The 113673-nt window shown below is 62.9% G+C and carries 109 protein-coding genes (2 of these 109 cut by a window edge); 58 read left to right on the top strand and 51 right to left on the bottom strand.

Annotated features, from left to right (window positions below; all coding sequences use genetic code 11):
* A protein-coding gene (locus AAC077_RS10720) for a hypothetical protein (protein WP_339769332.1) crosses the window boundary here: on the top strand, window positions 1-564 show its 3' portion. 141 nt of this gene lie to the left of the window's left edge; 564 of the gene's 705 nt are visible here — the last part of the coding sequence; its start codon lies beyond the left edge, outside the window; it ends in the stop codon at window positions 562-564.
* A 76-nt stretch (window positions 565-640) separates the two neighbouring features.
* Window positions 641-1408 carry an HpcH/HpaI aldolase/citrate lyase family protein gene (locus AAC077_RS10715; RefSeq protein WP_339769331.1) on the top strand — a complete coding sequence of 256 codons (768 nt, stop codon included), beginning with the start codon at window positions 641-643 and terminating at the stop codon, window positions 1406-1408.
* Between the two features lie 51 nt (window positions 1409-1459).
* Here the strand turns inward: AAC077_RS10715 and AAC077_RS10710 are convergent, their stop codons facing one another.
* Window positions 1460-2599 (bottom strand): DUF3095 domain-containing protein, encoded by a 1140-nt coding sequence (locus AAC077_RS10710; protein WP_339769329.1) that lies wholly within the window; start codon window positions 2597-2599, stop codon window positions 1460-1462.
* Between the two features lie 106 nt (window positions 2600-2705).
* Between AAC077_RS10710 and AAC077_RS10705 the strand changes: the two genes are divergently transcribed.
* The 3 genes from AAC077_RS10705 (at window position 2706) to AAC077_RS10695 (ending at window position 6732) form a co-directional block, all read left to right on the top strand.
* Window positions 2706-3878, top strand: coding sequence for an MFS transporter (locus tag AAC077_RS10705; RefSeq protein WP_339769327.1), 1173 nt, complete (start codon window positions 2706-2708; stop codon window positions 3876-3878).
* A 77-nt stretch (window positions 3879-3955) separates the two neighbouring features.
* Window positions 3956-4978, top strand: a complete 1023-nt coding sequence (locus AAC077_RS10700; RefSeq protein ID WP_339769325.1) for an aspartate-semialdehyde dehydrogenase — start codon at window positions 3956-3958, stop codon at window positions 4976-4978.
* Window positions 4979-5085: 107 nt separating this feature from the next.
* Window positions 5086-6732, top strand: coding sequence for a DUF4139 domain-containing protein (locus tag AAC077_RS10695; RefSeq protein ID WP_339769323.1), 1647 nt, complete (start codon window positions 5086-5088; stop codon window positions 6730-6732).
* Window positions 6733-7333: 601 nt separating this feature from the next.
* On the opposite strand, the gene AAC077_RS10690 is transcribed toward AAC077_RS10695, so the two are convergent.
* Window positions 7334-7993, bottom strand: a complete 660-nt coding sequence (locus AAC077_RS10690) for a carbonic anhydrase (RefSeq protein ID WP_339769321.1) — start codon at window positions 7991-7993, stop codon at window positions 7334-7336.
* Between the two features lie 175 nt (window positions 7994-8168).
* On the opposite strand from AAC077_RS10690, the gene AAC077_RS10685 reads away from it, so the two are divergent.
* The 3 genes from AAC077_RS10685 (at window position 8169) to AAC077_RS10675 (ending at window position 10786) form a co-directional block, all read left to right on the top strand.
* Window positions 8169-8549, top strand: a complete 381-nt coding sequence (locus AAC077_RS10685; RefSeq protein WP_339769319.1) for a hypothetical protein — start codon at window positions 8169-8171, stop codon at window positions 8547-8549.
* 69 nt (window positions 8550-8618) lie between these two features.
* Entirely contained in the window at window positions 8619-10010 is a 1392-nt protein-coding gene (locus AAC077_RS10680) for a leucyl aminopeptidase family protein (RefSeq protein WP_339769317.1), read from the top strand.
* Window positions 10007-10786 (top strand): NlpC/P60 family protein, encoded by a 780-nt coding sequence (locus AAC077_RS10675; protein ID WP_339769315.1) that lies wholly within the window; start codon window positions 10007-10009, stop codon window positions 10784-10786. Before AAC077_RS10680 ends, AAC077_RS10675 begins: the two co-directional genes overlap by 4 nt.
* Before the next feature lie 73 nt (window positions 10787-10859).
* On the opposite strand, the gene AAC077_RS10670 is transcribed toward AAC077_RS10675, so the two are convergent.
* Window positions 10860-11207 carry a DUF2794 domain-containing protein gene (locus AAC077_RS10670; protein ID WP_339769313.1) on the bottom strand — a complete coding sequence of 116 codons (348 nt, stop codon included), beginning with the start codon at window positions 11205-11207 and terminating at the stop codon, window positions 10860-10862.
* Window positions 11208-11321: 114 nt separating this feature from the next.
* Here AAC077_RS10670 and paaI point away from each other — a divergent pair, with 114 nt between their 5' ends.
* Both paaI and paaK read left to right on the top strand, forming a co-directional pair.
* Window positions 11322-11762: a hydroxyphenylacetyl-CoA thioesterase PaaI gene (paaI, locus tag AAC077_RS10665; protein ID WP_339769311.1), complete on the top strand. Its 441-nt coding sequence runs from the start codon at window positions 11322-11324 to the stop codon at window positions 11760-11762.
* The gene (paaK, locus tag AAC077_RS10660; protein WP_339769308.1) at window positions 11759-13060 is read left to right on the top strand and encodes a phenylacetate--CoA ligase PaaK; all 1302 of its coding nucleotides are present in this window, start codon (window positions 11759-11761) and stop codon (window positions 13058-13060) included. The genes paaI and paaK overlap by 4 nt, the downstream gene beginning before the upstream one ends.
* A 37-nt stretch (window positions 13061-13097) precedes the next feature.
* Here the strand turns inward: paaK and AAC077_RS10655 are convergent, their stop codons facing one another.
* Entirely contained in the window at window positions 13098-13745 is a 648-nt protein-coding gene (locus AAC077_RS10655) for a TetR/AcrR family transcriptional regulator (RefSeq protein ID WP_339769306.1), read from the bottom strand.
* 144 nt (window positions 13746-13889) lie between these two features.
* On the opposite strand from AAC077_RS10655, the gene mbfA reads away from it, so the two are divergent.
* The 8 genes from mbfA (at window position 13890) to AAC077_RS10615 (ending at window position 21146) form a co-directional block, all read left to right on the top strand.
* Entirely contained in the window at window positions 13890-14864 is a 975-nt protein-coding gene (mbfA, locus tag AAC077_RS10650; RefSeq protein WP_339769304.1) for an iron exporter MbfA, read from the top strand.
* 34 nt (window positions 14865-14898) lie between these two features.
* Window positions 14899-15828 carry an AEC family transporter gene (locus tag AAC077_RS10645; RefSeq protein ID WP_339769302.1) on the top strand — a complete coding sequence of 310 codons (930 nt, stop codon included), beginning with the start codon at window positions 14899-14901 and terminating at the stop codon, window positions 15826-15828.
* A 99-nt stretch (window positions 15829-15927) separates the two neighbouring features.
* Window positions 15928-16761 carry an S-formylglutathione hydrolase gene (fghA, locus tag AAC077_RS10640; protein ID WP_339769300.1) on the top strand — a complete coding sequence of 278 codons (834 nt, stop codon included), beginning with the start codon at window positions 15928-15930 and terminating at the stop codon, window positions 16759-16761.
* Window positions 16762-16769: 8 nt separating this feature from the next.
* Entirely contained in the window at window positions 16770-18194 is a 1425-nt protein-coding gene (gene sthA / locus AAC077_RS10635; protein WP_339769298.1) for a Si-specific NAD(P)(+) transhydrogenase, read from the top strand.
* Window positions 18191-18640 carry a YaiI/YqxD family protein gene (locus tag AAC077_RS10630; protein ID WP_339769297.1) on the top strand — a complete coding sequence of 150 codons (450 nt, stop codon included), beginning with the start codon at window positions 18191-18193 and terminating at the stop codon, window positions 18638-18640. Before sthA ends, AAC077_RS10630 begins: the two co-directional genes overlap by 4 nt.
* A 48-nt stretch (window positions 18641-18688) precedes the next feature.
* Complete coding sequence (locus tag AAC077_RS10625; RefSeq protein WP_339769295.1) at window positions 18689-19309, top strand: HAD family phosphatase; 621 nt, start codon at window positions 18689-18691, stop codon at window positions 19307-19309.
* A complete protein-coding gene (locus tag AAC077_RS10620) occupies window positions 19306-20226 on the top strand; it encodes an ornithine cyclodeaminase (RefSeq protein WP_339769293.1) in 921 nt (306 codons plus the stop codon). Before AAC077_RS10625 ends, AAC077_RS10620 begins: the two co-directional genes overlap by 4 nt.
* On the top strand, window positions 20223-21146 hold the full coding sequence (locus tag AAC077_RS10615) for an alpha/beta hydrolase (protein ID WP_339769291.1): 924 nt from the start codon (window positions 20223-20225) through the stop codon (window positions 21144-21146). Before AAC077_RS10620 ends, AAC077_RS10615 begins: the two co-directional genes overlap by 4 nt.
* On the opposite strand, the gene AAC077_RS10610 is transcribed toward AAC077_RS10615, so the two are convergent.
* Window positions 21143-22393, bottom strand: coding sequence for an MFS transporter (locus tag AAC077_RS10610; protein ID WP_339769289.1), 1251 nt, complete (start codon window positions 22391-22393; stop codon window positions 21143-21145). The two genes, AAC077_RS10615 and AAC077_RS10610, sit on opposite strands and share 4 nt — an antisense overlap.
* Window positions 22394-22541: 148 nt before the next feature.
* Here AAC077_RS10610 and zapE point away from each other — a divergent pair, with 148 nt between their 5' ends.
* Window positions 22542-23609: a cell division protein ZapE gene (gene zapE, locus AAC077_RS10605; protein WP_339769286.1), complete on the top strand. Its 1068-nt coding sequence runs from the start codon at window positions 22542-22544 to the stop codon at window positions 23607-23609.
* On the opposite strand, the gene AAC077_RS10600 is transcribed toward zapE, so the two are convergent.
* The 5 genes from AAC077_RS10600 to AAC077_RS10580 form a co-directional block, all read right to left on the bottom strand.
* Window positions 23594-24001 (bottom strand): hypothetical protein, encoded by a 408-nt coding sequence (locus AAC077_RS10600; RefSeq protein ID WP_339769284.1) that lies wholly within the window; start codon window positions 23999-24001, stop codon window positions 23594-23596. The genes zapE and AAC077_RS10600 overlap by 16 nt on opposite strands.
* Window positions 24002-24277: 276 nt before the next feature.
* A complete protein-coding gene (locus AAC077_RS10595) occupies window positions 24278-25552 on the bottom strand; it encodes a folylpolyglutamate synthase/dihydrofolate synthase family protein (RefSeq protein WP_339769282.1) in 1275 nt (424 codons plus the stop codon).
* Window positions 25549-26514 (bottom strand): acetyl-CoA carboxylase, carboxyltransferase subunit beta, encoded by a 966-nt coding sequence (accD, locus tag AAC077_RS10590; protein ID WP_339769280.1) that lies wholly within the window; start codon window positions 26512-26514, stop codon window positions 25549-25551. The genes AAC077_RS10595 and accD overlap by 4 nt, the downstream gene beginning before the upstream one ends.
* A 60-nt stretch (window positions 26515-26574) precedes the next feature.
* A complete protein-coding gene (locus AAC077_RS10585) occupies window positions 26575-27480 on the bottom strand; it encodes a type II CAAX endopeptidase family protein (RefSeq protein WP_339769278.1) in 906 nt (301 codons plus the stop codon).
* Window positions 27477-30575: an ABC transporter transmembrane domain-containing protein gene (locus AAC077_RS10580; protein WP_339769276.1), complete on the bottom strand. Its 3099-nt coding sequence runs from the start codon at window positions 30573-30575 to the stop codon at window positions 27477-27479. The genes AAC077_RS10585 and AAC077_RS10580 overlap by 4 nt, the downstream gene beginning before the upstream one ends.
* Before the next feature lie 187 nt (window positions 30576-30762).
* On the opposite strand from AAC077_RS10580, the gene ilvD reads away from it, so the two are divergent.
* The 4 genes from ilvD (at window position 30763) to AAC077_RS10560 (ending at window position 34367) form a co-directional block, all read left to right on the top strand.
* Window positions 30763-32526 (top strand): dihydroxy-acid dehydratase, encoded by a 1764-nt coding sequence (ilvD, locus tag AAC077_RS10575; RefSeq protein ID WP_339769274.1) that lies wholly within the window; start codon window positions 30763-30765, stop codon window positions 32524-32526.
* Window positions 32507-33103, top strand: a complete 597-nt coding sequence (locus AAC077_RS10570; protein WP_339769272.1) for a hypothetical protein — start codon at window positions 32507-32509, stop codon at window positions 33101-33103. Before ilvD ends, AAC077_RS10570 begins: the two co-directional genes overlap by 20 nt.
* Before the next feature lie 103 nt (window positions 33104-33206).
* Window positions 33207-33980: a DUF6478 family protein gene (locus AAC077_RS10565; RefSeq protein ID WP_339769270.1), complete on the top strand. Its 774-nt coding sequence runs from the start codon at window positions 33207-33209 to the stop codon at window positions 33978-33980.
* Window positions 33981-33995: 15 nt separating this feature from the next.
* On the top strand, window positions 33996-34367 hold the full coding sequence (locus AAC077_RS10560) for a hypothetical protein (RefSeq protein ID WP_339769268.1): 372 nt from the start codon (window positions 33996-33998) through the stop codon (window positions 34365-34367).
* 146 nt (window positions 34368-34513) lie between these two features.
* Here AAC077_RS10560 and AAC077_RS10555 read toward each other — a convergent pair whose 3' ends face one another.
* The 3 genes from AAC077_RS10555 to gpmI are packed head-to-tail and all read right to left on the bottom strand — an operon-like array spanning window position 34514 to window position 38490.
* Entirely contained in the window at window positions 34514-35845 is a 1332-nt protein-coding gene (locus tag AAC077_RS10555) for a S41 family peptidase (protein WP_339769266.1), read from the bottom strand.
* A 6-nt stretch (window positions 35846-35851) separates the two neighbouring features.
* The gene (locus tag AAC077_RS10550; protein ID WP_339769264.1) at window positions 35852-36982 is read right to left on the bottom strand and encodes a peptidoglycan DD-metalloendopeptidase family protein; all 1131 of its coding nucleotides are present in this window, start codon (window positions 36980-36982) and stop codon (window positions 35852-35854) included.
* Window positions 36979-38490: a 2,3-bisphosphoglycerate-independent phosphoglycerate mutase gene (gpmI, locus tag AAC077_RS10545; protein ID WP_339769505.1), complete on the bottom strand. Its 1512-nt coding sequence runs from the start codon at window positions 38488-38490 to the stop codon at window positions 36979-36981. The genes AAC077_RS10550 and gpmI overlap by 4 nt, the downstream gene beginning before the upstream one ends.
* Before the next feature lie 306 nt (window positions 38491-38796).
* On the opposite strand from gpmI, the gene AAC077_RS10540 reads away from it, so the two are divergent.
* The 3 genes from AAC077_RS10540 to polA all read left to right on the top strand — a co-directional run bounded on the left by AAC077_RS10540 (window position 38797) and on the right by polA (window position 42634).
* Entirely contained in the window at window positions 38797-38976 is a 180-nt protein-coding gene (locus tag AAC077_RS10540; RefSeq protein ID WP_339769262.1) for a zinc-finger domain-containing protein, read from the top strand.
* Window positions 38937-39626 (top strand): DUF2459 domain-containing protein, encoded by a 690-nt coding sequence (locus AAC077_RS10535; protein WP_339769260.1) that lies wholly within the window; start codon window positions 38937-38939, stop codon window positions 39624-39626. The genes AAC077_RS10540 and AAC077_RS10535 overlap by 40 nt, the downstream gene beginning before the upstream one ends.
* Before the next feature lie 209 nt (window positions 39627-39835).
* Window positions 39836-42634, top strand: coding sequence for a DNA polymerase I (gene polA / locus AAC077_RS10530; protein WP_339769258.1), 2799 nt, complete (start codon window positions 39836-39838; stop codon window positions 42632-42634).
* Here polA and AAC077_RS10525 read toward each other — a convergent pair.
* From AAC077_RS10525 to AAC077_RS10515, 3 genes are all read right to left on the bottom strand, one after another.
* Window positions 42631-42858, bottom strand: coding sequence for a DUF2798 domain-containing protein (locus tag AAC077_RS10525; protein WP_339769256.1), 228 nt, complete (start codon window positions 42856-42858; stop codon window positions 42631-42633). The two genes, polA and AAC077_RS10525, sit on opposite strands and share 4 nt — an antisense overlap.
* A 121-nt stretch (window positions 42859-42979) precedes the next feature.
* Complete coding sequence (locus AAC077_RS10520) at window positions 42980-43732, bottom strand: TIM barrel protein (protein ID WP_339769254.1); 753 nt, start codon at window positions 43730-43732, stop codon at window positions 42980-42982.
* Between the two features lie 52 nt (window positions 43733-43784).
* On the bottom strand, window positions 43785-44360 hold the full coding sequence (locus tag AAC077_RS10515; RefSeq protein ID WP_339769252.1) for a DUF1285 domain-containing protein: 576 nt from the start codon (window positions 44358-44360) through the stop codon (window positions 43785-43787).
* Window positions 44361-44451: 91 nt separating this feature from the next.
* Here AAC077_RS10515 and AAC077_RS10510 point away from each other — a divergent pair, with 91 nt between their 5' ends.
* Genes AAC077_RS10510 through AAC077_RS10495 form a run of 4 tightly spaced genes read left to right on the top strand, consistent with a single transcriptional unit; the run spans window position 44452 to window position 51141 of the window.
* Window positions 44452-45456, top strand: a complete 1005-nt coding sequence (locus AAC077_RS10510; protein WP_339769251.1) for a MoxR family ATPase — start codon at window positions 44452-44454, stop codon at window positions 45454-45456.
* Window positions 45453-46340 (top strand): DUF58 domain-containing protein, encoded by an 888-nt coding sequence (locus AAC077_RS10505; protein WP_339769250.1) that lies wholly within the window; start codon window positions 45453-45455, stop codon window positions 46338-46340. The genes AAC077_RS10510 and AAC077_RS10505 overlap by 4 nt, the downstream gene beginning before the upstream one ends.
* A complete protein-coding gene (locus tag AAC077_RS10500) occupies window positions 46337-49099 on the top strand; it encodes a DUF4159 domain-containing protein (protein ID WP_339769249.1) in 2763 nt (920 codons plus the stop codon). The genes AAC077_RS10505 and AAC077_RS10500 overlap by 4 nt, the downstream gene beginning before the upstream one ends.
* Window positions 49096-51141, top strand: a complete 2046-nt coding sequence (locus AAC077_RS10495) for a hypothetical protein (RefSeq protein ID WP_339769247.1) — start codon at window positions 49096-49098, stop codon at window positions 51139-51141. Before AAC077_RS10500 ends, AAC077_RS10495 begins: the two co-directional genes overlap by 4 nt.
* A 60-nt stretch (window positions 51142-51201) precedes the next feature.
* Here the strand turns inward: AAC077_RS10495 and pbpC are convergent, their stop codons facing one another.
* Complete coding sequence (gene pbpC / locus AAC077_RS10490; protein ID WP_339769245.1) at window positions 51202-53211, bottom strand: penicillin-binding protein 1C; 2010 nt, start codon at window positions 53209-53211, stop codon at window positions 51202-51204.
* Entirely contained in the window at window positions 53208-58622 is a 5415-nt protein-coding gene (locus AAC077_RS10485; protein ID WP_339769243.1) for an alpha-2-macroglobulin family protein, read from the bottom strand. Before AAC077_RS10485 ends, pbpC begins: the two co-directional genes overlap by 4 nt.
* A 258-nt stretch (window positions 58623-58880) precedes the next feature.
* Between AAC077_RS10485 and AAC077_RS10480 the strand changes: the two genes are divergently transcribed.
* Window positions 58881-61082 (top strand): response regulator, encoded by a 2202-nt coding sequence (locus AAC077_RS10480; protein ID WP_339769241.1) that lies wholly within the window; start codon window positions 58881-58883, stop codon window positions 61080-61082.
* Here the strand turns inward: AAC077_RS10480 and yaaA are convergent.
* Window positions 61067-61840 (bottom strand): peroxide stress protein YaaA, encoded by a 774-nt coding sequence (gene yaaA, locus AAC077_RS10475; protein WP_339769239.1) that lies wholly within the window; start codon window positions 61838-61840, stop codon window positions 61067-61069. The genes AAC077_RS10480 and yaaA overlap by 16 nt on opposite strands.
* Window positions 61841-61987: 147 nt before the next feature.
* Between yaaA and AAC077_RS10470 the strand changes: the two genes are divergently transcribed.
* Complete coding sequence (locus AAC077_RS10470; protein ID WP_339769238.1) at window positions 61988-62596, top strand: glutathione S-transferase family protein; 609 nt, start codon at window positions 61988-61990, stop codon at window positions 62594-62596.
* Here AAC077_RS10470 and recQ read toward each other — a convergent pair.
* Complete coding sequence (recQ, locus tag AAC077_RS10465) at window positions 62593-64635, bottom strand: DNA helicase RecQ (protein WP_339769236.1); 2043 nt, start codon at window positions 64633-64635, stop codon at window positions 62593-62595. The two genes, AAC077_RS10470 and recQ, sit on opposite strands and share 4 nt — an antisense overlap.
* Window positions 64636-64776: 141 nt before the next feature.
* Complete coding sequence (locus AAC077_RS10460) at window positions 64777-65067, bottom strand: YggT family protein (protein WP_339769234.1); 291 nt, start codon at window positions 65065-65067, stop codon at window positions 64777-64779.
* A 125-nt stretch (window positions 65068-65192) separates the two neighbouring features.
* Here AAC077_RS10460 and AAC077_RS10455 point away from each other — a divergent pair, with 125 nt between their 5' ends.
* The 5 genes from AAC077_RS10455 to AAC077_RS10435 all read left to right on the top strand — a co-directional run bounded on the left by AAC077_RS10455 (window position 65193) and on the right by AAC077_RS10435 (window position 69616).
* Window positions 65193-65750, top strand: a complete 558-nt coding sequence (locus AAC077_RS10455) for an acyl-CoA thioesterase (RefSeq protein ID WP_339769232.1) — start codon at window positions 65193-65195, stop codon at window positions 65748-65750.
* A gap of 66 nt (window positions 65751-65816) precedes the next feature.
* Entirely contained in the window at window positions 65817-67187 is a 1371-nt protein-coding gene (locus AAC077_RS10450) for an MFS transporter (RefSeq protein ID WP_339769230.1), read from the top strand.
* Window positions 67188-67219: 32 nt separating this feature from the next.
* Window positions 67220-68104 carry a penicillin-insensitive murein endopeptidase gene (mepA, locus tag AAC077_RS10445; RefSeq protein ID WP_339769228.1) on the top strand — a complete coding sequence of 295 codons (885 nt, stop codon included), beginning with the start codon at window positions 67220-67222 and terminating at the stop codon, window positions 68102-68104.
* The gene (locus AAC077_RS10440; protein WP_339769226.1) at window positions 68077-68913 is read left to right on the top strand and encodes an esterase-like activity of phytase family protein; all 837 of its coding nucleotides are present in this window, start codon (window positions 68077-68079) and stop codon (window positions 68911-68913) included. Before mepA ends, AAC077_RS10440 begins: the two co-directional genes overlap by 28 nt.
* Window positions 68914-69004: 91 nt before the next feature.
* Window positions 69005-69616 (top strand): queuosine precursor transporter, encoded by a 612-nt coding sequence (locus AAC077_RS10435; protein ID WP_339769224.1) that lies wholly within the window; start codon window positions 69005-69007, stop codon window positions 69614-69616.
* Between the two features lie 263 nt (window positions 69617-69879).
* Here the strand turns inward: AAC077_RS10435 and AAC077_RS10430 are convergent, their stop codons facing one another.
* Window positions 69880-70266, bottom strand: coding sequence for an STAS/SEC14 domain-containing protein (locus tag AAC077_RS10430; RefSeq protein ID WP_339769223.1), 387 nt, complete (start codon window positions 70264-70266; stop codon window positions 69880-69882).
* A gap of 72 nt (window positions 70267-70338) precedes the next feature.
* Here AAC077_RS10430 and arfB point away from each other — a divergent pair, with 72 nt between their 5' ends.
* Both arfB and AAC077_RS10420 read left to right on the top strand, forming a co-directional pair.
* On the top strand, window positions 70339-70758 hold the full coding sequence (arfB, locus tag AAC077_RS10425; protein ID WP_339769221.1) for an alternative ribosome rescue aminoacyl-tRNA hydrolase ArfB: 420 nt from the start codon (window positions 70339-70341) through the stop codon (window positions 70756-70758).
* 61 nt (window positions 70759-70819) lie between these two features.
* A complete protein-coding gene (locus AAC077_RS10420) occupies window positions 70820-71710 on the top strand; it encodes a DMT family transporter (RefSeq protein ID WP_339769219.1) in 891 nt (296 codons plus the stop codon).
* Here the strand turns inward: AAC077_RS10420 and pncB are convergent.
* The 3 genes from pncB to AAC077_RS10405 form a co-directional block, all read right to left on the bottom strand.
* On the bottom strand, window positions 71707-72999 hold the full coding sequence (pncB, locus tag AAC077_RS10415) for a nicotinate phosphoribosyltransferase (RefSeq protein WP_339769217.1): 1293 nt from the start codon (window positions 72997-72999) through the stop codon (window positions 71707-71709). The two genes, AAC077_RS10420 and pncB, sit on opposite strands and share 4 nt — an antisense overlap.
* Window positions 73000-73068: 69 nt before the next feature.
* Window positions 73069-73668 carry a bifunctional nicotinamidase/pyrazinamidase gene (gene pncA, locus AAC077_RS10410; protein WP_339769216.1) on the bottom strand — a complete coding sequence of 200 codons (600 nt, stop codon included), beginning with the start codon at window positions 73666-73668 and terminating at the stop codon, window positions 73069-73071.
* Complete coding sequence (locus AAC077_RS10405) at window positions 73665-74540, bottom strand: alpha/beta fold hydrolase (RefSeq protein ID WP_339769214.1); 876 nt, start codon at window positions 74538-74540, stop codon at window positions 73665-73667. The genes pncA and AAC077_RS10405 overlap by 4 nt, the downstream gene beginning before the upstream one ends.
* A gap of 107 nt (window positions 74541-74647) precedes the next feature.
* On the opposite strand from AAC077_RS10405, the gene AAC077_RS10400 reads away from it, so the two are divergent.
* Window positions 74648-75577, top strand: a complete 930-nt coding sequence (locus tag AAC077_RS10400; protein WP_339769212.1) for a rhodanese-related sulfurtransferase — start codon at window positions 74648-74650, stop codon at window positions 75575-75577.
* Here AAC077_RS10400 and AAC077_RS10395 read toward each other — a convergent pair.
* Window positions 75574-76794 carry an MFS transporter gene (locus AAC077_RS10395; protein ID WP_339769503.1) on the bottom strand — a complete coding sequence of 407 codons (1221 nt, stop codon included), beginning with the start codon at window positions 76792-76794 and terminating at the stop codon, window positions 75574-75576. The genes AAC077_RS10400 and AAC077_RS10395 overlap by 4 nt on opposite strands.
* Window positions 76795-76949: 155 nt before the next feature.
* Between AAC077_RS10395 and AAC077_RS10390 the strand changes: the two genes are divergently transcribed.
* From AAC077_RS10390 to AAC077_RS10370, 5 genes are all read left to right on the top strand, one after another.
* Window positions 76950-77756 (top strand): flagellar motor protein MotB, encoded by an 807-nt coding sequence (locus tag AAC077_RS10390; protein ID WP_339769210.1) that lies wholly within the window; start codon window positions 76950-76952, stop codon window positions 77754-77756.
* Between the two features lie 111 nt (window positions 77757-77867).
* Window positions 77868-79166 carry a flagellar hook-basal body complex protein gene (locus AAC077_RS10385; RefSeq protein ID WP_339769208.1) on the top strand — a complete coding sequence of 433 codons (1299 nt, stop codon included), beginning with the start codon at window positions 77868-77870 and terminating at the stop codon, window positions 79164-79166.
* A gap of 36 nt (window positions 79167-79202) precedes the next feature.
* Window positions 79203-80657: a flagellar hook-associated protein FlgK gene (gene flgK / locus AAC077_RS10380; protein ID WP_339769206.1), complete on the top strand. Its 1455-nt coding sequence runs from the start codon at window positions 79203-79205 to the stop codon at window positions 80655-80657.
* 40 nt (window positions 80658-80697) lie between these two features.
* Window positions 80698-81666, top strand: coding sequence for a flagellin (locus AAC077_RS10375; protein WP_339769204.1), 969 nt, complete (start codon window positions 80698-80700; stop codon window positions 81664-81666).
* A 47-nt stretch (window positions 81667-81713) separates the two neighbouring features.
* The gene (locus AAC077_RS10370) at window positions 81714-82763 is read left to right on the top strand and encodes a flagellar basal body P-ring protein FlgI (RefSeq protein ID WP_339769501.1); all 1050 of its coding nucleotides are present in this window, start codon (window positions 81714-81716) and stop codon (window positions 82761-82763) included.
* On the opposite strand, the gene AAC077_RS10365 is transcribed toward AAC077_RS10370, so the two are convergent.
* The 5 genes from AAC077_RS10365 to fliF form a co-directional block, all read right to left on the bottom strand.
* Window positions 82750-83931: a hypothetical protein gene (locus tag AAC077_RS10365; protein WP_339769202.1), complete on the bottom strand. Its 1182-nt coding sequence runs from the start codon at window positions 83929-83931 to the stop codon at window positions 82750-82752. The genes AAC077_RS10370 and AAC077_RS10365 overlap by 14 nt on opposite strands.
* Before the next feature lie 105 nt (window positions 83932-84036).
* Complete coding sequence (fliP, locus tag AAC077_RS10360; protein WP_339769201.1) at window positions 84037-84750, bottom strand: flagellar type III secretion system pore protein FliP; 714 nt, start codon at window positions 84748-84750, stop codon at window positions 84037-84039.
* Window positions 84751-84772: 22 nt separating this feature from the next.
* On the bottom strand, window positions 84773-85066 hold the full coding sequence (locus tag AAC077_RS10355) for a FliM/FliN family flagellar motor C-terminal domain-containing protein (protein WP_339769198.1): 294 nt from the start codon (window positions 85064-85066) through the stop codon (window positions 84773-84775).
* Window positions 85063-85668 (bottom strand): hypothetical protein, encoded by a 606-nt coding sequence (locus tag AAC077_RS10350; RefSeq protein ID WP_339769196.1) that lies wholly within the window; start codon window positions 85666-85668, stop codon window positions 85063-85065. Before AAC077_RS10350 ends, AAC077_RS10355 begins: the two co-directional genes overlap by 4 nt.
* Window positions 85665-87284: a flagellar basal-body MS-ring/collar protein FliF gene (gene fliF, locus AAC077_RS10345; protein ID WP_339769194.1), complete on the bottom strand. Its 1620-nt coding sequence runs from the start codon at window positions 87282-87284 to the stop codon at window positions 85665-85667. The genes AAC077_RS10350 and fliF overlap by 4 nt, the downstream gene beginning before the upstream one ends.
* A gap of 122 nt (window positions 87285-87406) precedes the next feature.
* Between fliF and AAC077_RS10340 the strand changes: the two genes are divergently transcribed.
* The 10 genes from AAC077_RS10340 (at window position 87407) to AAC077_RS10295 (ending at window position 97321) form a co-directional block, all read left to right on the top strand.
* Window positions 87407-87892: a flagellar basal body-associated FliL family protein gene (locus AAC077_RS10340; RefSeq protein WP_339769192.1), complete on the top strand. Its 486-nt coding sequence runs from the start codon at window positions 87407-87409 to the stop codon at window positions 87890-87892.
* Between the two features lie 8 nt (window positions 87893-87900).
* Window positions 87901-88305 carry a hypothetical protein gene (locus AAC077_RS10335; protein ID WP_339769190.1) on the top strand — a complete coding sequence of 135 codons (405 nt, stop codon included), beginning with the start codon at window positions 87901-87903 and terminating at the stop codon, window positions 88303-88305.
* A complete protein-coding gene (locus tag AAC077_RS10330; RefSeq protein WP_339769188.1) occupies window positions 88302-88910 on the top strand; it encodes a hypothetical protein in 609 nt (202 codons plus the stop codon). The genes AAC077_RS10335 and AAC077_RS10330 overlap by 4 nt, the downstream gene beginning before the upstream one ends.
* A 68-nt stretch (window positions 88911-88978) precedes the next feature.
* A complete protein-coding gene (gene motA, locus AAC077_RS10325; RefSeq protein WP_339769186.1) occupies window positions 88979-89848 on the top strand; it encodes a flagellar motor stator protein MotA in 870 nt (289 codons plus the stop codon).
* Between the two features lie 158 nt (window positions 89849-90006).
* Window positions 90007-92175 (top strand): hypothetical protein, encoded by a 2169-nt coding sequence (locus AAC077_RS10320; protein WP_339769184.1) that lies wholly within the window; start codon window positions 90007-90009, stop codon window positions 92173-92175.
* Window positions 92176-92416: 241 nt separating this feature from the next.
* Window positions 92417-92971, top strand: coding sequence for a transglycosylase SLT domain-containing protein (locus AAC077_RS10315; protein ID WP_339769182.1), 555 nt, complete (start codon window positions 92417-92419; stop codon window positions 92969-92971).
* A 3-nt stretch (window positions 92972-92974) separates the two neighbouring features.
* The gene (gene flhA / locus AAC077_RS10310) at window positions 92975-95059 is read left to right on the top strand and encodes a flagellar biosynthesis protein FlhA (RefSeq protein ID WP_339769180.1); all 2085 of its coding nucleotides are present in this window, start codon (window positions 92975-92977) and stop codon (window positions 95057-95059) included.
* Window positions 95059-95820 carry a flagellar biosynthetic protein FliR gene (locus tag AAC077_RS10305; protein WP_339769178.1) on the top strand — a complete coding sequence of 254 codons (762 nt, stop codon included), beginning with the start codon at window positions 95059-95061 and terminating at the stop codon, window positions 95818-95820. Before flhA ends, AAC077_RS10305 begins: the two co-directional genes overlap by 1 nt.
* Window positions 95817-96905 (top strand): flagellar type III secretion system protein FlhB, encoded by a 1089-nt coding sequence (locus AAC077_RS10300; protein ID WP_339769176.1) that lies wholly within the window; start codon window positions 95817-95819, stop codon window positions 96903-96905. The genes AAC077_RS10305 and AAC077_RS10300 overlap by 4 nt, the downstream gene beginning before the upstream one ends.
* Window positions 96905-97321 carry a hypothetical protein gene (locus AAC077_RS10295; RefSeq protein WP_339769174.1) on the top strand — a complete coding sequence of 139 codons (417 nt, stop codon included), beginning with the start codon at window positions 96905-96907 and terminating at the stop codon, window positions 97319-97321. The genes AAC077_RS10300 and AAC077_RS10295 overlap by 1 nt, the downstream gene beginning before the upstream one ends.
* Before the next feature lie 15 nt (window positions 97322-97336).
* Here the strand turns inward: AAC077_RS10295 and AAC077_RS10290 are convergent, their stop codons facing one another.
* The 9 genes from AAC077_RS10290 to AAC077_RS10250 are packed head-to-tail and all read right to left on the bottom strand — an operon-like array spanning window position 97337 to window position 101905.
* On the bottom strand, window positions 97337-97834 hold the full coding sequence (locus AAC077_RS10290) for a flagellar basal body-associated FliL family protein (protein WP_339769172.1): 498 nt from the start codon (window positions 97832-97834) through the stop codon (window positions 97337-97339).
* Window positions 97835-97846: 12 nt separating this feature from the next.
* On the bottom strand, window positions 97847-98578 hold the full coding sequence (flgH, locus tag AAC077_RS10285; RefSeq protein WP_339769170.1) for a flagellar basal body L-ring protein FlgH: 732 nt from the start codon (window positions 98576-98578) through the stop codon (window positions 97847-97849).
* 9 nt (window positions 98579-98587) lie between these two features.
* Window positions 98588-99010, bottom strand: a complete 423-nt coding sequence (flgA, locus tag AAC077_RS10280) for a flagellar basal body P-ring formation chaperone FlgA (protein WP_339769168.1) — start codon at window positions 99008-99010, stop codon at window positions 98588-98590.
* Entirely contained in the window at window positions 99007-99792 is a 786-nt protein-coding gene (gene flgG / locus AAC077_RS10275; RefSeq protein WP_339769166.1) for a flagellar basal-body rod protein FlgG, read from the bottom strand. Before flgG ends, flgA begins: the two co-directional genes overlap by 4 nt.
* A 12-nt stretch (window positions 99793-99804) precedes the next feature.
* Window positions 99805-100515: a flagellar hook-basal body complex protein gene (locus AAC077_RS10270; protein ID WP_339769164.1), complete on the bottom strand. Its 711-nt coding sequence runs from the start codon at window positions 100513-100515 to the stop codon at window positions 99805-99807.
* A 3-nt stretch (window positions 100516-100518) separates the two neighbouring features.
* Window positions 100519-100788 carry a flagellar biosynthetic protein FliQ gene (locus AAC077_RS10265; RefSeq protein ID WP_339769162.1) on the bottom strand — a complete coding sequence of 90 codons (270 nt, stop codon included), beginning with the start codon at window positions 100786-100788 and terminating at the stop codon, window positions 100519-100521.
* Between the two features lies 1 nt (window position 100789).
* Window positions 100790-101086 carry a flagellar hook-basal body complex protein FliE gene (gene fliE / locus AAC077_RS10260; RefSeq protein WP_339769160.1) on the bottom strand — a complete coding sequence of 99 codons (297 nt, stop codon included), beginning with the start codon at window positions 101084-101086 and terminating at the stop codon, window positions 100790-100792.
* 25 nt (window positions 101087-101111) lie between these two features.
* Window positions 101112-101507: a flagellar basal body rod protein FlgC gene (gene flgC, locus AAC077_RS10255; protein ID WP_339769158.1), complete on the bottom strand. Its 396-nt coding sequence runs from the start codon at window positions 101505-101507 to the stop codon at window positions 101112-101114.
* 11 nt (window positions 101508-101518) lie between these two features.
* Complete coding sequence (locus AAC077_RS10250) at window positions 101519-101905, bottom strand: FlgB family protein (protein ID WP_339769157.1); 387 nt, start codon at window positions 101903-101905, stop codon at window positions 101519-101521.
* 81 nt (window positions 101906-101986) lie between these two features.
* Here AAC077_RS10250 and AAC077_RS10245 point away from each other — a divergent pair, with 81 nt between their 5' ends.
* Window positions 101987-103357 carry a FliI/YscN family ATPase gene (locus AAC077_RS10245; protein ID WP_339769155.1) on the top strand — a complete coding sequence of 457 codons (1371 nt, stop codon included), beginning with the start codon at window positions 101987-101989 and terminating at the stop codon, window positions 103355-103357.
* Here AAC077_RS10245 and AAC077_RS10240 read toward each other — a convergent pair.
* The 6 genes from AAC077_RS10240 to AAC077_RS10215 all read right to left on the bottom strand — a co-directional run bounded on the left by AAC077_RS10240 (window position 103346) and on the right by AAC077_RS10215 (window position 106692).
* Window positions 103346-104134 (bottom strand): DUF1217 domain-containing protein, encoded by a 789-nt coding sequence (locus tag AAC077_RS10240; protein ID WP_339769153.1) that lies wholly within the window; start codon window positions 104132-104134, stop codon window positions 103346-103348. The two genes, AAC077_RS10245 and AAC077_RS10240, sit on opposite strands and share 12 nt — an antisense overlap.
* A 3-nt stretch (window positions 104135-104137) precedes the next feature.
* On the bottom strand, window positions 104138-104539 hold the full coding sequence (flbT, locus tag AAC077_RS10235) for a flagellar biosynthesis repressor FlbT (protein WP_339769151.1): 402 nt from the start codon (window positions 104537-104539) through the stop codon (window positions 104138-104140).
* The gene (gene flaF / locus AAC077_RS10230; protein ID WP_339769149.1) at window positions 104536-104913 is read right to left on the bottom strand and encodes a flagellar biosynthesis regulator FlaF; all 378 of its coding nucleotides are present in this window, start codon (window positions 104911-104913) and stop codon (window positions 104536-104538) included. The genes flbT and flaF overlap by 4 nt, the downstream gene beginning before the upstream one ends.
* Window positions 104914-104999: 86 nt before the next feature.
* Window positions 105000-105842: a flagellin gene (locus tag AAC077_RS10225; protein ID WP_339769147.1), complete on the bottom strand. Its 843-nt coding sequence runs from the start codon at window positions 105840-105842 to the stop codon at window positions 105000-105002.
* Window positions 105843-106052: 210 nt separating this feature from the next.
* Window positions 106053-106412, bottom strand: a complete 360-nt coding sequence (locus tag AAC077_RS10220) for a flagellar biosynthesis protein FlgN (protein WP_339769145.1) — start codon at window positions 106410-106412, stop codon at window positions 106053-106055.
* Window positions 106402-106692 carry a rod-binding protein gene (locus tag AAC077_RS10215; RefSeq protein ID WP_339769143.1) on the bottom strand — a complete coding sequence of 97 codons (291 nt, stop codon included), beginning with the start codon at window positions 106690-106692 and terminating at the stop codon, window positions 106402-106404. Before AAC077_RS10215 ends, AAC077_RS10220 begins: the two co-directional genes overlap by 11 nt.
* Before the next feature lie 113 nt (window positions 106693-106805).
* Here AAC077_RS10215 and AAC077_RS10210 point away from each other — a divergent pair, with 113 nt between their 5' ends.
* On the top strand, window positions 106806-108422 hold the full coding sequence (locus AAC077_RS10210) for a flagellar hook-length control protein FliK (RefSeq protein ID WP_339769141.1): 1617 nt from the start codon (window positions 106806-106808) through the stop codon (window positions 108420-108422).
* Window positions 108423-108433: 11 nt separating this feature from the next.
* Window positions 108434-109150 (top strand): flagellar hook capping FlgD N-terminal domain-containing protein, encoded by a 717-nt coding sequence (locus tag AAC077_RS10205; protein WP_339769139.1) that lies wholly within the window; start codon window positions 108434-108436, stop codon window positions 109148-109150.
* On the opposite strand, the gene AAC077_RS10200 is transcribed toward AAC077_RS10205, so the two are convergent.
* The 5 genes from AAC077_RS10200 to AAC077_RS10180 all read right to left on the bottom strand — a co-directional run.
* The gene (locus AAC077_RS10200) at window positions 109147-110472 is read right to left on the bottom strand and encodes a UDP-glucose/GDP-mannose dehydrogenase family protein (RefSeq protein WP_339769138.1); all 1326 of its coding nucleotides are present in this window, start codon (window positions 110470-110472) and stop codon (window positions 109147-109149) included. The genes AAC077_RS10205 and AAC077_RS10200 overlap by 4 nt on opposite strands.
* A gap of 108 nt (window positions 110473-110580) precedes the next feature.
* Window positions 110581-111894, bottom strand: a complete 1314-nt coding sequence (locus tag AAC077_RS10195) for an FAD-binding oxidoreductase (protein WP_339769136.1) — start codon at window positions 111892-111894, stop codon at window positions 110581-110583.
* Window positions 111891-112709 carry an ABC transporter permease subunit gene (locus AAC077_RS10190; RefSeq protein ID WP_339769134.1) on the bottom strand — a complete coding sequence of 273 codons (819 nt, stop codon included), beginning with the start codon at window positions 112707-112709 and terminating at the stop codon, window positions 111891-111893. Before AAC077_RS10190 ends, AAC077_RS10195 begins: the two co-directional genes overlap by 4 nt.
* On the bottom strand, window positions 112706-113581 hold the full coding sequence (locus tag AAC077_RS10185; RefSeq protein ID WP_339769133.1) for an ABC transporter permease subunit: 876 nt from the start codon (window positions 113579-113581) through the stop codon (window positions 112706-112708). Before AAC077_RS10185 ends, AAC077_RS10190 begins: the two co-directional genes overlap by 4 nt.
* Window positions 113578-113673 carry the final stretch of an ABC transporter ATP-binding protein gene (locus AAC077_RS10180; protein ID WP_339769132.1) on the bottom strand. 1029 nt of this gene lie beyond the right edge of the window, so 96 of the gene's 1125 nt are visible here — the last part of the coding sequence; its start codon lies beyond the right edge, outside the window; the stop codon is at window positions 113578-113580. The genes AAC077_RS10185 and AAC077_RS10180 overlap by 4 nt, the downstream gene beginning before the upstream one ends.

The raw sequence follows: 113673 nt of genomic DNA, 5'->3' as shown, positions 1-113673 counted from the left end.
AACGCCCAGGTCGAGCGTATCTTTGTCGAAAACGCCGATCTGACCAGCCAGTCCGAGATCAAACTGCTTGAGATTCTCGCGCAGTCGGGCACCGCCTTTTCCGACACGCTGACCAGTTACCGGTTCATCATCTTCGTGTTGCTGACCTTTGCCACCGCCATGCTGGTGGCCGCACTGGTGTTTCTGGTGATGCTGGTCGTCATGGGCCGCAGTCTGGCACAGATCGAACGCGCGGGCATCGAGGTGAATTCGCTGCTGATCAGCCGCGAGGAAAACACCGTTTACCTGAACAACCTGGGCTTCAAGCTGACCGATGCGGCGATGGAAACCATGTCAATCCTGGCCGAGGCGCGGATGGACGACGACGTGCTGTCCGGCGTCGAGATCGAGGCGATCATCTCGGGGCGCGATGCATCCGACTGTGAAGAGGCCGCCGGAGCCACCCGCATCAAACGTCTGCGCGACACGCTGGGCAACCAGATCGTCAGCGAACTGCTGGTCAAGAACATCGCGCGGCGCGGCTATATGCTGGCGGTGGGCAAGGACGTGATCAAGGTGATCTGACCCGCCAACTCGCTCTGGTCAAAGTTGCAAGGCGCGTCCTAAGGTGCGCCTCGCATACACCCCGGAGGAGAAACCGATGCCAGCGCCGATCAACACATTCAAACAAGCCCTCGCCAACGGTGAAACCGTCATCGGATCGTGGCTCAGCCTTGGCACCGTCAACACGACCGAGCTGATGGGCAACATGGGTTTTGACTGGCTGCTGATCGACGGCGAACACACGCCCTATGACATCTCGAACCTGCGCAACCAGCTTATGGCGCTCGAAGCGTCGCCGTCGCACGCCGCCGTGCGCGTGCCCGTGGGCGAGACTTGGATGATCAAACAGGTGCTGGACGTCGGCGCGCAAACCGTGCTGGTCCCCATGGTCGAAAGCGCCGAACAGGCCCGCCAACTGGTGCGCGCGATGAAATACCCGCCCTTCGGCAATCGTGGTGTCGGCTATTCCAGCACCCGCGCGGCGGGCTTTGGCGGCATCCCCGACTACGGCCAGACCGCAGACGACCAGACCTGCCTGCTGGTGCAGGTGGAAAACCGCGCCGGTCTGGCGGCGCTGGACGAAATCCTGACCATCGACGGCATTGACGGCGTGTTCATCGGCCCCGCCGATCTGTCCGCCGATCTGGGGTACATGGGTCAGCTCAGCCACCCCGACGTGATGGAGGTTATCCTGGACGCCATGCGCCGGATTTCTGCCGCCGGCAAGGCGCCCGGCATCCTCAGCAGTGACGAGGCCGTGCTGACCGCCGCCATCGACGCAGGCGCGCGTTTTGTCGCGGTCAGCATTGATGCGTCCCTGCTGGCCAACGCCGCCCGCGCTTCGGCGAAACGCTGGGTCAAATAGGCTCGATCCCAGCTTTCTTTTGGCTATAAATATCCAAATCCGGCGGCAGCCTCAGACGCTGCCGCCCTTGATCTGGGTGGCAGCCTGCGTATAGCCGCCTGCCGCCCCGTCGATGAAATGCACATGATCGTCGCGCATGATCGACGGCACGATGCAGGTCATCATCGCCTCGCTCTGGCTGTGCATGCCGTAACGGATCGCCCCGGCCTTGCGGGCTGTTTCCAGCAGTTCGGTCAGCCGCGCCGCTGTTGCATCGTCGCAATCCAGCGTCATCTTCAAACCGTCGTCAAACTTGCGGAAATCGGCGTTCTCGCCAACCTTGCGGGCATAGCTGCGCCCGTCAAATCCGCCGATCTTCAGGCCCGTCTTGATCAGCAGCCAGGCGACAAAGGATTCGAACAGGATCTGCCGCTTGCGCTTCTCCACTGTCATCTTGCCACGGGTCGCGCGGGCCTCGATCTCGGCGCCTTCGGGGGGCCAGCCGGTGCCCGGACCCTCGGCCGGGGCGGGGTGGCCGTTGCGGTCCAGATCGCCGACCACCTGCAACACATCGCGGATCAGGGCGGCGACGGCTGTGTCATCCGCACCGTCTTCGGGCTGGATCAGGACAGACAGGATTTGCCCGTTGCGCGCTTTCATCTGGCTCCAGCGGCACGACAGGCCGGTCAGGTCGGGCTGGGTGCCGGGGTCCGCATGGGGCAGGTCGAACTGGCCGCGCTTCATCTCGGCCTCGGCCCAGCTGATGCCGCCGCCGGTGAACATCGCATAGTCCACGCCTTGGGCCGCCTGATAGCGCGCCACAGCCACCTCGCGGCCCGCGGTGCGGATCGTGGACACCGGCACCATCGCCACCCGCAAGGTCAGGCCGAATTCCTCGCCCGCCCAGACACGCACCTCGGACAGCGCACGCGCTGCCGCGTCTCCCTGTTCTGGCGGGCAAGCAAAGGCCGCCCCGTCGCCACCAAAGATGAACGGAAAGGCACGCCCCCCGGCCGCGTTGATCTGCGCCGAGATGACGGCAGCGCCGATCATGTTGACCGTCTTGTACCGTCCTTCGGCAATCGCCAGGGTCGAGCCGACAATATCCGCCGTGCCCACCAGCCAGTCGTCGGGCAACGGGGTATAAAGGGCTTGATCGGACAGCTTGGCAAAGGCGTCCTGCAACGGCAGTTGGTCATAAAAGTCGTTCATTCGGCATCTCGTTTCTGCGTCGGTCGCGCGCCTGACCTTATACGCACTCTTGCACGGTCGGGGCGACCGTGTAACCAAGCTTCACCAAAGCTTGAAAGGCCGCACCATGCGAACCGGACTGTTTCTTCTGGCGCTGGCCTATGTGCTAAGCCAGTTCTTTCGCGCCTTTCTGGCGGTGCTGGCCGGTCCGCTGGAGACCGATCTGGGTCTTGCGCCCGAGGATCTGGCCTTTGCCTCGGGACTTTGGTTTTTGTCCTTTGCGGCCATGCAGTTGCCGGTCGGCTGGGCATTGGACACTGTCGGCCCGCGTCGCACCGCAGCGGCCCTGCTGTTGGTGGGCGGTGGTGGCGGGGCGACGCTGTTTGCCGTTGCTGCAAACGCGGTTCACATCGACATTGCCATGGTGCTGATCGGGATCGGCTGTTCGCCGGTGCTGATGGCGTCCTATTACATCTTTGCGCGCGAATTTCCGCCCCTGCAATTTGCCACGCTGGCGGCGCTGATGGTGGGTGTGGGCACGGTGGGCAACCTGATCGCATCCTATCCCATGGCCATATCCGCCGAGCTGATCGGCTGGCGCGCATCCATGGGCGGGCTGGCGGCGCTGTCGGCTGTGGTGGCGGCCGGCATCGCCCTGACCGTGCACGACCCCGCCAAGCCGGAAAGTGATATGCGCGGGTCGGTGTTCGACCTGCTGAAAATGCCGGTGCTGTGGCTGATCCTGCCGCTGATGTTTGTCCACTACGCCCCGGCCGGCGCCATCCGTGGCCTGTGGATCGGCCCCTATCTGCGCGATGTCTTTGACGCCAGCCAGTCACAGATCGGGATGGCCACGCTGCTGATGGGGCTGGCGATGATCCTGGGCGTGGTGATGTACGGCCCGCTGGACCGGGTGATGGGCAGCCGCAAATGGGTGAACGTTGGCGGCAACGCGCTGACCGCCGCCGCCGTTCTGACCCTGTGGGCCATGCCGCAGGCTGGCATGTGGACCGCCGTGGCGCTGATGTGCGCCGTGGGTCTGTTCGGGGCGTCCTTTCCGATGATGGTCGCCCATGGCCGCAGCTTTGTGCCGCCCCACTTGACGGGGCGCGGCGTGACCTTGTTGAACCTGTTTGGCATCGGCGGTGTGGGGCTGATGCAATTCGTCACCGGACGGCTGCACGCGGGCGCTCAGGGTGGCGATGTCGCGGCCCCCTATGCCGCCATTTTCGGCTTCTTCGGGCTGGCGCTGATTGCCGGTTTGGCCGTCTACGTGTTTTCCCGCGACAACACCGCCTGAAACGAACTTTGCGTGCCCCTTTCAACGGGGGACCAAGCGGTATATGGACGCCGAGCACCCAAAAATGGAGAATCGCAATGGGTTATCGCGTCGTCGTCGTTGGCGCCACTGGAAACGTGGGCCACGAAATGCTGAACATCCTGGCAGAGCGCCAGTTTCCGGTGGATGAAATCACCGCTCTGGCCAGCCGCAAATCGTTGGGCACGGAGGTCAGCTTTGGCGACAAGACACTCAAGACGAAGGATCTCGATACGTTCGATTTCACGGGTTGGGACATTGCGCTGTTTGCCGTCGGGTCGGACGCCACCAAGAAATACGCGCCCATCGCCGCCAAAGCGGGCTGCTATGTCATTGATAACTCGTCGCTTTATCGCTACGATGCCGACATCCCGCTGATCGTCCCCGAAGTGAACCCCGAGGACATCGAGCTGGCCGTCAAGCGCAAGATCATCGCCAACCCCAACTGTTCGACCGCGCAGATGGTCGTGGCGCTGAAGCCGCTGCACGACCGCGCGCGGATCAAACGCGTTGTTGTCAGCACCTACCAGTCGGTATCCGGTGCGGGCAAAGAGGGCATTGACGAGCTGTGGGACCAGACCAAGTCGATGTACAACCCCACCGACGACAAGCCTGCGCGCAAGTTCACAAAGCAGATCGCGTTCAACGTGATCCCGCACATCGACGTGTTCATGGACTCGGGCGAGACCAAGGAAGAATGGAAGATGGTCGCCGAGACCAAAAAGATCATCGACTCGTCCATCAAGGTCACAGCGACCTGCGTGCGGGTTCCGGTGTTCGTTGGCCATTCGGAAGCGATCAACATCGAGTTCGAAGAGTTCCTGGACGAGGACGAAGCCCGCGACATCCTGCGCGAAGCGCCCGGTGTCATGGTGATCGACAAGCGCGAGGACGGTGGCTATGTCACGCCGGTCGAATGCGTCGGCGACTTTGCCACGTTCATCAGCCGCATCCGTCAGGACAGCACCATCGACAACGGTCTGAACCTGTGGTGCGTCAGCGACAACCTGCGCAAGGGCGCGGCCCTGAACGCGGTTCAGATCGCCGAAGTGCTGGGCCAGCGGATCCTGAAAAAGGGCTGAATTCCGCCGAAATATGTACAGATTTCAAGGGGCGCTGAACAGCGCCCCTTTTCTTTTGGGCGCGGCTTTTGCACGCTGGGTGCATTGATTTTCAAAAGGTCCCCGATATGCGCTTTGCCATTTTAGCCCCCGCCCTTTCCCTGTCCGCCCTGCTGGCCCCGCTGGCCCTGTGGGCCGATACGCTGACCGTCGACAGCGCGCCCGGTGCCGTGACCGTCTATCCCTATGGCGCGCAGGTGACGCGCACCGCCACGGTTGCGCTGCCGCAGGGCACGCACGATCTGGTGCTGCCCGACCTGCCGCAAAACGTCGATCCGTCGCGCATTTCGGTCAAGCTGGCGGGCGCGCAGTTGCAGTCGGTGTCGTTCCGCGACCGCAACCAGCCCCCCGGCCCCGATCAGGACACACCCGAAGTGACCGCCGCGCGGGATGCGCTGAAGGCGGCGGAAACCGCGCTGAACGCTCTGGATGACCGCATTGCGCTGGCGCAGGTGGCCGTGCAGGCGGCCAAGGCGCAGACCGATTTTCTGACCGCCCTTGGCACGTCCGAGGCGCTGCCGATGGACGTGGCGACCCTGCGCGCGCTGGCGCAGATGATCGGGGACCAGACTGTGGTGGCCGGTCAGGCCGCCGGAAAGGCACGCACGTCGATCCGCGCGCTGATGGAGGAACGCGAGGACCGCGCCGAGGATGTGGCCGACGCACAGGCGGCGCTGGATGCCCTGCTGACGGCCGATCAGGACCGCACCCGCCTGACCCTGACCGCTACCGCACCGGCAGCGGGCGAGGCGACGGTCGAGGTCAGCTATCAGGTGGCGAATGCCCAGTGGATGCCGGTCTATAACCTGCGTCTGACCACAGGTGACGCGCCCACGCTGGAACTGGAGCGCGGGGCAGCCGTGTATCAGGCCAGCGGCGAGGATTGGAAAGACGTGTCGATAACATTGGCAACGCTGCGCCCCAGCGGCCAGACGTGGCCCGGCGAGATCTATTCGGAACTGCGCCGTATCGAAGACCCGGCCAAGCCCAAGGCCCGCGTCCAATCCGAAGCGATGGGCGCAGCGGCTGACATGGCCCCGCCCGCGCCTGCCCCCGCAATGATGGCCGAACCTGCCACAGCCATCGCGATGCTGGACGGCCCCAGCGTGCAATATGCCTTTCCCCGGCCGGTCAGCGTGGCCAATGGCGCCGACGAGGTTCGCATCGCGCTGGACAAGGTCGACTTTGATGCCGACCTCTATGCCCGGGCTGTGCCACTGAGCGACAGCGTTGCCTATCGGATGGCGCGGATGACCAACACCACGCAGGAACAACTGCTGGGCAGCGACAGCGCCACCGCCTTTGTTGACGGGCAGATGGTCGGGCAGTTCAGCTTTGCCCCCGTAGCACCCGGCGAAGAGGTCGACATTGCCTTTGGCCCCATCGAAACCCTGCGACTGAACCGCGTGCGGCTGAACCGCAACGAGGGCGACCGTGGCATTATTTCGCGGTCGAACGAGATCACCGAAGCCACGCGCATCGACATCGAGAACACAGGCACCAAGCCCTGGCGGGTCGAGTTGTTCGACCGCGTGCCGGTGTCCGAACAGGAAGATCTGGAAATCGACTGGACCGCAGACCCCGCACCCACCGTCACCGACCATGACGACCGCAAGGGCGTGCTGATGTGGGACATGACACTGGCCCCCCGCGACGAATCAAACGTGACGTTGAACGTCGAAATGAACTGGCCCGAGGGCAAAGTCCTGCGCTGATCCGGCCATTCGCAGCAAACCTTACCCGGTTGTTTACCATGATCGGGTGAGGTCCGCAGGAAACCGGGGCGAAACCGCAATTATTTGCGCCGTCAACTTTTAGGTAAAGCACTGAAATAAAGCATCTTTTCCAAAAAAATCAAAACTGCGCGGCCAGTTTAACGATTGCCGAAAACAATCCTTAATACATGACAGTCTATGTTGGTCTTGTCAGCGAATGTAACGCTTTGAGGGGGGCGAAGGACATCAGCAGACACCGACCGCCGGTGTGGGGACACCGGGCAACGGTCACAGGATTCCACAGATCCGGGGGGGTCTGTGCAACCGGTGCCGCAAAAGCGCACTTGGTGAAAGCCGCCGCACGCGGATGCGCTTTCGAACCATAGTTCACATGCCTTCAATCAAAAACGATGATTGTCAGTTGCCAAATAGGTTCAGGGGTGGACCGGTGCAAACTGTTCAAGGTCGGGCCTAGGGTACTGCGGCGGTTGCTTCACGCTCCGCCAGGTGCAGTCCCCGACATGGCCGGACGCGCATGGAACACAAATTCAAAAGCGGCGATGTTCCGGGGGGAGCATCGCCGTTTTTCTGTTCATGGGGTTCAGATGGTCGAAACCGGCAGGAATTTTTCGTCGTGGTGGTTGTAATATTCCAACCCACCCTCGCCGATGTCCATCCACAGACCATGCATCGTCAGTTCCCCCGATTTCAGACGGTCGGCCACGAAGGGGAATGTCAGCAGATTTTCCAGCGACGCGACAACTGCGTGCTTTTCAAGCTGCTGGATCTGCACCTGAGGGTCCGCCTCATCTGCGACCAGATCATATTTGGGGCGCAGAATGTCCATCCAGCGGCCGACAAAGCTGGTTTTTTCTTCCAACTGGGGGGCTTTGCCCTGACACATGTCTAGGCACCCCTGAACGCCACCGCAGTTCGAATGGCCCATCACGATCAGATGCGCCACTTTCAGCACGGTAACCGCGTATTCGACCGCCGCTGACGTGCCGTGGTGGTCGCCGTCCGGCTCGTAGGGGGGGACAAGGTTGGCGATGTTGCGGTGAATAAAGAATTCGCCCTGATCCGCGCCAAAGATCGACGTGACATGCACGCGGCTGTCACAGCACGAAATCATCATTGCGCGCGGGCGCTGCCCTTCGTTGGCCAAACGGCGATACCAGGCCTGATTGTCGGCATATCCGGTGGCTTTCCACCCATTGTAGCGTTGCAGCAGATAGCTGGGCAGTGGCTTCACATTATGCATCTGTAACGGTCCTCTCGCTTGGGCTTCGGGGCGGGTGACGCCCGCGATACAGCGAATTGTTCCGAATTTCGAGAGAAAATCGTCGCCCGTGCCGCAGCGTGTCAACCAAATGCAAACGGGTACAGGCCTAAGGTGCGCTTAGGGCCGTGGGGGTCTATCAAGGGGTGACCAAGAAATGAGCTGTGTAACGAAAATCAATCCGTCCGAGGCCGTGGCCGTCAACAACGACCGGCTGGGTGCGCTATACGCCCAAATGGGCGAGGTCAGCGCCGAGGACATCCTGTGCCGCGCCATGGAGGAACTGGCGCTGCGCATGTCCCATTGCGAGCGGTTGTTTCGCACGGACGACCATGCGGGCCTGCGCAAAAGCGCGCGGTCGCTGATCGCCATTGCCGACCAGATCGGGATGGACGTGCTGGCGCGGGTTGCGGGCGACGTGACCTATTGCATCGACCGCAGGGACACCGTGGGGCTGGCCGCCACGCTGAACCGGTTGATGCGCACCGGCGAAGGGTCGCTGACGGCGGTCTGGGACCTGCAAGACGTCACGCTTTAGGCGTTGCAGGGCTTGCGGGCCGCCACAGGCCCGTTAGGTTGTGCGCAATCCCCTAACTAGGTTGCGCACATGCCCCTGACCCAAACTACATTCACCCGCACCGACACTGCCATTCCGCTGTTCGTCGTTCCCGAAGACACCTGTGCCGACTGGCTGGCGTCGCTGGACGCGCCTGCACAGGCCTGGGCGGAAACCTCGGGCTTTGCCGGCAAGATCGGGCAGGCGCTGGTGGTCCCGGATATGGACGGCGCGGTGCAGCTGGCGGCTGTCGGTTACGGCACGGCCGCCGACCGCGCGCGGGGGCGGTTCCATGTCGCCGCCGCGGTGCCGAAATTGCCCGCTGGCACCTATGACCTGCGCGGTGACCTGCCTGCCGGTGCGCTCGAGATCGAGGCGTTGGGCTGGCTTCTGGCGTCCTACCGGTTTGACCGCTACTGCGCCCAAAGCCCGGCGCGCGCCCTGCTGACCGCGCCCGAGGGGATCGATTCGACCCGCATCGAGGCCATCGCCGCAGGCGAGGCGCTGACCCGCGACCTGATCAACACCCCTGCATCGGACATGGGACCGCCCGACCTTGAAGTGGCCGCACAGCAGGTGGCGGATGACTTTGGCGCGGACATGACCGTGACCGTTGGCGATGATCTGCTGCGCGACAACTTTCCCATGATCCACGCCGTTGGCCGCGCCGCCGACCGCGCGCCGCGTCTGATCGACATGGCATGGGGCAGCGCGGGGCCAAAGCTGACCTTGGTCGGCAAGGGCGTGTGTTTCGACACCGGCGGGCTGAACCTGAAACCCGGCGCGTCGATGGGCCTGATGAAGAAAGACATGGGCGGGGCCGCTGCCGTGCTGGGGCTGGCCCGCATGATCATGGCGCTGAAGCTGCCGGTGCAGTTGCGCGTGCTGATCCCGGCGGTGGAAAACTCGGTCTCGTCAAACGCCTTTCGTCCGCAGGACATCCTGACATCGCGCAAGGGGCTGACGGTTGAAATCAACAACACCGACGCCGAGGGACGTCTGGTGCTGGCCGACGCGCTGGCGCTGGCGGATGAGGGCAAGCCAGACCTGATCGTGTCGATGGCCACGCTGACCGGGGCCGCCCGTGTGGCCGTGGGGCCGGATCTTGCGCCCTATTACGTTGACGACCTGTCGCTGGTTACAGCGCTTGAGCAGGCCGCCGAGGCGGTCGGCGATCCGGTCTGGCGTATGCCGTTCCACGCCCCCTACGAGGCGATGATCGAACCCGGCATCGCCGATCTGGACAACGCGCCCAAGGGCGGCTTTGCGGGGTCGATCACCGCGGCCCTGTTCCTGCGCCGCTTTGTCACCGACACGCCCCGCTACATGCATTTCGACATCTACGGCTGGCAACCGTTCGAAGCACCCGCCCGTCCCAAGGGCGGCGTGGGCCAAGGCACGCGGGCGCTGCTTGCCGCCCTGCCTGCCGCGCTTAAGCTATGACCGACCGGCGCAGCACACCAAACCCTGCGTGGGTCGACAGCAGCGCACCGGCGCAGATCGGCGTGGCGCTGGTTGATCTGCTGGACGCGCCGGACGGCATCCGCGACCGGCAGTTGATCTATGGCGATCCGGTCACTGTCCTGGGCGCGCAGGACGGGCACAGCTATGTCCGTCCCGGCCGGGACGGCTATATCGGCTTTGTGCCCACGGCAGCGCTGGCGCAGGCGGCACCGCACACGCACCGCGTCATCGCACGCGCCAGCCACGCCTATGCACGCGCCGACATGAAGTCGCCCGACCGCACGATGCTGAGCTTTGGCAGCCGCCTGACGGCGCTGTCGGAAACACCCAAGTTCATCGAAACCGCTGCGGGATTTGTGCCCAAACAACACATCGCCCCCGCTGATCACTGGCAGGACGACCCCGCCGCCATCGCAGCGCTTTTCCTTGGCACGCCCTACCTGTGGGGTGGCAATTCGGGCACCGGCATCGACTGTTCGGGACTGGTTCAGGCGGCCTGTCTGGCCTGCAACATCCCCTGCGACGGTGACAGCGACCAACAGGCGCGCAGCCTTGGCACCGCCCTGCCCGAAGGCACCCCGCCGCAGCGCAACGATCTGTTCTTCTGGAAAGGTCACGTCGCGCTGGTCTATGACGGCAGCACCCTGATCCATGCCAATGCCCACCATATGGCCACGACGTTCGAGCCAATCAGCGAAGCCCTGACCCGTATCGAAAAATCAGATGGCCCGCGCACGGCGCACAAACGCCTCTGACTTCATCTTGCCGGTAATACTCCGGGGGAGGCGCAAAGCGCCGGGGGCAGCGCCCCCACGCCCGCCTGCCCGATCACTCGACCGCGCGGATCAGCTTGCGCTCCAGCACACGCAGCACGGTTTTCAGGTCCGCACCGCGCCGCAAAATCTGCCCGTCCATGCCGATCACCGCGTACATCCCCTGCTTGCCCCGCAGCTTGGGGCGCTTTTCGATGCGGTACATCGGATGTTCGGCGGTGCGGCGGAACACCGAAAACACGGCAACCTCGCGCAGGCATGAAATCCCGTAATCGCGCCATTCGCCCGCCGCCACCATCCGTCCGTACAGCGACAGGATCAGCGCCAGTTCGGGCCGCTGGAACGCCACCTGCGGGCTGGGCATCTCGCGCAAATTGACGGGGGGTGGCGTGTGCAATGTCATGCTGTAACAGTTGCGCTGAAAACACCGCAAATCAAGCCCCGTAAAACGGCATAAGGCTTGAAAGCGTTACAGTTTGCGGGCAACCTGACTGAACCTGGAAACATGAGGTGATCCATGACCCCGCAAGACCGCGCCGAACGCAGTGCCCGCGAGATGCTGCACGGCGACACCGCCAGCCAGTCGCTGGGCATGACCATCACCGAAATCGCGCCGGGCTGCGCCACGCTGACCATGCCGGTGACCGACGCCATGTTGAACGGGCACGGCATTTGCCACGGCGGCTATATCTTTACGCTGGCCGACAGCGCCTTTGCCTTTGCCTGCAACACCTACAACCAGCGCACCGTGGCCCAGCAGAACCAGATCACCTATCTGGCCCCCGGTCCGCCGAACGACACCCTGACCGCCCGCGCGGTCGAAGTGTCGCGCACCGGGCGGTCGGGCATCTACGACGTCACCGTAACCGCCAGCGACGGCACCACGCTGGCCCTGTTTCGCGGCCTGTCGCGCACCATCAAAGGCCAGATTTTCCCTGAGGAGGAGGGCACCACATGAAAGACCTGACACCGGACAAGGCCAGCCTTGATCCGATCGAGCTTGCCTCGCGCGATGAAATCTCGGCCTTGCAGCTTACGCGGCTGAAATGGTCACTGAACCACGCTTATACAAACGTTCCGCACTACAAAAAGGCGTTTGATGCGGCGGGCGTACATCCCGACGATCTGCACAGCCTGTCGGACCTGTCCAAGTTTCCGTTTACCGTGAAACAGGATTTGCGCGACAATTACCCCTTTGGCATGTTCGCCGTGCCGCGCGAACAGGTGTCGCGCATTCATGCATCGTCGGGCACCACCGGCCAGCCCACGGTCGTCGGCTATACCCGCAACGATCTGGATGTCTGGGGCAGCGTCGTCGCCCGCAGCCTGCGCGCTTCGGGCCTGCGCCCCGGCGATCTGTTGCACAACGCCTATGGCTACGGGCTGTTCACCGGCGGGCTGGGCATCCATCTGGGCGCGGACAAGCTGGGCCTGTCCACTGTGCCAATCTCGGGCGGGATGACCCCGCGCCAGGTGCGTCTGATCGAGGATTTCAAACCCGACGGCATCACCGTCACGCCGTCTTATGCGCTGTCCATTCTGGACGAATTCAACGCCCAGGGGCTGGACCCCCGCGACAGTTCGATGAAGGTCGGTATTTTTGGTGCCGAACCCTGGACCAACGCCATGCGCCGCGAGATCGAGGATGCCTTTGATATGCACGCGGTCGACATTTACGGCCTGTCCGAAATCATGGGGCCGGGTGTCGCCAACGAATGCGTCGAGACCAAGGACGGCCTGCACATCTGGGAGGATCATTTTTACCCCGAGGTGATCAACCCCGAAACGGGTGAACTGGTGGCCGACGGCGAACAGGGCGAGCTGGTCTTTACCTCGCTGACCAAAGAGGCGTTCCCGATCATCCGTTACCGCACCCGCGACCTGACGCGGCTGTTGCCGGGCACTGCGCGCAGCATGCGACGGATGGAGAAAATCACTGGTCGGTCGGACGACATGATCATCCTGCGCGGCGTCAACGTGTTCCCCACCCAGATCGAGGAATGCCTGATGGCCACCGCCGGTCTGGCCCCGCACTTTCAGATCGAGCTGACCAAACCGGGACGGATGGACCAGCTTTGCGTTCTGGCCGAAGCAGCGGATGCGTCGGTGCAGGGTGCCGCACGGGACGCGGCGGCCAAGGCGCTGTCCGACCGGATCAAACAGATCATCGGCATTTCGGTCAAAGTGCTGGTGTCCGACGTGGGCGGCGTGGCCCGTTCCGAGGGCAAGGCCGCGCGGATCATCGACAAAAGATAACCACCTTGGGGCGCGGCCCGCGCTGCGCCCCCGAACGTTACGGCCTGTCGGGCGTGTTCCTGTCCTGTGGCGCACCATAGCGCGCCATGAACATCTGGACTGCGCCGATCGCCACGCGGTCAATGTCGGCCTGTGTTGCCGTACATATCACGCCCAGGATCAGACGCGGCCACAGGTCGGCCTTGCACAGCTCACCGAACTGGTCTGCGGCAAGCTGCATGTCGTCGATCACCAGCTCGCCCCGCTCTACCGCACCTTCGAGATAGCGAATCAACTCAGCCTTCATCACCATCGGACCCGAGGCGTAGAACTGCCGCCCCAGATCAGGGAACCGTTCGCTTTCTGCCACGCAGATGCGAAACATCTGCTGGCCAAAGGTCGAGGTCAGAAACGCCAGCACATGCCGCGCCGCCTGCTCCAGAACCTCGCGCGGGTGCCCGCAGCCGTTGATCATATCCACCGCAGCCTGCGACTGGCGGCGGCATTCGCCTGCGGCGACCTCCATGAACAGCAACCGTTTGTCGGGGAAATAGCTGTACAGCGTCGCCTTGGACACGCCTGCCACCTTGGCGATCTGGTCCACACTGGCGCCTTCGAATCCGTCGGCCAGAAACACCGAACGCGCGCCCTCCAGCACCTGATCGAACTTGCGGCCTTTGCGAATGGTGGGGCTGTGTGTGTTCATAAGACTCTTACCTTGTGCACCTGAGATATAAACTGATTGGTTCAGTTCGCACAGTACATTCCCACAAGACTTCGCTTTTGCTTGTGAATCCGACGCGGCTCCGTATATTAGAATCATTCTAATTAAATCCCGGAAAGACCCACCATGCGATTCAACCTTGCCCGCAAACGGTTTCGCGATCTGGACGAACAGGAAATTCTGGCGCTGGCGATCTCGTCCGAAGAAGACGATGCGCAAATCTATCGCGGCTATGCCGAAAGCCTGCGCGCCGACTTCCCCGCCAGCGCCGCTGTGTTCGATGGCATGGCCGCCGAGGAAGACACCCACCGCCAGCGCCTGATCGACCTGCACAGCGCCCGCTTTGGCCCGGTGATCCCGCTGATCCGGCGAGAACACGTCTCGGGCTTTTACGCCCGCCGACCGGTCTGGTTGACCCGCAATCTGGGGCTTGAGCGTATCCGCGCCGAAGCCGCTGCGATGGAGCATGATGCCGAACGGTTCTATCTGGCCGCCGCCGCCCGCACGCAGGACGCCGACACCCGCAAGCTGCTGGGCGATCTGGCCGCCGCCGAAGCAGGCCACCAGACCGCCGCCGAAGACCTGCACGACCAGCACCTGAGCGAAGACGCCCGCGAGGCCGAAGGCGCCGTCGAGCGCCGCCAGTTCATCCTGACATGGGTGCAACCGGGGCTGGCGGGGCTGATGGACGGGTCGGTGTCGACGCTGGCGCCCATCTTTGCCACCGCCTTTGCCACGCACAACACCTGGACCACCTTTCTGGTGGGGCTGGCCGCGTCCATCGGTGCCGGTATCTCGATGGGCTTTACCGAGGCGGCGTCGGACGATGGCGCGCTGTCGGGGCGCGGATCGCCGATCAAACGCGGGATCGCGGCCGGGGTGATGACCACGCTGGGCGGGCTGGGCCATGCCCTGCCCTACCTGATCACCGACTTCTGGACCGCCACGACCGTCGCCTTCGTCGTTGTGTTCATCGAGCTTTGGGCCATCGCGTGGATACAGAAAACCTATATGGAAACACCGTTCTGGCGCGCAGCCTTGCAGGTGGTCCTGGGCGGTGCGCTGGTCTTTGCCGCCGGCGTTTTGATCGGCAGCGGATAGACAGGCTGCAAACAGCACGCTATCCCTGTGGCCAATGTTGGCCATCTTCCTCAAGACGTTGCCGTTTTTCGCGCTGATCGGCCTGGGTTACTGGGCGGGTCGCGCACGCTTTTTCAGCCAGGACGCGACCGCCTATCTGACCAAATTCGTGTTCTACTTTGCCCTGTCGGCGATGCTGTTCCGCTTTTCCGCCAACCTCGGGCTGGCCGAAGTCTGGAACGGGCGGCTGGTGGCGGCCTATCTGTGGGGCACGCTGTTCGTCTACGGCATCGCCACCATCGTGGGCTATTTGCGCCGCCAAAGCACCGAAGTCACCGCCATCGAAGCGCAATGCGCGGTCATCGGCAACACCGGCTTTCTGGGCGTTCCCATGCTGACCCTGCTGCTGGGCGAAGCGGCCATCGGCCCCGTGGTTCTGGCGCTGGCGGTGGACCTGATCGTGTTTTCGTCGCTGATCGTCATCCTGATCACTGCCGCGCGCGAGGGCGAAATTCGCCTTGGCATCTTCAAGGCCGTCGCCCTCGGCCTGCTGAAAAACCCGATGATCGTGGCCATTTCGCTGGGCTTCATCTGGTCCGCCCTGCACATCCCGATCCCTGCGCCCTTTAACGAATTCCTCAGCATTCTGGGCGGTGCGGCCACCCCCTGCGCCCTGTTCGCCATCGGCGCGTCACTGGCCAGCAAATCCGCCGAACGGCTATCGGTCGCCGGCTGGCTCAGCTTTTGCAAACTGGTGCTGCACCCGGCCTTTGTCGCCTTTGCGGCGATCTTCCTGTTCTCGGTCGACACCTTCTCGGCCACGGTCATCATCTCGGCCGCGGCCCTGCCGGTGGCGGGCAACATCTTTATGCTGGCGCAACACTACGGCGTCGCCCCCCAGCGCGTGTCGGCGGCGATTCTCGTCTCGACCGCCATCAGCATCGCCACCGTGTCGCTGATCATCGGCTGGCTGACGGCTGTCTGACGCTTCTTTTGGCCCCAAATATCCCCGCCGGAGGCACCCGTCCTTGCCGCCCGCGCCGCCACCCGATAGCCATGCGCTAACCTTCAAAGGAGCACTGACATGAAAACCGTTTCCGAAAACGCCTGCTTTGGCGGCACCCAAGGTGTCTATTCCCACGCGTCAGACGCCTGCGGCTGCGACATGACATTCGGCCTGTTCCTGCCGCTCGAGGCACGCGACGGTCCGGTGCCCGTGCTGTGGTATCTGTCCGGCCTGACCTGCACCCACGAAAACGCCATGACCAAGGCAGGCGCCCAGGTCTGGGCCGCCGAACATGGCATCGCGCTGGTCTTCCCCGACACATCGCCGCGCGGCGAGGATGTTGCCGACGATGATGCCTATGACATGGGCAAAGGCGCGGGTTTTTACGTGGATGCGACCCAGGACCCTTGGAAACCGAATTTCAATATGTGGTCCTATATTGCAGAAGAACTGCCCAACCTGATCGCGGAGAATTTCGCAGTGGACATGGACCGCCAAGCCATCACCGGCCATTCGATGGGCGGACACGGCGCGTTGACGCTGGCGATGGGCCTGCCCGGGCGCTTCCGGTCGGTGTCGGCCTTTGCGCCGATCTGCAATCCGGCGGGCAGCGATTGGGGCCGCAAGCAGCTACAGGGGTATCTGGGGGATGACGACTCCACATGGGCGCGTCATGACGCCAGCCTGATGATGACGGCCAACGGCTTTGACGGCCCCGTGCTGGTCGACACCGGCACCGATGATCAGTTCATCGACCTGTTGAAACCCGAAGCATTGGCCGAAGCGGTTGCAAAGCGTCGCCAGCAGGCCACGCTGCGGCTGCAACCGGGCTATGATCACAGCTATTTCTTCGTCTCGACTTTCATGGAAGATCACGTGGCCTTCCACGCAGACGCGCTTTACTCAGATTAAGGACGTTCATGTCGCACTATGATCTTGTCATCATCGGGTCCGGCCCCGCAGGCCGGTCCGCCGCCATTCAGGCGGGCAAGCTGAAACGCCGCGTGCTGGTCGTGGACCGGCGCGACCGCTTGGGCGGGGTGTCGGTGCACACCGGCACGATCCCGTCCAAGACCCTGCGCGAAACCGTGCTGAACCTCAGCGGCTGGCGCGAGCGCAGCTTTTACGGGCGGTCCTATCGCGCACGGCAAGAGATAGGGGCCGAAGACCTGCGCGCCCGGCTGCACATGACACTGGATTACGAGGTGGACGTGCTGGAACACCAGTTCGCCCGCAACCACGTCGAGACACTGCACGGGGCTGCACGCTTCGTCGACCCGCATACGCTTGAGGTGGACACCGAAGCGGGCAAAAAGACCAAGATCACGTCGGACAAGTTCCTGATTTCCACCGGCACCCGCACCTATCGGCCCGATGATGTGCCCTTCAACGGGCGCACCGTGGTGGACAGCGACGACTTTCTCGAGATGAAAGAGATTCCGCGCAGCCTGATCGTCATTGGCGCGGGCGTGATCGGCGTGGAATATGCCACCATGTTCGCCGCGCTGGACGTGCGCGTCACGCTGATCGAGCCGCGCGACAGTTTCCTGGATTTCATCGACGCCGCCACGATTCAGGAATTCACCCACGAAATCCGCGAAAACGGCGTTGACCTGCGGCTGGGTGCGGCTGTGGACAAGGTTGAGGACACAGGCGCCCATATCGAGGTCAGCCTGTCCAACGGCCGCCATGTGCGCGGCGAGATGCTGTTGTTCGCCGCCGGACGGATGGGCGCCACCGACAAGTTGAACACCGCAGCCGCCGGGCTTGAGACAGACCATCGCGGACGGCTGAGCGTCGACCGCAAGACCTATCAGACCAATGTGCCGCATATTTATGCAGCCGGTGACGTGATCGGCCACCCTTCGCTGGCCTCGACATCGCTGCAACAGGGCCGCGTCGCCGCCTGTCACGCCCTGGACACGCCAACGCTGGAGGAAAGCCCGTGGTTTCCCTACGGCATCTATTCGGTTCCCGAAATCAGCACCTGCGGCATGTCCGAGGAAGAGATGCAGGAGCGCGGCATCGCCTACGAGGTCGGAATTGCCCGTATGCGCGAGACATCGCGCGGACATATCATGGGGCTGGAACACGGCATGTTGAAAATGCTGGTCAGCCTGAAAACCCGCCGCGTGCTGGGCGTGCAGATTGTGGGCGAAGGGGCGACCGAGCTGATCCACATCGCGCAGGCGGTGCTGAACCTGAAAGGGACGGTGGATTACTTCGTGCAGAACACGTTCAATTATCCAACGCTGGCAGAGGCTTACAAGATCGCCGGGCTGGATGCGTTCAACCGCATGCCCATCCCCGACGCCTATAAATCGCCACGCAAGGCCACCGAATGAGCCTGTATATCGACGCCGACGCCTGCCCCGTCAAAGCCGAGGCTGAACGGGTCGCAACCCGCCACCGTTTGAAAATGTACGTGGTGTCCAACGGCGGGCTGCGTCCGTCGCAGAACCCGCTGGTGGAAACCGTGATCGTGCCCGAGGGGCCGGACGTGGCCGACATGTGGATCGCCGACCGCGCAGGCCCCGGCGACGTGGTGGTCACGGGCGACATCCCCCTGGCTGCCAAATGCGTCGAAGCCGGCGCGCAGGTGCTGAAACACAACGGCGAGCCGCTGACACAGGCCAACATCGGCAACGTGCTGGCCACCCGCGATCTGATGACCGATCTGCGCAGCGCCGATCCCTTTCGTCAGGGCGGCGGCAAAGGCTTTACAAAGGCCGACCGCTCACGTTTTCTGGACGCACTCGAGCGGGCGATACGCACCGCCGCAAAGACATAAAGCGCCCCACGTCCCGCAGCGGAGTCCGGCGCGGGAAAGGCAAGATCTATGACCATCAAGGCCGTCGTGTTCGACATCGGAAACGTGTTGATCGAGTGGCAACCCGAGCGGTTCTTTGACAGGGAGATCGGCGGCCAGCGTCGCCGCGAGATGTTCGCCAATGTCGACCTGCACGGCATGAATGATCGCGTCGACATGGGCGAAAACTTTACCGACACGGTGATGGCTGCCGCCGATGCCAACCCCGATTGGGCCCCTGAAATTCGCATGTGGCACGATCGCTGGATCGACATGGCGGCCCCCGCCATCGACCGTTCGGCACGCCTGATGAAGGCGTTGCAGGCCAAGGGCACTCCGGTGTTTTCGCTGACCAACTTTGGCATTCAAACCTACGACATCGCCGCCAAGGTCTATCCGATCCTGCGTGAATTCGACCGTGATTTCATCTCGGGGCATATGGGGGTGATCAAACCTGATCCGCAGATTTACCAGATGCTGGAAGACGAAAGCGGCCTTTCGGGCGACGCTTTGCTGTTTACGGACGACCGCGCCGACAACATCGCCGCCGCGTCGGCGCGCGGCTGGAACACCCATCTGTTTACAGACCCCGAAGGCTGGGCCGCGCGTCTGGTGTCCGAAGGGCTGCTGACCGAGGACGAAGCGCAATGAGCAATATTCCCATCATCCCTTTCGCCGAAGGTGACGCCCTGCTGGACTGGATCGGTTTTACCGATGCGCTGGCAGCGGGCCACGACCTGCCCCCGGCCGAGATTGGCGATACGTTCCTGTACCGCGACCCTGATACGCTGCTGAACCGTTCGGCGTGGATCGACGGGCTGGGCATTGCGGTGAAATCGGCCACGATCTTTCCGGGCAATCCGGCCAACAGCAAACCGATGGTGAACGGCGGCGTGACGCTGTATTCCGACACCGACGGCACGCTTGAGGCGATTGTCGATTTCCACCTGGTGACCAAATGGAAAACGGCAGGCGACAGCTTGACCGCCGCCCGCAAGTTGGCGCGCCCTGACAGCGAAAACATCCTGATCGTGGGCGCCGGGACCGTGGGCCACAACCTGCACGCCGCCTATTCCGCAGCCTTCCCCAAGGCACGCTTTACCGTCTGGAACCGCACCCGCGCCAATGCCGACAAGATGGCGCAAGAGGTGGACGGCTTGCAGGTGGCGGACGATCTGGAAACAGCCGTGCGCGCCGCCGACATCATCACCAGCGCCACCATGTCCACCGAACCGCTGATCATGGGCGACTGGCTGCAACCGGGCCAGCACGTCGATCTGATCGGCGCCTATCGCCCCGACATGCGCGAGGTTGACGACGCGGCCTTGCAGAAATCACGGGTCTTTGTCGACAGCTTCGACACCACCATCGGCCACATCGGCGAGATCAACATCCCGCTGGAAAGCGGCGCGATCACCCGCGATCACCTGCTGGCCGATTACTATGACATCCACGCCTTCAAACGCAGGTCGGACGACGAGATTACCCTGTTCAAGAACGGTGGCGGCGCGCATCTGGACCTGATGACCAGCCGCTATATTCTGGACCGCTGGAAGGCGGGCAAATGATAGGCTGGGCGCTGCTTTTGCTGGCTGCCGTGATTGCCGTACCGTTGGTGATCGAGGCAACCCGCAAACGTGTGACCCGCGACACCCGTCGCAATGCGCCCGGCCAATTCGCCACCCTGTCGCAGGGCGTGGTTCATTACGACTGGCTTGGCCCCACACGCGGGCCGATCTGTGTGTGCATCCACGGGCTGACCACGTCGTCCTATGTCTGGGGCGGGCTGACGCGCGGGCTGGCGTTGATGGGCTTTCGCATCCTGATTTTTGACCACTACGGGCGCGGCTATTCGGACCGGCCCAAGGCGGCCCATGACGATGCGTTCTATCTGACCGAGCTTGAGGAACTGCTGGCCCATGAAAACGTCGGCGGCGACCTGACCCTGATCGGCTATTCGATGGGCGGTGCGATTGCTGCGCTGTTCGCCGCCAACCACCCCGACCGCGTGCGCCAGCTTATCCTGCTGGCCCCTGCCGGTATGGGGCTGGTCCGGTCGCGGCTGAACCGGTTTATCACGCAAACACCGCTGATCGGCGACTGGCTGATGTTGGCCTTTTTCCCACGCCAGTTGCGCAAGGGGATCAAATCCGAAGCCGCCACAAAGACGCAGGTGAAAAACATCGGCGACATGCAACAGGCCGAACTGAACTGGCGCGGTTTCGTGCCTGCGGTTCTGTCCAGCCTGCGCGGTGTATTGGGGCATAACCTGAAAGCCGAACACCAGATCATCCACCGCGCAGGCATTCCCGTGCTGGCGATCTGGGGGCGCGAGGATACGGTGATTCCGATGTCATCCGTCGGCGTTCTGGCCGAATGGAGCCGCAACGCCCACCAAGAGGTGATCGACGGCGCGACCCATGCGCTGACCTACACCCACGCGGATCAGATCCTGGAGATCATCCGCGACAACCCGCCTAAACTCTAGGCCGCTTTCGCCATCAGCCCGCTGCCCAGGGTCCGCTCGCGGATCGGCAGGTGGACGATGGCGCTGAACGCCCCGACGCCGACGCCAATCCACCAGACCATCGTATAGTTGCCGGTGATGTCGTACATGCGCCCGCCCAGCCAGACGCCCAGAAAGCTGCCCAACTGGTGGCTGAAAAACACGATGCCATACAGCGTGCCCATATACCGCAGCCCGTAAATATGCGCGACCAGCCCAGAGGTCAGCGGCACCGTGGCCAGCCACAGCGCCCCCATCCCGACCGAAAACAGGATCACCGACAACGGCGTGATCGGCAGCAGGATGAACAGCCCCGCGATCACGGTGCGGCCGACATAGATGCCCGCCAGCAGGTATTTCTTGGAAAACCGCTTGCCCGCCCAACCGGCGGTCAGCGTGCCCACGATATTGGCCAACCCGATCAGCGAAATCGCCACCGCCCCCAGCGCCGAGGTGCTGGTGATGCCGATGTTGTGCAGCACACCACCGGGCAGGATCGGGCCGCACAGTTCGGTGACAAAGGCCGGAAAATGCGCGGTGATAAAGCCCAATTGATAGCCACAGCTAAAGAACCCCAGGAAAATCAGCGTAAAGGACGGATCGCGGAACGCTTTGACCAATATCTGGCCCATGCTTTCCTCAAGCTCGGCCTTGTTTGCCGTGACCGGCGCGCGCATCAGCGGCAGTGTCAGCAGCATCGCCATGATCGCGGCTGCGAAGGTCATGAACACCATCTGCCAGCTCATCATCGTCAGCAGCCATTCGGCCACCGGCGCGCCAAACACCTGCCCCGCGCTGCCCGCTGCCGTGGCAATCGCCAGCGACATTGATCGGTTGTCGTCACTGGCGGCCCGGCCCACCACGGCCAGGATCACGCCAAAGCCGGTGCCCGCAATGCCAAAGCCCACCAGCCACGCATAGGCCTGATGTTCCAGCGGGGTGGTCGACCCGGCAGACAGCACCAGACCGATGGCATACAGCACCGCGCCGATCACGATGGCTTTGCGGTCGCCGATCTTTTCCGCGATGGCCCCGAAAATCGGCTGCCCCACGCCCCACGCAAGGTTCTGGATCGCGATGGCCAGCGAAAACTCGGTCCGCAGCCAGCCGAATTCAGCCGCAATCGGGATCTGGAACACGCCAAAGGACGCCCGCACGGCAAAGCTGACCATGATGATAAAACAACCGACCAAAAGGACAGGCGTGAAAAGCGAGGTGCGGGGGGGCATCGTGCAAGCTCCGGTACAAGGATGCGCGAACTCTTAGGCAATTGCGCTTGGTGGTCAAATCAGCATTTCAATCTGTCACGTCACGAAATTTGATGAGAACCTCGCGCCCCCTGCTTTTCAAGGCGCGACCGCTCGGCTAAGGCAGGGCATGACCAAGTTCAGCACCATCTACACGCAGTTGACCCAAGACGGCACATTGCAATCCGATCCTGCCCAGGTGGCAGTGATGGATGAATTCGACCGCATCCAAGAGGCGCTGAACACGCCCGTGAAAACCGGCTGGTTCCGCAAGGCGCCAGAAGCGCCCAAGGGGCTGTACCTGTGGGGCGGCGTCGGGCGGGGCAAGTCGATGCTGATGGACCTGTTCGTCCAGCACCTCGGCGACGTGCCCGCACGGCGGGTGCATTTTCACGCCTTCATGCAGGAAATTCACGCAGCCCTGCACGAGGCGCACCAGAACGGCGTCGAGGATGCGGTGGCCCCCGTGGCGAAAAAGGTGGCCGAAAGCGTGCGATTGCTGGCCTTTGACGAAATGCAGATCACCGACATCACCGACGCGATGATCGTCGGGCGGCTGTTCCGCGCCCTGTTCGAGGCGGGCACATGCGTGATCACCACATCGAACCGGCACCCGGACGAGCTGTACAAGAACGGGCTGAACCGGCAGCTTTTCCTGCCCGCCATTGACCTGATCAAGGACAAGATGGTCGTGCACGAAATGGTCAGCCCGCGCGATTATCGTCAGGACCGTCTGGCGGGCGAGGAACGCTTCTTTACCCCCATCTCAGCCGAAACCCGCGCCACCATGGACGCGGTCTGGCGCGACCTGACAGGGGGCGAGGCCGAACCGCTGGTGCTGAAAATCAAGGGCCGCGAGGTTGAATTGCCCGCCTATCGCAGCGGCATCGCCCGCGCGCCGTTCTACGACCTGTGTGGCAAACCCTTGGGGCCGGGGGATTATCTGGTGATTGCAGACACCGTGCGGGTGCTGATGATCGACAACATCCCGCGCCTGTCGCGCAGCAACTTCAACGAGGCAAAGCGGTTCGTGACCCTGATCGACGCGCTGTACGAGGCCAAGGTCAAGCTGATCGCATCCGCCGCCGCCCTGCCCGAAATGTTGTATGTCGAAGGCGAAGGCACGTTCGAATTCGAGCGCACCGCGTCTCGCCTGCGCGAAATGATGGCCGCCGACTGGGGTCAGCCCGAAGCGTAGCGCACGATTGCGGCCAGCAACCCTTCGGTGTCGACGCGTCCGTTGGCCTTGCGCATGTGGGCCGACACCACGAAATCGCCACGGCGCGCGGCGATGTTCAGCATCGTGTCGATATAGGCATCTGACTGCTCTTGCGACAGCGCGGTGATCAGCAGGTTTTGCAGCTTTTGGCCTGATTTGGGCGAATAGCCGTACCAGTCCAGCACGCGGTCAGTCACCCGTTTCACATCCACCGGGCGGCCTTCGGCGTCTGACATCCCACCCAGAACCTGCGCAGTGTTGGCAGGGGACGCATCCAGCATGGACCCGTCCGAACGGCTGACATCCTGTGTCCAGTCTTGTGCGGCAACCGACGGCACCTCGGCCACGTCGTCGACCGTCCCTTGGGACATCACCAAAAGCGACCCCCCTGCAACCAGCGCAAATAAGACGCTGCCAAAGGCCAAAACTGTTACAAAAGGTGTCCGTTCTTGGTGGCGCAGCTTGGGCTGCGTGCCCCTGTCGGACGCCTGAGACGTGCGGCGGTCCATAACTCTGCTCTCAAAATCTGGCGGGTTCGGGCGCAGCGCCCTCCGGCCTTTTCAGCACCACATCTAGAGCGCAGGCCAGTGAATCGTCAATATGGGCCAATGCGAACGCCCCATATCTGTGGCAAGGAAACAGCGGTTTCAGCCGTTTTCGCGCAGGATATTCCCGGCCAGATACAGCGATCCGCAGATCAGCACGCGGGCGTCGGGGTCAGCCGTCAGGATCGCGTCCAAAGCCTGCGCCACATCGTCCGCCGTGCGGGCGGAAATCCCGGCGTTGGTCGCAGCCTGGGCCGTGGTTTCAGCGGGCAACGTATTTGCCTCGCCGGGGATCGACACGGCGGTCAGGCTGACCGTGTGCGCCGCCAGCGGGCGCAGATAGCCGCCAATGTCCTTGGTGTTCAACATGCCGCAAATCAGGTGCGTGGGCCGGTCGGGCAGGTTCGCCAGCACCTGCGCCAGCGCCTCGCCCGCTGCGGGGTTGTGGCCGCCGTCCAGCCACAGTTCGGCCTTGCCTGCGCGGTCGGCCAGCGGGCCGGTGCGCAAACGCTGCATCCGTGCGGGCCACTGTGCCGCGGTAACCGCCGCGGTGCAGGCGGCCTGATCCAGCCCAAGCGCGCGCAGCACCATCAGCGCGGCACCGGCGTTTTGCACCTGATGCGCCCCGATCAGATTGGGCAGGGGCAGGTCCAGCAGGCCAGTGTCGTCCTGAAACGCCATGCGCCCGTGATCCGGCCCGATGTGCCAGTGCTGGCCGTAAACCATCAGCGGCGCGCCCAGACGGGCGGCGGTGCGTTCGATCACCTCCAGTGCGTCATCTTCCTGCGGGCCAACCACACAAGGCACGCCGCGCTTGATGATCCCGGCCTTTTCGCCCGCAATCTGGGCCAGCGTGTCGCCCAGATATTGCTGGTGGTCGATGCTGACGGGGGTGATCACCGTGATTGCCGGTTTTTCGACCACATTGGTGGCGTCCAGACGCCCGCCCAAGCCTACCTCAAGCAGCGTGTAATCCGCAGGGGTCCGCGCAAAGGCAAGGATCGCGGCAACGGTCGTGATCTCGAAATAGGTGATGGTTTCGCCGTTGTTGGCGGCATAGCATTCATCCAGAACCGCGCTCAGCGCGTCCTCGGTGATCAATTCGCCCGCCAGCCGGATACGCTCGTGAAAGCGCGCCAGATGCGGCGAGGTATAGGCGTGCACACGTTTGCCTGCCGCCTCTAGCCCCGCGCGGATCATCGCCTGGGTCGACCCCTTGCCATTGGTGCCGGCGATGTGGACCACCGGCGGCAGGTTGTTTTGCGGATTGCCCAGCGCATCCAGCAGACGCAGCATGCGGTCCAGCGTCAGGTCGATGATCTTGGGATGCAGCGCCATCATCCGTTGCAGGATGACATCCGAACCTTGCGCGGTCATTTCTTCGGTGGCACCGGCGCGGGCGCTGCCTCGGGGGCAGGCTTGGTTGCGGCGGCGGTTTTGGGCGCCTCGACGGTGGGTTCGGGCGCGGGCAGATCGCCTTTGACGGCGGGGGGCAGGCCCAGCAACATGCGGGTGATGTTGATCAACTCGTCGCGCATCTGGGTGCGCGGGGTCACGCGGTCCAGCATCCCGTGGTCCAGCAGGTATTCGGCGCGCTGGAACCCTTCGGGCAGCTTTTCACGGATGGTCTGTTCGATCACACGCGGCCCGGCAAAGCAGATCAGCGCGTTCGGTTCGGCAATATGCACGTCGCCCAGCATCGCATAAGACGCAGTCACGCCGCCCGTGGTCGGATGGGTCAGCACGACGATATAGGGCAGGTTCGCCTCTTTCAGCATCTGCACGGCAACCGTGGTGCGCGGCATCTGCATCAGGGACAAGATACCCTCCTGCATCCGCGCGCCACCGGCGGCCGAAAACAGGATCAGCGGGCGTTTAAGTTTCACGGCCTCTTCGGCGGCGGCAATGATCGCGTTGCCGACATACATGCCCATCGACCCGGCCATAAAGGTAAAGTCCTGCGCACAGGCGACGATGGGCGTGCGCCCGATCTCGCCGGTGGCGACCAGCATCGCCTCGGCCTCGCCCGTTGCCTTCTGGGCGGCTTTCATCCGGTCGGGGTATTTCTTTTGATCGCGAAAGTGCAGCGGATCGGTGTTGGGTGTCGGCACCGTCACTTGCGTAAAAATGCCGCCGTCGAACAGCGCGGCAAAGCGGTCACGCGGGGTGATGTTCATGTGGTGGCCGCAATTGGTGCAGACGTTCAGATTGTCGCTGACCTCGCGGTGGAACAGCATGGTGCCGCACTCGTCGCATTTGGTCCACAAATTGTCCGGTGTCTCGCGACGCGAAAAAATCGAATTGATCCGGGGCCGGACGTAATTGTTAATCCAGTTCATGAGTACACTTTCTGCTGGCCTGTTGGTCCCTCAGATAATGCCCAAGTCCGACAATTGCAATCAACGCCGCAAGGCAAGACGCACGGCCAGCCAACTGGTCACCATGATGGCAAAGTCGACCGGCAGCCATTGCGCCACGGCATCGGCGTCTGACGTGGCAAACGGCATGACATACAAGGCCAGCCCCGACAGGTTGTCAGGCATGGCTGTGAACAGCATGGCGATCACGTTGTTGACGAAATGCACGGCAATGGCCGTGCCAAGTGTGCCGGTGCGTGCGGTCAGATCGGCCATCAGCATACCGAAAATGCCCGCCCACAGAACAAACCAGATCGCATTGTCGCCCGCTGTCTCGGGCGAATAATGGCCCAGCGCAAACAGGGCCGAGGGCACCACCATCCACGCCAGCGGTGATGCAAACCGCGCGGCCAGTTGTTGCTGAAGATAGCCGCGAAACAGCAGTTCTTCGGCGCTGACCTGCACCAGAACCGCCAGCAGCGACAGCGGCAACAGGGCCGTCCACCGACCCAGCGGCAACTGTGGCAACATCGGCGGGTCCATGCCCCACGGCGGCAGCAGCCACAGCGCCACGCTCAGCACCACCACCGCGACGACCGCCAGCCGCATCTGCACCGCAAAGTCGCCCAGCGGTCCAAGCAGGGTCAGCGGCGACCGGCGGTGCAGGATCACGACCACGCAGGCCAGAACCACCGTCATCAAGCCAAAGCTGAACAGCAGCACGAACATTCCGGCGGGTGTGCTGCCGGTTTGCAGGTCCTGGGCAAAACTCTGCACAGTCGCGGGCGGCCAGGCCGACAAAAGCACGCTTAGGTAAAGTTGGCTCAGCACCACATAGCCGACACCGCCCAGCAGCACGCCCGCCAGCAGCCGCCACAGCGCCGGGTGGGCGCGGGCAGGCGCAACAAAACCCTGGTGCGCGGCATAGGCGGCGGGCGGGCGGATCATTCTTCGTCCTCAAGCGACGGGCCTACAGGGCTGGAGGGGTTGGGCATATTCACCCGCGCATCGCGCAACAGCTCTGCCGCGCCGGTCAGATGGGTGCCCACCGTTTGCAGCAGGTGCAACAGCACTTTGGGATCGTTTTCGTACACCGCGCGGAACTCGTCAGCGCCCAGCCGCAAGAACTTGCAATCGGTTGTGGCGGTCAGGTCCATCTGGCGCGGCTCGTTCATGATGATCGACAGATCGCCAATCACCCGACCCGGGTTCACGGTTGTGATGGGATGGCTTCCGCCTTCGTTGTCAAGATAGCTCATGACAGCCTGACCGGTGACGCACAAATAGGCCGCATCGGCGGGATCGCCTGCGGAAAACACCCGCTGACCGGCCTTCACAGGATACCACTGCGCGGCAAAGGCCAGCAAACGCTGGTTGCGCCCGTCCATCTTGCCAAACAGATCGGTGCGCCCGATCACCCGCAGCTTGCGCCGCAGATCGTCAGCGCCTTCGCCGCCTTCTTCGTCAGCGTCATGGCTTAGAATGCCGTCAATGCGCCCGTTCTTGATCTCGACGAACAGGTCGTAGGCATCGGGGTTTTCAAAGGATTCCTCCATGAAAATCAGGGTCGAATCAGGCAACAGGTCGCGCAACCCCGCGCGGGCTGCGCTGCGCTGAACGCCGTTGTGACTGGCCAACGCGCGATCCAGCACCAGAATGTCGGGCCGCTTGATCGCCGCGCGGCTAAAGGCGGCCCGCTCCTGAATAACCGTCGGAATCTTGACCCCGGCCAACCCTGTGGGAATGTCAAAGATCGTCTCGGCCACCAACTGTTGCAGGCCCTCTTCAACCAGCAGGTCCATAACAAGGGTTTCGATGTCTTTTGCGCGCGCCCCCGCCAGAGCCGACGCGCGCCCGTACAGCGCGTTCTCCAGAATCGTCATCAGCGGCAGATAGGTTTCCGGCGAGATCGGGACAAACATATCGTCCATCTGCGCCAACAGGGCAGCGCCGTGCTCATAGCGGATCTTCAGGATCTCGTCTTTGAAGCTTTCGGGGAATGCAGGGCCGAACTGTTCGGCGGTAAGGGCAAAGGGCACTGTCAGGAACAGCGCGAACTCCTCATCGTTCAATGCTGCATCGCCTTTTGCCCGACGCCGCTCGGCAATGTCGGCCAGCCGTTCGTACATCTCTTCCTCGATGCCCAGCGCCATGAACAACGGGTGGTTGGTGCCGTCCCGACCAAAGGTCTGCAACAGCGTTTCCATCAGGGTTTGCGAGATGGCGATGCCCTGCTCGGCCAGCCCCTGTTCAGAAACAAGCCGCAGAAACCGTCCTTCGTCCACCAGCGCCTGCTGGCTGATGCTGTAGCGTGGCGCGCCGAACAGCAGGTTGCCGCCCAGGGGCACCGACGGGTTGAACGTATCGGGCGAAAACCGGTGCACCACCTCGTCCAGGCCCGCTGCCTTCAACCGCCGTTCGACCTCGGGGCGCAGGGCGACGATGGCGCTGGCCAGTTGGGGGTGCAGGGCGACATCAATGCTGGCCCCCAACATACGCCGCACCATCTGGTCCTGAATGCCAATCGCATTGATCAGCTTGAACCACCAGGCGCGGATGTCCTCGGGATCGTTCAGCCCTGCGATGCCCGGATCGACCCAGTCGGCCACCAGGCTGTCGGTGCTGTTGCCTGCGCGTTGGGCTTCGATGCCTGCCTTGTCCTTCAGGCCCGGGTCCCACAGGACCGTCCGCGGGCTGGTCATCAGCGGCATCAACAGGTTGCTGCCCAAAGTGCCGTCGAACAGATAGGGCCGCGAATGGGCATAGCCGATGCGCGCCGCGATCACCGCCTGGTGCAGATCGGACAGATCATGCCCCGAAATGGTCACGTGCCCCCGTGACGGCATCACCTCGCGGGTCAGCAGTTCGGCCAGCGCCGTGCGCTCGGTCTGGTTGGTGACCTGAATGGCCACACGCGCCGCCGCCGGAATGGTCAGCTTGATGTTTTCCAGAACCGAATTGCCGTCGGCATCGCGCACCGACACGTTGTCCAGCACGATGTTGCCGTCCAGATGCGGAATGGTCCTGGGCGTGCCTTCGAACTTGTCGGCGTCGATCATGCCCTTGGGGTTGAAACGCTCGGTGACCACGTCCCAGCGCACCGACATATCCTGTACCTGGTTGTAATAGGTCAGCAGCTCTTTCCACGGGCTGGACAGGTCTTTGTAGGCCGCCAGCGCCGCGACCAGCGCCCCGACCGAGATTTGCCCGTTGATCGCCAGATAGCCGCCCACCGAATAGAAAAAGAACGGCGTAAGCTGGGTGATGAAGTTGTTAAGGAACTTCATGAAGAATTTCTTCTGGTAGATCTTGTAGCGCAGATCAAACAACAGGCCCAAACGGTCGGTGAACTGTGCCAGCCGGTAACGCCAGCCGCCATTGGTCCGCAGATCGGTCACGCCGGCAGCGCTTTCGCCAATTTCGGACGACAGCGCGCGCACCTGAACGATCCGCGCCTTGTTCAGCACGTTGATCTGCCGTTGCAACATGGGGATCAGCCACGCCTGCAACGGGATCAGCGCAACGCCCGCCAGCCCGAACCAGACGCTTTGCGCAAACAGGAACACCACGATAATCGCCATCTGACCGGCCTGAAACACCGGCTGCGCCAGCGCGTCGCCCATCAGCCCGCCCATCGGCTCGGCCTCGGAGGTGACCATGCTGACCAGTTCGCCCTGCGACGTGGTGCGGAAATAGCTGCGTGGAAACCGCAACATCCGCGCAATCAGCGTATACCGCAAACGACGCAGCATCCGTTCGGACACGATGCCCTTCATCGTGTTCAGGCGCATTTTCAGCAACCCGTGCGCCAGCACCGCCACCAGATAGATACCACACAGCACCATCAGGAATTGGACCTTGCCCATATCCACACCCCACAGGGTGACGGTGTCGGCATCGGCGCCTATGGCATCGTTGATGATCCGCTTGGGCAGTTCCAGCGTGGCGTACAGAAAGGGGAATGTGATCAGCGTGACCAGAAGCAACAGCACCTGATCGCGTTTCGAGTATTTCCAGATAAAGCTGAAAAGCGTGCGTTCCATGAACCCGCCTGATTTGCCGCGCGGGCCTGAGGGACGTAGGTGAACTTAAGTATGCCCAGCACCGCGCGAAATCAAGCTGCGGTGATGTGCGCCAACGGCCCACGCACTGTGCGCGGGGTTGCCTTGCATCTTGTGCCTTATACCGTCGGCCGTTATTGCAAGGGCAACTCATCATCGGGAGGCCAAAATGCTCAAGGGCAAATTCGACAAATCCAAATTGCCAAGCCGTCACGTGACCGAGGGGCCCGCGCGGGCACCGCACCGGTCATATTATTATGCCATGGGCATGACCGAGGACGAGATCCACCAGCCACTGGTCGGCGTCGCCACCTGCTGGAACGAAGCGGCCCCCTGCAACATTTCGCTGAACCGTCAGGCGCAAGCCGTCAAGATGGGTGTCAAATCCGCCTACGGCACGCCGCGTGAATTCACCACGATCACCGTCACCGACGGCATTGCGATGGGTCACGAGGGCATGCGGTCGTCGCTGGCCTCGCGCGAGGCGATTGCCGACACGGTTGAACTGACCATGCGCGGCCACTGCTATGACGCGCTTGTGGGTCTGGCCGGTTGCGACAAATCGCTGCCGGGCATGATGATGGCAATGATCCGTCTGAACGTGCCGTCGGTGTTCCTGTATGGCGGGTCGATCCTACCGGGTCGCGTGACCTCGGGCGCTTCGGTGCCTGCCGAATACCTGGACCGCGACCTGACCGTGCAAGACATGTTCGAAGCGGTTGGCCACCAGCAAAACGGCACCATGACCGAGGCCGAGCTGGACATTCTCGAACGCGTCGCCTGCCCCTCTGCCGGTGCCTGCGGCGGCCAGTTCACCGCCAACACGATGGCCTGCGTCTCCGAGGCGATCGGTCTGGCACTTCCCAACTCGTCGGGCATGCCCGCCCCATACGAGTCGCGCGATGAATACGCCAAGGCGTCGGGCGCTGCGGTGATGAACCTGATCGAGAAAAACATCCGCGCGCGCGACATCGTCACCCGCCAGTCGCTGGAAAACGCGGCACGCGTCGTGGCCTGCACCGGTGGTTCGACCAACGCCGGCCTGCACCTGCCCGCCATGGCACACGAGGCCGGCATCGACTTTTTCCTCGAGGACGTCTGCGACATCTTCCGCGAGACACCCTATTTCGTCGACTTGAAGCCCGGCGGTCAGTATGTGGCCAAGGATCTTTACGAGGCGGGCGGCATCTTTGTCGTGATGAAGGAACTGCGCAAAGCGGGCCTGATCCACGAAGATTGCATGACCGCCACCGGCTATTCCATCGGCGAAGAACTGGACAAGGTTGCGCTGGAAGCCGACGGCAAGGTGATCTACCCGATTGAAACACCGCTGACCAAAACCGGCGGCGTTGTGGGCCTGAAAGGCAACATCGCGCCCGAAGGTGCCATCGTGAAGGTTGCGGGCATGGAAGCCCAGCACCAGATCTTTACCGGCCCCGCGCGCGTCTTCGAATGTGAACAAGATGCGTTCGAATCTGTACAACAACGCACCTACGAAGAAGGCGACGTGTTCGTGATCCGCAACGAGGGCCCCTCGGGCGGTCCGGGTATGCGCGAAATGCTGGCGACCACGGCGGCGCTGTCCGGTCAGGGCATGGGCAAGAAGGTGGCGCTGATCACCGACGGCCGTTTCTCGGGCGCAACACGCGGATTCTGCGTGGGTCACGTCGGACCAGAAGCCGCACATGGTGGACCGATCGCGCTGTTGAAAGACGGCGACGTGATCACCATCAACGCCATCGAGGGCACCATCAACGTGGCGCTGAGCGATGACGAGCTGGCCGAGCGCAAAGCCGAATGGAAAGGCCCGCGCGATACAATCTATGGCGCAGGCGCGCTGTGGAAGTATGCGCAACTGGTTGGCGCGACGTACAAAGGGGCGGTCACCCACCCCGGCGCCAAGCTTGAGCGGCATGAATATTGGGACCTGTAAAGGTGCCATCCTTGCGGGGCTGATGGCCCTTGCGGGATGTGACGTGGGCGGCGGCGCAACATCTGCGCCGCTGCGCCAGGCCGCGATGGCCAATGGCGCGCTGACGCTGGTCGCGCCCGAAGGGTTCTGCATCGACAAACGCAGCCTGAAACCCAGCTTTGCCTTGCTGGCGCGCTGCGACACCCTGGGCGACCCACAGGGCGCATACGGTGCGCCGCTGGGGCTGATCACCGTCAGCCTGTCCACCGCACCACCAGACGCCCCGCCGATCACCGCCCAGACGCTGGAGGCGGCCCTGTCAGGTGGCACCGTGCTGGACCGCCGCGAGACCAAGGATGCCGTGTTGCTGCGGGTTCAGGGCACCGCCCCCGCCCGCAAGGGGCTTTCGGCGACCTACTGGCGCGGCACCGGTCAGGTGGGATCGCATCTTGTGGGCCTTGCGATGTACGGAACCGCTGACAGCGGGGCAACCGGCCCCGAGGGCGGGCAAGTGCTGGACCGGCTGATGCAACGCACGCGCACACAGGCGGCGGCCTCGGTGGTGGTGGCGGCCCAGGCGGCAACTGCGACAGAATAGGGTCAAACCCGAAAATTCGCAGCCCGCACGCGATTGCCGGTTTATTTGACTGAAACCATTTCGTTAAATACCCACACGACCAAGACCAGAGGCGAAACGGCCCGTGCCAGATAATAAGATCAGCTTACTAGAACGCCTGTCGCACAAGCGGACCATGCGCCGCTGGGCGCGTGCCGCCCGCAATGCGCGCAGCGTGAACCTGCACACCCTGCGCCAGTTGCGCAACAGTGCCCGCCTGATGCGCGCTCATATCGACAGGCTGATCCACACCGCCGACGAACGTCTGGCGCTGCCGGTGATCGGGTCCACCAGCTTTGCCAAGCCGCACAATTCGGACTGGTCGTGGCGACCGGAACTGTGGCGCGGCCCGCTGCACCGTCCCGGCATGTCGTCGGTCCAGACCAAGTCGATGCTGGGCAGCGAAGTCACCCTGTTTCACGACTGCAAGCTCAGCGAGCTGACCCTGCGCCAGTTGCGCAACACCCGCGAGGAAGACATCGCGCCCTACGGGCTGCGCATGGACGTTTTCAAATTCGACGGCTCGTTCCTATCGCTTGTGGTCGATCTGCCCGATGCTGCGGCTGATGGCCTGCGGCGCACGCATCTGCTGCGCATGTCCTGCATTGTCGAAATGGAAAAGCCGCTGGAAATCTTTGCCCGCCTGAACATCAAACACGGCCCCAACACCGAACAGATCGTGCGCGAATTGCCCCTGCACGAAGAGGACATCGTTGTCGAATTCGATCTGGCCTATTCCAACCTGAACGAAAAGCGGGTGGAAAAGGTCTGGGTCGATCTGATCTTTGAAGGGCCGGAAATGAATCAGGTGATCCTGCGCGATCTCACATTCTCGCGCCGCCCCCGTGCTGCCCTGTAACGAAAGGCCAATACCATGAGCAATCTGACCGTCACAGGCACCAAGATCACCAACGGCATCTGGCAGGGCATCGTCACCTCTGAGGGCAAGGATGTGCCAAAACTGGACGTACGTCTGTTGGACAAACCTGTCGCGAACGTGCAGTTGACCGAAGACCCGCAGCAGGGTCACTGGCTGTTGCAAGTTCCGATCCCGTCCGAGGCGATCGCCGAAGGGGTCCAGACTTTTGTGATCAGCGACGCGACGGACGGCACGACGCTGTCGCATTTCCACCTGATCGCAGGCGAGGTGCTGGGCGACGACATCCGCGCCGAAATGGATCTGCTGCGGGCCGAGCTGGACATGCTGAAACGCGCGTTCCGCCGCCATTGCGTCGAAACCGCTTAAGCTTCTCGCTGTCGGAAATGGAATTCGGATCGAATTCCCAATGTCATCCGCACCGGATGACAGGCCTTGCGGTCAGAGGATCGCACTTAGCTGTTGTGATGGCCGGACGGAAAAAGGGCGACGCTTTCGCGCCGCCCCTTGCCTGATCAGTTCTTGGGGCCCAGTGCCGACAGACCCTTGAGGATGTCGATGGCATAGGCCAGTTGGTAATCCTCTTCGCGCAGCTCCGCGGCCGCTTCTGCCTTGGCGCGGTCTTCCTTGATCTGGTTGATCTCGTCCTCGGTCAGACTGTCGTTCGAGATCGCACCGCGCAGGTCGGCCTCGGACCGCAGCAACGGCGGGCCGTCTTCTTCCTCGGTGTCCGGCTTGCGGCGCGGCTGTTGCACGACGATGTCGGGGCTGACGCCCAGCGACTGGATCGACCGGCCCGACGGCGTGTAATAGCGCGCCGTGGTCAGACGCATCGCGCCGCCATTCTGCAACGGCATCACGGTCTGAACCGACCCTTTGCCGAACGACTTTGTGCCCACGATAATCGCGCGGCGGTGATCCTTCAGCGCGCCGGCGACGATTTCCGAAGCCGAGGCCGAACCGCCGTTGATCAGAACCACAATCGGCTTGCCCTGCGCCAGATCGCCCGGAGTCGCATTAAACCGGTCGCCATCAGCAGCTTCGCGGCCACGGGTCGACACGATCTCGCCTTCTTCCAGGAACGCATCGGACACCTTGATCGCCTGCGTCAGCAGACCGCCGGGGTTGTTGCGCAGATCGACGACAAAGCCATTGACGTTGTCCATGCCACCCAGCTTTTCGACCTCTTCCGCCAGCTTCGCTTCGAGGTTGGGGAAGGTTTTCTCGTTGAACGTGGTGACCCGCAGCACAACGGTTTCGCCCTGAACGCGGGCACGCACGGCTTGCAATTCGATGGTGTCGCGGATGATCGAAACGTCGAAAGGTTCGGTTTCACCCTCGCGCACCACGGTGATGACGATTTCCGAACCGACCGGCCCGCGCATCTTTTCAACGGCTGCATCCAGGGTCAGGCCCAGCACGCTTTCGCCATCAACGTGCGTGATAAAATCGCCCGCTTCGATGCCCGCTTCGGCGGCGGGGGTGCCGTCGATGGGCGAGACAACTTTGACAAAGCCCTCTTCCTGCGTGACCTCGATGCCCAGTCCGCCAAACTCGCCACTGGTCTGCACGCGCATGGCGTCCGCGTCCGTGGGGGACAGATAGGACGAATGCGGGTCCAGCGATGTCAGCATTCCGTTGATCGCAGCCTCGATCAGCTCGGACGGCTCAGCCTCTTCGACATATTGCGAGCGGATGCGCTCGAAGATGTCGCCGAACAGGTCAAGCTGCTCGTAAACGCTGGAATTGCGGGTCGCCTCTTGCGCCAGCAGGGGGCCTGCGATCTGCGTCGTGGCGATTGCACCCGCCAATGTGCCGCCTAATGCGGCCATAACGAATTTTCTCATCAGACTTTATCCATCCTTACCTTGGCGGAACCACAATGCCGGGTCCTGCGGAACGTTGTCTTGTCTTACTTCTATATAGAGCGTTTCGGAACGGGCAGTGCCAGAGCCTTCACCTTCCTGTGACATTTCAGTTGCCGCAGAGGTTGCAGAAAGTCCACCCATCAGCCCGATCGGCGCATCCGTGGCCACCACTTCGCCGGTTTCGACATAGACGGCCCCCAAACCGGCCAGAATGAACAACGTGTCTGGCTGCGGCTCAAGAATCACCACCTGCCCCAAATCCAGCAGCGGCCCCTGATAGCGCACGGTTGCCGCCGTGGGCGTCGTCACCAACGCGCCGGGGCGGGTGCCCAGCAGGATGCCGGGGCGCGTGATGCCTGCGGCGTCGGCCTCGTTCGCGCCGCGCAGAACGATCCCCTGCGCGGGCAGCGGCAGATCACCAATGCGGGCGGCCAGATCGGGCAGGCTGATGGATTGTTCGTCCTGCGCAATGTTCGACACGCCCGAAGCAAAAGCGTCGAGCGTTTCCGACGATTCGATCAGAATAGCTGTGTTCACCGGATCTTCGGTGAAACGGCGCGGCAGGTCGGTACGTTCGGCCAAGGCCTTGGACAGGGCGGTGCGGGCGGTCTGCACTTCGGTCAGACCCTTTTGCATCTGCGCCGTGGCCTGCGTCTGGATCGCGCGCAGGTTTTGCACGTCTTCCAGATCGCGGCGCAGGCTGGACGCGCGGGCGTTCAGCGCCGGCGTCAGTTCCGCCAGCAACATCCCCGCCCGCGCCGTGCCGGTCGGACCGTCGGGATGCAAAAAGGACGTGGGCGATGGCGTGCTGCCGATGGTCTGCAAAGTGCCCAGAAAGCCCGCGATTTCGTTGTCCCGCGCCGCAAGTTGCCGCGAAAGCTGGGTTTCGCGCAGCGACGCACGGCGCAGCCCGTCGCGCATGGCGGCCAGCCCGGCCTCGTAGGCCTTGATCGTCGCGGTCAGCGCCTTGACCCGGTCGCGGGCGCTGTCGGCTTCTTCCAACTGCACCGCCGCATCCTGCAACTGCGCCCCTGCATCGCGCGCCAAGGCCGTGCCATCCTGCGCCCACAGGGTCGCAGGCCAGAGGCACACCAGAAGGGCAAGCGCGCGGATCATGACAGCAGATTGCTCCCGGTCATCTCGGCGGGCGGCTCCAGCCCCATCAGGTGCAACAACGTCGGGGCCAGATCGGCCAGACGGCCATCGCGCAACGTGCCCTGCGCCCCGACCACGGCCACCGGCACAAGGTTCAGCGTGTGCGCCGTGTGCGGGCCACCGGTTTCGGGGTCGATCATCACTTCGCAATTGCCATGGTCGGCGGTCACGATCATCGCACCGCCCGCAGCCTCCAGCGCCGCGATCACCTGTGTCAGACCACGGTCCACGGCCTCGCACGCGGCAATAGCCGCATCCAGATCGCCGGTGTGGCCGACCATGTCGGGGTTGGCGTAGTTGACCACGATCAGGTCGTAGCCGTCGCCGATGGCCTGCACCAGATGCGCCGTGACCTCTTCCGATGACATCTCGGGCTGGACGTCATAGGTGGGCACATCCGGGCTTTTGGGCATGTAGCGGTCTTCGCCCTCCGCAGGCACTTCGACGCCGCCGTTCAGAAAGAACGTCACATGCGGATATTTCTCGGTTTCCGCGATGCGGTACTGGCGCAATCCGTGCTGCGCCACCCAAGCGCCCAGCGTGTTGACGATGGCAGGCTTGGGATAGGCGGTCTGCATGTAGGCGTTGTGCTGGTCCGAATATTCGGCCATCCCCAGCAGCCCCGCCCATTCGGGCCGTGTGCCCACATCAAACGCCGCAAAGTCAGGCGCGCCGATGGCTGCCATGATCTCGCGGGCGCGGTCGGCGCGAAAGTTCAGACAGAAAACGCCGTCGCCATCCTGCGCGCCGGCATAGCTGCCGATCACCGTCGCGGGGATGAATTCATCCGTGGTCTCAGCGGAATAGGCCTGTGTCAACGCATCCTGCGCATCGCCAGCTTGCGCACCCTTGCCATGCACAATGGCGTCAAACGCTTTTTGCACACGGTCCCAACGGTTGTCGCGGTCCATCGCGAAATAGCGTCCCGTGACGGTGGCGATTGCCGCCCCCTCGGGCAGCGCATCGGTCAGCGTGCGGAAATACCCCTGCGCCGACTTTGGCGCAACGTCGCGGCCGTCGGTCAGCGCGTGGATCTTCACAGGCAGCCCAGCGTCGGCACAGGCCTTGGCCGCGGCCAGCATATGCGTCAAATGCCCGTGCACGCCGCCGTCCGACACGACCCCCATCAGATGCGCCGTGCCGCCGGTCTGTTTCAACGCGGCGATAAACGCCCGCAAGGCGCTGTTTTCAAAGAACGACCCATCCTCGATCGCCAGATCAATCTGACCCAGATCCATCGCCACAACACGGCCTGCACCGATGTTGGTGTGGCCCACTTCTGAATTGCCCATCTGCCCCGAGGGCAGGCCGACATCCGGCCCATGGGTGATCAGCGTGGCATTCGGACAGGTCGCCATGATGCGGTCAAAGGTGGGCGTTTTCGCCAGCGCGGGGGCGTTTCCGGTGGTGTCCTCGCGCAGACCCCAGCCATCAAGAATGCACAGAACAACGGGTTTTGAGGGCATAATGCGGTGCGACCTTTATGACTATTTTGTGGCGTTCTAACCCAGCGCACCGCCGGGGTGAACCGTTTTGAGACAGATTGGCGGATTTGATCCGCCCAAAGACGGCTCTGCACTGAAACAAGCCGCAGTCAGCGCCCACGCCCTGCTCCGCCGCGCGCGTGGTCATATATTATGTGGCACCGGGGTCGTCCCGTTCGAGGCCGCTCGTCCCGGCACTTTGCAGTGCCGGTCGACACCGGCTGATCCCCCTTGCATGGCAGCCTCCTTGTGGCCCATAAAGGCCCGACTATCCGACCGATGAGGACGCCCATGACCCTGCAAGCCCCCGAGACCAAAATCGTCGAACAATACCGCGTGGCCTGTGACGGCTCCGAAGGTGCCTTGGGCCACCCACGGGTCTGGCTGCAAATCCCGCAGGACACGGGCTGGGTCGAATGCCCCTATTGCGATTGCAAATACATCCACGCCGACCACAAGGCCGACACCTGAAACGGCTTGCCGTTGGCCTGCTTGTCCTGATCCTGTGCTATCCGTGCGCGGCCATCGTCGGCGCACTGGTCCCGTCAGGGCGCATTGCGGATGCCGGCGCGCCCGACCACCGCGTGCTGCTGATCGCGGGCCCCATCCACTATGATTTCATCCTGCCGCTGGACGCTGCGACGCGCGCGGCCTTTGCCGATCTGCCCGACGCGGCGCTGCTGATGGACATGGACGGCGCGCAAAACCTGCTGGTCGGCTGGGGCGCGCATGATTTCTACACCACCGTGGGCACCTATGGCGACGTCACAGCGCGCGCCGCATGGACCGGCGCGACCGGCGACAGTTCGGTCATCCGGATGGACGTGGTGGGCACCGTGCCGCCCGAACTGGACCTGCGCAGCCTTTCCATGACCGACGCGCAATACGCCCGCTTCCTGACCGCCCTGCGCGCCACATTCAACGGCGACACACCGCTGGACAACCCCGGCTTTACCACCACCGACATGTTCTATCCCGCCACGGGCCGCTTCAACCTGTTTCGCACCTGCAACGTCTGGGTCGGAGAGATGGTCCGCGCCGCCGGTCTGCGCTTTGGCCGCTGGACGCCACTGCCCTATTCCATCAGCCTGTCGCACTGGCTGTACCAATCTGCCAACTGAACCGCGCGCGGCCCCGTTGGGATTTGAGTTTATTTGGCAAGATGAAGCCGAACCGACGGCATATCCCTTCTTTTGGCCCCAAATATCCCGGGGAGTCGCGCCAGCGACGGGGCAGCGCCCCGAACTAATTCCGCCTGCATCCAGCACACCATCTGGAAGCCGTGGCCCGCCTGTGGCACAAGATGACCAAAGCTTGCAGCGAGGGTGTGATGTCATCAAAATTCGGAAAAGGGTGCCACCTGCACCTGATCGACGGCTCAGCCTTTATCTTTCGCGCGTATCACGCATTGCCGCCGCTGACACGCAAGTCGGACGGGCTGCCGATTGGCGCGGTTGCGGGATTTTGCAACATGCTGCAACGCTATGTCGAGGGCAACACCGGCAGCGACGTGACCCATGTCGCGGTGATCTTTGACAAGGGCAGCCACACCTTTCGCAACGATATGTACGACCAGTACAAGGCCAACCGCGAAGCCATGCCCGAGGACCTGCGCCCGCAGATCCCGCTGACCCGCACCGCAACCGAGGCGTTCAACATCGCCTGCGAAGAGAAAGAGGGCTACGAGGCCGACGACATCATCGCCACGCTGGCCGTGCAGGCGCGCGCCGCCGGGGGCCGCTGCACCATCATCAGCAGCGACAAGGATCTGATGCAACTGGTCGGCGACGGCGTCGAAATGCTGGACGCGATGAAGAACCGCAGCATCGACCGCGACGGCGTGTTCGAAAAATTCGGCGTCTTCCCCGACCGCGTGGTGGATGTGCAGGCCTTGGCCGGCGACAGCGTCGACAACGTGCCCGGCGCGCCCGGCATCGGGATCAAGACCGCCGCGCTGCTGATCAATGAATACGGCGATCTGGACACGCTTCTGGCCCGCGCATCCGAGATCAAGCAACCCAAACGCAAACAGACCCTGATCGACCACGCCGACCAGATCCGCCTAAGCCGCGATCTGGTGAAGCTGGACGAAAACACGCCGCTGGATTTCACGCTGGACGATCTGGAAGTGCGCGACCCCGATCCCGAACGGCTGTTGGCCTTCCTGGCCGAGATGGAATTCCGCACCCTGTCCAAACGCATCGCCGAGGCGCTGCACGTGGAAGCGCCGGTGATCGAGGACAAAACCCCCGCCCCCGCCGACCTGCCCGAGACCGAGGCCGTGCCCTTCAACCCGGACGCCTACGAACACGTCCGCGACGCCGCCGGTCTCCAAGTCTGGATCGACCGCATCCGAGAACGCGGCTGGGTGGCTGTGGACACCGAAACCACCGGCCTGAACGAGATGACCGCCGATCTGGTCGGCATATCGCTGTGCGTCGACCCCGGTCAGGCCTGCTATATCCCGCTGATCCACAAGGACAGCGGCAGCGACGACCTGTTCGGCTCGGACGATCTGGCCGAGGGGCAGATGCCACTGGAACAGTGTCTTGAGATGCTGACGCCGGTGCTTGAGGACCCTTCGGTTCTGAAAATCGGGCAGAACATGAAATACGACGCCAAGATTTTCGCCCAACTTGGCATCACGGTCGCGCCCATCGACGACACGATGCTGCTGTCTTATGCGCAGCACGCGGGCCTGCACAATCACGGTATGGACACGCTGTCGGAACGCTATCTCGGCCACACCCCGATCCCGATCAAACCCCTGCTGGGCTCTGGCAAATCCGCGATCACCTTTGACCGCGTGCCGCTGGACAAGGCCGTGGCCTATGCCGCCGAGGATGCCGACATCACCCTGCGGCTGTGGCAGACCCTGAAGCCGCAATTGCACCGCGTCGGCGTGACCAAGGTGTACGAGACGCTGGAACGCCCGCTGGTGCCAGTGCTGGCCGCAATGGAACGGTCCGGCATCAAGGTTGACCGCGACACGCTCAGCCGCATGTCCAACGCCTTTGCCCAGAAGATGGCCGGGCTGGAAGACGAGATTTACGAACTGGCAGGCCGCAAATTCAACGTCGGCTCCCCCGCGCAAGTGGGCGAGGTGCTGTTCGAGGACATGGGCCTTGAGGGCGGCAAGAAGGGTGCGAATGGCAAATATTCCACCGGTGCCGACATTCTCGAAGACCTGGCAACCGAACACGATTTCCCGCGCCGCATTCTGGACTGGCGTCAGCTCAGCAAGCTGAAATCGACCTATACGGACGCGCTTCAGGACCACATCAACCCTGACACAGGCCGCGTGCACACGTCCTATTCCATCGCGGGGGCATCCACCGGGCGTCTGGCCTCGACCGATCCCAACCTGCAAAACATCCCGATCCGCAGCGAAGAAGGCCGCCGCATCCGCGAGGCTTTCGTGGCGGAACAGGGCAAGACGCTGGTGGCGCTGGACTATTCCCAGATCGAACTGCGCATTCTGGCGCATATCGCGGACATTCCCGAGCTGAAACAAGCCTTTGCCGACGGCATCGACATTCACGCGCTGACCGCGTCCGAAATGTTCAACGTGCCGCTGGACGCGATGACCCCCGACATCCGCCGTCAGGCCAAGGCGATCAACTTTGGCGTGATCTACGGCATCTCGGGCTTTGGTCTGGCCCGCAACCTGCGCATTCCGCGGGCCGAGGCGCAGGGGTTCATCGACCGTTATTTCGAACGCTTCCCCGGCATCCGCACCTATATGGACGACACCAAGGCGTTCGCCAAAGAGCACGGCTTTGTCCAGACGCTGTTCGGCCGCAAGATCCACACGCCCGAGATCGCCAGCAAAGGCCCCCGCGCCGGTTTCGCCGCCCGCGCCGCGATCAACGCGCCCATTCAGGGCACCGCCGCAGACGTGATCCGCCGCGCGATGATCCGTATGCCCGCCGCCATCGCCGATCTGCCCGCGACCATGCTGTTGCAGGTGCACGATGAACTGCTGTTCGAGGTGGACAACGGCTCAGAAGACGCGCTGATCGACGCCGCCCGCGAGGTGATGGAAAACGCCGCCGATCCGGTGGTGAAACTGGATGTGAAGCTGACCGTGGACGCCGGCAAGGGCGCGAACTGGGCCGAAGCGCACTAACCCTGAACGGTCAGCCGCATCACCATCCGCCGCGCCAACGGGGCCACGAACAACACAACCGGAAAGGCCACGGCCCAACTGGTCAGCCACGCACCCATCCAGATGGCAAGAAACCCGTCCCAAACCTCGGTGGCGCGCAACATGCTGATGCCTGACACAATCAGCGACATCATCCCGCTGAGGAAAAAGCCAAAGGCAATGTGGGCATAACGCGCGGGAATCATCGGCGGACCTTTCAGGGGCAAACGCCAAAGAGTTCCCACAACACGCCAGAACGGTCCAGACTTCTCTGGTGCAAAAAATCCCGGGGTGAGGCCGCAGGCCGAGGGGCAGCGCCCCTTACCCTCACTTCATCCAGCCCAGCGTTTTTTCGGTCGGACCACCCGGCGTATATTCCGCCGACACCCAGCCGTCATAGCCGCTGTCGTCAATCGCGCGGAACAACGCCGCAAAATCCACCGTCCCCGCCCCCGGCGGGCCACGGTCCGGCGCGTCGCCGATCTGGATGTGACGGATCAGCGGGCGCAGTGCGGCAAAGGATGCCAGCGCATCACCGGTGATTTCCTGCGCGTGGTAGCTGTCCCATTGCAGCGCCAGATTGTCTGCGCCCACGTCCGCGATGATCCCCGCTGCCAGATCAAAATCGTTCAGGAAATACCCGGGGGCCGATGCAGGGCACAAAGGTTCCAGCGTCAGGGTGATCCCGTCAGGGGCCAGATCGCAGGCGCGTTTCAGGTTTTCCACCATCACCGTCCGCGCCCCGTCGCCCTGCGCCACACCGGCCATCACGTGAATGAACGACACGCCCAGCGCCTGCGCGAACCGCGTGGCGCGGCGCATGTCGTAAGCAAAGCGCTCTTCGCGCCCCGCAATCGCAGCAAAGCCACGGTCGCCCCCTGTGTAATTCGGCGGCGGCGCGTTGATCAGGATCATCTCCAACCCGCCCCGTCGCAGGGCGCGCTGGATGTCACCGGCGGGAAAATCATAGGGAAACAGCACTTCGACCGCCTTGAACCCCGCCTCGGCGGCTGCATCAAAGCGGTCAAGGAACGGCAGGTCGGGCCATAGATGTGTAAGATTGGCGGCAAATCTGGGCATGGCCGCAACCTGCCGCAGACCGCGCGGCGCGCCAAGTGCAAATCGTCACCGCTCAGGGCAATTCGTCCGACGGAATGATGCCAAAGAATTCCCCCTTGGACCACACCCCGAACCAACCCTCGTGATGGGCGCCGATGTCCACCAGCCGGTAAAAGCTTTTGCGGTCGATCAGCGCCTCCAGATTGCGGCGCACCAGCACATAGGGCGACGGTTCTCCGGTTTCGGCGTCGCGTTCCACGCGGATCGGCGCGTCGGGGCCTGCGACGGTGACATCGTCGGTCTTGGTCACGAATGTCAGCACCTGATCGGTGCCCTCGCCCTCGGCTTCGAAGTCGATGGCCAGGAACGGCGCATCCTCGACGGTGATCCCGACCTTTTCCACCGGCGTGACCAGAAAATAATCATCGCCCTCGCGCTTGAGAATCGATGCGAACAATTTGACCAATCCGGGCCGCCCGATGGGCGTCCCCTGATAGAACCACGTCCCGTCGCGTTTGATCTGCATGTCCAGATCGCCGCAAAAGGCGGGATCCCACTTGTCCACGGGCGGCAGTCCGCGCGTTTTTGCTGCTTTAATCGACGCAACAAGGCTGTCTGCGTTGGGCGTCACGGTTTTTTGTCCGCTCATGACTGAAATTTGCCCCTTCCGGCTTTTGCTATTTCGCGTTTGCACGATACGTTGTCTGAAAGAGCAATATAACCTGCGAGAGTGAAAAGTCATGAGTGACGCCGAAAACATGGTCGCCGAGATCGAAGCCCTGGGCGAGAAACTGGGTCAGGCCAAGGCGTCAATCACGCGGAGGTTCATCGGGCAGCCGCGTGTGGTTGAACTGACACTGACGGCGCTGTTGTGCGGCGGTCACGGGTTGCTGATCGGTCTGCCCGGTCTGGGCAAGACACGGCTGGTCGAAACGCTCAGCACCGTTATGGGGCTAGACGGCAACCGCGTGCAGTTCACCCCCGACCTGATGCCTGCCGACATTCTGGGGTCCGAAGTTCTGGACACCGCCGCCGATGGCAGCCGCGCGTTCCGCTTCTTGCCCGGCCCGATCTTTTGCCAGTTGCTGATGGCCGACGAGATCAACCGCGCCTCGCCACGCACGCAATCGGCGCTGTTGCAGGCGATGCAGGAAAAAACCGTGACCGTCGCAGGTCAGGATCGCCCGCTTGGCAATCCGTTCCACGTTCTGGCCACGCAAAACCCGATTGAGCAGGAAGGCACCTATCCCCTGCCCGAGGCGCAGCTTGACCGCTTTTTGGTGCAGATCGACGTGGCCTATCCCGACCGCGCGACCGAACGCGACATCCTGATCGCCACCACCGGCGAGGCCGAGGCGCAGGCGGTTGCGGTGTTCTCGGGCGGCGAATTGCTGGCGGCCCAGCGGTTGCTGCGGCGGATGCCCGTGGGCGACAGTGTGGTCGAGATGATCCTGGATCTGGTGCGTGCCTTCCGTCCCGATGCGCCCGACGCGTCGCAACAGGTGCGTGACACGGTGGCCTGGGGCCCCGGCCCGCGTGCGTCGCAGGCGCTGATGCTGGCCGTGCGGGCCAAGGCGCTGCTGGATGGCCGTCTGGCCCCCTCGGCCGAGGATGTGGTTGATATGGCGCGGCCTGTGCTGACGCACCGTATGGCGTTGAACTTTGCGGCGCGGGCGCGGGGCGACAGCCTTGTGAACCTGATCGAAACCACCGCTGCGGGCCTGTCCCGCAAGGCCGCCGCGTGACGCCAGACCCGATCACCCTGCGCCAGTCAGCCGAGGATCAGGCCGCGCGCCTGCCCGCGTTGCTGGCCCGTGCCGAGAATCTGGCCGGTGCCGTCCTGCTGGGCGACCACGGGCGCCGGCGCGCTGGCACGGGTGATGATTTCTGGCAATACCGTCCGGCACAGGTGGGCGACAGCCGCCGCATGATCGACCACCGCCGCAGCGCCATGGGCGACACGCAATTCGTACGCGAACGCGAATGGCAGATCGCGCAGTCGGTTATGTTGTGGTGCGATCAGGGGGCCTCGATGCGGTTCAACAGCACCGATGCCCTGCCGACCAAGGCCGAGCGCGCGCGCGTTCTGACGCTGGCGCTGGCGATCCTGCTGGTGCGTGGCGGTGAACGTGTGGGCCTGACCGGGACCCGCCTGCCGCCCCGGCGCGGACGGATGCAAGTGATGCGCCTGGCTGAAATGCTGTCCGAGGATTCTGCCGACGACTACAGCCCGCCTGAACACCGCGCGATGATCCCCCATGCGCAGGCGCTGTTTGCGTCCGACTTCATGGGCGACATTGCCGACGTGCAACTGGCCCTGACCAAGGCCGCCGACCGTCGCGTGCGGGGCGTGCTGATGCACGTTCTGGACCCGTCGGAAGAAGCGTTCCCGTTTCGTGGGCGCACCATCTTTGAAAGCGTCGGCGGCACCCTGCGGCACGAAACGCTGAAAGCGAATGACCTGCGCGACCGCTATCTTGAGCGTCTGGCCGCCCGCAAGGCCGAGCTTCAGCGCCTGTGCGCGCTGACCGGCTGGCATTACGGCGTTCACCACACCGACAGCAGCGCGCAATCGGCGCTGTTGTGGCTGTACCGTGCGATGGACCGTTCCGTGATGGTGCGCGGATGACGGTTCTGGGGGGCATCGGATTTACCGCACCGTGGTTGCTGGTGGCGCTTGCGGCGCTGCCGATCCTGTGGCTGATCCTGCGCGCGGTCCCGCCCGCGCCGATCCGCCGCCGCTTTCCCGGCGTGGCGTTGCTGCTGGGGCTGACGGATGCCGATGCGGTGTCGGACCGCACCCCATGGTGGCTGATGCTGCTGCGGATGCTGGCCGTGGCGCTGGTGATCCTTGGCCTTGCCGGTCCGGTGATGAACCCGCAAACCGAGCGTGCCCGCGAAAGCGGCCCGCTGCTGGTGGTTCTGGATGGCACCTGGGCCGGTGCCGCCCATTGGCCGCAAATGATCGAGACATTGCAAGGCGAGCTGAACCGCGCCGCCGCCGACGACCGCACGGTTGCCGTACTGCAACTGACCCGCCCCGAAGCGCCGGTGTTTCTGGCGGCGAACACATGGCCCACGCGGCTGGCCGGGTTCCAGCCCGAGCCGTGGCAACCGGACAGCACACAGATTGATGCAGCCGTTGACCTGATCGCCCAAAGCGATGCGTCCAGCGCGCTGTGGATGGGCGACAGTCTGGCCTATGACGGGCAGGACCGCGTTCTTGCCGCGCTTGAGGCGCTGGGACCGCTTTCGGTGATCCAGTCGGGGCAGAACACACTGGGCATGACCCCTGCGACCTATGCCGATGGTGCCGTGCAACTGACGGCCCTGCGTGCGGCGGGTGGCCCCGCCCGCGCCGTGACCCTGCTGGCCCAAGGGCGCGATCCGGCGGGCAACCCGACCACGCTGGCCACCGCTCAGGCCGAATTTGCCGACGGCGCGACCGAGGCGCAGACCGAACTGGTGCTGCCCGCCGAACTGCGCGCCCGCATCACCCGTTTCGAGATTCAGGGCGGTCGCAGCGCCGGTGCATTGACCCTGACCGACGACAGCCTGCGCCGCCGCGAGGTTGCCCTGATCGCCGGTCGCACCGACCGCGAGGGGCTGGAGCTGCTGTCACCGCTGCACTACCTGCAACAGGCGCTGGCCCCCACCGCCGACCTGCTGGACGGTGCGCTGGATGATGTGCTGCCGGCCAACCCCGATGTGATCGTGCTGGCCGATGTGGCCACGATGACAGACGACGAATCTGCCAAACTGGCCGACTGGGTCGAAGAGGGCGGCTTGTTGCTGCGCTTTGCCGGACCGCATGTGGCCGCCAGCGACATCAGCCGCGACGCAATTGACCCACTGATGCCCGTGCGCCTGCGCAGCGGTGGCCGGTCGGTCGGCGGCGCGATGAGCTGGGGCGAGCCGAAAGCGCTGGCCCCCTTCCGCGACAGTTCGCCGTTTTTCGGCCTGAACATCCCCGATGACGTCCGCGTCAGCGCGCAGGTCATGGCGCAACCCGGCCCCGATCTGGCCGAAGCGGTCATTGCCGACCTGTCCGACGGCACGCCGCTGGTCACCCGCAAGCGCATGGGGCAGGGGCAGGTCGTGCTGTTCCACGTGACCGCCAACGCCGAATGGTCCACCCTGCCGCTGTCTGGGCTGTTCGTGGAAATGCTGGAACGTCTGGCCGTGTCCTCCGCCGCCTCAGCCCCCGAGGCCGCCGACCTGCAAGGCACCGTCTGGCAACCCGAACAGGTGATGGACGGCTATGGCGTGCTGCGCGATGCAGGCACCCTGCCCGGCATCGAAGGGCCGACGCTGGTCAACGCCCCGCTTGGCCCGCAAATGCTGCCGGGGATCTATGCATCAGACGACCGGTTTCTGGCCCGCAACGTGCTGACCGCCGACGCTGTCCTGACCCCCGCCACATGGCCCGCGCGCATCCCCGTCACCGGCTTTCGCAGCGCCCCGCCCGAGGCATTGGGCGGCCTGCTGATGGCGCTGGCGCTGCTGTTGCTGGCGGCCGATGTGGTGGCGTCGCTTGCCTTGTCCGGACGGCTGGGTCCGACACGTGGCGCCGTGGCCGCGCTGGCACTGCTGTTGATGGTGCCGCACGGGGCCGACGCGCAAGACGACAAAACCCAGCGCGCCATCGAAGCCACATCCGAGGTGGTTCTGGCCCACGTGCTGACCGGCAACGCCGACGTGGACGAGATCGCCCAGGCGGGCCTGCGCGGCCTGTCCGACACCTTGTATTTCCGCACCTCGGTCGAACCTGCACTGCCGATGGGCGTGAACCTTGAAACCGACGATCTGGCGTTCTTCCCCCTGCTCTACTGGCCCATCACCCCTGATCAACCGCGCCCCTCGGCCGACGCCTATGCGCGGCTGAACGACTACCTGCGCTCGGGCGGGCTGATCCTGTTCGACACCCGCGACGCCAATGTCGCAGGCTTTGGCACGGCCAGCCCCAATGGCCGCAAGTTGCAGGATCTGGCCGCCCCGCTGGACATTCCGGCGCTGGAACCGGTGCCGGGCGACCACGTGCTGACCCGCACCTTCTATCTGCTTCAGGACTTCCCCGGCCGCTACACCAGCCGCGATGTCTGGGTCGAAGCATCGCCCCCCGGAGCCGAACAGGTCGAGGGCATGCCCTTTCGCAACCTGAACGACGGGGTCACGCCGGTGGTGATCGGCGGCAACGACTGGGCGGGCGCCTGGGCGGTTGATAGCGCTGGCAATCCGATGCTGCCCGTGGGCCGCGGCTTTGGCGGCGAACGCCAACGCGAGCTGGCCTACCGCTTTGGCGTCAATCTGGTCATGCACGTGCTGACCGGCAATTACAAAAGCGATCAGGTCCATGTGCCTGCCTTGCTGGATCGGCTGGGCCAATGACCGGAACTGTTATCTTTGATCCGCTGCTGCCCTGGGCGTGGCTGATTGCATTGGCCGTAATTGCGCTGGCCGGTGTGGTGCTGGCGCTGGTCCGGAGCCTGCGTGGCTGGGCCTTGCGCGGGGCGGCGGCGCTGGTGGTGCTGGCGGCCTTGGCGCAACCCTCCTATCAGGTCGAGGACCGCGCGCCGCTCAGCGACATCGTGATCCTGGCCGAAGACACCAGCGCCTCGCAAGGCCTGCCGGGCCGCACCGAGCAGACAGCCCAAGCCGCCGACGCGCTGGAAACACAGCTTGCCGCCCGCCCCAACACCGAAGTGCGCCGCATCACCGTGCCGGATGCCGAGGGCGACGGCGGCACCATGCTGATGCGCGCACTGTCCGACGCGCTGGCCGAAGAACCGCAGGCGCGGGTGGCGGGCATCATCGCGCTGTCTGACGGGCAGGTGCACGATGCCGACATGGCCTTGGCGCTGCCGGCACCGCTGCACCTGTTGCAATCAGGCTTTGCCGATGACTGGGATCGCCGCCTGACCGTGGTGGGCGCGCCCGCATTTGCGATTATCGGCGAACCCGTCATCCTGACCCTGCGGGTCGAGGATATGGGCGCGGCGCCTGTGAGCGAACCCTTTGCCGAGCTGGATATTTCCGTCGATGGCGAAGACCCGCAACGCTTTCGCGTCCCCGTCGGTCAGGACATCGACCTGCCCGTGACCCTGCCCCACGGCGGGCGCAACGTGATCCAGTTCACCACCCCCACGCAAGGTGACGAGCTGACGGCGCGCAACAACACCGCGCTGATCCAGATGAACGGCGTGCGCGACCGGCTGCGCGTGCTGCTGGTGTCGGGTGAACCCCACGCAGGCGGGAGAACATGGCGCAACCTGCTGAAATCCGACAGCTCTGTCGATCTGGTACACTTCACCATCCTGCGCCCGCCCGACAAACAAGACGGCGTGCCGGTGGGCGAACTGAGCCTGATCGCCTTTCCCACGCGCGAACTGTTCATGGAAAAGGTCGAAGACTTCGACCTGATCATCTTTGACCGCTACAAGCGGCGCGGCATCCTGCCCGCGCTGTATCTGGAAAACGTCGCCAACTATGTGCGTCAGGGCGGCGCTGTGCTGGTTGCTGCCGGGCCGGACTTTGCCACCGCCGACAGCCTGTTCCGCTCGCCGCTGGGGGCTGTCATGCCCGCTGTGCCTACGGCTCGCGTGCGTGAAGAGGCGTACCGGCCCAAGGTCACCGATCTGGGCGAACGCCATCCGGTCACCACCAACCTGCCGTCGCGCGGCGACTGGGGCCGCTGGCTGCGCCAGATCGACGTGACGCCGAATTCGGGCAACGTGGTGATGTCGGGCATCGACGACAACCCGCTTCTGGTGCTGGACCGGGTCGGCGAAGGGCGCGTGGCGCTATTGGCGTCGGATCACGCATGGCTGTGGTCGCGCGGCTACGAAGGCGGCGGGCCGCAGCTGGAACTGCTGCGTCGTCTGGCCCACTGGATGATGAAAGAACCTGAACTGGAAGAAGAGGCGCTGACCGCCACGGCCAGCGGCCAGTCGATGCAGATCGAACGCCGTACCCTCAGCGATACCGTGCCCCCCGTGACCGTCACGGCCCCCGATGGCACCACCACCGAACTGACCCTGCGCAACGTGGCCCCCGGCCAGTTCATCGCCGACTACCAAGGCCCCGAGATTGGGTTGTACCGTCTGGAAAACGGTGACCAAAGCGCCGTCATCGGCCTTGGCCCCGCTGCCCCGCGCGAATTTATCAACACCGTCGGCACCGCCGAATTGCTGCAACCCGCCATAGACAGCACACGCGGCGGCGCGCTGCTGCTAGAGGCCGGCCTGCCCGACATCCGCAACGTCCGCGAGGGCCGCCCCGCCGCAGGACGCGGCTGGATCGGCCTGACCCCCCGCAACGCGTTCGAAACCCGCGACGTGCGTGCCACCGCCCTGCTGCCCGGCTGGCTGGTCCTGATGCTCAGCGCACTGTTCATCGTCGCTGCATGGCTGCGCGAAGGGCGGCGACGCTAACGCCTCTTCATCTTGCCGGATAAACTCCGGGGTGAGGCCGCAGGCCAAGGGGCAGCGCCCCTAATTTGCCACCTCAACCTCGACCGTGGCCGACTGCCCCGCCGCATCCACCACCGAAATCCGGTTGAACCCCGCCCCGTCCAGCCCCAGCGCCACCTCGCGCTGTTGCAGCCCTGCGACCACGGGCGCGCCGTTCAGCAACACCGTCAGCGGCAACTGCCCGCCGCGCATCTTAACCGTCAGCCCGTCGCCCCCCGCCAGCACCGCGCCGCTGGGGGGAAAGGCCACGGTCAGCGTGTCGGCAGAACGCACCGCGCCAAAGCGCGCGTCGAACCGTTGCAGCGGCTGCGGCAGCCGCGCGGTGGGCACGATCAGCGTTTCGGGCGGGGGTGGTGGCAGCGGGTCGCGGGCCGATTTCAGGCGACCGAAGGCTTCGAACAGCACAGGTGCCGCCAGCCCGCCGCCAAAGGCACCCGGCACCGGCGTGCCGTCCGGTCGCCCCATCCACACACCGATCACGTGCCGTCCGTCATAGCCGATGGCCCATGCGTCACGGTGCCCGTAGGATGTGCCGGTTTTATAGGCCAGCCCGGTCACCCCCGCGCCCGCAGGCGGCGGGATGTCCGACAGGATGTCGCCCACCTGCCATGCCGCCGCACGCCCGACGAGGCGGGCCAAGGGCGCTTGCGGCGCTTCGGCCTCAAGATGCAATCGCGGCCCAACGCCGCCTTCAGCCAGTGCTGCGTATAGTTGCACCAGATCGCCCAGCGTCAGCCCGACACCGCCCAGCGCCACCGCCAGACCCGGCTGGCCCTGCACCACCGGCGTTGCCCCGCTGCGGCGCAGGGCCGCCATCAGCCGCGCGGGGCCAAGGGCTTCGGTCAGCGCCACGGGCGGAATGTTCAGCGACAGTTGCAAGGCGTGCCGCGCGGTGATGTCACCGCGAAACATACCATCAAAGTTCTGTGGCGCGTAGGTGCCAAAGGCGGTCGGGCGGTCGGGCATGATGGTTTCGGGATGCGCCAGCCCGCGATCAAAGGCCAGCGCATAGATCAAAGGTTTCAGCGTCGATCCGGGCGAGCGCAGGGCGCGTGTCATGTCGACAAACCCCTGTGCCCCGTCGCCATCCGCATAATCCGCCGACCCGACCGAGGCGAGTATCTCTCCGGTCTGATGATCTGCCACCAATATCGCCGTCGACACGCCACGCGGCTGATTGCGCACCGCGCGGGCGGCCAGCGTCTCAAGCGCGCTTTGCAGGCGCGCGTTCAGGGTCGTGTCATGGCGCAGCGTCAGCGGGTCGGTGGCAATCAGGTGATCCCCCACATGCGGGGCAAGGCGCGGCATATCGGACATGCGCCGCGGCACCGGCGCGTGGGTGGCGGGCAGCTCCAGACGCGCCAGAACGCGGTCGCGGGCGGCAAGGGCCGCTGCCGGATTGCGGTCAGGGCGGCGACCCTCGGGCGCTTGGGGCAAGGCGATCATCAGCGCCGATTCCGCCGGGGTCAGCCGTTTCGGCGGCTTGGCGAACCATGCGCGGGTGCCCGACTGAATCCCCTCGACCGCGCCGCCATAAGGCGCGTGTTGCAGGTACAGCGTCAGGATCTGGTCCTTGTCCAGCCGCCGCTCCAGCGCCCAGGCCACGCGCATCTGCCGCAGCTTGCCCGCCCAGCGTCCGGTGCCGGAATTCTCCAGCAACCGCGCCACCTGCATCGTTAGGGTCGAGCCACCGGACACCACATCGCCGTTCCACGCCGCCTGCCCCACAGCCCGCACCAGCGCCATCAGGTCAACGCCGTTGTGGCGGGCAAAGCGTTTGTCCTCGTAGGCGATCAGCATCTGCACGAATGTCGGATCGACATCCGCCAACGCAACCGCCAGCCGCTGCCGCCCGTCCTCGACCGGATAGGCACGCAGCAGCGTACTGTCGCGCGCCCGCACTTCCACGGATGTTTCGGCCAACACCGGCGGCAGCACCGTGGCCGCAACCCAATCGTCCCACGCATCGCGCAGGCCCGCCGTCAGGGCCAGCGCAACCGCCAGCGCAATCAGGCTGCGCCCGCCGGTCATGGCGTGACGGTCACGCGGCCCGTTTCCGTCACGGCGCGGTATTCAGGCCGATACATATCCTGCACCAGCGCCGCCGGATGGTGATAATCGCCCGGGCTGATCGCCCGCACCACATAGGCCAACTGAAACGCATCGTCGCCACGGTGATCCACCGCCGCCACAAAGCGTTCGGCGCGGAACTGGGCGGTTTCCGTATCGGCCAGCTTCAGCCAATCCAGCGCGCCAATGTCACCCGACCGCAACAGGTTGGGGTTGTCGATCTCAAGCCCCGCAGGCAACGCATCATCCACGATCAGCCGCGCGCCGACCTCCTCGAAGGGCTGAATGGTCAGCACCACAACCCGCCGTTCACCTGCGGCAAAGGGGCCATCCGCCGGTTCGCCCTGCAACGTGTAATACGCGCGGGTGATCGCATAGCCATAGCCACCCGCATCCGGCGCCACCAGCGGCACGCCGTAGGTGGTCAGCGTCACGTCCGTCGGCGCACCCGACACGTTGCGGATGCTGTGCGCGGTGCCGCCGGTTTCCAGCGTCTGGATCACCGGACCGCTGGCGGGCTGGTCGTCCACCGTCAGGCCGGGATTGGCCGTATCTTCGTTCAACGCCTGCGCCGCCATCAGCACCTGCGCCGCCTCTTGCGTGGACAGGCTGCGGCTGGTGTTGCCGATGCGCGCGGCCACGGCGGCACGGTCGATGGCGTTGCTGCCCGACAGGGCCGCCAGCTTCAGCACACCGGCGGCATCACGCAAGGGCGTGCCAAAGTCCGACCGCCAGCCGGTCGTTTCCCGCGCGCTTTGGTCCATCTGCGCGCTGGCCTTGGCGAACAACTGATCGGCACGCAGCTGGTCGCCGTACATCGCCAGCGCCGCACCCAGTTGGGCGGTGGCCAGCGGCGTGCCGAAATCATTGCCCTTGGTGTCTGCATAATACCGCAGATCACCCATCGCAGCCGCCCCGTTGCGCGCCAGAACCAGCAGCGCATAGGCAATGTCTTCGCCGCCATTGTCAAAGTCGGGGGCATAGTTCACGCGGTTCTTCAGGTTGTCGATGGCCAGATCATAAGCCAGATCCGGCACAGCAAACCCCTTGACCCGCGCTTGCGTCAGGAAATCGGTCACGTAGACGTCCAGCCAGAATTCACCCGACTGCGCACGCCACAGACCAAAGGCACCGTTGCTGTCCTGCCGCGCCAAAACGCGGGCCACGGCATCGTCGATGCGTTTGGGCAGATCGGTAATGCCTGCAGCAGGGGCAAAGTCGCTGAGGTACAACAGCGGCAGCGCCGCCGAGGTGACCTGCTCCGTGCAGCCATAGGGATAACGGTCCAGCTGCGTCAGCAGCCCCGGCACGTCAAACCGCGCCAGCGGACCCGCCGCCAGCGTCGCCCGCGCCGAGGCCGGTTGCAGACCCGCCAGCACGTTGTCGTCAAAGGTAAACACCTCGCCCGCGCCAAGGCTGAACCGCCGCGTCGTCGCGGTCTCAGGATCGGTCACCCGAACCCCCAGCGCCAGCGTTTTGGTCAGCACTTTGCCTTCCGGCGTCGTCAGGGTGACGGTCACGTCGTAGTCACCCGCTTGCGACGCGGTCAGTGGCACGGTGATGCGCTGGGTGGCGCCCTCGGCCAGATCGAACGACGCAGGGGCCGTGCCCAGTTGCAATCCGTCCGACGCCAGCGCCAGTTGCACGGTGCCGGCCGGGCCGTCTGCGTGGACCACGTCCAGCAACAACCGGCTGGTGTCACCGGGTGCCAGGAACTTGGGCAAGGCGGCTGTGACCACCACGGGATCGCGGGCCAGCACGTCGGTTTGCGCCTGCCCCACCGACGACGCGGACCATGCCACCGCCATCAGCTTGATCGTGCCGTTGAACGCGGGACGCGGGATGGTGACGGTTGCGGTGCCATCTGCACCCACGGTCACGGGGCCGCTGAACCACGACATCAGTTCCTCTGTCGGGGGTGGCGATTGCAACCCGTCCAGTCCGGCAGCATCGCCGCCCGAACGGACAACGCCCAGCGCGCCGTTCATGCCGTCGATCAAACGGCCGTAGACATCGCGCATTTCCACACCCAGACGGCGCTGGCCAAAGTAATGGTCCGAGGGGTCAGGGGCCTGATAATTCGTCAGGTTCAAGATGCCCACATCAACCGCCGCCAGCGTGACAAAGGCGGTTTCGCCTGCGGTAATGCCCTCAACCTGCACCGTTGCGTCAAAGCTGCCTTTTTGCCCGTCCACCGCCTCGGGTGCACTGACGCTGACCACCAGCTGCCGCGCCGCGGGGTTCACGGCGGCATGGGCCACGCCCAGCGCGCGCGCCGGGTTCTGTCCCGCCTGCACGTCCATCGGGCGGATGACCGACGCGGTGACATAAGCCCCTGTGCCCCACTGTGCGCCCACGGTCAGCGGCACGATGTTTTCGCCTGCCGTCACCTCGACCACGCGGCGTTCGATCACGCGGTTCGACGCCACGGTGATCAACGCCGTGCCGTCATAGCGCGGGACCAGACGCAATTGCGCGGTATCGCCCACGTCAAAGCTGTCGGCGTTCAGCGACAGGTCCAGACGGTCGGGCGTATCGGTGCCTTCGCCCGCGCCGTACCAGCCTGCGTAGAAGTTGACCGACGACGCGACATAGGGCGCGCCGGTGGTTTCCACCACCAGTTCATATTCGCCCCATTCGGTCGCGGCCTGCACCTGCACCGGGTCCTGGCCCAGCGTCGCGGTGCCCGAGGCCACGCGGATGCGGCGGGTGGTCGGTTCCCAGTTCCAGTTGCCGTACATCTGATACCACTGATACCGCGTCTCGACACGGTTCACGGTCCATTTCACCGGCAGCGTGCCTTCGGTCGCAATCAGGTCAAAGCGGGCCGATGACATCTCGGGCAGCACGTCGTCAAAGGCGGGGTTGATCCCGATCATCACGCCCTCGGGCGCGATGGGGGCGGTGATGTCACGCTCGACCGGACGGCCCGATCCTTCGGACACGCGCACGGTCACGCGGGCTTGCAACAACTGCCCCTCGGGGTCCACGTCGGGCAGGTCCAGCGGCAGGGTCGCTTGGCCCTGCGCATCGGTGCGGGCGGGGTCCAGATAGCGGGTGCGTGCCGAAAAACGGGTGTCGTAGCGGCCAAAGCTGTAGCCCGGCCAGTCGTCCAGACCGTCACGGCGCATCACACGCACGTCGCCTTCAATGGCCAGATTGGCCCCCGCCGCGCCAAACAAATACCGTGCGTCGATCTTCAGCGGCGGCGTGTCTGTCAGACGCAGCGGGGCGTCGGGCAAGGACAGGTCAAAGTCGATGCGCTCGGGCAGGAAATCCTCGACCAGAACGGTCTGGGTGGCCAATGGCGCGGCCTCCAGATCGGATTTCAGGTCCAAACGCCACGCGCCGCGCGGCACGTCCATGCCCAGCGGCAGGTTGAACACATGGCCGCCTGCCTTTGGGTCGGAGGACAGGGTGCGGCTGTATTCCACGCCATCAGGGCGCGTCAGGATTGCGGTCAGGGGCAGGCCTTGGATCGCATCCGCCGTGCCGTCGCGGGTCAGCGCGGTGACGTTGATCACATCGCCCACGCGATAGGCGCCACGGTCGGTCGCCATGAACGTGTCGATGGGCGGCGCGGGCCGGCGGCCCTCGACCCCGCGGTCGGACAGGTCGAACGCCGGATCGGTCAGCGGCAGGAACGCCATATCCTGAGGGTTCTCATCATTGCCGATCTGCGCGACCAGCAGCGCAGGGGCGGATGCGCCGGTGCCACGCACCAGACCGGCATCAAAGGTGGCAAAGCCGTCAGCGCCCGAAGTCACCTGACCCAGCACCACGTTGGCCCGCGACACCAGCGTCAGGGTCACGCCCGACTGCGCCTGTGCCGTGCCCAGCGAACGGGTTGAAACGGTCAGCCCGTCGATGCCCTGCCACGTGGACAGACCCAGATCGGTCAGCACGAACCACTGGCTGGCCGTCGCCGCATCGTAATCCTCGACGTCCGGCTGGCTGGCGGTCAGGACATAGATGCCCGTCGGCTGCCCTGCCAGCGCCTCGCCCAGCGGCAGGCGGGTGGTGGTGTCGACGTTCAGATCGTTCTTGACCTCGGCGGTGCCGGTCCAGACCTCTTGCGCGATTTCATCCGCGAACTGGCGGTCTTCGTAATAGGACATCGGCGCGCCGAAATAGCTTTCCTGAATGGCACGCAGCAGGTTGCGGTCGGACACGCGGCGCAGGGCCAGATCGACCTTTGGCATGTTCACGGTTTCAATCGGCAGGGCCGCATCGGCACTGCGCGGCAGCACATAGGCGCGGCCCGGAAAACGTACAAGAGGCGCGCGATCTCGTACATATAAGTTCAGCGTGACATCACGGGCCAGCGTTTCACCGCTGGCGGCGGGCAGGCCGGTGCGGAACGTCACCTCGTAGCGTGCGCCATGCTCAACCCCGTCCAGACACAGCTGTCGGTCTTCGGCCTGCACCACCAGCCCGTCGGTGGCGACCCGCACGAAGGGTTCGTAGTCAACACCCGACGCGGCCAGATCTTCGGAGAATTCGGCGCAGATGCGCGGGTTGGCGGCATCGTTGTCCACGCGGTGTTCGACCACGCGAAAGCCGTATTTGCCAATCGCGTCCTCAAGATCCTTGTCGATGTCATCACGCGGCTGGATGTCATAGGCCAGACGCAGCGCCGGAATCATGTCGCGGCCACGGTCCAGGGCTTCCAATGCTTCGGCCATGCCTTGCAGCGCGGCGGCTTTGGCCCCTGCGCCGTCGGCACGCAAGTAGGCGTTGATCGTGGCAGGCAGCGCCTCGCGGCGGGACTGGTGGCGAAAATCCGACGGGTCCGAGCTGTTCAGGCGCAAGCCGTGATAGGCCCAGTTTTCCCACAGATCACCCCGGTCGGTCAAAGCAAGCGCGGCGCCCATCCAGCGCATCCCGGTGACACGGTTGTTCTGGCCAAACGCCTTCGTCGCGGCATCCAGAAGCTGTTCGGCCGAGCGGCCATTGACGGCAAAGCGGATGGAAAATTCATCGGCCAGCTTGCGCGCGGCCTGAAGATCGCCGGGATCGAGAAATTCCAGATCAGCGACACGCTCGGCCTGTTGCGCCAGAACGCGCGGGTCTGTTGCAACCCGTTCAGCCGAAAACGCGCCTTCATAGGGTTTGCGGTCTGTCAGCGCGGATTTGGGGAAACAGGCGTTGGACCGGCTGTTGAACGTGAAGCCCACGCAGGCATCATCGGCATCACAGGCCCTGGTGCAGGCCGATTGCGTGGTGTCGAACAGCGGCGTCAGGTCCGCGCCGTAAAAGTCCACGTCGCGCGAATAGACGTACCGGTGATCGGGAATGATGTCTTGGGCAAGGGCGGCCGAACTCCAGGACAGAATAGAAATTACCAATGCGATCAGAATGCGCGGCGTCATAATAGTCTCCAGTTCAATAGGTCTGAACCGTGCCACGCAGCCGCCCCGCTTGGCAACGATTCCTGACCAAGGCGCGTGGCTGGAAATCGCGCATCCTGTTCACATTTTGATGAACGCCCGCGCGCAGGACACGCCAGGCGATTCCCGGAAGTCTGCCCTTGAATCACTATGGATGGATCAAAATTTAAGGCGCCCTTTACCCTGATGCGCGAAACCTGTTGGCAAAAGAGTTACTTTGCGGATCAACACGGGGGCGTCATGTCGCTGGCCAACAAACTGGCGGAAGAACGGCGTGGACGGCTGGCGGCCGAACGTCTGCTTGAGCTTAAGCAATCCGAACTGGCCGCAGCGCGCCGCAAACTGGACCGCCACGCGCAGGAGTTAAGCGCCGAAATCAACGAAACCCGCGCCGAGGTGGCCACGGTGCGCGACGAAAACCTGCGCGTCAAATCCGACCTTAGCGTCGCCCACCACAAGGTCGAAGTGGCCGAACGACGGCTGTGGCATTCGATTGAAACGGTGACCGACGGGTTTGCCTTTTTCGACGACACCAACCAGATGCTGGCGGCCAACCGCGCCTATCTTGCGATCTTCGACGGTATGGAAATGATCCGGCCGGGGGTGAATTACATAACCATCCTGCAAGTGCTGACCGACGAGGGCATCGTGAACACCGGCGACATGCCCCACGGCGAATGGCGCGCGATGATGACGGATCGCTGGATGGCGCCCTATCCTGAACCCACCACGATCCGGCTGTGGAACGACCAATACGTCAAGCTGATCGACCGGCGCGGTCCGGGGGGCGACATCGTCTCGCTGGGGCTGAACATCACCTCGACCGTTGTTTACGAGGCACGGCTGAAAGAGGCCCGCGCGGTGGCTGAAACGGCCAACCGCGCAAAATCGGCCTTTCTGGCGAACATGAGCCACGAAATTCGCACCCCCATGAACGGCGTTGTCGGCATGGCGGAACTGCTGACCGACACCGGCCTGAACGAAGAACAGCGCCTGTATGTCGACACCATCCGCAATTCTGGCGAGGCGCTGTTGACCATCATCAACGACGTTCTGGACTATTCCAAGATCGAGGCGGAAAAGCTGACCCTGTACCCCGAACCCTTTGACCTTGAGCGGTGCATTCACGAGGTCATCATGCTGTTGCAGCACGCCGCGCGGGAAAAAGACGTCAAGCTGCTGCTGGATTACGACCTGTTCATGCCCACGCGTTTTGTCGGTGATCCAGGGCGCATCCGGCAGGTGCTGACCAATCTGATCGGCAATGCGGTGAAGTTTACCTCGGTTGGCCATGTTCTGGTGCGGGTCACGGGCGTGCCCGCCGATCAGGGGCGCATCAGTCAGGTGAACATCGCCATCGAGGACACGGGCATTGGCATTCCCGCGGACAAGGTCGACCACATCTTTGGCGAATTCAATCAGGTCGAAAACGCCCGCAACCGCCAGTTCGACGGCACCGGGCTGGGGCTGGCGATTTCCAAGCGGCTGGTCGCGCTGATGGAGGGCAAGGTCTGGGTGACCAGCGAAGAGGACAAGGGATCGTGCTTCGGCTTTGAATTGCAACTGGAAACTGCGGAACAGGAAATGCCGCGCCACCCCGCCATTCCCAAGGGCGTGCGCCGCGTGATGGTGGTGGATGATGTGGCCGCCGACCGGCTGATCGTGGAACGTCAGATGGAAATGCTGGGGCTCAGCGTGGTGTCGTGCAAGGACGGTCCGACCGCGTTGGCGCAACTGGACGATACCATTGATCTGGTTCTGACCGATCACAACATGCCCGAGATGGACGGGCTTGAGCTGGCCGAGGCGATCCGCGACGCAGGCCATCAAACGCCGGTGATCCTGCTAAGCACCAACATCGGCTATGCCGACCGCGATCCGGGCCGCAAGCATTTGCACGCCTTGCTGCAAAAGCCGGTGCCGCGGCGCGATCTGTTCGCAATGCTGGAATCACTTGGCCCCATGACACCGCCCGCCGACGTCATCCACCCGCTGTCCCCTGCGGCGCCCGCGTTGCGCCCCATGCGGGTGATGGCCGCCGAGGACAACAAGACCAACCAGTTGGTGTTGCGCAAGATGCTGGCGCATATGGACATCGACCTGCAATTCGCCGGCAACGGAGAAGAGGCCGTAAGCCTTTATCAAAGCTTTGAGCCCGACCTGATTTTCATGGACATTTCGATGCCCAAACTGGACGGCAAGGACGCCACCCGCGCCATCCGCGCGCTTGAGGGGAACAAGGACACGCCAGTGCCCATCGTGGCCCTGACCGCCCACGCGATGGACGGCGAAGAGGCCGCGATCATGGCCGCAGGGTTGAACCACTATCTGACAAAACCGCTAAGCAAGGACGCACTGGAAAAGCAGGTGCTGGCCGCCTGGTCCGACGGGTTACAGCCGCCCGTACCGCACAAGGCGATGCCGCTTCAGGTTTCGGGATAGGGTCGGACAAACACCGGCGCATCGGGTTTTGACAGGTCAGGCTGGTAGACATAGCCGCCGCTGTCGAATTCGGTCAGTGCGGCGGGGTCCTTCAGCCGGTTTTGCACCACGAACCGCGCCATCGCGCCGCGTGCTTTCTTGGCAAAGAAGCTGACGATTTTCGGCCCCTGCCCTTTGTCCTCCATGAACTGCGGCGTGATCACCCGCAGTTTCAGCGCCTTTTGGTCCACGGCACCAAAATATTCCTGACTGGCGCAGTTCACTAGAACATCGCTGTCCACGGCTTCCGCCTGTGCATTCAACGCCTTGGACAGACCATCGCCCCAATAGTCGTACAGGTTTTTGCCCCGCCGCGTTTTCAAACGGCTGCCCATTTCCAGCCGGTAGGGCTGAATCGCGTCGCGCGGGCGCAACAGGCCGTACAGCCCCGACAGGATGCGCAGATGGTCCTGCGCCCAGTCCATTTCGTCGGCGTCCAGCGATGCGGCATCCAGCCCCTGATAGGTGTCGCCGGCAAAGGCCAGCGCTGCGGGGCGCACGGCTTCGGCTTCGGGGTCGGCGGCAAATTCCTGAAACCGGTCGCGGTTCAGACGCGCCAGATCGTCCGACAGGTGCATCAGCGCCTTGAGATCGCCCAGCGTCAGATTGCGTGCGGTTTTGGCCAGCCGCACCGCATCGTCCTGCATCGCGGGTGCGGTGACATCCATGTCGCGCGCGGCCCAGTCCAGCCGTTTGGCAGGCGAAATCACAACCAGCATCTGTTGTCTCCTTTGGTTTGTACCTGACCTAATGCGCTGACGCGCGAAGGTCCAGCCAGCGAGAGCAGCACCCGACATCCTGCCAGAAACTGACAGCACTGTGGGCTACTCCTTAGGCACAGAAACCCAAGCCAAAGGAACCAACCCATGCTTACGCTGTATCACGGCCCCAACACCCGCTCGTCCCGTATCGTGCAATTGCTGATCGAAATGGATGTCTTGGACAAGGTCGACATTCGCGTTGTCGGTCTGGTCCGTCGGGGCAACATCGGCGCGCCCGACCCTGCGAACCCACATACCGAAGGCAAGGTGCCGTTGCTGGACCATGACGGCACCCTGATCCGCGAAAGCAACGCAATCATCCTGTATCTGACCGATCATTTCAGCAGTGATATGGGCGTGCCGATCGGTGACAGCCGTCGCGGCGCATATCTCAGCTGGCTGGCCTATTACGGCAATGTGGTCGAGCCGGTGATGATCGGGCTGGCGGCAGGCGTGGCCCATCCCGCGTTCCACAGCACGTTTCGCGGCCCGAAAGAGCTGTATGCCCATCTGGACCAGACGCTGGCGCAACAGCCCTATTTGCTGGGCGACAGCTATACCGCTGCCGATCTGCTGATGGCCTCGCCGTTCCAGTTCATGCCGGATTTCATTCCCGACATGGCCAACATCAAGGCCTGGATCGAACGCTGCGGCACCCGCCCGTCGGTAAAAGAGATGAAAGAGCGTGATGCCGCGATGCTCGAGGCCGCCTAGGCCGCGGCCAGCACTGCCAGAAACGCCGCGCCAAACCTTTCGGCGCGGCGTTCGCCCAAGAGCCGCTCCAGCGCCGCTGCATCCGCGCTGCGCATCTGCGCCACTTTCGCCAGTTGCGAGGCCGAACAGCTTAGCGGTTTGTCGGTGCCTTCGGTGCCACGCGCCAGTTGCGCCTGCGCATCCATCAACTGGTCATAGACCGTCCCCGCGGCCCGCCCCGCCAGCTTGCGCCGCGTCGGGTGCACGTCGTCGGCGGCACCGTTGATCACTTGCAAGAACGTGTCACCATAGCGTTCCAGCTTCTTGGCGCCGACACCGCTGATCCCCGCCATCGCGTCCAGATTGGCGGGGCGGTTTTCGGCCATTTCGATCAGGGTGCGGTCGGTAAAGATGACATAGGCCGGCACCCGCGCCGCCTCGGCCAGCGCGCGGCGCTGCGCCTTGAGCGCGCTGAGCAGCGGCGCGTCTTCTTCCGACAGCATTTCCTTGACCGCAGGACGGCGGTTCGTGCCCGCGCTGCGGATACTGTCGCGGCGCAGGTTGATCGTGGCCTCGTCCCGCAGGATCGGCAGGGCCGCATCGGTCATCCGCAAAGCCCCGTGGCGCGCGGGATCGGGGCGGATCAGGTCGTGGCCCATCATCTGCCGGAACACCGCCTGCCACTGGCGTTTGTCGTATTCCTTGCCCACGCCATAGGTCGGCAGGCTGTCGTGCCCGCGCTGCGCGATCTTGTCGGTGCGGTTACCCAGCAGGATGTCGATCAGATGGCCTGCGCCAAACCATTCGTCAGTGCGCAGCATTGCCGACAGCGCCTTGCGCACCGCCGTGGTGCCGTCAAACACCTCGGCCGGTTTGTCGCACAGGTCGCAGGTGCCGCAGGTCACTTCGGTTTCGCCAAAATACCCCAGCAGCGTCTTGCGGCGACACTCCAGCGCCTCGGCCAGACCCAACAACGCGTTCAGCCGCCCGTGGTCGGCGGCGCGGCGTTCGGGCGGGGCCAACCCCTCGTCAATTTGCGAACGGCGCAGTTTGATGTCATCGGGTCCGAACAGGGTCAGGGTTTCGGCAGGGGCACCGTCACGGCCCGCGCGGCCGATTTCCTGATAATAGGCCTCGATGCTTTTGGGCAGGTCGGCGTGGGCGACCCAGCGGATGTCGGGCTTGTCGATGCCCATGCCAAAGGCGACAGTGGCGACAACGATCAACCCGTCCTCTTGCTGGAACCGGCGTTCGGCGATGCGGCGGTCTTCGGCGTCCATACCGCCGTGATAATGGATCGCGCCATGGCCTGCGTCGCGCAGCGCCTGCGCCAGCGTTTCGGTCTTGGCCCGCGTGCCGCAATAGACGATGCCCGACTGTCCCTTGCGCGCGGCGGCAAAGTTCAGGATCTGCGCGCGCGGCCCGTCCTTGGCGGCAAAGGCCAGATGGATGTTGGGCCGGTCAAAGCCGCGCAAAAAGGCGCGCGGCGGTTCCCCGTCGAACAGTTTCTGCACGATCTCGGCTTGGGTTTCGATGTCGGCGGTCGCTGTAAACGCTGCCAGCGGCACGTTCAGGGTGCGGCGCAATTCGCCGATGCGCAGGTAGTCGGGGCGGAAATCATGGCCCCACTGGCTGACGCAATGCGCCTCGTCCACGGCGATCATCGACACGCCGATGCGGCGCAACATGCCCATGGCCGACCCCGCGGCCAGCCGTTCGGGCGCCATATACAGCAGCTTCAGCTCGCCGCGCTCCAGCGCCTCCCAGACGGCATCCGTCTCTTCCGGAGTGTTGCCCGAGGTCAGCGCACCCGCGGACACCCCCGCCTCTTGCAGCGCGCGCACCTGGTCGCGCATCAGCGCGATCAACGGCGAGATCACCACAGTAACCCCGTCGCGCATCAGCGCAGGCAGTTGGAAACACAGGGATTTACCGCCACCCGTGGGCATGATGGCCAACACGTTTTCACCGTTCGCCACGGCGTGCACGATCTCTTCCTGCCCGGGGCGGAAAGCGTCAAAGCCGAATACATCGGACAATAGCGTGGCAGCGCCTGTCATTGGAAAACCTTGATGTGATTTATCTGCTCTTTTGATGCAGAATCACACACTAAGATTCCATGAACAAGGTCTGCCGCTTCTCTGGTTCAAAAAAATCCCGGGGGCGGCGCGCAGCGCCGGGGGCAGCGCCCCCGAACCCGCCTAGTAATAGAACGCAGCGGCGTTGTTCATCAGCACGATCCGCAACACGGCCACGCCCACCAGCAGCACCAGCGGCGCCAGATCCAGACCGCCCATCGGGGGCAGGATTTGACGGATGCGGCTGTAGACCGGTTCCAGCAGGCGGTTCAGCCCGTACCAGATTTGCGCCACGATCGGCTGGCGCAGGTTCAGCACCTGGAAGTTGATCAGCCAGCTCATGACGACGTGGGCGATGACAAAAAACCACACGATATTCAGCAGCAGCATCAGGATTTGGAACAGCGATTGCATCGGTCACACCTCTTTGGTTGCACTCCAACTAGTCATGCGCTGCCAAAAGGGCAAGTCTGCCGCGAGGTGATGGTTGACACTGCGGGCGCACCGGGGCGAACAGGGCGCAAAAAGGAGCCAAGCCGATGTTCCCCTTTGTCCGTCTGATCAAGGACATGCTGATTGCCCGCCGGTTGCCGCCGCTGGACCATTTCGGCGACGTGCACATCAGCCATCACATCTGCTGGCCGTGGGACATTGATATGTTCGGCGAGCTGAACAACGGCCGCACGCTGACCTTATATGATCTGGGGCGTCTGGCGATGGCACAGCGGGGCGGATTGGTTGCGGTGTTGTTCAAGCAAAAGTGGGCGCTGACCATGGCCGGGGCATCCGTGCGCTACCGCCGCCGGATCACCATGTTCGAACGGTTCACGATGAAATCGCGGCTGGTGTGCTGGGACGACCGGTTCATGTATCTGGAACAGTCGATGTGGAAGGCCAACGGCGAATGCGCCAGCCATGTGCTGTACCGCTCGGCGCTGTTGGAGAATGGCCGCGCCATCAACCCCGCGCGTGCCGCCGAAGCCTTGGGACAAAGCGCCGTCAGCCCGCCTGTTCCCGACTGGATTGCCGCCTGGATCGACGCCGAGGCGACCCGCCCATGGCCGCCGATGCAGGACCAGATTGCACCGCCTGCATAAACCTTCACTTGCCTATGTCCGCCGGCCCTGTTTCTAATCGCGGCAACAACAGGGCTGGGGACGGAAATGGCTGACGTATCACTGAAAAAGCGGATCTGGGGCTGGTATTTCTTTGATTGGGCCAGCCAGCCGTACAACACGCTGTTGCTGACGTTTATCTTTGGCCCCTACTTTGCCCAGACCGCTGCCGCGCAGTTGATGGCGGGGGGCATGGCCGAAGACATCGCCAAGGCACAAGCGCAGGCGTTGTGGGGCTACGGGTTGGCCGCGGCGGGCATCACAATCGCCATTCTGGCCCCCATTCTGGGCGGCATAGCCGACAGCACTGGCCGCCGGATGCCGTGGATATGGCTGTTCTCGGCCATGTATTTCATTGGTGCTTATGCGCTGTGGTGGACTGCGCCACAGGACTTTTCCGTGATCTGGGCGCTGTTCTTCTTTGGCATTGGTCTGATCGGGATGGAATTCGCCACGATCTTTACCAACAGCTATCTGCCCTCGCTCGGCCCCAAAGACGAATTGGGCAAGATTTCAGGGTCTGGCTGGGGGTTTGGCTATGCGGGCGGCGTGTTATCGTTGCTGCTGATGCTGGCGTTGTTTCAGGCCGGCGCGTCAGGCCGCACAATGGCCGGGCTGGACCCGCTGTTCGGACTGGACCCCGCGACCAAGGCCGACACCCGCTTTGTCGGCCCGTTCAGCGCGATCTGGTTCGCCGTGTTCATGATCCCGTTCTTTCTGTGGGTCAAAGAGACACCTTCAGACGCGCCGCGCCTGCGCTATAAATTCGGCAACGGCATGAGAGAGCTGAAACAGACCTTGGTGAACCTGCCGGGCAACCCCAGTCTGCTGGCCTATCTGGGATCGTCCATGTTCTACCGCGACGCGCTGAACGGGATGTACACCTTTGGCGGCATCTATGCGCTGGGTGTGCTGAACTGGAGCATCACCGAAGTGGGCATTTTCGGCATCATCGCCGCAGCCAGTGGCGCGCTGTTCTGCTGGCTGGGCGGTTTTGCCGACCGCGCAATGGGGCCGAAGCCGCTGATTATCCTGTGCTGTCTGATCCTGATGGGCACCGCCATCCTGATCGTGTCGCTGTCGCCCACGTCAGCCTTTGGCATCCGGCTTGCCGAAGGGTCCAACCTGCCCGACATCCTGTTTTATGTCGCCGGTATGCTGATCGGGGCCGCGGGCGGGGTGTTGCAAAGCGCCAGCCGCAACATGCTGACCCGTCAGGGCAATTCCGAACGGATGACCGAAGCCTTTGGCTTGTATGCACTGTCGGGCAAGGCCACGACGTTTCTGGCCCCTGCTCTGATCGCCGTTGCCTCGCAGATAAGCGGAAGCCAGCGCTTTGGTGTGACACCGTTGATCGGGCTCTTTGCAATCGGGCTGATCATGTTAGTCTGGGTGAAACCGGATGGAGAGCCAGAGTAATGTATTTGCGTCGTTTTTGTATTGCCGCCCTGATGGTTGTGACCGCTGCGTGCAGCGGCCAGTCTGACACCAACATCGACGGCACGCCGTTGCCCGACATCGACCCTGCGGTATTGCGCGGGTCGGCGAAGGCGGCGTTCGGTGCCGAACGTGTCGGTTCGCAACAATCGCCCGCCGCCTATGGCAGCTATTCCAAGGGCTGTGCCGCCGGATCGGTGCAACTGGCAGAAACCGGCCCCACCTGGCAGGCCATGCGCCTGTCGCGCAACCGCAACTGGGGCAATCCCGAGCTGGTGGATTTCATCCAGAAACTCAGCCGCAAGGCCGCGCAGCAACCGGGATGGAACGGGATCTATGTGGGCGACATGAGCCAGCCGCGCGGTGGTCCGATGCTGACAGGGCACGCCAGCCACCAGATCGGTCTGGACGCCGACATCTGGATGCTGCCCGCCGCCAACCTGAACCTTAGCGTGGCCGAGCGCGAGAACATCTCGTCGATCTCGACCCGCCGCGCCAGCGGAGCCTACACCAACGGATCATGGACCCGCGCCCATCACGAGATCATCAAGGCCGCCGCCCAGGACAGCCGCACCGCGCGGATTTTTGTCTTTCCGGGGGCCAAGGTGCAGATGTGCAAGGATGAAAAAGGCGACCGGTCGTGGCTGCGCAAGGTGCGTCCGTGGTATGGGCATCACTATCATTTCCATGTGCGGCTGGCCTGTCCCAAGGGCGCGCGCGGCTGTGTCGATCAGACACCACCCCCCGCCGGTGACGGCTGTGCCGATGCGCAGGAATGGGTGAACAACATTCTGAACCCGCCGCCGCCAAACCCCAACGCACCCAAACCGAAACCGCGCCGCGAATTGACCGTCGCCGATCTGCCCCAGCAATGCTCTGGCGTTCTGTCCTCGCGCTGATCTGCGCGGCGGCCTGTGCGAATGCTGAACCGGCACTGACGCTGGACGGGGTGACCCCCCTGCCACGTCTGTCGGACAGCTTTGGCGGGTTGTCGGCGATCGAAGTCTCTGATGGCGGTGCCACAGCAGTGGTGCTGTCGGATCGGGGTGGATTGTTTCACCTGACGTTGGACCGCAGCGGCGATACGCTTGCCGTCACTGATGCCACGCCTGACGACCGCACCGCCCACCTGGGCGACACCGAAGGGATGGCGGTGGATGCGAAGGGCCGCTTGTATATCTCGTTGGAAGGGCCAGCGGGGGTTATGGCGGAACGTGCTGATGGCAGTTTTGAGCGGGTGAAACCCCACCCCGATTTCGCAGGGATGGTGCAAAACCGCGCGTTGGAAGCCTTGGCCGTCGCGGCGGATGGCACGCTGGTGACGATGCCCGAGGCGAGCCATGCCAACACCGCGCCGTTTCCGGTGTATCAATACAAGGATGGCACCTGGACCAAAGGCCCCGCATTGCCGCGCAAGGGATCGTTTCTGATCACGGGTGCCGACTTTGGCCCGGACGGGTGGCTGTATGTTCTGGAGCGGGCCGTGTCCCTGCGCGGCTTTGCCAGCCGCGTCCGGCGGTTTGACCTGACCGCGCCCGACCTGTCCGAGACGACATTGCTGACCACCGATGCAGGCACATATGGCAACCTTGAAGGGTTAAGCGTTTGGCAGGATGACACCGGCACCACGCATCTGTCGCTGGTGGCCGACGACAACTTTAACATCTTTCAAAGCAACCAGATCGTCGAATTCACCCTGACGGAATAGCTTGCGTGATAGCCCGCTTGGGCCTATGGACCGCCCGTCTGCCATAATGGCGGGCCAAGTCGCCGCACCCTTGTAAAAACGGAATACATCCATGCAACGCGCACATATCCCCGGCATCATTGCCATGGCCGCCATCGTCGTGGCGTCGAATATCCTGGTCCAGTTCCTGTTCGGCCAGTGGCTGACATGGGGGGCCTTTACCTATCCGCTGGCCTTTCTGGTCACCGACATCATGAACCGCGTCTATGGCGCTGCGGCCGCGCGCAAGGTCGTGCTGGCCGGATTTGTCGCAGGTGTGGTGTGCAGTCTGATCGGCACGCAGATCATGGGCGAGTTCGGGCCGCTGGTCACCGTGCGCATCGCCATTGCATCGGGCGTGGCGTTTCTGACCGCGCAGCTTATCGACGTGGCGATCTTTTCGGCCCTGCGCACGGGCGCGTGGTGGCGCGCACCGCTGGCGTCGACCTTGGTCAGCAGCAGCGTGGACACCATCCTGTTCTTCTCGATTGCCTTTGCCGCATCGCTTGCGTTCATCCATCCGGCCACCGATGTCGCCTGGGCGTCGGAAATGTTGCCGCTGTTAGGCGTTGGTCCCGTGGCCCCGCTGTGGGTGTCTTTGGCGGTTGCCGACTGGTCCGTAAAATTATTGCTGGCTTTGGCAGCACTTATCCCGTTTCGGGCCATTACACGGCGATTTGTATGAAAAAAGTGTTTTGAAAATTCGCGCTTACGTGCCAACCTTCAAGTGTCTGAAACAATTGAAAGGAGGTGCTCTAGTGTCCAGAAAGGTATTGGAGAGAGGTGTCGGAACAGCTTGGAGGAATGCCCGGTAAGGCAGCCCTTGGCGACGTGATCCACCAAGTGGACCATATGGTCTAACCGACCCCGCCTCCTGAAACTTTCGAAAGGGCCGCTGGCAGACGCCAAGCGGCCCTTTTTCGTGTTTAACGCAGGGCGGACGCGGGCTCAGGCCGCCACGGCTTCGGCATCCAGATACCGCCACGCGCTGACTTCCTCGTCAAAGGTTTCGGCGTCTACGGGAATGACGCTGCCCATGGCCTCGATCAGTTCGGCGGCGTGCTCGGATGCCCCCACAACCACGTATTTGTTCAGGTTCGTCACCGCGCGCAGACGCGATTTCAGCGTTTCCCAACCAAACGACGCACCGGATGCAGCACCGTCATAGCGGTCGAAAATCAGCATCAGGTCCACTTTGCCGGGCTTGTCGAACACGTCGTTCATATAGGCCGCAAGTTCGGTCATATCGTCGGCGCTGACTTCGCCGGTGATGCGAAAGACATAAAGATCGTCGCGGCTGGCGGCGACCTGGATCAGGGATGGCAGTTGCAGCATGGGGTGTCTCCTGTGCGGGTTCGGGTACAAACGCCCCTTCCCGCCGGATCGTTCCGATGCGATACTGGCGACATGTTGCGCATCAATGACACCATCGCCATCGAAGACTGGGAACTGACCGAGAATTTCGTGCGGTCTTCCGGCCCCGGCGGGCAGAACGTGAACAAGGTGTCGTCGGCGGTCGAACTGCGGTTCGAGGCGCAGCGCAGCCCCAATTTGCCCGATCCGGTGAAATCGCGTCTGAAACGGCTGGCCGGACGGCGCTGGACCAACGAGGGCGCGCTGGTGATCCAGTGCGAAGAGACCCGCAGCCAGGCCCGCAACCGCGAGATTGCCCGTGACCGGCTGGCCGATCTGATCAAGGCGGCGCTGGTCCGCCCCAAACGGCGCATCGCCACGCGCCCCACGCTGGGGTCGAAAAAGCGGCGGCTGAAAGAAAAGAAAGTGCGCGGCGAGGTCAAGGCGCTGCGCGGCAAGGTCGACCCAGATTAACCGCGCTGGCCATGGGTGGCGATCTGGGCAAAGGTGAGCGCGACCCAGACAGGACCGCTTTGTGAAACGTGCCACCGACAGAACCGGCTTTGCCATCGTACTCAGCCTTGTTGCACTGGCGCTGTTCGACGGCATGGGGCTGATCATCAAGCTGCTGTCTGCCGACTATTCCGCCGCCGAGCTGAGCGCGTGGCGTAATATTTTCGGGCTGATCCCCGCGCTGATTGCCCTGTCTACCTCGCGTGCGTGGCGCATCAGCGGGCGCAAGTTCAAGATACGCCAGTGGAAGCTGGCCCTGTCGCGCGGTGCGATCGTGACGCTGGCGCAGTTGTTTTTCTATCTGTCGCTGGGCCGGATGGAATTCGCCACTGCATCCACCATCACCTATGCCAACGCGCTTTTCATGACCGCGCTGGCCGTGCCGTTGCTGGGCGAAGTCGTCGGCTGGGTGCGGTGGTTTGCCGTGATGATCGGCTTTGCCGGTGTGGTTTTGGTGATGCAGCCCGCCAGCGACACGTTTTCAACCGACGCGCTGTATCCGCTGGGGGCTGCGTTCATGTACGCGCTGGTTGCCGTGACCGCGCGGATGTTTGACGACGACGTGCCCAGCCCGCTGGTCAGCTTCTATTCCAACTCGGCCGCGATGGTGGGATCGGTCGTTCTGGCGCTGGCCTTGGGCGGGTTCAGCCCCGTGTCCATGGCGGACATCCCGTGGCTGATGGCGATGGGGGCGTTCGGTGGCACGGCCGTGCTGATCATCGTGGTCAGCCAGCGCATGACGGAACAGGCGAACCTTGCCCCGTTTTCCTACTTTGGCATCCCGTTCGCATTCCTGCTGGGCTGGCTGTTCTTTGGCGAAACCCCGTGGGACGCACTGTTCCCCGGCGCGATTTTGATCGCGGCGGGGGGTTTGTTGATTGTGTGGCGGGAGCGGCGGAAAGAGCCTGCTTAAACCTCCACCTCCAACGCGTCCTGTTCCCCGACACCGAACACCCGCTTGTAGCGGTCAATCTCTGACTGCGGGCCCATGGCCTTGTTGGGGTTGTCCGACAGTTTGACCGTGGGACGGCCATTGGCCGACACCGCCTTGCACACCAGCGAGAACGGAGCCAGCGCGTCGTCGGGGGCCAGTCCGCGAAAGTCGTTGGTCAGCAATGTCCCCCAACCGAATGACGGCAGCACGCGGCCCCTGAACTGCTTGTGCAGTGCGATGATCTTGTCCACGTCCAGCCCGTCCGAGAAGATCACACGCTTTTGCTTGGGGTCCTCGCCACGGCTTTTCCACCAGTCGATCGCCACTTCGGCGGCGGCTGCCGGATCGCCGCTGTCGATGCGGATGCCGGTCCAGCCGGCCAGCCAGTCGGGGGCATTGTCGAGGAACCCTTTGGTGCCGTAGGTGTCGGGCAGGATGATGCGCAGGTTGCCCTCGTGTTCGTCGTGCCAGTCGGACAGCACATCATAGGGCGCGCGGAACAGCGCATCATCGGTTTCGGCCAGCGCGGCATAGACCATCGGCAGTTCGTGGGCATTGGTGCCGATCGCCTCCATCTCGCGGTGCATGGCGATCAGGCAGTTGGACGTGCCGGTGAACTTGTCGCCCATGCCTTCCTGCATCGCCTGCACGCACCAGTCCTGCCACAGGAACGAATGACGGCGACGGGTGCCGAAATCAGCAATGCCCAGACCGTCCACCTTGCGCAGGGCTTCGATCTTTTCCCAGACGCGGGTCATGCCGCGCGCATACAGGATTTGCAGTTCGAACCGGTCCATCCGGTCCAGCACCGCGCGCCCGCGCAGTTCCATCAGGATGGCCAGCGCGGGAATTTCCCACAGCATGACCTCGTGCCATTTGCCTTCGAAGGTCAGCTCGTATTGGTCGCCCTTGCGTTCCAGATGGTAGGGCGGCAGGCGCAAGCCCTCGAACCACTCCATAAAGTCGGGGCGGAACATCTGGCGTTTGCCGTAGAATGTGTTCCCTCGCAGCCAAGTGCTTTCGCCGCGGGACAGCGACAGAGACCGCACGTGGTCCAACTGCTCGCGCAGCTCGCCCTCGTCGATCAGGTCCGCCAGCGGCACCGACTTGGTGCGGTTGATCAGCGAGAACGTGACCTGCGTGTCAGGCTTGTTGCGAAAGATGCTTTGGCACATCAGCAGCTTGTAAAAATCCGTGTCGATCAACGAACGGATGATCGGGTCGATCTTCCACTTGTGGTTCCAGACGCGGGTGGCGATGTCGACCATATCGGGCACTTTCTGTTTGTTGCGACCGTTTTGCCCTGTGCCTTGCACGGTGGCAAGAGTGCTGGTGCCTCAAGGTGTTAAGGTCACGCCCGCCGCTTTCATCCCCTCGACCGCTGCGATCAGTGACCCGTCCAGATCAATGGCACGGCACAGGTCCATCCGCACGGTCACGTCAAAACCCAGCTTGGCCGCATCCACCGCCGAAAAGTTCACGCAGAAATCGGTGGCCAGACCGACCATCGTCAGCGTGTCGATGCCGCGCGTGCGCAGGTATCCTTGCAGCCCTGTGGGGGTCTTGTGATCGTTTTCGAAAAAGGCGGAATAGCTGTCGATTGCGGGGTTATAGCCCTTGCGAATGATCATGTCGGCGCGGTCGGTGTTCAGGTCCGCGTGGAATGCGGCACCGGTGCTGCCCTGAATACAGTGATCCGGCCACAGAACCTGCGGACCATAGGGCATTTGTATCAACGCATAGGGGTCATGTCCTTGGTGGGTCGAGGCAAAGGACGAATGCCCCGCCGGATGCCAATCCTGGGTCAGAACAACCGCGTCGGCCTGCGTCATCAGGTCGTTGATGCCGGGCACAATCTGGTCACCATCGGTCACGGCCAGCGCGCCGCCGGGGCAAAAGTCGTTTTGAACGTCGATCACGATCAGGGCGTGGGTCATGCGGTGTCTCCTGTTTGCCCCATGGGGTAGGCGGCGGGTGGCGCCGCGTCAACATTTGCGTCCTGTTCGGCCAGCCATGCGCCGATCCGTGGCCAAAGCGTACGCGCCGCTGCCCGCGAACGGATCAGGCGCGCATGGTTGAAGTTCTCAGGGTAGCCGGTGGCAGTGCCGCACAGTTCAAGCCGGGCGTGTGGGCCGAACATTTCGGCAAAGTCACGGCAGCCGTCGACAGGGGCGATCAACCGGTCGCCGCCACCGGCCAGCACCAGCGTGGGCAACTGCTGCGGGGCAAGGCGGGTTTGCAGTGGTCCGATGTCGTCACCGATCACGCCTGCGCTGTTCCAGCCCAGCCATTCGTCCATAATCCCCGATGCCTCGTTGCAGGGGCCTATGTTGATCAGCCGCACCGGCCAATACCCACGCCTGCGCCCGATGTGCGCCACAGCCAGCATGGTCATGCGAAACCGCCAGGGTGCCGCGTGGAACCGTGTGGCCTGTGCGGCCATCACACACAGGCTGCGCACCCGTGCGCGCAGGTCGTGGCGCGCCAGTGCCAGCGCGATGGCCAGCCCTCCGCCGGAATGGGCCACCAGATGCACCGGCCCGTGCCGCCGTGCCACATAGTCGATGGCCTGCGCCATTTCGCCATCGCCAAGTGCCGTGTAGTCAAAGGTTTGTACCCGCCCCGCGCCAATGTCCCGTCCGCGCCATTCGATGATATAGGTCGGCCGCCCTGCCCCGATCTGTTGCGCCAGCGGCAGGCAGGTTTCAGCGGTCGAGAACGTCCCGTGCGCAATCAGCACCGGTGTGCCACTGCCTTCGCTGATGCGCAGCAGCCGTCCCGGTCCGGTCCAATCTGTCATATTCTCCATACATGCAGCGTTCCGCCGATGCCCGGGCGCGTCAATCCTGCCGTGGCGTCTACATGCGGCATCCGTGCCTCTTGTCTGGTCTGAAACTCGGGCGTATCTGGCAGGGCATGTATATTATCGCAGCCCTTTACCACTTTACCCGCTTTGACGCGCCCGACGCGATCAAACCTGCCCTTCTGGACCTGTGCATCGCCAATGACGTCAAAGGCACGCTGCTGCTGGCGGGCGAGGGCATCAATGGCACCATCGCCGGCCCGCGTGCGGGCATCGACGCCGTGCTGGCGCATATTCGTGCGCTGCCGGGTTGCGACGGGCTGGAGTGGAAGGAAAGCACGTCTGACACGCCGCCCTTTGGCAAGATGAAGGTGCGGCTGAAGCGCGAGATCGTGACGATGGGCCAGCCGGACGTCGATCCGGCGGCGCGGACGGGCCATTATGTCGAACCCGCCGACTGGAACGCGCTGATCACCCGCGACGATGTGGCGGTGATCGACACGCGCAACGATTACGAGGTGGCGATTGGCACCTTTGACGGCGCGATTGACCCGCAGACCGCCAGCTTTGGCGAGTTTCCCGCGTGGTGGGAGGCGAACAAGGACCGGTTTCACAACAAGAAGATCGCGATGTTCTGCACGGGCGGCATCCGTTGCGAGAAATCGACCAACTACCTGCTGGGTCAGGGGGTTGAGGATGTGTTCCACCTGAAAGGTGGCATTCTGAAGTATCTGGAAGAGGTGCCCGAGCAGGACAGCACATGGTCTGGCAACTGCTTCGTCTTTGACGGTCGGGTCAGCGTTGGGCACGGGCTGCGGGTGGGGCCGCACATGTTGTGTCACGCCTGCCGCCGCCCCGTGCTTCCCGCCGATCAGGCGCGTCCGGAATACGAGGCAGGGGTAAGCTGTCATTTGTGCATCGACGAGACGTCCGATGCCGACAAGGCCCGGTTCCGCGAGCGTCAGCGCCAGATCGAACTGGCCCGTGCGCGCGGCGAGGATCACCTGTCGGCGCCGATGGTTTCGGGCAAGGGCGAAGCCTAGACCGCGACCAGACCGGGTTTGCGCGGGCGCGACCGCGACAACAGCCACAACATGATGCCCGCGTTCAGCAGGTTAAAGGCGATGCCGTTCCAGAACGCCATCTGATAGCTGCCGGTCACGTCGTAAATCCAGCCCGACATCCAGCCGCCGATCGCCATGCCTGCAATCGTGGCCATCAGCACAAAGCCGACCCACGCTCCGGCGGCCCGCGCGGGCATGTATTCGCGCACGATCAGCGCATAGCTGGGCACGATACCGCCCTGCGACAGGCCAAAGATCAACGACACGATGTAAAGCGACGCCAACCCGTCCGAGGGCAGATAGAAAAACAGCGCCAGACATTGCAGCGCCGACCCGATCAGCAACGTACGCACACCGCCCAACTGGTCCGCGATCAGGCCCGATACCACCCGCGAGACGACACCCCCCAGCAGCATCAGCGACAGCATCTCGGCCCCGGCGGCGGGACCATAGCCCAGATCGACGCAATAGCTGACGATATGCACCTGGGGCATGGACATGGCCACACAGCAGCCGATACCCGCCAGCCCCAGCAGAAGCGCAAGGTTGCGCGGTGACAGGCCCACGGACTTGGCGTTGCTGTCCGATGCCGCCTGTGCCGCGTTTTGCGCCTCTTCGGGGATACGGCGGCGCAGCAGCAGGGCCAGCGGAATGACGGTGACCAGCGTGACAACGGCCAGAAACATGTAGACGCTGCGCCAGCCGCTGTCGGCCAGAAACCCCGCCAGCACCATCGGCCAGATCGCCCCCGACAGATAATTGCCGCTGGCCACGATGGCCACGGCGATCCCGCGCCTGCGCATGAACCAATGCGAGATGTCCGCGATCAGGGGTCCAAACCCCACGGCCGACGCCAGCCCGATCAGCAACTGCGCCGCGCCCAGCATGAACACCGAGGTCGCCAGCATCGCCAGCGCAAAGCCCGCCGCGATCCCCACGGCCGCCCCGATCAGCGATCCGGTCACGCCAAATCGGTCCACCGCCCGGCCGATGGCAAAGTTGCCCAGCGCAAAGCCGACCATTGTAAGGGTGTAGGGCATTGATGCCTGCCCGCGCGTCAGGGCAAATTCCGCCTCGACCGCGGGCATGATCACGATCACCGCCCACATGCCGACATTGGCCACCATCGCCACGCCCAGCGTGATCAGCAGCCGCGTCCACGAATATTTGCTGTCCAGCACCGTCAACTCGGCCATGCCCGCCCCCCCTGTTTCGCCCATCAGTGCAGATCGCGCATGCAGGTGCAACTGCTGTTGGTGGCGAAACCATTACCTACAATTGCGTTTGTTAAGCGGCTGGAAAGCGTTGGCTGCTAAATCGGGTGTCGGGTGAATACAAAAGGGTGAGTGAGATGGCTGCGCAAAGCAATGCGGCGCCAATCATCATCAAACGTAAAAAGGTTGTAGGCGGCGGCGGGCACCATGGTGGTGCCTGGAAAGTTGCTTATGCGGACTTCGTGACCGCCATGATGGCCTTTTTTATGTTGATGTGGTTGTTGAACGCGACGACAGAAAAGCAACGCAAGGGGATCGCGGATTACTTTACGCCGACGATCGCGATCAATCGGACGTCGGGGGGTGGCAACGGGTCGTTCAATGGCGACAGCACCTTTACCGACGAGGCGCTGCCGTTCAGCGGTGCGCGTCCGGTGGCCTTGGCACCGCGTGCGACCGGGTCCGAAGGCGCCGACGGTGCCGAAACCGAAGCGTTGAAAGCGCTGGAATCGCAACTGCTGGGGTTCGGCGGTGAATCCGATGTGCTGGAAAACGAGATGAAACACGTGATCACCAAGCTGACCGACGAGGGTCTGGTGGTCGAATTGTTCGCGCTGCCGGGTGCCCCGCTGTTTGACGCAGACACCAGTCAGCCCACGCGGTTGCTGCGCAAACTGGCGGATCTGCTGGTGCAGACAGGCCGGTCGGTCAAGAACGATATGGCCGTGGGTGCCCATGTCGAGGCACAGCCGGTGGTCGCGGCCAAGATCAAGGTCTGGGACCGCTCGACCGAGCAGGCGACGATGATGCGCCAGTTGCTGCATGATGCCGGATTGGCCGCAGGCCGCGTGCAACGGGTGACCGGATATGCCGACCGCGATCCCGCAACGCTGGACCCGATGGACATCCGCAACAACCGCATCAAGGTGACCTTCTTGCGATAACGGATCAGCCTGCGGGCAAATAGGGTGGATTTTATCTGTTAGCGCGATGTTAAGTTCGCGGCGCCTATCTGTTGCATCAACTTGGTTCTGATGCAGCAGAAAGGCGTATCCATGACAATTTCCTCTTCGCTTAACGCAGGTATTGCGGGGTTGCAGTCGAACGCGACGCGGCTTGGGTCGATCTCGGACAACATCGCGAATGCCAGCACCTTCGGGTACAAGCGGGTGGTCACGGATTTCAATTCGCTGGTCCTGTCAAACTCGGGTGTGTCCTATACGGCGGGTGGCGTGCGCGCATCATCGCAACGGCTGATCAGCGAAAGCGGATCGCTGGTCAGCACGTCGAATGCCACCGATCTGGCGGTGCGCGGGCGCGGGCTGATGCCCGTTGCGTCACGGCCCAGCGTGCTGGCGGGCGATGGCAACGCCAAGATGATGCTGACCACCACCGGATCGTTCCGCATCGACGAAGACGGATATCTGGCCAGCGAATCCGGCCTGTTGCTGATGGGGTGGCCCGCCAACATTGATGGATCGTTCCCGTCCTTCCCGCGTGACACCAGCGACGGGCTGGAGCCGATCCAGTTTTCGCTGAACCTGAAGGGGGACCCGACCACGCAGGTGACCATGGGTCTGAACCTGCCGGCCACCTCGACCATTGCAGGCGCAGACGGCGAGGCACGGAACCTGTCGATTGAATATTTCGACAACCTTGGCACATCGCAAAGCGTCGCGTTGGAATTCATACCAACCGTGCCTGCCACGGGCAGTTCGAACGAATGGACGATCATCATGCGCGATTCCGCACAGGATGACGCGGTGATCGGCGAATATGTCATCAGCTTCAACGACACCCGCGCCGACGGCGGCACCATTGCATCTGTCACCACGGTGACGGGCGGCCCTTATGACCCTGCCACGGGCGAGTTGATTGTCGATGTGGCCAGTGGGCCGATTTCCTTCGACATCGGCGAGGTGGGCGACAATCAGGGTGTGGTGCAGTTGTCAGACACCTTTGCCCCGATTTCGGTCGTCAAGGACGGCAGCCCGGTGGGCAACATGATTTCGGTCGAAGTTGATCCAAACGGCTACGTCAAGGCGATCTTCGACACCGGTGTGACCAGCGTTCTTTACCAGATCCCGCTGGTAGACATGCCCAACCCTGGCGGCCTGATTTCGCTGGATTCGCAAACCTACAAACCCTCGGTCGAAAGCGGGCCTTTCTTTTTGTGGGATGCCGGCGATGGCCCGACGGGCGATCTGAAATCCTACGCCCGCGAGGAATCGACCGTCGATGTGGCCACCGAACTGACCGAGATGATCCGCACGCAACGGGCCTATTCGTCGAACGCCAAGGTCATTCAGACGGTGGACGAAATGTTGCAGGAAACCACCAACATCAAACGCTAACACCTGACGCCCCCGCAACCCTGATCGGAGCCATCCATGTCCCTTACCGGTGCCCTGAACAACGCGCTGTCCGGCCTGTATGCCAACAGCCGCAAATCCGAAATTGTCGCGTCGAACATTGCGAACGCGGGCACTCCGGGTTTCCATCGGCGCAGCTTGGAAGTGTCGGGTGCCTTGCTGGGCGATCAGGGTGGCGTCAGGGTCAACGGGGTGGTCCGCCACACCGACGCCGCCCTGCTGTACGACCGCCGGATGAGCGGCGCGGATTTCGCCAAGAACGACGCGATGACGCAATTCCTGGCGGGCTACGAAGACCGACTTGGCACGCCGGACATCGCCTATTCGCTGACCGGCCATCTGGCGAGTTTCGAAAACGCGCTGATCACCGCCGCCAGCCGACCGGATGCCCAAGAGCGGTTGGACGGCCTTGTGATCGAAGCCAAATCCCTGGCGCAATCGCTGAAGAACACCTCTGATTCCATCCAGGACGACCGTTCGCGCGCCGACCGCGAGATCAACACACAGGTGAACACCGCCAACGATCTGCTGAAACAGTTGCAAACGATCAATGGACAGATCGCCAAGTCCAGCGGGGCCGGCCGTGACAACGCAGCCTTGCAAGATCACCGCGATACGTTGGTGGACCAACTGTCGGAAATGATCCCCCTGCGCACCGTGTCGCGCGCGCAGGGCGCCATCGCCATCTATTCGACCGGGGGCATGGTTCTGTTGGACGGAGCCGCTGCCGAAATCGGATTTGACCAAACCTATAGCGTGGCGGCGGGCATGGTTGTGGACCCCGGGGCGCTGTCCGGGCTGACGGTGAACGGCAATGCAATCAAAACGGCATCGGACACCAGCCCGCTGCGCGGCGGCAGCCTGATTGCGCAATTCGCGATCCGCGACGAACTGGCCACCGAAGCGCAAAGCCAACTGGACGCGATCGCCCGCGACCTGATGGTGCGGTTTGAAAACATCACCGAGGATACCACCCGCGCGCCGGGCGATCCGGGCCTGTTCACCGATCAGGGCAATGCGTTCGACCCTGCCGAGGAGGTTGGGCTGGCCAGCCGCATCATCATCAATGCCGCCGTGGACCCCGACCAGGGCGGCGCGTCATGGCGCATGCGCGACGGCCTGAACGCGGCAACACCGGGCGAGGTTGGCAATGCAACACTGCTGCAAGCCATGACCGATGCACTGACATTAAAGCAAACCGCCGCGTCGGGGGATTTCGGCAGTGGCAGTTTCAGCATGTCGGGACTTGCGGCCAACCTGACCTCGCAAGTCGGGTCAGACCGGTTGTTTGCCGATCAACGGCTTAGCTTTGCATCGACGCAGTTGAACGAACTGACCCAGCGCGAGCTGGCCGACGGCGTCGACACCGACGCGGAACTTCAGCGCATGATGGTGATCGAGCAGGCCTATGCAGCCAACGCGCGGATCATGCAGACCGTCGATGAGCTGATGGACATCTTGATGAGGCTTTGAACCCATGAACACAACGCTTGGCGATCTCGCCCAATCCTTCATGTTGCAACGCCGCGGTTCGGCGCTGAAACACGACATTCACCGCCTGACACAAGAGCTGTCCACAGGCCGCGTCGCCGACACCAAATCGGTGTTGGCCGGCAACTTTTCCTACCTGACCGACATCGAACGGGATGTGAAATTGCTGCAAGGCTACAAGGTCGCCACCACCGAAGCCGCACAATTTGCCGATACGATGCAGAACACCCTGGAGCGTATTCAGGACAATTCCAGCGACCTTTCCAATTCGATGCTGCTGGTTTCGACCAGCGCGGTCGAAACGGTGCTGCCCCAGGTGGTCGCAGATTCGCGTGCCAACCTTGGCAATCTGGTGTCGTCATTGAATGTCGACTTCGGCGGGCGCAGTCTGTTTTCCGGTGCTGCCACCGACACCGCCCCGCTGGCCTCGGACGCGGCCGTCTTGACCGGCCTGACCGCGGCTGTTGCCGGGCAGACAACAGCGGCCGACATTTTTGCCGCCGCACAGGCATGGTTCGACGATCCGGCCGGCTTCCGCGCCGCGGTCTATCAAGGGTCCGACACGTCCCTGTCGCCCTTTACATTGTCCGACGTGGACCGGTTGAACATCGACATCCGCGCTGACGATCCGGTGCTGCGCAACCTGATGATGAACACAGCCCTTGGCGCCATCGTTTCCGATGCCGCGCTGGGGCTGGACGGCACCGTGCAACGCGCCGTGATCGCGCAGGCCGGGCAGAATCTGTTGGGTGCACAGGACCAGATAACCAAATTGCGTGCCGACATCGGATTTTCGCAATCGCGCATTCAGAACGTCAGCACCCGCAACGCGGTCCAGTCAACGTCGCTTGAATACGCGCGCAGCGCGCTTCTGGCAGCGGACCCCTATGAAACCGCAACCAAACTGGAGGACGTGCAATTCCATCTTCAAGGTCTCTATTCCGTCACGGTTCGCCTGTCCGAACTGTCCTTGCTGAACTTCATGCGATGAAGGGGGTGTGTGCTGTCATCGCGTGGATCTGTCTGGCAGGGCTGGCAATGGCAGGTCCCGTGCGGATCAAGGATCTGGTCGAATTCGACGGCGTCCGGGGCAACGACCTTGTTGGCTATGGACTGGTGGTCGGCCTGAACGGGTCCGGCGACGGGCTGCGCAATGCGCCGTTCACCGAAGAAATCATGAGCAATATTCTAGAGCGGCTGGGCGTCAACGTAACCGGTGAACAGTTCCGCCCCAAGAATGTCGCCGCCGTTTTTGTCACCGCTGACCTGCCGCCGTTTTCACGTGCGGGTGGACAGATTGATGTGACAGTGTCCGCCATCGGTGACGCCAAAAGCCTGTTGGGCGGCACCCTGATCATGACGCCGTTGAACGCCGCCGACGGCGAGATTTACGCAGTGGCCCAAGGTACGATCATCGCAGGCGGCGTCGTCGCCGAGGCTGACGGCGCGAACGTGACCCAGGGCGTGCCAACGGCCGGCGTGATCCCATCGGGCGCGCGGGTCGAGCGGGAAATCGACTTTGACCTGTCTTCGCTCACCAGCCTGCGACTGGCGTTGCGCAATGCCGATTTCACCACCGCCGCCCGCATCGAGCGTGCGATCAACTCTGATTTTGGGCGCCCCGTCGCCTTGATGCTGGACAGTGGCACGGTGACTTTGAACATTCCACAGACCCGCATGGCATCGGTCGCGCACGCCCTGGGCCGGATCGAGAACATCGAGGTCGAGCCCGAACGCAAGGCCCGCGTCGTGGTCGATCAACAATCGGGCACCATCGTGATGGGCGAAGACGTGCGCATTTCGCGCGTTGCAGTCTCGCAAGGCAACCTGACCCTACGCATTCAGGAGGCACCGCTGGCCGTCCAGCCAAATCCCTTCGCCGAAGGCGAAACGGTCGTGGTGCCGCGGGCGCGGGCTGACATCCAGGAAGAGCCGGGAATCGGACTGGCCGAAGTGGCCGAAGGTGCGTCCTTGTCCGAAGTCATCGCCGGTTTGAACGCGCTGGGTGTGTCCCCCCGCGACATGATCGACATCCTGAAAAGCATCAAGGCCGCCGGTGCGTTGCACGCCGAATTCATCGTGCGCTAGCATCGCGCAAACGGATCTTGGGATGCAGGACGGCGGTGATGGGAGGCAGCAGCCCGAGCTGGCGAAAGCTGGTCCATGCCAGCACAAGGGCCCCAATCCCGTGACCCGTGGCCACGGCCTGTGCCATTTCAATGGCCGTTGTGGGACCAAACGCGGCGATGACGACAGCCATGATACCCAAGTTTGCGCCATATGCCGCCGCCATCCGGCGTGGCGCCACCAGAATCGACAGCATCGCAGGGCAAATGCCCAGCAGGACCGGAACCAGAGCCACCAGCAAAAGAACATGAAATGCACGCAAGCCTTCGCCGCCAATGACCTGGTGTGGGAAAATGATCGGGCCGACCATCATGGCCACCATCCCCACGGCGCCGCCGATCAGCATAACCCCCAACGACGCGCGCGCGACCAGCCCACGAAAAACCAACCTTGTCGCGGTGCGATGTGCCTCGATCAACCTTGGCAGGATCACCCTCTGCACAGCCTCAACGACCGCCGTCACCACAGCCACGGCGCATCGCACCGTAATATATATCAACGCCTGTCTTTCCGACAAAAACAGCGGCAGCAGCAAAACATCCTGCCAGCGCACCACGGCGGCGTGGGCCAATTCCGCGGGGGCGGGCTGAAACGCCACGCACCGATCACGCGGCAAGCTGACCAGCATTACTGCCACAGCGGTCAATCCGGCGAACACTGCCCCAAGCAAATACAGGCCGATCGTCAACGGCATCCAAAGGCTGAGAACTGCGCCAATCGTGGTGCTGGCCGCCAAGCATACCGCCAGAACCAATGTCGGACGGGATGACAGCCCCGCACCCAGACCGGTCAGCACCGTTGCGGCCAGTGCCATGATTGCCAAGGCAACACTGTCACTGCGCGAAAACCACATCAGCGCGATGGCCACAACACCACCTGCAGTCAGCAGTTTTGCAAGACCTATGATCACCCACAAATCCCTGTCCCGCCGCATATGCGCCTTTCGCGGCATCCATGCTGCCTGCGCGGTTGTGGCGACAAACACCATCGCGCCGCTGCACCACAGGATCACGCCTGCGTCAGACCCCTGCGCGCAGTTGATCACCACAATGGCCATGCCAAACACGACAAACGACAACACGGATGTGTTGCGCGGCAACGGTCTGCCGCATTCATTGCTCACGCCCATAATTCACCCCATTCCAATCCCGGAACAGGTTTAAGCGAGAGCCTGCTTTCAAAAGCCTAATAGATTAGGGCTTTGTTCAGACAGTTTTCATCTGATTGTCGCGGATCAAAAATAGCTGCGTACCAAGGACCCCGCAATCAGCGCCCAGCCATCCGCTATGACGAAAAACGCCAGCTTGAAGGGAAGCGACACAATGGCCGGGGGCACCATCATCATGCCCATGGACATCAGCACCGCCGCCACGACCAGATCAATGATCAGAAACGGCAGAAAAATCAGGAACCCCACCTGAAACGCGCGCGCAATTTCAGACAGCAAAAACGACGGGATCAATACCGACAAAGGTGCCTGGGGCGTCAGTGCAATGCCCGCCGTATCCGGGCGCAGGTCCGCCATGGCGCTGAACGTATCTGCGTCCATTCGACCGGCCATAAAGCTGCGAAACGGCTCTAACGTGCGGACAAAGGCGGTTTCTGCGTCGATCTCTTCGGTCGTCAACGGTTGCAGGCCGTTCTCCCACGCCTGAACAAAGACAGGTTCCATCACGAAATAGGTCAGGAACAAAGCAAGGCTGACAATCAGCATATTCGGCGGCGATTGCTGCAATCCGATTGCCTGCCGCAGGATCGACAGAACCGTCACCAGAAACGGGAAGCAAGTGATCATGATGGCAAGCCCTGGCGCAAGGCTCAGCACCGTGATCAAAGCGAACAGTTGCAAGGTGCGGGCGCTTATTGATCCATCGTCGCCCAGCGAAATCGACAAATCCTGTGCCTGCGACACTGCTGGCACCGTGAAAAACACCAGTGTCAGAGCCACAAGAACCGCTGTGCGCAAGAGACTAGATGCCACCGGACAGATCAACGATTTCCAGCAAACGCACCGCCAGTTGCCCCGTTTCGCTCCCTTCCGCCTCTTCCAGAGTGCCCCGTGCGATCAAACGATCGCCCACATACAGATCGACAGGGTCATCAATGCGCCGGTCCAGTTTCAGCACCGCATTCTTGCCCAGCATCACCAGATCGCGCACCAGCGGACGGGCCTTGCCGACTGAAACCGTTATGTCGATGGGCACGGCAGTGAAAGGGTTAGTGCCGTCAGAGGCAAACGCCGTCTGGTCCGGGGTGTCGGTCATGGTGTCAGGTCCTTTTTCATGTGCTGGAGAAAGCCCGCCATCGCGGTGGAGATGCCCAGGATCACCTGGTCTAAATCAATTTCGCGTTCTTCCGCGCCGACTTGCAGAACGACCTGCGCGGGGCCCAGATCGCTGTTGGGCACGCAGACAAAGGGGGGCGAAATCGCACCGTCAACAAGCTCTTCAAGCGCATCCAGATTTTCCTTTGTCGCTTCGATCCGAACGGATTGATCGGCGGACTTGCGCAGCATCTCGGTCAATTGCTCGACCACCTGCGCGCCCAATGTGGCCTGTGCGGCCTCGGGCAGAAGCTTGGTCATAATATCGGTCAGAACGGGTTGCATCGCCTTGATCAGCCCCGCCCGCGCTTCGTGATAACCAAACGAGATGTCCTGCAACCCGGCGATGAAGCTGTTGGCCGCTTCGGTGCGGCTGCCCGACTGCGCCTTCAGCGCGTCCTCCCAGCCAGCGGAATAGCCGCGTTCGAAAGATTCCAGTTTGATATCTTCCAGCGTGTCCTGGCTGATTGACGCAGGCAGGACAGGCTCGTCCGTCTCGGTACTGTCGCCAAAGTCGCGATACAGATGCATCAAAGAGGTCATGCGCTTTCTTCTTTCTCTTCCAGCCACGAGCGCAGGATTTCAACGGTTTCTTCCTGACGCTCGCCAATCATCGACCGCAGCCGGTCCACCGGGTCCTGAGTTCCGCCCATGCTGCCCATGCCGCCCATCTCGCCCATGGACCCGCCCAGCATCGGCAGGTCAGGCAGGCCGCCTAGATCGCTCGCGATTTCGCCGGTCAGGGACGGCAACGGGTCTGCTGCGTCATCCGGCGCGGGGGCGGGCAACTCTTTTGATGTTGCCGATTGCGGGCCGGCGGGGGTGCGTGACAGAACCGGCCGGACCACGAACAGCCCCAGGATCAGCGTGACCAGTGCCAGAACCGCCATCTGGATTGCCGACATCACATCCAGGTCAAAGTGATCCAGAACCGATGTGCTTGCGGCGGTTCCGGCGGGTTCCACGCTTTGCAATGACATGGATTTCAACGTGATTATGTCGCCGCGCTGTTCATTGTAGCCGACCGCCGAAGACACCAGTTCGCGCAGGGCGTCCATTTCCGCAGCCTCGCGCGGCGTTTGTGTGACGGTCCCATCGGCGGCCACCTGCGTCACATCATTGACCAGAACCGCGACGGTCAGCCGTTTGATCGCGCCGGGTGCCTTGATGATTTCACGTTCGGTTTCAGACACTTCATAGTTGATCCGTTCGCGGGTTTCCGAATTTTGCGATGACGAGCTGTCGCCCCCCGCCGCATCGCCGTCCGGCAAGTTCGACGCGACGGTCACATCGCCACCGCCCGCGTCAGTCGCGGTGTTGCTGGTTTCCTGCGTGTCGGTCGAGATGGCAACGCGCCCTTCGGGGTCAAAGCGCCGCTCGCGGATCGCTTCGGATTCGGTGACCGTGTCCACGCTGACCTCGACAATAGCATTGCCGAACCCCACGCGCGCCTCAAGCAGCCGTTCGACCCGTTCGCGCAGCATCTGTGCCTTGTCGTCGCCGCCCACCGCTGGCGCGGTTTCTTCGGCGCTGCCGATCAGGTTGCCGTTGGCGTCGATCACGGCCACATCGTCGGGCGACAGGCCCGCGATGGCCGAGGCCACCAGATACCGCACCGCCTTGGCCTGTGCGGCAGAAATGGACCCGCCGTTGGGAGTGACCGACACCGATGCCGTTGGTGTCACGCCGCGCTGGAACGGGTTTGATCCGGTTGTGGCAATGTGCACGCGCGCCATGGAAATGTGCGGGCTGGACACGATGGTGCGGGCCAGTTCGCCCTCTTTCGCGCGCCAATAGGCCGCATCGAACATCTGGCTGGTGGTGCCGAATCCCGACAGGCTGTCCAGCAGTTCGTAGCCCTGGTTCGAATTCGTGGGCAACCCTTCCGATGCCAGGGTCATCCGCAGTTGGTCCCGGTCTTGCGAATCGACAAAAATCGACCCGCCGCGCACATCGAACGTGGCACCACGCGCTTCCAGTGCGCGCACAACCTCGCCCGCCGCACCGTTTTCAAGGCCTGCGTAAAGCAAGGTCATACTGGGCGCGGTGGCCATACGGGACATGGCCAGAACCGCAAAGAACATGGCCAGCGTCGCCCCGATAACAGTGATCTGGCGTCGCAGGTCAAGACCCAACCAGACATTCAGTAATTGCTGCACAATCGCCTCCGTCATACCGGGCGTTCTGCCCGGCGTTGGCACCACAAATGACGGATCAGGCTTAACAATCGGTTAGTTCCTGACGGTCTATACAGATTTCGAATTGATCGAATGGACCCAGCATGGCCGACACCGCTTCCGAACCAGACGAACCGCCAAAGAAAGCGTCGAAACTGCCTTTGATCCTTGGGCTTCTGCTGGCTTTGGTCGGTGGCGGCGGCGGGTTCTATGCGACGTTCTCGGGCCTGTTGATGGGGGGCGAATCGCACGAAGAGGCCGCGCATGAACCCCAGGTCGAGGGGCTGCCGGACGTGGCATTTGTCCCTGTGGAACCGATGATCGTGTCCCTGACACCAGGGGTTACGAATCAGCATTTGCGCTTTCGGGCCAATCTTGAGGTGCCAAGCCAGTATCAACAGGATGTCACCCTGCTGCTGCCGCGCGTGGTCGATGTGTTGAACGGCTATTTGCGCGCGCTTGAACTGCGCGATCTGCAAAACCCGGCCTCGCTGACACGGCTGCGCGCTCAGATGCTGCGGCGGATCCAGATTGTCACCGGCGAAGGGCGGGTCAGCGACCTGCTGATCATGGAATTTGTGTTGAATTAGGGGGATTTATGGAGCTGATTGCAGATATTTTACTGATCGCAGGTGCCTTGGGGGCGGGATTTTACTGTTTCATCCTCGGGCGGCGGCTCAAGCGGTTTAACAGCCTGGAAAAAGGTGTTGGCGGTGCGGTTGCAGTGTTGTCATCGCAGGTCGATGACCTGACAAAAACCATGACGGCGGCACAGGACACCGCAGCGCAGTCGGCACAGACGCTTACGGATCTGGCCGCCCGGGCCGAGGCGATTTCGCGCCAGTTGGAGTTGCAGATGGCATCGCTTCACGATGTGCCTGACACGCCCGAGCAAAAACCCCAGGTCAACGAAACGCCAAAGGATGTGCCCCGCGCCGATCCTGCGCCCGCGACCCCTTCGGAACCCATGTTTATGCGACACACTGCCGGAGGCCGCGCATGAAGACCTTTCTAAGATCCCGTCGACCCGGCAAGGGGGCTATCCTGCTGATCGCGGCATTGCTAAGCGGATCGGCGGTATTGCGCATCCTGTCGGGAGCTTCGGTGGCGTTGGCAAACAGCGATGTCACGCCGCGCCCCTTGCCCGAGCAGGCACAGGTCGAAACCGCAGATCTGGGCCGCGCCACCCCGCCGTCGCGGGCCGAAATGTCGACCCTGCTTCAGGCCCTGCTGGACCGCGAGGCGCGCGTTGAACAGCGTGAAACCCAGATGGACGTGCGGGAAAAGGCGCTGACCGTGGCACGCGGCGAAATCGAACGCAGGCTAAAGGTGTTGGAAGACACCGAGGCCCAGTTGCGCGCCACCCTCAGCCGCGCAGATTCGGCAGCCGAAGATGACGTGGCACGCCTGACCACGGTCTACGAGAACATGAAGCCGAAGGACGCCGCAGCCCTGTTCGAGGAAATGGAGCCCGAATTCGCGGCCGGTTTTCTGGCACGGATGCGCCCCGATGCGGCGGCCAGCGTCATGGCGGGCCTGAAACCGCAAACAGCCTATACCATCAGCGTCATTCTGGCCGGTCGCAACGCCCGCGCACCAAAAACCTGATTGCGTAATGATCCTTTCTTAACCTGCCTTTGGCACAGTGGGCGCCATACGTTTTATCGGGGAAACACATGATTGGTATCATCGGGATCATTACGATTTTTGCTATGGTCTTTGGCGGCTATCTGGCTGCCGGCGGCAAGATGGCCATCATCATCAAGTCGCTTCCGTTCGAAATGATGATGATCGGCGGCGCGGCGGTGGGGGCCTTCCTGATCTCGAACAGTATTTCAGAGGTGAAACACACGCTGAAAGACATGGGAAAGGTGTTCAAGGGGCCGAAATGGAAACATCAGGATTATCAGGACCTGCTGTGCCTGCTGTTTGAACTGATACGTCTGGCCCGGCAGAACCCCGTAGGGATCGAGGAACATATCGAAGCGCCGGAAGAATCGTCGATATTTTCGCGCTACCCCAAGATCATCGCCGACAAGGAGGCCACCGCGCTGATCTGTGACACGATGCGGTCGGCGTCGATGAACTATGACGACCCCCATCAGGTCGAAGAGGTGTTGGAAAAACGGATCGAGGCGAACCTGCATCACGCGATGCATTCCAGCCACGCCTTGCAGACCGTGGCCGACGGTTTGCCCGCCCTTGGCATCGTTGCCGCTGTTCTGGGTGTGATCAAAACGATGGCGTCGATCGACCAGCCGCCCGAGGTGTTGGGCAAGCTGATCGGCGGCGCGCTTGTGGGGACCTTTCTGGGCGTGTTCCTGGCCTATGGTCTGGTCGGCCCTTTTGCGGCCAAGGTCAAAGTCGTGATCGAAGAAGACGCGCATTTCTACCAGTTGATCCGCGAAGTGCTGGTGGCAAATCTGCACAACCACGCCACCAATATCTGTATCGAAGTGGGCCGCCAGAACACCCCGTCGCACTGCCGCCCCAGCTTTTCCGAACTTGAGGACGCGCTGAAAGCCGTCAAGCAGAGCGCCGCATGATCCGTCTGTGCCTGATACTCTGGGCGCTTATGGCAAGTGCCGTACAGGCGCAAGAGATCACTGTGCGCTCGGGGGAACATGACAATTTTACCCGACTTGTATTTAATGTGGCTTCCGACTCGTCCTGGTCATGGGCACAGGAAGGTGCGCGCCTGACCATGACGTTCCCCGATCACAGGGGTGGTTTTGACATTGGACAGATTTTCGATCGGATCGACCGAAGCCGCGTTGCCAGCGTATCGGAAACCCAGACCGAACTGGTGGTAGAGCTGGCCTGCGATTGCACGGCAACTGCCTTTGCCAGCGGGTCCGACATGGTGGTTCTGGACGTGTCCGGCTCCCCTGACCAAACCCGCGGGCCTGTGTCTGACAGGAAACCACCCGCGTCAGCTCGGGACGCTGTAATCCTGGGATTTGGCGCGACCCTAACCGGGCCAGTTGCCCCCCGGTCCGTTACGTTTGCGGCCGATGCCCTGCCACTGCCCGCGCTTGCGGAAATTGACCCCGCCCCTCTGCCCCCAACCACGCCACGGCCGGCGTCCCTGCCAGACGCCTTGCCGGTGCCCTTCGACATCGGTGATGCCCAAGGGCACTTGGCGCTTGAGGACGCCCAGGGTCGCCTGAGCCGCGAGGTTGCGCAGGCGGCCACCCGGGGTGTGTTGAAACCGAACGGTCAAGCGGTCTCGCTCCCTGCGCCTGGCGGGCGGCCTCATATTGATACGACTGTGTTCGAGGACCCGCCGCTGCCGATCGAAAACGGCGCTGACACCAACGCGCGTGAAACCATTCGGATCACCACAAGCATGGACTTCCAAGGCAGCGCGCTGCCATCCGAGCTGACAACCTCGCCCTATGGACCGGGCTGTATTGATCCCGACGTTGTCAATATCGCCACCTGGGCCGACGACCGCCCAATGCCCGCCCAGATCGCCGAAGCGCGCAGGCCGCTATACGGCGAGTTTGATGCACTGAACCCCAGCGCGGCTGAAAAGCTTGGCCGTCTTTACCTGCATTTCGGTTTCGGCCCCGAAGCCGCGCGCACGTTGCAGTTGGACCCGACCTTGTACACTGCCAGCGGTATCTTGCTGGAGATGGCCGACATCATGGAGTTCGGCCACGTTCGCGCCCCGCAGGTGTTGCCACCTTACGTGCAGTGCGACAGCGCGCTGGCCCTGTGGGCGATCCTGTCGCTGGACCCGGTTCCGACAACAACCGTGATCAACACCCGTGCCGCGTTGCGCGCGCTGAACGCGCTGCCTGCGCATCTGCGCAATGTCCTGGCGCCCGAACTCAGCCGCCGTTTGTTGGCCTATGGCGACAAAACCGGCGCAGCCACCGCGTTGCGCAGCGTCGAACGCCTGCCCGGGGCGGTTTCGGACGATACCAAGATGGCGCAAGCCGATCTGGATCTGGCCAAGGACCAGTTGCCCCAAGCGCAGGAAAAGCTGGATCAGGTCGTGGCCTCGAACTCGGCGCAATCGGCGCTGGCGCTGATCAAGACAGTTACCGCGCAAATCGAACAGGATCTGCCCATATCGCCAGACACCGCCTTGCTGGTCGAAGCCTATGCGCTGGAACTGCGCGACGATCCTTTGGGATCGGACCTGCGCAAGTTGCAGGTGTTGGCCCTGGCCCGGTCAGGCCAATTTGAAAACGCCATGGCCGCGATTGATGTCCTGCCGCGCGCCCAACGAACATCTGAGCACGCAGTGTTGACCGACCATGTGATGGCCGAACTGACGGATCAGGGCGACGACATGACCTTTTTGGACATGGTGTTCGACCTGCAAGCCGACCGTGCGCTGGACGTGACACAGATCACAAGGCAGGCCATCGCAGACAGGCTGCTGTCTCTGGGGTTTGCGACGGCGGCAAGCACCGTGATTGAACAGGTGCAGATCGCACAACCCAGCGATGCGGTGCTGTTGTTAAAAGCGCGGATTGCCCTGGCGTTGAAACAGCCCGGTCTGGCGCAAGCGCATCTTCTGGGCGTTACCGGAGAGGATGCTGATATGTTGCGGGCCCGGGCTTTGACGCTCAAGGGCGATCTGGCAGATGCCAGCCAGTTGTTCACCGCTTCGGGGGACACCGACATGGCGCAGACCACTGCTTTTCTGGCCACCGACTGGCAGGACCGCGTTCCGGATGATGCACCCTTGGTCGGACCACTGGCGCGGCTTAGCAAAACACCGCTGGGGGCGGATCCCGCCCGCGACGGAATGCTGGCCCGCAGTGCCGCCGCGCTGGACGAAAGTGCAGACGCGCGCAGCTATATCGACAGCCTGCTGCGCGCCCCTATGGACGATGCGCCCGCACCGGAAAGCTGATTTTTGGCACAAACCTTCCCGATGCTTACACAAAATAAACCACCCCGCCCGTACAGTTAAAGCACCTTTTACCACTGACGGGACCGACAGAATGTCGTTGATCACTCGGGCGCAATCACGCGCTATTTTTTCCATTCTGTGTTGCCTCCTGTGCCAAATCCCGCAGGCACAGGCGACCCCGCAAACCGTGTGCGATACTGCCGCTGCAACAGTCGCTGCCGAAACCAACGTGCCCTTGTCAGTGCTACGCGCTATCACCCGCGTCGAAACCGGGCGCGCCCGTGACGGCACTCTGGCACCCTGGCCATGGACGGTGAACATGGAAGGCGTCGGCAAGTGGTTCGCCACGGAAGACGCCGCGCGTGCCTATGTGTTCAAACGATTCAAAGCCGGTGCGCGCAGCTTTGATGTCGGATGTTTCCAGATCAACTACAAATGGCACGGACAGGCCTTTGCCTCGATCGAAGAGATGTTCGATCCTGTGAAAAACGCCCGTTATGCCGCACAGTTTCTCGGCACCCTGCACGCCGAGCTTGGGTCCTGGTCAAAAGCTGCGGGCGCCTATCACTCCCGCACGAAAAAATACGCCGACACCTATGTGGCGCGTTTTGACAGCGTTCACGCTGACCTTGCGCCCCAATCAGCCACAGCCGCGCCGCCGCCCGCCGACACGGGCGGCACGAACGGCTTCCCCTTGCTGGTGCAAACCGGTTCAACCGCACGTCTTGGGTCGCTGGTTCCACTGGCGCAGACCACCACCGCGCAGCCTTTCGCGCTGCTGCAACGCGGGGGGTAGGGCATGAAACCATTTAATATGAATGCCGTGTTCAACCCCACCGTTCTTCTGGCGGTGGCGTTGATGGCGATCATCGTGATGATGATCCTGCCGATGCCCGCATGGGTGCTCGACATCGGGCTGGCGGCGTCCTTTGCGCTGGCGATCCTGATTTTCACCATCACGCTGTTTATTGAAAAGCCGCTGGATTTCTCGGCCTTTCCCACGATCCTGCTGGCGTCGCTGATGCTGCGATTGTCGCTGAACGTGTCGTCGACGAAGCTGATCATCGGGCAGGGCCACACCGGCACCGGCGCTGCCGGGGACGTGATCGAAGGCTTCGCACAGTTCATCATGGGCGGCAGCGTGTTTCTGGGGCTGGTGGTGTTTTGCGTTCTGCTGATCGTCAACTTTATGGTGATCACCAAAGGTGCGGCGCGCATGGCCGAAGTTGGCGCGCGCTTTGCACTGGATGGGATGCCCGGCAAACAACTGGCCATCGACAGCGACATGAGCGCGGGCGCCATCGACCATGTCGAAGCCAAGGAACGGCGGGAACGCGAACAACAGGAAACCACGTTCTTCGGCTCGCTCGACGGGGCGTCGAAGTTCGTCAAAGGTGATGCTGTTGCGGGGCTGCTGATCACTCTGATGAACCTTGTGGCCGGGCTGGTCATGGGCATCGCCGTGCACGGAATGCCGCTGTCCACCGCCTTTGAAACCTATGCAATTCTGACCGTGGGGGACGGGCTGGTCAGCCAGATTCCGGCAGTGATTATTTCGATCGCCTCGGCACTGCTGCTGGCGCGGGGCGGCGCGCAGGGGGCAACCGATCTGGCAGTGTTTGCGCAGCTTGGCAAACACCCTGCCGCGCTGGCCACGGTGGCCGTGCTGATGGTGATGTTTGCCTTGTTTCCTGGCCTGCCTTTTTTGCCCTTCGTTCTGGGCGCGGCAGGGCTGGGAACCGCGGCATACATGATGCGCCGCAAACTGCGCGCCGAAGCCGCGCGCCCCGAGATTGTCGAGGACATGCCCGATCTCCCGCGCGAGCGGCGCTTGGGCGACATTCTGGAGCTGGACGACATCCACGTCGAATTTGCGCCCGATCTGGTCAACATGGTTCTGGACCCCGGCACCGGTCTGGATGCGCGCATAGCCAATATGCGCACCCATGTGGCCTCGGTCTTTGGTCTGATCCTGCCGGAAATCCGGCTGACCGATCACCCCGGCCTGCCCACGGGCACCTATGTTCTGCGCATTCAGGGCGTGGAACAGGCCCGCGCCATCCTGCAACCCGACCAGATTTTGGCCCTGAAACCGGAAGAGCCTGCAACCCTGCCTGCCGGTCAGGACACGGTTGAACCTGTCTACGGCGCGCCCGCCCGTTGGGTCAGCGAACGCGATCAGGAAAAGGCATCGCTGGCCGGTGCGACGCTGGTCACGCCAACCGAAATTCTGGCGACCCACCTCCTTGAAATCGTGAAACGCAATTTCTCGCGCTTGCTGACGCTGAAATCGTTGCGCCGGTTGCTGGCCGAGATGGTCAATGTCTCGGACCCCGCGCGGGCCGAGGCGAACCGCAAGCTGCTGGACGAGCTGATCCCCGACAAGGTGCCGACCGACGTTTTGCACGCGGTGCTGCGGCTGTTGCTGGACGAACAGGTGTCGATCCGCAACCTGCCGTTGATCCTGGAAGCGACCGCCGAAGCACGCGGCCAGAACGCCATGCCCGAGGCGATCTGCGAACACGTACGGCAGCGTCTGGGCTTTCAACTGGTCGCGGAAATGCGGCGCGCGGATGGAACATTGCCGTTGGTGCAACTGGCGCCCGAATGGGAAGACACCTTTGCCACCTATCAGGTCGATGCCGAGCGGGGGCTGGACATCGCTCTGCCGCCCGACCTGTTCAACACGCTGGCTGACAACATGTCGAACAAATTGGCCGACGCCAGCCGCGACGGTATTTACGCCGCGGTCGTGACCAACACCAGGCGCCGCCGGTTCCTGCGCACCGTCATGCGCGCCAAGGGGATCAGCAATCCGGTCTTTTCGTTCGAGGAAATCGGCGTCGACGCACGGCCCGCTTTGGTCGGTGTCGTGGCCGCCTGATGCAGGCGCTTGTCGAAATTCTGAGCGATCAGGCCTGGCACGGGTTTATCGTGTTTTTGCGCGTTGCAGCCATGGCGTCGCTGCTGCCGGCCTTTGGCGAAGAAACCGTGCCTGCGCGGATCAAACTGGGTGTTGCGCTGGCCTTTACGCTGATCGTGGCCCCCGCCGTGTCGCACAGCGCCCCGGCCCCCGGCCTGCCTGCGCTGGCCCTGCTGGTCCTGACCGAAGCCCTGGCAGGGCTGGTGCTGGGCATTGGCATACGTCTGTTCATTCTGGCCTTGCAAACCGCCGGTGCCATCGCCGCCCAATCCACGTCGCTTTCGCAAATCCTGGGGGGTGCCGTGCGTGATCCGCTGGCCGCCATCGGCTATATCCTGATTGTCGGTGCCTTGGCTCTGGCGGTGATGGCCGGGCTGCATGTCAAAGCCGCCGAGCTGGTCATTTTATCCTATGACATCATGCCCATAGGCGTGTTTGCAGGGGCGTCGGACCTGTCCGATTGGGGGCTGGACCAGATCCGCCGCGCGTTTTCGCTGGCCTTCACCCTGGCTGCGCCCTTTATCCTGGTGTCTGTTCTGTACAACCTTGCGCTGGGGGCCATCAACAAGGCGATGCCGCAGCTTATGGTCGCCTTCGTCGGCGCCCCGGTGATCACCGCCGGGGGCCTGCTGATCCTGTGCGTCAGCAGCCCGCTGATTTTGACAGTCTGGCTGGACGCGCTTGATGCGTTCATGGCAGCCCCGTTTCAGGCCGTGCCATGAGCGGGCAGGACGACGATACCGAAAAGTCCTTTGATCCGACGCCGCAGAAGCTGCAAAAGGCGCGTGAAAAGGGTGAGTTTGCCCGCTCGCAGGATCTGAACACCGCAGCCGCCTATGCTGGCTTGACGGTGGCGCTGTTGATCGCCGGGGCTGGTGCGGTTGCGGGGCTTGGCACCGCGTTGATGACCTTGCTGGATCAGGCCGACCGCCTTGCGCCACTGTTCGTCACCACCGGCAGCAGCCCTGTGTTCGCAGGCTTGCTGGGCGATGCGGTTCTGGCCATCGCGCCCATTTTCGCCATTCCGGCCCTTGCCGTGGTTCTGGTGATCGCCGCCCAGCGCGGGTTTGTCTTTGCGCCGTCCAAGCTGGAACCCAAGCTGTCCAAAATCTCGATCATCAAGAACGCAGGCAACAAATTTGGCCGCAACGGCCTGTTCGAATTTGCAAAAAGCTTTGTCAAACTGGTGATCTATTCGTGCTGTCTGGGGGCATTTCTCAAAGCGCGCGCGCCGGAAATGGTCACAGCTGTGAACAGCGGGCCACGCACGGTCGTGCTGTTGTTGGCCGAATTGTGCATCGCCTTTTTGTTCGTGGTGGTGCTGGTGTCGGTTGCCATTGGCGGCATCGACGCGATCTGGCAACACTTTGAACACATCCGCAAAAACCGGATGTCGCGCAAGGATTTGCAGGACGAAAACAAGGAATCCGAGGGCGATCCCCACCTGAAACAGGCGCGCCGGCAACGCGCGCAGACCATCGCCATGACGCAGATGATGGCGGATGTACCAGATGCGGACGTGATTATCGTCAACCCGACCCACTATGCGGTGGCGCTGAAATGGTCGCGCAAGGCCGGGACCGCGCCCACCTGTGTGGCCAAGGGCGTGGACGAACTGGCCGCCCGCATTCGCGCAGTTGCCATGGAACACAGCGTGCCGGTGCACAGCGATCCGCCAACCGCGCGGGCGCTGTTTGCCGTGACCGACATTGGCGCCGAGGTTCCGCCCGAAATGTACCCGGCCGTCGCCGCCGCAATCCGCTTTGCCGAAGCGATGCGCCAGCGTGCCAGAACGCGGGGGTATTGATGGCAAACCTGTCTGACCTGCATCAACTGACGCGCGTTCATTACGAACGGGCGCAGCAATCGTTGAAATCTCTGGCCCAGCAAGAGGCCCTGATCCGCGCCGAATTGCAGCGTCTGTCAGAGCAAGAGCGGGCCGCCAACGCCAATGCCCCGGACAACGCGTCCATGCGGGCAATCGGGGCGGATGTGATCTGGCTGGGATGGGTCGGCCGGTCAAAGGCGCAGTTGAACATCGCGCTGGCACAGATCCTTGCACAAAAGGAGCACCACCTGGCCCGGGTCCGCACCGCTTATGGTAAAGTGCTGGTCACCCGGCAGCTTGCCGAAAACGCCGCCCGCGACCGCAGTCACGCGCGCAGCAAGGCACAGCTGGAAACGGCGCAAGAGACCGCATTGTGGCGGTCCCTTGAGAAATAGGTCCAAAGGTAGGGTTCAGTAATCCTGCCGCCCGATGTCCGCGATCAGCACATCGGTCACAATCGGCCCCATATCCTTTTGCGCCACTTCCAACAACGCCGCGCGCAGCACGGACAGGTTGTTGGCACTGGTGAATTCGCCCTCGAACCCGCCCAGATTGGCGTGGTCGAACAACACCTGTAGGAAACTGTCGCGCAGCTTGGGTTCGCGCAGGTAAACGGCGTCTTTTGATCCGATCGTCACCTCGACACTCAGGGCCAGAACCATCAGCGCGCGCACTGCTTCGCGGTCGACAATGGGCACGACGAACTGGTTGCTTAGCTTGACGTATTCCCGCTCGACCGGCCCTTCTGTTTCGTGCTCTTCGGTGTCTGACGCCTGTTCTGTGTCATGCACTTCGGCCTCGGCGTTCGGGTCCGGTTCGGGCGGTGGCGGGCGCAGGAACAGGCCCGCACCCACGCCGCTGCCGGTGCCGATCAACAGCAGCAAAACAGGCAAAAGTTTCTTGATCATCGTCAGCCCCCTTCAGAATGGCAGGATCGCATCCAGCACCTGTTGCCCATAACGCGGTTGCTGCACGTCGGTGATCTGACCGCGCCCGCCATAGGACACACGTGCCGATGCGATCTTGTCATAGGTGATTTCATTCTGCCGCGAGATATCCTCGGGGCGGACATAGCCGGTGACCAGAAGTTCGCGCATCTCGAAATTCACGCGCAATTCCTGGCTGCCCGCGATCGACAGGACACCGTTGGGCAGCACCTCGACGATGGTGGCGGCCACGCGCAGGGTCAGCTTTTCCTTGCGCTTCACCGACCCGTCGCCCGCCGATGAGCTGGACGAGTTGATCGACACCGGATTGGTGCCCGATCCGCCATCATCAATCGCATTGTCCAGCCGTTGGGGGATGCCCACCAGTTCGGGAATGTTCAATGTCTCGCCGCTCGACCGCGACCGGTCGGTGGCGTTGGAAATTTCGGCCTTTTCGTCGATCTCGATCACCACGGTCAGAATGTCCCCGCGACGGATCGCCCGCCGGTCGCCCAGCAGCGATTTGCGCGACCCCGACCAAAGCGAGGCCTGATCCATCGGGCGCACAATCTCGATGGTGCGCGGCAACCCCGGCGAGATCATCGCGGCATGTTCGACCGTTTCCATCGGTTCGGAAAACGACGGCGCCTTGCCCAGATGGTCGCCGCGTCCGCAGGCGGACAGCAGCGCCACGCAGCTTAGAAGAAGTCCACAAAATCGTTTCATTTCAGTTTCCTAGTTGGACACGCGTACGGTGCCGTCGGCCTGCACCAGACCAAACAGCGTTGCGCGGGAATTCAGGTTCATGATGCGGATGCGATCACCAATGCCGCCGCGTTCCAGCGCGCGGCCTTCGGTGCTGATCGTCAGTTGCGCCCCTTGATAGTGCAGTTGGATGATCTGGTTTCGGTCAACCAGCGCGGGCGGCCCGATGTCGGCAAACCGGATCGGACGCCCTGCATACAACGCCACCCGCGCCTCTTGCCCGACCACATCCAGCGCGTTGTCGAACACATCGGCACGGCTGCCGGTAATGGCCTGCACGTCGGCGGCGGTGATCACCGATTGCGGGCGGATCGTGCGGGTGGGCACGACGATGTCGGCGCGGACAGCAGGGGCAGACAGAAACAGGCTGGCAAGCATCAGGATACGGATCATCGGATTTGCGTCGTCGCCCCCATCATCTGGTCGGCGGCCGAAATCACCTTGGCGTTCATTTCGTAGCCGCGTTGCGCCTCGATCAGCTCGGTGATTTCGCGCACCGCATCCACCGAACTGTCTTCCAGATACCCCTGTCGCAGGGTGCCCAGCCCGTCCTGCCCGGGGGCTGCCACCAGCGACGGACCCGACGCTGCGGTTTCGGTGAACAGATTGCCGCCAATCGCCTCCAGCCCCTTGGGGTTGCTGAACCCGGCCAGGGTAAATTGCCCTAGCAACTGTGCCTCGCTTTCGGCGGTGAAATAGGCGTAAACCTCGCCGTCGGCGTTGATCGAAATGCTGCGGACATCGGCGGGAATGACAATCTCGGGCGCCACCGGAAAGCCGTCCGAGGTGACAATCAGCCCCTCGCCGGTGCGTTTCAGCCCACCGTCGCGGGTATAGGCCGCCTGCCCTGATGGCAGCGTGACCTCAAGATATCCGTTGCCCTCGATGGCGATGTCCAGATCGCCGGCCGTGGCCGACAGCGACCCTTGGGCCAGATGCATCGACACCGCAGCGGGCCGCACCCCCAGCCCCAACTGCACCCCCGTGGGCAGCACCGTCCCGTCCGAGGCATTCACCGTGCCGGCGCGCGCCATCTGCTGGTAATGCAGGTCGGCAAATTCGGCACGGCGGGCATTGTACCCCGTGGTCGACATATTCGCGAGGTTGTTCGAAATCGTCTCGACCCGCATCTGCTGGGCGGACATGCCGGTGGCGGCAATCTTCAGGGCGCGCATGGGCTTTCTCCTTTATTTCGTCATGGATTCGAGCGCTTGGCGCACCCGTTTGTCTTCGGCTTCAAGGAAACTGGCGCCCATCTCATAGGCGCGCTGCACTTCGATCATGCGGGCCAGTTGCCCGATGGCATTGACGTTCGCACCCTCGACAAATCCCTGAACCACGCGGGCCCCCTCCGTCGGCTCGTACCCTGCGTCGGCGCGGAACATCACGCCGTCTTCGCGCTGCATGTCCAGCGGCGCCAGCGGGCGCACGACGCCGATCTGCCCGACCAGCACGCCATCCGCGCTCATGGTGCCATCCGAGGAAACGGAAATATCCGCACCCGGCGGCACAAAGATCGGCGCACCACCTGCGTCCAGCACACGAAAGCCGTCGTAGGTGACCAGATCGCCATCGGCATTTGGTGAAAACGCACCGGCGCGGGTCAATCGTTCACCGGCGGGCGTCTCGATCAGGAAAAATCCGTCACCCTCGATGGCAAAATCAAAGGTTCCGCCGGTCTGGCTTAGCGTGCCCTGTTCGAACGAGGTGTTGTGAACGTTGCCCTGCCCCATCGACAGCGACGGACCGTTTTCAACCGCCTTGACGTATTCCGAGAAAATCATCCCCTCTTGCCGATAACCGGTGGTGGCCGCGTTGGCGATGTTGTTGGCGACGATCTGCATCTCGCGTTTCAGGCCCATTTGGCGGGTGATGGTGATGTAACCTGCGCTGTCCATGGGTCAGCCTCCGATGATCAGGGGAATGATGCGGTCGTGAAAAAACGACACCAGCGTCTGGGTCATAAAGCCCATCGACATCCAGAACACGACGACGATGGCGGCCAGTTTGGGCACGAATGTCAGCGTCATTTCCTGGATCGAGGTCAGCGCCTGCACCAGCCCGATCGACACACCCGCAACCAGCGCCGCCGTCAGGATCGGGATCGACACGACCACCGCAACCCACAGCCCCTGACGCAGGGTGTCGAAAAAGATGATTTCGTTCAGCATCTTAGACCGGCATCCTCAGGATTTCCTGATAGGCCTCGACGACCTTGTTGCGCACGGTCACCGCCGTTTCGACAGCCAGCTCGGTCTGGGCCAGCGCCTGCACCAATGCGTGCGGATCCGCATCGCCGATCATCGACTGTTTGGCGACCTCTTCGCTGTGGGCCAGCGTCTGGGCAAAATCCATCGCCATGCTGCGAAAGGCATCGCCCATACCGCCCGCACCCGTGTCGGGTTTCGGTTCGGTCGCGGGCTTGGCATCGGCATAGCGTTGGGTGGCGTTCAGCAGTGACATATCCATTCTAGATACTCCTTGTTTGTTGGGTTCAGCGGCGCAGCAGGTCCATCAGGCCGGCCGACATCTTGCGGGCCTGTTCGAACATTTTCAGGTTCGCCTCGTAGCTGCGCTGCGCCTCGCGGGCGTCGGACAACTCGATCAGCAGGTTCACGTTCGACCCGTCGTAATGGCCGGTTTCATCGGCCAGCGGGTGCTGCGGATCATAGATCCGCTCAAGATCCGTCTTGCGGTCCAGATGCACGCGGCCGGTTTCAACCGTCGACACGGCATCGCCCATGCCAAAGGCCGTCTCGAAGGCGACCGTTTTGCGCCGGTATCCCGGCGTGTCCGCGTTCGAGATGTTTTCGGACAGGTGCCGCAACCGTTGCGCCTGCGCTTGCAAGCCGCTGGCAGAGACGGACAGGGATTTGGAAAAATCGCTCATCTCGTGATCCTTTAGCTGCGCGCAAGGGTGGCGTGCAGGACGTTCAGCGCCGATTTGTAAATCGCCAACGCCCGCTCGTGCTGCCGACCTGCGTCAACCGCGCTTAGCATTTCCTGCTCGACCGATACGGTGTTGCCGTCGGGCGATGCGGTGCCGGGCCGGTCCACGGGCGTCGCCGTGCCAGCCCCTGCCACAGCACCATTCAAGTGACCCGCACGCGTGGCACGCTGCACCTGCGCGTCATCCGGGCGGTACAGCGATCTGAAATCGGGCAGGTCACGCGCCATGTAGCCGGGCGTGTCCGCATTCGCGACATTCTGCGATATTAGAGCCTGTTTCTGACCCGCATGAACGGCCATCGCATTGGCGATTCTGAAAATTGATATGTTCTCGAACATCGGGGCTTCTCCCTCGTGCATTTCAATCAAGGCTTAACCCTGATTCCTTTAGAAACGGTTTGCAGAACCCAAGGGATTGTCATGAAAACCGCCTCAGCTTTCGCCGGATTGCAAAACCAGCTTGCACGTTTCAAACCCGTTCACCGGATTGGCCGTGTCACCCGCGCCGAAGGTTCTACGCTGCATGTTTCGGGTCTGGGAAACACCGCCCACATTGGCGATCGCGCCTTGCTCAGCGGGCAAAACGGCCTGCGGCTGAGCGGAGAGGTCGTCCAGCTGAACGGCGACGGCCTGGTGCTGCTGCCCGACGGAGAGATGGACGGCGTGGCCATCGGGGACCGCGTGATCTTGCAGGGCGGGGCAGTTATTGCGCCCCATGACGGCTGGATCGGGCGAATCGTTGACCCTGACGGCAAGGCGCTGGATGGCAGGCCGTTGCATCAGGGCAATGTCATGCGCCCCCTGCGGGGCAAACCGCCGCTGGCCGCGCTGCGCCGGGCGCTTGGCGGGCGGATGAACACGGGTCTGGCGGCGCTGAACACCGTGTTGCCCATCGTTCAAGGGCAGCGCGTCGGGCTGTTTGCAGGCTCGGGCGTGGGCAAATCCAGCCTGATGGGCACATTGGCCCGGTCGATGCAGGCCGATGTTGTGGTGATCGCGCTGATTGGCGAGCGTGGGCGTGAACTGCGTCATTTCGTTGACGAAATCCTGGGGGCAGAGGGGCTGGCGCGTTCGGTTGTTGTGGCTGCGACGTCGGACCAATCGGCCTTGTTGCGCCGCCGGTGTGCGTGGACCGCGATGGCCGTGGCCGAACATTTCCGCGATCAGGGAAAATCGGTCCTGTTCGTCGCCGATTCAATCACCCGTTTCGCCGAGGCCCACCGCGAGGTGTCGGTGGCCGCGGGCGAAGCACCCGTTTTGCGCGGACATCCCCCATCGACCGCGCATCTGATCATGTCCCTGTGCGAACGCGCCGGTCCCGGTCAGGGCGATCAGGGGGATATTACCGGCGTCTTCAGCGTTCTGGTGGCCGGATCGGACATGGACGAACCCATCGCCGACATCCTGCGCGGCGTGCTGGACGGCCACATTGTGCTGGACCGCACAATCGCCGAACGCGGGCGGTTTCCGGCGATCGATGTGCTGCGGTCGGTGTCGCGCAGCCTGCCTGCCGCCGCCTCTGATTCCGAAAATGAAAGCCTTGCTCAGGTGCGTCGCGCACTTAGTGTCTATGACCGCAATGCGATGATGATTTCGGCCGGCCTGTACACCCACGGCAGCGACCCCGAGATTGACCACGCTATACGTCTTTGGCCCGAGTTAGAGACGTTTTTAGCCAAATCAGAGCCGCAAGGCGTGGCCAACAGCTTTGCCCAGCTTAACCTGATCCTGCGGCGGGCCAGCGCAGGGCCAAAAGGCCCGGCAAGGCACGTCCCGGCCTCACGATTGTAGCAGCATCAGTGCGATTGACCCGGACGACGTGTTGGCATTGAACGCACTGATCTGGGACAGGGCGACGTATTTGGTCATCAGATCCTGCAACACCTCGGGGTCCGAAAACTGCGCGGGGTCCGAGCTGCCGAACATACGCTCGGCACGCTCCTGAAAGACCTCAAGTTGCTTGTCGATGTCCTGCTGGCCAAAAGCCTTGGGCAGGCTGAACACAGTGTCAAACACCGCCCGCAGCGGCGATTCCCCCATGATAGAGAACCATTTCGACCGCTCGCTGCTGTCGTCCGCAGCCAGTTCCGGCAATTTGCGTTCCGCATACAGAGCGATCCGCAGGGTTTCGTCCACGTTGCCGGTGGCCACCTCGAAACTGGCGGTTTCGTACAGGTTCACAATGCGCTCGGCAAAGCTTGAAAACGCAGTGGGACTGAATTCGTTCGGACCAAAACCGAATGCTTCGGACAGGTCCTTGTAGCGTTTGTCGGTAAAGCGGTTGGCCAGCGCGTCGTCGGCGGTCGTGCCTTCCTCAAGCATTTTCTGGATGAAAAACTTGTTATTGATGTCGTCCTGCAACCCGAATGCGCCCAACGCGACGCTTAGCAACTGGCGGTCATCGACCAGTTCTCTGGCCGAGGTCACCTTGCCGATGTTATCGCGAAAATAATCGGTTTCGCGGTTCAGCTGTGCCGACTGGTTAAACGCCTCGCGCTGAAGGTCATAGGTTTTTTGCAGGAACCGCCATCCGGCCAGACCGCCGGTGGGAACGACAGGCTGGAACATCGGTCAGGTTCCCGCAGCCAACAGGCGGTCTTCGCGCGGGATCAGCAGCCGCAACGCCTTGAGACAGTGGTAGTGGTCGCCGTTCACCAAGGCGTCCGAGGCCACAGCCAGCGACAGGCGGCTGTCGCGATCGGTAAAGACCTGGCTCAGCTCCTCGATATGCCTCAACAGCGATTTCCGGCTGCTTTCGGCATCCCCGTCCCCTGACAGCACCAGTTGCACCGCGTAACAGACACGGCGCACTGGTGTCGTGGCCTCGTCCGGGTGTATGGCATCGCGCAAACGCAGGATGTTCGCGTCTTTGGTTACAATCGCCAACCGACTGCGCCGGTCGCCGTTTTCGATGACAGCCCCGTTGATCAGGATACGTTCCTTGGGGCTCAGTTTCAGGATCAGACCGCTCATTGCCGTGCCCCGTTCCCTTTCAGACCGCGCAAAACGGCCATGTTGATTTCAAGAAGAGGCATGACCGACGCCTGCCTTTGCAGGATCTTGCTGGTATGCTGTGCGGTGAATTCGGCCAGATAGATGACCCGCGCCCGCAAGGTTTCGGGCAGACCGTTGCCATTGCCTGCCACATCCACCGCCAGGTTCGTCCACAGACGGCGATTGTCGTGCAAAGCTTCCGCAAAGGAACCGAAATTCCGCGACGAATCCTGTGCCGCGCTGCGCAGGCGTCGTGTGACCTGCGCGATAACCTCGTATTCGCCGCGTCGGTCCGTTCGGGTCGGGGCCGCGTTCGCGGCATAGCCGCGTTGTGCTGTGGAATATGCGTTCACAGGACCACTTTCAATGATGTGCCAATTGGGTGGTTACGTCTTGCGAAGGGCCGGGGCGCGCAGATACGCGCGCCCCGACGGATCGCTTAACGGAACAGCGACAGGATGGTCTGCGGCGCCTGGTTGGCGATCGACAGCGCCTGAACACCCAACTGCTGCTGCGTTTGCAGCGCCTGAAGACGCGCCGACGCCTCTTCCATGTCCGCATCCACCAATGCGCCGATGCCAACCTTCATCGCATCCGTCAGCTTGCCGACGAATTCGTTCTGGTCGGTGATCCGTTTGGAAGATGCGCCCAACGAAGCTGCACCGGTGATGGCGGTCTGCAAGAAGGCCTCCATCTCGCCCAGCGCAGTGACAGCCGATGCCTGATCGGCAATCGCGGTGCGGCCTGCAATGTCCAGGTTCGCCTCGAAATCGACGGTGGCGACGTCAATGGTGGACGCGGTCGGCGCACCGGTGCCCACACGATCCAACGACGACAGCACGGTCAGTTGCGTGCCGCCATTGCCGTCTGTATCGGTGGCCAACAGGTTCACACCGTTGAACTGCGATGCGCTGATGATCGACAGGATCTGCGCTTCTTTCTCGGCCATGTCTGCGTCGATCTTGGCAAAGTCAGCCGTTTCGCTGTTGCCCGAAATCGCCAGCGATTTCATCTCGTCCAGAACCTTAACGATCTGTTCGGCACCGGCCGAGGCCACGGCAACCGTTGCTTCACCGACCGACAACGAGTCAGAGATGGATTTGAAGCCCGAGACGTCCGATTCCATCACCTTGGAAATCGCCCAGACGGCCGAGTTGTCCTTGGCCATCGAAACCGATTTACCGGTCGAGATTTCATCCTGCGTTTTCGCCAGGTTCGAGTTGATGGATTTCAGAGTTTGCAGCGCAACCATTGCGCTGTTGTTTGTATTGATGCTCGACATGAACATGTTCCTTATGTCTTGACGCTTTGCGCCAGGTTACGTCCCGCCCCCCATTGGGACGGACAAAAACAAGTCATTCTGACATTTGCATTTTTCAGCATTGCTGAGCAGCGCCACTCTGTTCTCGAGTGCAGGGTCAACATCGCATCCACGTGCTAACGGAGTGCTAATGCTGGCCCGCATGTTCCGCCCGATTTTAATCAAACCGCCCTAGGCCCGCTTTTCGACCGAACGGGTCGGCGTCAGGGCGATCTCGTTTTTCTTGCCGTCGGCATCATATATATCCAGCGAACTGCGAATGCGGTGCATGGTGGCCAGCCGCCGCGTCACGGCGCGCACCCCATCCAAGGCCGAATTCAACAGCGACTGGTTGCGGACAACCTTGGCGTTCAGCGCGGTCAGCAGCGCCGGGTCGGCGCCGTCCTGCGCGTTCAGACGTGTGATCAGATCCTCTTTCAGATCCAGCGTGCGCGCGATCTTGTCCAGGTCGCCCGCCAGCAGCGCCGTGCGTTCCTGATCCAGCAGATCGTCCAGCGCGTTCATGGTGTCGTCAATCGGATCATCCGCCATGGCTTCGCCCTTTCAACGCGTGGAACAGCGATTCGCTTAGGCCGATGCCGCCGGCGGCGACCATCTTTTCGGCCTGCGCCTGCACCAGAAACGATGAAAACTGATCCTCTCCGGCACCGCCGCCAAAGCTGTCGCGCGCCTGGCCGAACCCTGCGGACTTCAACATTTCCGCGAGAAACCCCGCCTCAAGCTGGTCGGCGACGGCACGCAATTCGTCATCGGTGCGTGCGGTCGCGGTGCGGGTTGCCTGCGTGCCCGCCAAGTCTGGTGTCACTTGCATCCTGTGATCCCTTCAAATGCGTTGTATTTTCCAGATCATGACGCAGGACCGGTAAAGAAGCGGTAACCAAAGCAAGGCTAAGACAGGGACAAGGAAGAATTCCCGGAGGCTATGTGCAACTTATTCCCTTGCTTCAAACCGGCGCGCCCGTCGGGCAGCGTACCACCCTGGCGGCGACGGGTTCCCATGTCAGTTTCGCCGCGGCTTTTGACAAGCTGGCCGCGTCCGATACCGCCAAGACGGCCCCCACGGACGTGGATACGCCTGCCCGCTCAGACACTGCGCCGACGGGTCAGACAGAAGATGATCCAACCGATGCGAACACTCTGCCTGCCGGCATGGAAGAGTCAGAAGATGAGGATTCGCTTGATAGTCCGCCGATGCCTGTCGGCCTCGACCCAACAGCCCAACACGCAAAGACCAACGCGGAAACGCCGCTGCGCCCGGGATCTGAATCGCGGCTGATCTACGCGGTACAATTCGATGGCGCTTCGCAATCATCTGGTGGTGCGACCGGGTCAGACGCAGGGACAGGCGGCGCTGCCGCCATAGTCGCCCACCGGGAAACGGCAGAGTTGATGATGCGCCCTGCGGATCACGGACCTGACGCGCCGCAAAGTGTGACACCGTCCATGGCGGCAACGGCTGACATGCGCGAAACCGCAACGGTGACAGATAAAACCGCACCCGTGTTACACCCCCTGCCCACGATGCCTGCCGATGGGCTGGACCGCGCGGGTAACAAACCGGTCTTCGCTTCTGAGCACACGTATCGCGTTGGCAGCACACTGCTACCTTCTCAAACGGCCGCCACAGCATCGGATACGGCGATCCGCGTCAACGCAACACCCGCGTACGGTGACAGCACCGCTGCCGGTGCAGCACGCCAACAGCCGTCACCAAGGCAGGCTTATTTGTCGATGCATGCCCCGGCTGTGCCTCAATCCGCCGCCCCGATCCCACAGTCCGCATCTGGTCCCACAGACGCCCGATTGGAAAGCCAGCAGCAAACGCCGATTGCAACGGTCATCATTCGAACGATGGCTTCACCGGCACAAGCCGCCGACGGGGAGCGACCAACCACGGCCAACCCGGCGGCTCCGCAGCACCCCCCGACCAACCCGGGCACTGTGCAACCCACCGTCACGCGAAACATCTCTGAGCCTGGGCTTGCACCGACCCAGCCCCTGACCGCTGTGTCAGCCGCGAATCCGTCGACCGATCTGGAGCATGGTGAGGGACAGATTGAAACCGCGCTGGCCGACATACGGACCCCTGGCCCGACATCGGTGCAGTCGCACATCCCGACGGTGCAGGCGGCCCCGCAGCACCTGCATGCGACCCTGGCCAAACAGATCGCGGAGGCTGCGCAAAACGGCAGTGACCGGCAGATCGAGCTTACCCTCAGCCCAGCCGAGCTGGGCAAGGTCCGCATGTCTCTTTCGACAACGGATGCGGGCGTGTCGGTCCTGATCCACGCCGACCGGCCCGAAACGCTGGACCTGATGCGCCGGAACATTGGCGATCTGGAAAGCGAATTTGCCGACATGGGCTATGGCGACGTTGATTTTGCCTTTTCCGGCGGCGACGACGCGCAAGACCAGCGCGGCGATCATCCGCAGTCGCAGGCCACGCCATCACATGCGGACGGGACCGCTGTCGGCACCGCATCGAATGTCTCTGGCGGCCCACCGCTGTCGCCAGAAACCTCCATGGACATCAGAATATAAGGATCGTCGCCATGAACATTTCCCCGGCCGTCGCCCAGTCTCAATCGCAAGCACGGGCACAAGCACAGGCCCAAGCACAAACCACCGCGACAACCGCATCGAACGGGGCGTCGTCGCTGATCTCGTCCGACTTTGAAACCTTCCTCAGGATGATGACCACACAGGCCCGCTATCAGGACCCGTTGGAACCGATGGACAGTTCGGAATACGCCGCACAACTGGCGCAGTTTTCGATGGTGGAACAGCAGGTGCAGACAAACGATCTGTTGCAGTCGCTCAGCGCCGCGTTGCAGACCGCAACCGCGACGCAAACCAGCGTCGGCGCGCTGTCGGGCTGGATCGGGATGGAGGCGCTGTCCTATGCCCCCGCGCATTTCGATGGCACCCCTGTGACCATCGCCCCGAACCCCCTGACGGCAGCCGATACCGCCTATCTGGTGGTCTACGACGCCAACGGAACCGAGGTGCAGCGCCAAAGCATCCCGGTGTCGCCCGATGCGGTGCAATGGCACGGGGTCGCGGGTTTGAACGGCTCGACCTTCCCCGAGGGGAACTACACCTTTGAAATCGAAAGCTTCCAGCAGGGCGAGCTGTTGTTGGCCGAGCGCGCCCAGACCTACGGGCGCGTCACCGAAGCGCGGATTGAAGAAGGGCGCACGATCCTGATCCTGGAAGGCGGGCTTGCGGTTCTGGCCGACGATGTGACGGGGCTGCGCGAACCGGTCTAGTGGTCAATCCCGTAGTCTTCGCGCCCGACCGAAGTATAGGCCAGAAATCCGGCGCGCTTGGCGTCCTTTTGCGAATAGATATTGCGCAGGTCGGCCATGACCGGCGTGGCCATCCGTTTGACAATGCGTTTCAGGTCAAGCGCGCGGAATTCGTTCCATTCGGTCAGGATCACCACCGCGTCGGCGTTCTGGGTTGCCTTGTAGACATCCTCGAACCAGTTGACGCCGGGCAACAACGCTTCACCTTCGCGGCGGCCTTGCGGGTCGACCACCCGCACCTTGGCACCGCCGCCCACCAACGCGGGCACGATGGTCAGTGACGGGCTGTCGCGCATGTCGTCGGTGTTGGGTTTGAACGTCACCCCCAGAATGGCGATGATCTTGCCATTGACCTTGCCACCGCACAGATCGACCACCTTGTCGATCATCCGGCGCTTGATCTCGTCATTTACCTTGATCACCGTCTCGGTCAGTTGCATGGGCATCGAATGGTCCTGCCCCATGCGGGCCAGCGCCTGCGTATCCTTTGGGAAACAACTGCCGCCATAGCCGGGGCCTGCGTGCAGGAACTTGTTGCCGATGCGCCCGTCCAGCCCCATGCCTTGCGACACGGTTTTCACATCCGCGCCGGTGCGCTCACACAAGGCTGCGATTTCGTTGATAAAGGTGATCTTGGTCGCCAGAAACGCGTTGGCGGCGTATTTGATCATCTCGGCGCTTTCCAGATCGGTCGTCATGATCGGAAAATCGCGCAGGTACAGCGGGCGGTAGATCTGGTTCATCACGTCAGCGGCGCGGTCGTTCTGTACGCCGACGACAACACGGTCGGGGCGCATGAAATCGTCAATTGCCGCGCCTTCGCGCAGAAATTCGGGGTTGCTGGCCACATCGAAATCGGCCTCGGGATTGGCCTTGTGCACCGCCTGTTTGACCTGACGGTTGGTGCCCACCGGCACGGTCGATTTGGTCACGATCACGGCGTAACCGGTCAGCGCATCGGCAATCTCGGCGGCGGCGGCCATGACATAGGTCAGATCGGCGTGGCCATCGCCGCGACGCGTGGGCGTGCCAACCGCGATAAACACGGCCTCGGCCCCGTCCACCGCGGCTTTCAGATCGCCGGTGAAGGACAGGCGCCCGGCCGCCACGTTCTTGGCCATCAGATCGTCCAGTCCAGGCTCGTAAATCGGCACTTCGCCGCGTTCCAGCATCTCGACCTTCTTGGGGTCCTTGTCGACACAAACCACATCGTGCCCAAAGTCCGAGAAACACACACCCGACACCAGCCCGACGTAGCCGGTTCCGATCATTGCGATTTTCATGCTGGTTCCTCTGCGCTGCCTGCTGCGATTGAGATGGAAGTTACCGGCGATCCTGTCAACGCTGCGGTGCGTCCGGCTATGGGTTTTGCGCCAAAAGACGCAGTTACGTCACAGATCGGCCAGCATGAATCCGGCATAAGCGGCAGGCATGACCGCACGGCGGAACCGTCCCAGCGGAAACCGTGACAGCGGTTGCGCCATCGCCACGGGCACGTCGCCCTGCCCCATGATCTGCCCCGCGATCAGCTTGCCGGCATAGGTGCCCATGGCCACGCCGTTGCCGTGGTAGCACAGGCTGGCGAACAGGCCCGGCTGCCCCGGAACCGCGCCAACAAAGGGCATCATATCACGGGCAATACACACCATCCCCGACCAGGAATGCGCGCTTTCCACATGCCGCCAGGCGGGGAACATCGCATCAAAATCCTGACGCACACGACGGCGCGCGCGGACCTCGGCAGCGGGGTTTGACGTCAGCCCTCCGCGCATCCCGAACAGGAACCGCCCGTCAGGCATCTTGCGGAAATAGTGCAGCAGGTTGCGCGTGTCATAGCACGCTTGATCGCTGGTCCATCCCGCGTCGGCCTGCTCTTGCTGGGTCAGAGGGCGGGTGACGATCACGTTCGACTGGCTGGGCATATAACGCCCTGCCAGCCACGCGGGCAGATCGTCCGAGGAATAGCCGTTGGTGGCGATCACCACCTGATCGGCAGTGACCGTGCGGCCAGCGGACAAGGTCCATTTCTGACCGCGTTTCAGGCTCTGCACAGGGCTTTTGCCAAAGATACGCGCACCTGCATCCCGTGCAGCGGCAGCCAGTCCGGCAATGTATTTGCGCGGGTTCAGGCCAAAACCGATGGGGATGGTCAGCGCGCCGTGGAACGGCCCGGACAGTCCATGGGCTGCCAGATCGCCCTTGGCGATAATCTCGCAATCAATCCCGTGGTTCTCGGCCGCGCCTTCGGCGGCGCGGCGCAGGTCGTCCATATCCTTGGCGCGGTGCGCCAGTTCGGTTTCGCCGTTCGAATGGCGGTCGACATCAATGCCATGCGCTTGGGTGATCTGTTCAACCAGCCCGATCGCATCGCGTTCCGCCTTGCGATACTGCAACCGGCCCGCGCGGCCAACGCGCCGGTCCAGACCTGCGTCGTCAATCCGCGCGCCACCCAGACAGCAAAAGCCGCCGTTGCGCCCGGACGCGCCCCAGCCCACGTATTCGGCTTCCAGAACAACAACATCAACACCCGCTTGCGCCAGATGCAATGCCGCCGACAGGCCGGTGAAGCCGCCCCCGACGATGGCCACGTCGCAGGCAATATCCGTCTCTAACGCGGGGAAATCCGGCAGGTCGCAGGTTTCATCCCACCAACAGCCCGCGCGTGGCCCGCTGCCAAAGGCATAGTCGGCATAGATACGTTTCATGTGGCGCGCTGCGCGGCCTGCTCTTCACGGCGCACCCGCACCGCGTGGCGTTTCGACATCAGCGACGCGGTGATCACCCCCACCGATACGATCCCGATCAGGATCGACGACAGCGCGTTGATCTCGGGCGAGACCCCCAAGCGCACCGACGACCAGATCTTCATCGGCAGCGTTGTGGCCGACGGACCTGTGGCAAAGGACGCAATCACCAGATCATCCAAGCTGAGCGTAAAGGCCAGCAACCACCCTGAAATCACCGCAGGTGCGATGATTGGCAGCGTCACCAACCGAAACGCATCGAACTGCGATGCACCCAGATCCAGTGCCGCCTCTTCCAGCGACCGGTCAAAGGTGGCCAGGCGCGACGACACCACGACCGATACGTAACACATGGAAAAGGTGGTGTGCGCCAGAACAATGGTCATCACGCCACGGTCCATGCCGATGCCGATGAACAGCAGCAGCAGCGACAGGCCGGTGATCACTTCGGGCATCACCAGCGGCGCATAGATCATGCCGGAAAACAGTGTGCGCCCCATGAACCGCCCGCCGCGCACCAGCACATAGGCGGCCATCGTGCCCAGAACCGTGGCAAAGGTGGACGACATCACGGCCACCTTCAGCGTGACCCATGCGGCATCCAGAAATGCCTCGTTCTGGAACAGCGTGCCGTACCATTTGGTCGAGAAACCGGCCCAGACCGTCACCAGCTTGGACGCGTTGAAGCTGAAGATGACAAGGATCAGCATCGGCAGGTAGAGGAAGGCGAAACCAAATGTCAGGCTGACCACGTTGAACGGGCTAAGACGGTTCATTGCTCTGCCTCCTGCTGGCGCTGTTCGTTGCGCTGGAACAGGATGATCGGAATGATCAGGATCAACAGCAGGATCACCGCCACGGCACTGGCCACGGGCCAATCCCGGTTGGCAAAGAATTCCTCGAACAGAACCTTGCCGATCATCAGCGTGCCCGAACCACCCAGCAAAGACGGGATCACAAATTCGCCCAGCGCCGGGATAAAGACAAGGAAACAGCCCGCCACGATCCCGTTGCGCGACAGCGGGATCGTCACCAGCCAAAACGCCTGCATACGCGAACAGCCCAGATCTTCGGCCGCCTCGATCAGGCTTTCGTCCAGCCGCTCAAGTGCTGCATAGATCGGCAGGATCATAAAGGGCAGATAGGTGTAGACGATCCCGATATAGACCGCCCAATTGGTGTTCAGGATGGTCAACGGTTCGCTGATCACGCCGGTCCACAGCAGGAACTGGTTCAGGAACCCTTCGGTGCTGAGAATGCCCACCCACGCATAAACGCGGATCAGGAACGACGTCCAGAACGGCAGGATCACCAACATCATCAGCGTCGGGCGCCATTCTTCGGGCGCGCGCGCCATGGCATAGGCCATCGGATAGCCGACCAGCAGCGTAACAAGGGTGGATACGAACGCGATTTGCAACGAACTGACGTAAGCTTTCCAATACAGGTCATCCTGCGTCAGAAACACGAAGTTTTCGAAATCCAGACCGGAAATCAGCGCGGCAAAGCCGTCTTTCATCGTCGGCGTATAGGGCGGGATCGCCAGCGCCGTGTCGGACAGGGACACTTTGAACACGATGGCAAAGGGCACCAGAAACAGCGCCAACAGCCACAGGTACGGCACCGCTATGAGGGCAAAGCGTCTCACGCTTCCAACAACACGCCGGCGGTGGCGCTCCAGCTTAGCCACACGGGGTCTTCCCATGTGTAGGCGCGGCGCGACACGCGGCGGGTGTTGGC

This window comes from uncultured Pseudosulfitobacter sp., from assembly GCF_963976325.1.
GTDB lineage: Bacteria > Pseudomonadota > Alphaproteobacteria > Rhodobacterales > Rhodobacteraceae > Pseudosulfitobacter.
Note: the sequence above shows the minus strand (reverse complement) of the source record. Positions and strands in the feature narration are given on the sequence as shown.

Excerpts from the sequence above, each read along its gene's own strand:
- AAC077_RS10715 (WP_339769331.1), top strand. The coding sequence starts at position 641 with ATGCCAGCGCCGATCAACACATTCAAACAAGCCCTCGCCAACGGTGAA.
- AAC077_RS10710 (WP_339769329.1), bottom strand. The coding sequence starts at position 2,599 with ATGAACGACTTTTATGACCAACTGCCGTTGCAGGACGCCTTTGCCAAG.
- AAC077_RS10705 (WP_339769327.1), top strand. The coding sequence starts at position 2,706 with ATGCGAACCGGACTGTTTCTTCTGGCGCTGGCCTATGTGCTAAGCCAG.
- AAC077_RS10700 (WP_339769325.1), top strand. The coding sequence starts at position 3,956 with ATGGGTTATCGCGTCGTCGTCGTTGGCGCCACTGGAAACGTGGGCCAC.
- AAC077_RS10695 (WP_339769323.1), top strand. The coding sequence starts at position 5,086 with ATGCGCTTTGCCATTTTAGCCCCCGCCCTTTCCCTGTCCGCCCTGCTG.
- AAC077_RS10690 (WP_339769321.1), bottom strand. The coding sequence starts at position 7,993 with ATGCATAATGTGAAGCCACTGCCCAGCTATCTGCTGCAACGCTACAAT.
- AAC077_RS10685 (WP_339769319.1), top strand. The coding sequence starts at position 8,169 with ATGAGCTGTGTAACGAAAATCAATCCGTCCGAGGCCGTGGCCGTCAAC.
- AAC077_RS10680 (WP_339769317.1), top strand. The coding sequence starts at position 8,619 with ATGCCCCTGACCCAAACTACATTCACCCGCACCGACACTGCCATTCCG.
- AAC077_RS10675 (WP_339769315.1), top strand. The coding sequence starts at position 10,007 with ATGACCGACCGGCGCAGCACACCAAACCCTGCGTGGGTCGACAGCAGC.
- AAC077_RS10670 (WP_339769313.1), bottom strand. The coding sequence starts at position 11,207 with ATGACATTGCACACGCCACCCCCCGTCAATTTGCGCGAGATGCCCAGC.
- paaI (WP_339769311.1), top strand. The coding sequence starts at position 11,322 with ATGACCCCGCAAGACCGCGCCGAACGCAGTGCCCGCGAGATGCTGCAC.
- paaK (WP_339769308.1), top strand. The coding sequence starts at position 11,759 with ATGAAAGACCTGACACCGGACAAGGCCAGCCTTGATCCGATCGAGCTT.
- AAC077_RS10655 (WP_339769306.1), bottom strand. The coding sequence starts at position 13,745 with ATGAACACACACAGCCCCACCATTCGCAAAGGCCGCAAGTTCGATCAG.
- mbfA (WP_339769304.1), top strand. The coding sequence starts at position 13,890 with ATGCGATTCAACCTTGCCCGCAAACGGTTTCGCGATCTGGACGAACAG.
- AAC077_RS10645 (WP_339769302.1), top strand. The coding sequence starts at position 14,899 with ATGTTGGCCATCTTCCTCAAGACGTTGCCGTTTTTCGCGCTGATCGGC.
- fghA (WP_339769300.1), top strand. The coding sequence starts at position 15,928 with ATGAAAACCGTTTCCGAAAACGCCTGCTTTGGCGGCACCCAAGGTGTC.
- sthA (WP_339769298.1), top strand. The coding sequence starts at position 16,770 with ATGTCGCACTATGATCTTGTCATCATCGGGTCCGGCCCCGCAGGCCGG.
- AAC077_RS10630 (WP_339769297.1), top strand. The coding sequence starts at position 18,191 with ATGAGCCTGTATATCGACGCCGACGCCTGCCCCGTCAAAGCCGAGGCT.
- AAC077_RS10625 (WP_339769295.1), top strand. The coding sequence starts at position 18,689 with ATGACCATCAAGGCCGTCGTGTTCGACATCGGAAACGTGTTGATCGAG.
- AAC077_RS10620 (WP_339769293.1), top strand. The coding sequence starts at position 19,306 with ATGAGCAATATTCCCATCATCCCTTTCGCCGAAGGTGACGCCCTGCTG.
- AAC077_RS10615 (WP_339769291.1), top strand. The coding sequence starts at position 20,223 with ATGATAGGCTGGGCGCTGCTTTTGCTGGCTGCCGTGATTGCCGTACCG.
- AAC077_RS10610 (WP_339769289.1), bottom strand. The coding sequence starts at position 22,393 with ATGCCCCCCCGCACCTCGCTTTTCACGCCTGTCCTTTTGGTCGGTTGT.
- zapE (WP_339769286.1), top strand. The coding sequence starts at position 22,542 with ATGACCAAGTTCAGCACCATCTACACGCAGTTGACCCAAGACGGCACA.
- AAC077_RS10600 (WP_339769284.1), bottom strand. The coding sequence starts at position 24,001 with ATGTCCCAAGGGACGGTCGACGACGTGGCCGAGGTGCCGTCGGTTGCC.
- AAC077_RS10595 (WP_339769282.1), bottom strand. The coding sequence starts at position 25,552 with ATGACCGCGCAAGGTTCGGATGTCATCCTGCAACGGATGATGGCGCTG.
- accD (WP_339769280.1), bottom strand. The coding sequence starts at position 26,514 with ATGAACTGGATTAACAATTACGTCCGGCCCCGGATCAATTCGATTTTT.
- AAC077_RS10585 (WP_339769278.1), bottom strand. The coding sequence starts at position 27,480 with ATGATCCGCCCGCCCGCCGCCTATGCCGCGCACCAGGGTTTTGTTGCG.
- AAC077_RS10580 (WP_339769276.1), bottom strand. The coding sequence starts at position 30,575 with ATGGAACGCACGCTTTTCAGCTTTATCTGGAAATACTCGAAACGCGAT.
- ilvD (WP_339769274.1), top strand. The coding sequence starts at position 30,763 with ATGCTCAAGGGCAAATTCGACAAATCCAAATTGCCAAGCCGTCACGTG.
- AAC077_RS10570 (WP_339769272.1), top strand. The coding sequence starts at position 32,507 with ATGAATATTGGGACCTGTAAAGGTGCCATCCTTGCGGGGCTGATGGCC.
- AAC077_RS10560 (WP_339769268.1), top strand. The coding sequence starts at position 33,996 with ATGAGCAATCTGACCGTCACAGGCACCAAGATCACCAACGGCATCTGG.
- AAC077_RS10555 (WP_339769266.1), bottom strand. The coding sequence starts at position 35,845 with ATGAGAAAATTCGTTATGGCCGCATTAGGCGGCACATTGGCGGGTGCA.
- AAC077_RS10550 (WP_339769264.1), bottom strand. The coding sequence starts at position 36,982 with ATGATCCGCGCGCTTGCCCTTCTGGTGTGCCTCTGGCCTGCGACCCTG.
- AAC077_RS10540 (WP_339769262.1), top strand. The coding sequence starts at position 38,797 with ATGACCCTGCAAGCCCCCGAGACCAAAATCGTCGAACAATACCGCGTG.
- polA (WP_339769258.1), top strand. The coding sequence starts at position 39,836 with ATGTCATCAAAATTCGGAAAAGGGTGCCACCTGCACCTGATCGACGGC.
- AAC077_RS10525 (WP_339769256.1), bottom strand. The coding sequence starts at position 42,858 with ATGATTCCCGCGCGTTATGCCCACATTGCCTTTGGCTTTTTCCTCAGC.
- AAC077_RS10520 (WP_339769254.1), bottom strand. The coding sequence starts at position 43,732 with ATGCCCAGATTTGCCGCCAATCTTACACATCTATGGCCCGACCTGCCG.
- AAC077_RS10515 (WP_339769252.1), bottom strand. The coding sequence starts at position 44,360 with ATGAGCGGACAAAAAACCGTGACGCCCAACGCAGACAGCCTTGTTGCG.
- AAC077_RS10510 (WP_339769251.1), top strand. The coding sequence starts at position 44,452 with ATGAGTGACGCCGAAAACATGGTCGCCGAGATCGAAGCCCTGGGCGAG.
- AAC077_RS10500 (WP_339769249.1), top strand. The coding sequence starts at position 46,337 with ATGACGGTTCTGGGGGGCATCGGATTTACCGCACCGTGGTTGCTGGTG.
- AAC077_RS10495 (WP_339769247.1), top strand. The coding sequence starts at position 49,096 with ATGACCGGAACTGTTATCTTTGATCCGCTGCTGCCCTGGGCGTGGCTG.
- pbpC (WP_339769245.1), bottom strand. The coding sequence starts at position 53,211 with ATGACCGGCGGGCGCAGCCTGATTGCGCTGGCGGTTGCGCTGGCCCTG.
- AAC077_RS10485 (WP_339769243.1), bottom strand. The coding sequence starts at position 58,622 with ATGACGCCGCGCATTCTGATCGCATTGGTAATTTCTATTCTGTCCTGG.
- AAC077_RS10480 (WP_339769241.1), top strand. The coding sequence starts at position 58,881 with ATGTCGCTGGCCAACAAACTGGCGGAAGAACGGCGTGGACGGCTGGCG.
- yaaA (WP_339769239.1), bottom strand. The coding sequence starts at position 61,840 with ATGCTGGTTGTGATTTCGCCTGCCAAACGGCTGGACTGGGCCGCGCGC.
- AAC077_RS10470 (WP_339769238.1), top strand. The coding sequence starts at position 61,988 with ATGCTTACGCTGTATCACGGCCCCAACACCCGCTCGTCCCGTATCGTG.
- recQ (WP_339769236.1), bottom strand. The coding sequence starts at position 64,635 with ATGACAGGCGCTGCCACGCTATTGTCCGATGTATTCGGCTTTGACGCT.
- AAC077_RS10460 (WP_339769234.1), bottom strand. The coding sequence starts at position 65,067 with ATGCAATCGCTGTTCCAAATCCTGATGCTGCTGCTGAATATCGTGTGG.
- AAC077_RS10455 (WP_339769232.1), top strand. The coding sequence starts at position 65,193 with ATGTTCCCCTTTGTCCGTCTGATCAAGGACATGCTGATTGCCCGCCGG.
- AAC077_RS10450 (WP_339769230.1), top strand. The coding sequence starts at position 65,817 with ATGGCTGACGTATCACTGAAAAAGCGGATCTGGGGCTGGTATTTCTTT.
- mepA (WP_339769228.1), top strand. The coding sequence starts at position 67,220 with ATGGTTGTGACCGCTGCGTGCAGCGGCCAGTCTGACACCAACATCGAC.
- AAC077_RS10440 (WP_339769226.1), top strand. The coding sequence starts at position 68,077 with ATGCTCTGGCGTTCTGTCCTCGCGCTGATCTGCGCGGCGGCCTGTGCG.
- AAC077_RS10435 (WP_339769224.1), top strand. The coding sequence starts at position 69,005 with ATGCAACGCGCACATATCCCCGGCATCATTGCCATGGCCGCCATCGTC.
- AAC077_RS10430 (WP_339769223.1), bottom strand. The coding sequence starts at position 70,266 with ATGCTGCAACTGCCATCCCTGATCCAGGTCGCCGCCAGCCGCGACGAT.
- arfB (WP_339769221.1), top strand. The coding sequence starts at position 70,339 with ATGTTGCGCATCAATGACACCATCGCCATCGAAGACTGGGAACTGACC.
- pncB (WP_339769217.1), bottom strand. The coding sequence starts at position 72,999 with ATGGTCGACATCGCCACCCGCGTCTGGAACCACAAGTGGAAGATCGAC.
- pncA (WP_339769216.1), bottom strand. The coding sequence starts at position 73,668 with ATGACCCACGCCCTGATCGTGATCGACGTTCAAAACGACTTTTGCCCC.
- AAC077_RS10405 (WP_339769214.1), bottom strand. The coding sequence starts at position 74,540 with ATGGAGAATATGACAGATTGGACCGGACCGGGACGGCTGCTGCGCATC.
- AAC077_RS10400 (WP_339769212.1), top strand. The coding sequence starts at position 74,648 with ATGTATATTATCGCAGCCCTTTACCACTTTACCCGCTTTGACGCGCCC.
- AAC077_RS10395 (WP_339769503.1), bottom strand. The coding sequence starts at position 76,794 with ATGGCCGAGTTGACGGTGCTGGACAGCAAATATTCGTGGACGCGGCTG.
- AAC077_RS10390 (WP_339769210.1), top strand. The coding sequence starts at position 76,950 with ATGGCTGCGCAAAGCAATGCGGCGCCAATCATCATCAAACGTAAAAAG.
- AAC077_RS10385 (WP_339769208.1), top strand. The coding sequence starts at position 77,868 with ATGACAATTTCCTCTTCGCTTAACGCAGGTATTGCGGGGTTGCAGTCG.
- flgK (WP_339769206.1), top strand. The coding sequence starts at position 79,203 with ATGTCCCTTACCGGTGCCCTGAACAACGCGCTGTCCGGCCTGTATGCC.
- AAC077_RS10375 (WP_339769204.1), top strand. The coding sequence starts at position 80,698 with ATGTTGCAACGCCGCGGTTCGGCGCTGAAACACGACATTCACCGCCTG.
- AAC077_RS10370 (WP_339769501.1), top strand. The coding sequence starts at position 81,714 with ATGGCAGGTCCCGTGCGGATCAAGGATCTGGTCGAATTCGACGGCGTC.
- AAC077_RS10365 (WP_339769202.1), bottom strand. The coding sequence starts at position 83,931 with ATGGGCGTGAGCAATGAATGCGGCAGACCGTTGCCGCGCAACACATCC.
- AAC077_RS10355 (WP_339769198.1), bottom strand. The coding sequence starts at position 85,066 with ATGACCGACACCCCGGACCAGACGGCGTTTGCCTCTGACGGCACTAAC.
- AAC077_RS10350 (WP_339769196.1), bottom strand. The coding sequence starts at position 85,668 with ATGACCTCTTTGATGCATCTGTATCGCGACTTTGGCGACAGTACCGAG.
- AAC077_RS10340 (WP_339769192.1), top strand. The coding sequence starts at position 87,407 with ATGGCCGACACCGCTTCCGAACCAGACGAACCGCCAAAGAAAGCGTCG.
- AAC077_RS10335 (WP_339769190.1), top strand. The coding sequence starts at position 87,901 with ATGGAGCTGATTGCAGATATTTTACTGATCGCAGGTGCCTTGGGGGCG.
- AAC077_RS10330 (WP_339769188.1), top strand. The coding sequence starts at position 88,302 with ATGAAGACCTTTCTAAGATCCCGTCGACCCGGCAAGGGGGCTATCCTG.
- motA (WP_339769186.1), top strand. The coding sequence starts at position 88,979 with ATGATTGGTATCATCGGGATCATTACGATTTTTGCTATGGTCTTTGGC.
- AAC077_RS10320 (WP_339769184.1), top strand. The coding sequence starts at position 90,007 with ATGACGTTCCCCGATCACAGGGGTGGTTTTGACATTGGACAGATTTTC.
- flhA (WP_339769180.1), top strand. The coding sequence starts at position 92,975 with ATGAAACCATTTAATATGAATGCCGTGTTCAACCCCACCGTTCTTCTG.
- AAC077_RS10305 (WP_339769178.1), top strand. The coding sequence starts at position 95,059 with ATGCAGGCGCTTGTCGAAATTCTGAGCGATCAGGCCTGGCACGGGTTT.
- AAC077_RS10300 (WP_339769176.1), top strand. The coding sequence starts at position 95,817 with ATGAGCGGGCAGGACGACGATACCGAAAAGTCCTTTGATCCGACGCCG.
- AAC077_RS10295 (WP_339769174.1), top strand. The coding sequence starts at position 96,905 with ATGGCAAACCTGTCTGACCTGCATCAACTGACGCGCGTTCATTACGAA.
- AAC077_RS10290 (WP_339769172.1), bottom strand. The coding sequence starts at position 97,834 with ATGATCAAGAAACTTTTGCCTGTTTTGCTGCTGTTGATCGGCACCGGC.
- flgH (WP_339769170.1), bottom strand. The coding sequence starts at position 98,578 with ATGAAACGATTTTGTGGACTTCTTCTAAGCTGCGTGGCGCTGCTGTCC.
- flgA (WP_339769168.1), bottom strand. The coding sequence starts at position 99,010 with ATGATCCGTATCCTGATGCTTGCCAGCCTGTTTCTGTCTGCCCCTGCT.
- flgG (WP_339769166.1), bottom strand. The coding sequence starts at position 99,792 with ATGCGCGCCCTGAAGATTGCCGCCACCGGCATGTCCGCCCAGCAGATG.
- AAC077_RS10270 (WP_339769164.1), bottom strand. The coding sequence starts at position 100,515 with ATGGACAGCGCAGGTTACATCACCATCACCCGCCAAATGGGCCTGAAA.
- AAC077_RS10265 (WP_339769162.1), bottom strand. The coding sequence starts at position 100,788 with ATGCTGAACGAAATCATCTTTTTCGACACCCTGCGTCAGGGGCTGTGG.
- fliE (WP_339769160.1), bottom strand. The coding sequence starts at position 101,086 with ATGGATATGTCACTGCTGAACGCCACCCAACGCTATGCCGATGCCAAG.
- flgC (WP_339769158.1), bottom strand. The coding sequence starts at position 101,507 with ATGAGCGATTTTTCCAAATCCCTGTCCGTCTCTGCCAGCGGCTTGCAA.
- AAC077_RS10250 (WP_339769157.1), bottom strand. The coding sequence starts at position 101,905 with ATGTTCGAGAACATATCAATTTTCAGAATCGCCAATGCGATGGCCGTT.
- AAC077_RS10245 (WP_339769155.1), top strand. The coding sequence starts at position 101,987 with ATGAAAACCGCCTCAGCTTTCGCCGGATTGCAAAACCAGCTTGCACGT.
- AAC077_RS10240 (WP_339769153.1), bottom strand. The coding sequence starts at position 104,134 with ATGTTCCAGCCTGTCGTTCCCACCGGCGGTCTGGCCGGATGGCGGTTC.
- flbT (WP_339769151.1), bottom strand. The coding sequence starts at position 104,539 with ATGAGCGGTCTGATCCTGAAACTGAGCCCCAAGGAACGTATCCTGATC.
- AAC077_RS10225 (WP_339769147.1), bottom strand. The coding sequence starts at position 105,842 with ATGTCGAGCATCAATACAAACAACAGCGCAATGGTTGCGCTGCAAACT.
- AAC077_RS10220 (WP_339769145.1), bottom strand. The coding sequence starts at position 106,412 with ATGGCGGATGATCCGATTGACGACACCATGAACGCGCTGGACGATCTG.
- AAC077_RS10215 (WP_339769143.1), bottom strand. The coding sequence starts at position 106,692 with ATGCAAGTGACACCAGACTTGGCGGGCACGCAGGCAACCCGCACCGCG.
- AAC077_RS10205 (WP_339769139.1), top strand. The coding sequence starts at position 108,434 with ATGAACATTTCCCCGGCCGTCGCCCAGTCTCAATCGCAAGCACGGGCA.
- AAC077_RS10200 (WP_339769138.1), bottom strand. The coding sequence starts at position 110,472 with ATGAAAATCGCAATGATCGGAACCGGCTACGTCGGGCTGGTGTCGGGT.
- AAC077_RS10195 (WP_339769136.1), bottom strand. The coding sequence starts at position 111,894 with ATGAAACGTATCTATGCCGACTATGCCTTTGGCAGCGGGCCACGCGCG.
- AAC077_RS10190 (WP_339769134.1), bottom strand. The coding sequence starts at position 112,709 with ATGAACCGTCTTAGCCCGTTCAACGTGGTCAGCCTGACATTTGGTTTC.